Source organism: Rhodopseudomonas palustris, assembly GCF_013415845.1.
GTDB lineage: Bacteria > Pseudomonadota > Alphaproteobacteria > Rhizobiales > Xanthobacteraceae > Rhodopseudomonas > Rhodopseudomonas palustris_F.
Window position 1 is genome coordinate 4209696 of the sequence record NZ_CP058907.1, and the last position, 110690, is coordinate 4320385.

Annotated in this window: 108 protein-coding genes and 1 riboswitch (2 of these 109 cut by a window edge); of the genes, 46 read left to right on the forward strand and 62 right to left on the reverse strand. The window is 65.0% G+C overall.

Features of this window, described 5'->3' with window-relative positions:
- From HZF03_RS19205 to HZF03_RS19245, 9 genes are all read right to left on the reverse strand, one after another.
- A protein-coding gene (locus tag HZF03_RS19205) for an NTP transferase domain-containing protein (protein WP_119018053.1) crosses the window boundary here: on the reverse strand, positions 1 to 184 show its 5' end (the start). The gene continues 1418 nt to the left of window position 1, outside the view; only the first 184 of its 1602 coding nucleotides appear in the window; it begins with the start codon at positions 182 to 184; the stop codon falls past the left edge of the window.
- The gene (locus tag HZF03_RS19210; protein WP_119018054.1) at positions 181 to 882 is read right to left on the reverse strand and encodes an XdhC family protein; all 702 of its coding nucleotides are present in this window, start codon (positions 880 to 882) and stop codon (positions 181 to 183) included. The genes HZF03_RS19205 and HZF03_RS19210 overlap by 4 nt, the downstream gene beginning before the upstream one ends.
- Before the next feature lie 208 nt (positions 883 to 1090).
- Positions 1091 to 1417, reverse strand: coding sequence for an XdhC family protein (locus HZF03_RS19215; protein ID WP_011159337.1), 327 nt, complete (start codon positions 1415 to 1417; stop codon positions 1091 to 1093).
- 36 nt (positions 1418 to 1453) lie between these two features.
- Positions 1454 to 2671, reverse strand: coding sequence for a vWA domain-containing protein (locus HZF03_RS19220; protein WP_119018055.1), 1218 nt, complete (start codon positions 2669 to 2671; stop codon positions 1454 to 1456).
- Positions 2672 to 2990: 319 nt separating this feature from the next.
- Positions 2991 to 3899, reverse strand: coding sequence for an AAA family ATPase (locus HZF03_RS19225; RefSeq protein ID WP_119019816.1), 909 nt, complete (start codon positions 3897 to 3899; stop codon positions 2991 to 2993).
- 19 nt (positions 3900 to 3918) lie between these two features.
- Entirely contained in the window at positions 3919 to 4725 is an 807-nt protein-coding gene (locus HZF03_RS19230) for an FAD binding domain-containing protein (protein WP_119019817.1), read from the reverse strand.
- 75 nt (positions 4726 to 4800) lie between these two features.
- Positions 4801 to 5286: a (2Fe-2S)-binding protein gene (locus HZF03_RS19235; RefSeq protein ID WP_107345537.1), complete on the reverse strand. Its 486-nt coding sequence runs from the start codon at positions 5284 to 5286 to the stop codon at positions 4801 to 4803.
- A 174-nt stretch (positions 5287 to 5460) separates the two neighbouring features.
- Positions 5461 to 5925 carry an SRPBCC family protein gene (locus tag HZF03_RS19240; protein ID WP_011159342.1) on the reverse strand — a complete coding sequence of 155 codons (465 nt, stop codon included), beginning with the start codon at positions 5923 to 5925 and terminating at the stop codon, positions 5461 to 5463.
- Between the two features lie 194 nt (positions 5926 to 6119).
- The gene (locus HZF03_RS19245) at positions 6120 to 6647 is read right to left on the reverse strand and encodes a hypothetical protein (RefSeq protein ID WP_119019818.1); all 528 of its coding nucleotides are present in this window, start codon (positions 6645 to 6647) and stop codon (positions 6120 to 6122) included.
- 326 nt (positions 6648 to 6973) lie between these two features.
- On the opposite strand from HZF03_RS19245, the gene HZF03_RS19250 reads away from it, so the two are divergent.
- From HZF03_RS19250 to HZF03_RS19275, 6 genes are all read left to right on the forward strand, one after another.
- Positions 6974 to 7468, forward strand: coding sequence for a hypothetical protein (locus HZF03_RS19250; protein WP_179906192.1), 495 nt, complete (start codon positions 6974 to 6976; stop codon positions 7466 to 7468).
- Between the two features lie 12 nt (positions 7469 to 7480).
- The gene (locus tag HZF03_RS19255) at positions 7481 to 8398 is read left to right on the forward strand and encodes an ABC transporter permease subunit (protein ID WP_011159344.1); all 918 of its coding nucleotides are present in this window, start codon (positions 7481 to 7483) and stop codon (positions 8396 to 8398) included.
- Between the two features lie 12 nt (positions 8399 to 8410).
- Positions 8411 to 9742, forward strand: coding sequence for a high-affinity branched-chain amino acid ABC transporter permease LivM (gene livM / locus HZF03_RS19260; RefSeq protein WP_119019819.1), 1332 nt, complete (start codon positions 8411 to 8413; stop codon positions 9740 to 9742).
- On the forward strand, positions 9739 to 10575 hold the full coding sequence (locus HZF03_RS19265; RefSeq protein WP_011159346.1) for an ABC transporter ATP-binding protein: 837 nt from the start codon (positions 9739 to 9741) through the stop codon (positions 10573 to 10575). The genes livM and HZF03_RS19265 overlap by 4 nt, the downstream gene beginning before the upstream one ends.
- Before the next feature lie 130 nt (positions 10576 to 10705).
- Positions 10706 to 11446, forward strand: a complete 741-nt coding sequence (locus HZF03_RS19270; RefSeq protein ID WP_119019820.1) for an ABC transporter ATP-binding protein — start codon at positions 10706 to 10708, stop codon at positions 11444 to 11446.
- Positions 11447 to 11624: 178 nt separating this feature from the next.
- Positions 11625 to 12731, forward strand: a complete 1107-nt coding sequence (locus tag HZF03_RS19275) for a branched-chain amino acid ABC transporter substrate-binding protein (RefSeq protein WP_011159348.1) — start codon at positions 11625 to 11627, stop codon at positions 12729 to 12731.
- Positions 12732 to 12941: 210 nt separating this feature from the next.
- On the opposite strand, the gene HZF03_RS19280 is transcribed toward HZF03_RS19275, so the two are convergent.
- Both HZF03_RS19280 and HZF03_RS19285 read right to left on the reverse strand, forming a co-directional pair.
- Positions 12942 to 13229 carry a GIY-YIG nuclease family protein gene (locus tag HZF03_RS19280; RefSeq protein ID WP_119019821.1) on the reverse strand — a complete coding sequence of 96 codons (288 nt, stop codon included), beginning with the start codon at positions 13227 to 13229 and terminating at the stop codon, positions 12942 to 12944.
- A gap of 592 nt (positions 13230 to 13821) precedes the next feature.
- Positions 13822 to 14556: a cytochrome c biogenesis CcdA family protein gene (locus HZF03_RS19285; protein WP_011159350.1), complete on the reverse strand. Its 735-nt coding sequence runs from the start codon at positions 14554 to 14556 to the stop codon at positions 13822 to 13824.
- Positions 14557 to 14702: 146 nt separating this feature from the next.
- Between HZF03_RS19285 and HZF03_RS19290 the strand changes: the two genes are divergently transcribed.
- A complete protein-coding gene (locus tag HZF03_RS19290; RefSeq protein WP_119019824.1) occupies positions 14703 to 15707 on the forward strand; it encodes a P1 family peptidase in 1005 nt (334 codons plus the stop codon).
- 140 nt (positions 15708 to 15847) lie between these two features.
- Here the strand turns inward: HZF03_RS19290 and HZF03_RS19295 are convergent, their stop codons facing one another.
- The gene (locus HZF03_RS19295) at positions 15848 to 16615 is read right to left on the reverse strand and encodes an EF-hand domain-containing protein (RefSeq protein WP_119019822.1); all 768 of its coding nucleotides are present in this window, start codon (positions 16613 to 16615) and stop codon (positions 15848 to 15850) included.
- A gap of 269 nt (positions 16616 to 16884) precedes the next feature.
- Here HZF03_RS19295 and rpe point away from each other — a divergent pair, with 269 nt between their 5' ends.
- Positions 16885 to 17583, forward strand: a complete 699-nt coding sequence (rpe, locus tag HZF03_RS19300; protein WP_119019823.1) for a ribulose-phosphate 3-epimerase — start codon at positions 16885 to 16887, stop codon at positions 17581 to 17583.
- A 60-nt stretch (positions 17584 to 17643) separates the two neighbouring features.
- Here the strand turns inward: rpe and HZF03_RS19305 are convergent, their stop codons facing one another.
- Positions 17644 to 18711, reverse strand: a complete 1068-nt coding sequence (locus tag HZF03_RS19305) for an IS481 family transposase (RefSeq protein WP_179906168.1) — start codon at positions 18709 to 18711, stop codon at positions 17644 to 17646.
- A gap of 183 nt (positions 18712 to 18894) precedes the next feature.
- Here HZF03_RS19305 and HZF03_RS19310 point away from each other — a divergent pair, with 183 nt between their 5' ends.
- Both HZF03_RS19310 and purB read left to right on the forward strand, forming a co-directional pair.
- On the forward strand, positions 18895 to 20424 hold the full coding sequence (locus tag HZF03_RS19310) for an esterase/lipase family protein (RefSeq protein ID WP_119018991.1): 1530 nt from the start codon (positions 18895 to 18897) through the stop codon (positions 20422 to 20424).
- Positions 20425 to 20911: 487 nt separating this feature from the next.
- Positions 20912 to 22219: an adenylosuccinate lyase gene (gene purB, locus HZF03_RS19315; protein WP_011159355.1), complete on the forward strand. Its 1308-nt coding sequence runs from the start codon at positions 20912 to 20914 to the stop codon at positions 22217 to 22219.
- A 247-nt stretch (positions 22220 to 22466) separates the two neighbouring features.
- Here purB and purQ read toward each other — a convergent pair whose 3' ends face one another.
- The 4 genes from purQ to purC all read right to left on the reverse strand — a co-directional run bounded on the left by purQ (position 22467) and on the right by purC (position 24684).
- A complete protein-coding gene (purQ, locus tag HZF03_RS19320; RefSeq protein WP_011159356.1) occupies positions 22467 to 23168 on the reverse strand; it encodes a phosphoribosylformylglycinamidine synthase subunit PurQ in 702 nt (233 codons plus the stop codon).
- Between the two features lie 56 nt (positions 23169 to 23224).
- Complete coding sequence (locus HZF03_RS19325) at positions 23225 to 23464, reverse strand: hypothetical protein (protein WP_011159357.1); 240 nt, start codon at positions 23462 to 23464, stop codon at positions 23225 to 23227.
- A gap of 23 nt (positions 23465 to 23487) precedes the next feature.
- Positions 23488 to 23733: a phosphoribosylformylglycinamidine synthase subunit PurS gene (gene purS / locus HZF03_RS19330; RefSeq protein ID WP_011159358.1), complete on the reverse strand. Its 246-nt coding sequence runs from the start codon at positions 23731 to 23733 to the stop codon at positions 23488 to 23490.
- Between the two features lie 183 nt (positions 23734 to 23916).
- On the reverse strand, positions 23917 to 24684 hold the full coding sequence (gene purC / locus HZF03_RS19335) for a phosphoribosylaminoimidazolesuccinocarboxamide synthase (RefSeq protein ID WP_011159359.1): 768 nt from the start codon (positions 24682 to 24684) through the stop codon (positions 23917 to 23919).
- A 298-nt stretch (positions 24685 to 24982) separates the two neighbouring features.
- Here purC and HZF03_RS19340 point away from each other — a divergent pair, with 298 nt between their 5' ends.
- Entirely contained in the window at positions 24983 to 25306 is a 324-nt protein-coding gene (locus tag HZF03_RS19340) for a DUF1476 domain-containing protein (RefSeq protein ID WP_011159360.1), read from the forward strand.
- A gap of 570 nt (positions 25307 to 25876) precedes the next feature.
- Positions 25877 to 26551 carry a hypothetical protein gene (locus HZF03_RS19345; protein WP_119018992.1) on the forward strand — a complete coding sequence of 225 codons (675 nt, stop codon included), beginning with the start codon at positions 25877 to 25879 and terminating at the stop codon, positions 26549 to 26551.
- A 150-nt stretch (positions 26552 to 26701) separates the two neighbouring features.
- On the opposite strand, the gene HZF03_RS19350 is transcribed toward HZF03_RS19345, so the two are convergent.
- From HZF03_RS19350 to HZF03_RS19375, 6 genes are all read right to left on the reverse strand, one after another.
- Positions 26702 to 27679 (reverse strand): hypothetical protein, encoded by a 978-nt coding sequence (locus HZF03_RS19350; protein ID WP_119018993.1) that lies wholly within the window; start codon positions 27677 to 27679, stop codon positions 26702 to 26704.
- An 8-nt stretch (positions 27680 to 27687) separates the two neighbouring features.
- Positions 27688 to 28635 carry a DNA-methyltransferase gene (locus HZF03_RS19355; RefSeq protein WP_119018994.1) on the reverse strand — a complete coding sequence of 316 codons (948 nt, stop codon included), beginning with the start codon at positions 28633 to 28635 and terminating at the stop codon, positions 27688 to 27690.
- 172 nt (positions 28636 to 28807) lie between these two features.
- On the reverse strand, positions 28808 to 29158 hold the full coding sequence (locus HZF03_RS19360; protein WP_119018995.1) for a helix-turn-helix domain-containing protein: 351 nt from the start codon (positions 29156 to 29158) through the stop codon (positions 28808 to 28810).
- Positions 29139 to 29453 carry a type II toxin-antitoxin system RelE/ParE family toxin gene (locus HZF03_RS24595; protein ID WP_338111529.1) on the reverse strand — a complete coding sequence of 105 codons (315 nt, stop codon included), beginning with the start codon at positions 29451 to 29453 and terminating at the stop codon, positions 29139 to 29141. Before HZF03_RS24595 ends, HZF03_RS19360 begins: the two co-directional genes overlap by 20 nt.
- A gap of 174 nt (positions 29454 to 29627) precedes the next feature.
- The gene (locus HZF03_RS19370; RefSeq protein ID WP_119018996.1) at positions 29628 to 30446 is read right to left on the reverse strand and encodes an isocitrate lyase/PEP mutase family protein; all 819 of its coding nucleotides are present in this window, start codon (positions 30444 to 30446) and stop codon (positions 29628 to 29630) included.
- Between the two features lie 316 nt (positions 30447 to 30762).
- Positions 30763 to 31146, reverse strand: coding sequence for a hypothetical protein (locus tag HZF03_RS19375; RefSeq protein ID WP_119018997.1), 384 nt, complete (start codon positions 31144 to 31146; stop codon positions 30763 to 30765).
- A 754-nt stretch (positions 31147 to 31900) separates the two neighbouring features.
- On the opposite strand from HZF03_RS19375, the gene HZF03_RS19380 reads away from it, so the two are divergent.
- Positions 31901 to 32140 (forward strand): hypothetical protein, encoded by a 240-nt coding sequence (locus HZF03_RS19380; RefSeq protein ID WP_119018998.1) that lies wholly within the window; start codon positions 31901 to 31903, stop codon positions 32138 to 32140.
- A complete protein-coding gene (locus HZF03_RS19385) occupies positions 32137 to 32862 on the forward strand; it encodes a Fic/DOC family protein (protein WP_119018999.1) in 726 nt (241 codons plus the stop codon). The genes HZF03_RS19380 and HZF03_RS19385 overlap by 4 nt, the downstream gene beginning before the upstream one ends.
- 66 nt (positions 32863 to 32928) lie before the next feature.
- On the opposite strand, the gene greA is transcribed toward HZF03_RS19385, so the two are convergent.
- From greA to HZF03_RS19410, 5 genes are all read right to left on the reverse strand, one after another.
- The gene (gene greA / locus HZF03_RS19390; protein ID WP_119019031.1) at positions 32929 to 33414 is read right to left on the reverse strand and encodes a transcription elongation factor GreA; all 486 of its coding nucleotides are present in this window, start codon (positions 33412 to 33414) and stop codon (positions 32929 to 32931) included.
- Positions 33415 to 33474: 60 nt separating this feature from the next.
- Positions 33475 to 34008: a mismatch-specific DNA-glycosylase gene (locus tag HZF03_RS19395; protein ID WP_119019000.1), complete on the reverse strand. Its 534-nt coding sequence runs from the start codon at positions 34006 to 34008 to the stop codon at positions 33475 to 33477.
- Positions 34009 to 34410, reverse strand: a complete 402-nt coding sequence (locus HZF03_RS19400; RefSeq protein ID WP_119019001.1) for a DUF2147 domain-containing protein — start codon at positions 34408 to 34410, stop codon at positions 34009 to 34011. It abuts the gene before it with no gap.
- Between the two features lie 93 nt (positions 34411 to 34503).
- Positions 34504 to 35496: a GGDEF domain-containing protein gene (locus HZF03_RS19405; RefSeq protein WP_234832274.1), complete on the reverse strand. Its 993-nt coding sequence runs from the start codon at positions 35494 to 35496 to the stop codon at positions 34504 to 34506.
- A 180-nt stretch (positions 35497 to 35676) separates the two neighbouring features.
- The gene (locus HZF03_RS19410) at positions 35677 to 36876 is read right to left on the reverse strand and encodes a TrmJ/YjtD family RNA methyltransferase (RefSeq protein WP_119019003.1); all 1200 of its coding nucleotides are present in this window, start codon (positions 36874 to 36876) and stop codon (positions 35677 to 35679) included.
- 390 nt (positions 36877 to 37266) lie between these two features.
- Between HZF03_RS19410 and HZF03_RS19415 the strand changes: the two genes are divergently transcribed.
- From HZF03_RS19415 to HZF03_RS19440, 6 genes are all read left to right on the forward strand, one after another.
- Positions 37267 to 38490: an NADP-dependent isocitrate dehydrogenase gene (locus HZF03_RS19415; protein ID WP_012497211.1), complete on the forward strand. Its 1224-nt coding sequence runs from the start codon at positions 37267 to 37269 to the stop codon at positions 38488 to 38490.
- Between the two features lie 130 nt (positions 38491 to 38620).
- Positions 38621 to 38953, forward strand: coding sequence for a YnfA family protein (locus tag HZF03_RS19420; protein WP_119019004.1), 333 nt, complete (start codon positions 38621 to 38623; stop codon positions 38951 to 38953).
- Between the two features lie 170 nt (positions 38954 to 39123).
- On the forward strand, positions 39124 to 39963 hold the full coding sequence (locus HZF03_RS19425) for a helix-turn-helix transcriptional regulator (RefSeq protein WP_119019005.1): 840 nt from the start codon (positions 39124 to 39126) through the stop codon (positions 39961 to 39963).
- A 140-nt stretch (positions 39964 to 40103) separates the two neighbouring features.
- Positions 40104 to 42413, forward strand: coding sequence for a TonB-dependent siderophore receptor (locus HZF03_RS19430; RefSeq protein WP_119019006.1), 2310 nt, complete (start codon positions 40104 to 40106; stop codon positions 42411 to 42413).
- Positions 42414 to 42442: 29 nt separating this feature from the next.
- Positions 42443 to 42964 (forward strand): hypothetical protein, encoded by a 522-nt coding sequence (locus tag HZF03_RS19435; protein WP_234832275.1) that lies wholly within the window; start codon positions 42443 to 42445, stop codon positions 42962 to 42964.
- Positions 42961 to 44073 carry a PepSY-associated TM helix domain-containing protein gene (locus tag HZF03_RS19440; RefSeq protein WP_119019008.1) on the forward strand — a complete coding sequence of 371 codons (1113 nt, stop codon included), beginning with the start codon at positions 42961 to 42963 and terminating at the stop codon, positions 44071 to 44073. The genes HZF03_RS19435 and HZF03_RS19440 overlap by 4 nt, the downstream gene beginning before the upstream one ends.
- Before the next feature lie 29 nt (positions 44074 to 44102).
- Here the strand turns inward: HZF03_RS19440 and ybaL are convergent, their stop codons facing one another.
- Entirely contained in the window at positions 44103 to 45836 is a 1734-nt protein-coding gene (gene ybaL / locus HZF03_RS19445) for a YbaL family putative K(+) efflux transporter (RefSeq protein ID WP_119019032.1), read from the reverse strand.
- A 183-nt stretch (positions 45837 to 46019) separates the two neighbouring features.
- On the opposite strand from ybaL, the gene HZF03_RS19450 reads away from it, so the two are divergent.
- Both HZF03_RS19450 and HZF03_RS19455 read left to right on the forward strand, forming a co-directional pair.
- Entirely contained in the window at positions 46020 to 47798 is a 1779-nt protein-coding gene (locus HZF03_RS19450) for a cation:proton antiporter domain-containing protein (protein ID WP_011159380.1), read from the forward strand.
- 229 nt (positions 47799 to 48027) lie between these two features.
- On the forward strand, positions 48028 to 49986 hold the full coding sequence (locus tag HZF03_RS19455) for an AI-2E family transporter (RefSeq protein WP_119019009.1): 1959 nt from the start codon (positions 48028 to 48030) through the stop codon (positions 49984 to 49986).
- 94 nt (positions 49987 to 50080) lie between these two features.
- On the opposite strand, the gene HZF03_RS19460 is transcribed toward HZF03_RS19455, so the two are convergent.
- Both HZF03_RS19460 and alaS read right to left on the reverse strand, forming a co-directional pair.
- Entirely contained in the window at positions 50081 to 50842 is a 762-nt protein-coding gene (locus tag HZF03_RS19460) for a GNAT family N-acetyltransferase (RefSeq protein WP_119019010.1), read from the reverse strand.
- Between the two features lies 1 nt (position 50843).
- On the reverse strand, positions 50844 to 53513 hold the full coding sequence (gene alaS / locus HZF03_RS19465; protein ID WP_012497221.1) for an alanine--tRNA ligase: 2670 nt from the start codon (positions 53511 to 53513) through the stop codon (positions 50844 to 50846).
- A 228-nt stretch (positions 53514 to 53741) separates the two neighbouring features.
- Positions 53742 to 53832, forward strand: a riboswitch (glycine riboswitch).
- A gap of 133 nt (positions 53833 to 53965) precedes the next feature.
- Between alaS and gcvT the strand changes: the two genes are divergently transcribed.
- The 3 genes from gcvT (at position 53966) to gcvP (ending at position 58563) form a co-directional block, all read left to right on the forward strand.
- Positions 53966 to 55114 carry a glycine cleavage system aminomethyltransferase GcvT gene (gene gcvT, locus HZF03_RS19470; protein ID WP_119019011.1) on the forward strand — a complete coding sequence of 383 codons (1149 nt, stop codon included), beginning with the start codon at positions 53966 to 53968 and terminating at the stop codon, positions 55112 to 55114.
- 9 nt (positions 55115 to 55123) lie between these two features.
- Positions 55124 to 55489, forward strand: coding sequence for a glycine cleavage system protein GcvH (gene gcvH / locus HZF03_RS19475; RefSeq protein WP_011159385.1), 366 nt, complete (start codon positions 55124 to 55126; stop codon positions 55487 to 55489).
- A 167-nt stretch (positions 55490 to 55656) separates the two neighbouring features.
- Positions 55657 to 58563: an aminomethyl-transferring glycine dehydrogenase gene (gene gcvP, locus HZF03_RS19480; protein ID WP_119019033.1), complete on the forward strand. Its 2907-nt coding sequence runs from the start codon at positions 55657 to 55659 to the stop codon at positions 58561 to 58563.
- Between the two features lie 475 nt (positions 58564 to 59038).
- On the opposite strand, the gene recA is transcribed toward gcvP, so the two are convergent.
- Both recA and HZF03_RS19490 read right to left on the reverse strand, forming a co-directional pair.
- Positions 59039 to 60130: a recombinase RecA gene (gene recA / locus HZF03_RS19485; RefSeq protein ID WP_011159387.1), complete on the reverse strand. Its 1092-nt coding sequence runs from the start codon at positions 60128 to 60130 to the stop codon at positions 59039 to 59041.
- Positions 60131 to 60394: 264 nt separating this feature from the next.
- A complete protein-coding gene (locus HZF03_RS19490; RefSeq protein ID WP_234832276.1) occupies positions 60395 to 62320 on the reverse strand; it encodes an autotransporter domain-containing protein in 1926 nt (641 codons plus the stop codon).
- A gap of 490 nt (positions 62321 to 62810) precedes the next feature.
- On the opposite strand from HZF03_RS19490, the gene HZF03_RS19495 reads away from it, so the two are divergent.
- Positions 62811 to 63068 carry a hypothetical protein gene (locus HZF03_RS19495; protein WP_119019013.1) on the forward strand — a complete coding sequence of 86 codons (258 nt, stop codon included), beginning with the start codon at positions 62811 to 62813 and terminating at the stop codon, positions 63066 to 63068.
- A gap of 17 nt (positions 63069 to 63085) precedes the next feature.
- On the opposite strand, the gene HZF03_RS19500 is transcribed toward HZF03_RS19495, so the two are convergent.
- Positions 63086 to 63274 carry a hypothetical protein gene (locus tag HZF03_RS19500; RefSeq protein WP_012497226.1) on the reverse strand — a complete coding sequence of 63 codons (189 nt, stop codon included), beginning with the start codon at positions 63272 to 63274 and terminating at the stop codon, positions 63086 to 63088.
- A gap of 293 nt (positions 63275 to 63567) precedes the next feature.
- Here HZF03_RS19500 and HZF03_RS19505 point away from each other — a divergent pair, with 293 nt between their 5' ends.
- The 3 genes from HZF03_RS19505 to HZF03_RS19515 all read left to right on the forward strand — a co-directional run bounded on the left by HZF03_RS19505 (position 63568) and on the right by HZF03_RS19515 (position 64916).
- Entirely contained in the window at positions 63568 to 63714 is a 147-nt protein-coding gene (locus tag HZF03_RS19505; protein WP_012497227.1) for a ferritin family protein, read from the forward strand.
- A gap of 381 nt (positions 63715 to 64095) precedes the next feature.
- Positions 64096 to 64482, forward strand: coding sequence for a hypothetical protein (locus HZF03_RS19510; protein WP_011159397.1), 387 nt, complete (start codon positions 64096 to 64098; stop codon positions 64480 to 64482).
- 293 nt (positions 64483 to 64775) lie between these two features.
- Positions 64776 to 64916 (forward strand): hypothetical protein, encoded by a 141-nt coding sequence (locus HZF03_RS19515; protein ID WP_162301648.1) that lies wholly within the window; start codon positions 64776 to 64778, stop codon positions 64914 to 64916.
- Between the two features lie 75 nt (positions 64917 to 64991).
- Here HZF03_RS19515 and HZF03_RS19520 read toward each other — a convergent pair whose 3' ends face one another.
- The 3 genes from HZF03_RS19520 to HZF03_RS19530 all read right to left on the reverse strand — a co-directional run bounded on the left by HZF03_RS19520 (position 64992) and on the right by HZF03_RS19530 (position 66253).
- Positions 64992 to 65657 carry a Crp/Fnr family transcriptional regulator gene (locus HZF03_RS19520; protein ID WP_119019034.1) on the reverse strand — a complete coding sequence of 222 codons (666 nt, stop codon included), beginning with the start codon at positions 65655 to 65657 and terminating at the stop codon, positions 64992 to 64994.
- 160 nt (positions 65658 to 65817) lie between these two features.
- A complete protein-coding gene (locus HZF03_RS19525; protein ID WP_107345577.1) occupies positions 65818 to 66084 on the reverse strand; it encodes a hypothetical protein in 267 nt (88 codons plus the stop codon).
- 40 nt (positions 66085 to 66124) lie between these two features.
- Positions 66125 to 66253 carry a peptidylprolyl isomerase gene (locus HZF03_RS19530; RefSeq protein WP_107345578.1) on the reverse strand — a complete coding sequence of 43 codons (129 nt, stop codon included), beginning with the start codon at positions 66251 to 66253 and terminating at the stop codon, positions 66125 to 66127.
- Positions 66254 to 66381: 128 nt separating this feature from the next.
- Between HZF03_RS19530 and HZF03_RS19535 the strand changes: the two genes are divergently transcribed.
- On the forward strand, positions 66382 to 66843 hold the full coding sequence (locus HZF03_RS19535; RefSeq protein ID WP_119019014.1) for a PaaI family thioesterase: 462 nt from the start codon (positions 66382 to 66384) through the stop codon (positions 66841 to 66843).
- A gap of 56 nt (positions 66844 to 66899) precedes the next feature.
- On the opposite strand, the gene HZF03_RS19540 is transcribed toward HZF03_RS19535, so the two are convergent.
- Positions 66900 to 68354: a caspase family protein gene (locus tag HZF03_RS19540; protein ID WP_119019015.1), complete on the reverse strand. Its 1455-nt coding sequence runs from the start codon at positions 68352 to 68354 to the stop codon at positions 66900 to 66902.
- A gap of 229 nt (positions 68355 to 68583) precedes the next feature.
- Here HZF03_RS19540 and HZF03_RS19545 point away from each other — a divergent pair, with 229 nt between their 5' ends.
- The gene (locus HZF03_RS19545) at positions 68584 to 69744 is read left to right on the forward strand and encodes a GNAT family N-acetyltransferase (protein ID WP_119019016.1); all 1161 of its coding nucleotides are present in this window, start codon (positions 68584 to 68586) and stop codon (positions 69742 to 69744) included.
- Here the strand turns inward: HZF03_RS19545 and HZF03_RS19550 are convergent, their stop codons facing one another.
- Positions 69745 to 70410, reverse strand: coding sequence for a DsbA family oxidoreductase (locus HZF03_RS19550; protein WP_119019035.1), 666 nt, complete (start codon positions 70408 to 70410; stop codon positions 69745 to 69747).
- Between the two features lie 72 nt (positions 70411 to 70482).
- Positions 70483 to 71304 carry a helix-turn-helix domain-containing protein gene (locus HZF03_RS19555; protein WP_119019017.1) on the reverse strand — a complete coding sequence of 274 codons (822 nt, stop codon included), beginning with the start codon at positions 71302 to 71304 and terminating at the stop codon, positions 70483 to 70485.
- 150 nt (positions 71305 to 71454) lie between these two features.
- Between HZF03_RS19555 and HZF03_RS19560 the strand changes: the two genes are divergently transcribed.
- The gene (locus HZF03_RS19560; RefSeq protein ID WP_119019018.1) at positions 71455 to 71853 is read left to right on the forward strand and encodes a hypothetical protein; all 399 of its coding nucleotides are present in this window, start codon (positions 71455 to 71457) and stop codon (positions 71851 to 71853) included.
- 119 nt (positions 71854 to 71972) lie between these two features.
- On the opposite strand, the gene HZF03_RS19565 is transcribed toward HZF03_RS19560, so the two are convergent.
- A complete protein-coding gene (locus tag HZF03_RS19565; protein WP_119019019.1) occupies positions 71973 to 72713 on the reverse strand; it encodes an SET domain-containing protein in 741 nt (246 codons plus the stop codon).
- Positions 72714 to 72854: 141 nt separating this feature from the next.
- Between HZF03_RS19565 and HZF03_RS19570 the strand changes: the two genes are divergently transcribed.
- Together HZF03_RS19570 and HZF03_RS19575 are read left to right on the forward strand one after the other, a co-directional pair.
- The gene (locus tag HZF03_RS19570; RefSeq protein ID WP_119019020.1) at positions 72855 to 73484 is read left to right on the forward strand and encodes a hypothetical protein; all 630 of its coding nucleotides are present in this window, start codon (positions 72855 to 72857) and stop codon (positions 73482 to 73484) included.
- A gap of 153 nt (positions 73485 to 73637) precedes the next feature.
- Complete coding sequence (locus HZF03_RS19575) at positions 73638 to 74231, forward strand: inner membrane-spanning protein YciB (protein ID WP_119019021.1); 594 nt, start codon at positions 73638 to 73640, stop codon at positions 74229 to 74231.
- A 7-nt stretch (positions 74232 to 74238) separates the two neighbouring features.
- Here HZF03_RS19575 and HZF03_RS19580 read toward each other — a convergent pair whose 3' ends face one another.
- Positions 74239 to 74949, reverse strand: a complete 711-nt coding sequence (locus HZF03_RS19580) for an Ig-like domain-containing protein (protein WP_119019022.1) — start codon at positions 74947 to 74949, stop codon at positions 74239 to 74241.
- A 260-nt stretch (positions 74950 to 75209) separates the two neighbouring features.
- On the opposite strand from HZF03_RS19580, the gene HZF03_RS19585 reads away from it, so the two are divergent.
- The gene (locus HZF03_RS19585) at positions 75210 to 75506 is read left to right on the forward strand and encodes a hypothetical protein (protein ID WP_011159411.1); all 297 of its coding nucleotides are present in this window, start codon (positions 75210 to 75212) and stop codon (positions 75504 to 75506) included.
- Positions 75507 to 75847: 341 nt separating this feature from the next.
- Here the strand turns inward: HZF03_RS19585 and HZF03_RS19590 are convergent, their stop codons facing one another.
- Both HZF03_RS19590 and HZF03_RS19595 read right to left on the reverse strand, forming a co-directional pair.
- A complete protein-coding gene (locus HZF03_RS19590; protein WP_119019023.1) occupies positions 75848 to 77503 on the reverse strand; it encodes a fumarate hydratase in 1656 nt (551 codons plus the stop codon).
- Positions 77504 to 77592: 89 nt separating this feature from the next.
- Positions 77593 to 79089 carry a hypothetical protein gene (locus HZF03_RS19595; RefSeq protein WP_179906196.1) on the reverse strand — a complete coding sequence of 499 codons (1497 nt, stop codon included), beginning with the start codon at positions 79087 to 79089 and terminating at the stop codon, positions 77593 to 77595.
- 426 nt (positions 79090 to 79515) lie between these two features.
- Here HZF03_RS19595 and HZF03_RS19600 point away from each other — a divergent pair, with 426 nt between their 5' ends.
- From HZF03_RS19600 to HZF03_RS19610, 3 genes are all read left to right on the forward strand, one after another.
- Positions 79516 to 79980 (forward strand): hypothetical protein, encoded by a 465-nt coding sequence (locus HZF03_RS19600; RefSeq protein WP_119019024.1) that lies wholly within the window; start codon positions 79516 to 79518, stop codon positions 79978 to 79980.
- Between the two features lie 217 nt (positions 79981 to 80197).
- Complete coding sequence (locus HZF03_RS19605) at positions 80198 to 80368, forward strand: hypothetical protein (protein WP_012497246.1); 171 nt, start codon at positions 80198 to 80200, stop codon at positions 80366 to 80368.
- A gap of 143 nt (positions 80369 to 80511) precedes the next feature.
- A complete protein-coding gene (locus HZF03_RS19610) occupies positions 80512 to 80871 on the forward strand; it encodes a GFA family protein (protein WP_119019025.1) in 360 nt (119 codons plus the stop codon).
- A gap of 157 nt (positions 80872 to 81028) precedes the next feature.
- Here the strand turns inward: HZF03_RS19610 and HZF03_RS19615 are convergent, their stop codons facing one another.
- The 9 genes from HZF03_RS19615 to flgB form a co-directional block, all read right to left on the reverse strand.
- Positions 81029 to 81739, reverse strand: coding sequence for a glutathione S-transferase (locus tag HZF03_RS19615; RefSeq protein WP_119019026.1), 711 nt, complete (start codon positions 81737 to 81739; stop codon positions 81029 to 81031).
- A gap of 120 nt (positions 81740 to 81859) precedes the next feature.
- Positions 81860 to 82873 carry a Tim44 domain-containing protein gene (locus HZF03_RS19620; RefSeq protein WP_012497249.1) on the reverse strand — a complete coding sequence of 338 codons (1014 nt, stop codon included), beginning with the start codon at positions 82871 to 82873 and terminating at the stop codon, positions 81860 to 81862.
- 335 nt (positions 82874 to 83208) lie between these two features.
- The gene (gene cckA / locus HZF03_RS19625; RefSeq protein ID WP_420853861.1) at positions 83209 to 85773 is read right to left on the reverse strand and encodes a cell cycle histidine kinase CckA; all 2565 of its coding nucleotides are present in this window, start codon (positions 85771 to 85773) and stop codon (positions 83209 to 83211) included.
- A gap of 187 nt (positions 85774 to 85960) precedes the next feature.
- Positions 85961 to 87034 carry a flagellar biosynthesis protein FlhB gene (flhB, locus tag HZF03_RS19630; RefSeq protein WP_119019028.1) on the reverse strand — a complete coding sequence of 358 codons (1074 nt, stop codon included), beginning with the start codon at positions 87032 to 87034 and terminating at the stop codon, positions 85961 to 85963.
- A 26-nt stretch (positions 87035 to 87060) separates the two neighbouring features.
- Positions 87061 to 87828 carry a flagellar biosynthetic protein FliR gene (gene fliR / locus HZF03_RS19635; RefSeq protein ID WP_011159420.1) on the reverse strand — a complete coding sequence of 256 codons (768 nt, stop codon included), beginning with the start codon at positions 87826 to 87828 and terminating at the stop codon, positions 87061 to 87063.
- A gap of 106 nt (positions 87829 to 87934) precedes the next feature.
- On the reverse strand, positions 87935 to 88198 hold the full coding sequence (gene fliQ / locus HZF03_RS19640; RefSeq protein ID WP_011159421.1) for a flagellar biosynthesis protein FliQ: 264 nt from the start codon (positions 88196 to 88198) through the stop codon (positions 87935 to 87937).
- A gap of 157 nt (positions 88199 to 88355) precedes the next feature.
- On the reverse strand, positions 88356 to 88661 hold the full coding sequence (gene fliE / locus HZF03_RS19645; RefSeq protein ID WP_011159422.1) for a flagellar hook-basal body complex protein FliE: 306 nt from the start codon (positions 88659 to 88661) through the stop codon (positions 88356 to 88358).
- A gap of 35 nt (positions 88662 to 88696) precedes the next feature.
- Positions 88697 to 89122 carry a flagellar basal body rod protein FlgC gene (gene flgC, locus HZF03_RS19650; protein WP_011159423.1) on the reverse strand — a complete coding sequence of 142 codons (426 nt, stop codon included), beginning with the start codon at positions 89120 to 89122 and terminating at the stop codon, positions 88697 to 88699.
- A 21-nt stretch (positions 89123 to 89143) separates the two neighbouring features.
- Positions 89144 to 89551 (reverse strand): flagellar basal body rod protein FlgB, encoded by a 408-nt coding sequence (gene flgB / locus HZF03_RS19655; protein WP_012497251.1) that lies wholly within the window; start codon positions 89549 to 89551, stop codon positions 89144 to 89146.
- Positions 89552 to 89870: 319 nt separating this feature from the next.
- Here flgB and HZF03_RS19660 point away from each other — a divergent pair, with 319 nt between their 5' ends.
- Positions 89871 to 91025, forward strand: coding sequence for a flagellar biosynthetic protein FliO (locus HZF03_RS19660; protein WP_119019029.1), 1155 nt, complete (start codon positions 89871 to 89873; stop codon positions 91023 to 91025).
- Positions 91022 to 91786 (forward strand): flagellar type III secretion system pore protein FliP, encoded by a 765-nt coding sequence (gene fliP / locus HZF03_RS19665; RefSeq protein ID WP_011159426.1) that lies wholly within the window; start codon positions 91022 to 91024, stop codon positions 91784 to 91786. The genes HZF03_RS19660 and fliP overlap by 4 nt, the downstream gene beginning before the upstream one ends.
- A 169-nt stretch (positions 91787 to 91955) precedes the next feature.
- On the opposite strand, the gene HZF03_RS19670 is transcribed toward fliP, so the two are convergent.
- Complete coding sequence (locus HZF03_RS19670; RefSeq protein ID WP_119019030.1) at positions 91956 to 95684, reverse strand: tetratricopeptide repeat protein; 3729 nt, start codon at positions 95682 to 95684, stop codon at positions 91956 to 91958.
- A gap of 476 nt (positions 95685 to 96160) precedes the next feature.
- Here HZF03_RS19670 and HZF03_RS19675 point away from each other — a divergent pair, with 476 nt between their 5' ends.
- The gene (locus tag HZF03_RS19675) at positions 96161 to 96490 is read left to right on the forward strand and encodes a GrlR family regulatory protein (protein ID WP_011159428.1); all 330 of its coding nucleotides are present in this window, start codon (positions 96161 to 96163) and stop codon (positions 96488 to 96490) included.
- A gap of 29 nt (positions 96491 to 96519) precedes the next feature.
- On the opposite strand, the gene HZF03_RS19680 is transcribed toward HZF03_RS19675, so the two are convergent.
- From HZF03_RS19680 to fliL, 6 genes are all read right to left on the reverse strand, one after another.
- Positions 96520 to 98043, reverse strand: a complete 1524-nt coding sequence (locus HZF03_RS19680; protein ID WP_179906197.1) for a carboxylesterase/lipase family protein — start codon at positions 98041 to 98043, stop codon at positions 96520 to 96522.
- Between the two features lie 25 nt (positions 98044 to 98068).
- Complete coding sequence (locus tag HZF03_RS19685) at positions 98069 to 98692, reverse strand: TetR/AcrR family transcriptional regulator (RefSeq protein ID WP_119019672.1); 624 nt, start codon at positions 98690 to 98692, stop codon at positions 98069 to 98071.
- Positions 98693 to 98869: 177 nt separating this feature from the next.
- The gene (locus HZF03_RS19690; protein WP_119019671.1) at positions 98870 to 99634 is read right to left on the reverse strand and encodes a MotE family protein; all 765 of its coding nucleotides are present in this window, start codon (positions 99632 to 99634) and stop codon (positions 98870 to 98872) included.
- Positions 99631 to 100059, reverse strand: coding sequence for a DUF6468 domain-containing protein (locus HZF03_RS19695; protein ID WP_011159432.1), 429 nt, complete (start codon positions 100057 to 100059; stop codon positions 99631 to 99633). Before HZF03_RS19695 ends, HZF03_RS19690 begins: the two co-directional genes overlap by 4 nt.
- Positions 100056 to 101258, reverse strand: coding sequence for a flagellar motor switch protein FliM (fliM, locus tag HZF03_RS19700; protein ID WP_011159433.1), 1203 nt, complete (start codon positions 101256 to 101258; stop codon positions 100056 to 100058). Before fliM ends, HZF03_RS19695 begins: the two co-directional genes overlap by 4 nt.
- A gap of 6 nt (positions 101259 to 101264) precedes the next feature.
- Positions 101265 to 101765, reverse strand: coding sequence for a flagellar basal body-associated protein FliL (gene fliL, locus HZF03_RS19705; RefSeq protein ID WP_011159434.1), 501 nt, complete (start codon positions 101763 to 101765; stop codon positions 101265 to 101267).
- Between the two features lie 364 nt (positions 101766 to 102129).
- Between fliL and flgF the strand changes: the two genes are divergently transcribed.
- The 4 genes from flgF to flgH are packed head-to-tail and all read left to right on the forward strand — an operon-like array spanning position 102130 to position 105497.
- Positions 102130 to 102891 (forward strand): flagellar basal-body rod protein FlgF, encoded by a 762-nt coding sequence (gene flgF / locus HZF03_RS19710; RefSeq protein ID WP_011159435.1) that lies wholly within the window; start codon positions 102130 to 102132, stop codon positions 102889 to 102891.
- 12 nt (positions 102892 to 102903) lie between these two features.
- On the forward strand, positions 102904 to 103692 hold the full coding sequence (flgG, locus tag HZF03_RS19715; protein WP_011159436.1) for a flagellar basal-body rod protein FlgG: 789 nt from the start codon (positions 102904 to 102906) through the stop codon (positions 103690 to 103692).
- A 12-nt stretch (positions 103693 to 103704) separates the two neighbouring features.
- Positions 103705 to 104733: a flagellar basal body P-ring formation chaperone FlgA gene (gene flgA, locus HZF03_RS19720; RefSeq protein ID WP_119019670.1), complete on the forward strand. Its 1029-nt coding sequence runs from the start codon at positions 103705 to 103707 to the stop codon at positions 104731 to 104733.
- Between the two features lie 5 nt (positions 104734 to 104738).
- A complete protein-coding gene (gene flgH, locus HZF03_RS19725; protein WP_011159438.1) occupies positions 104739 to 105497 on the forward strand; it encodes a flagellar basal body L-ring protein FlgH in 759 nt (252 codons plus the stop codon).
- A 172-nt stretch (positions 105498 to 105669) separates the two neighbouring features.
- Here the strand turns inward: flgH and HZF03_RS19730 are convergent, their stop codons facing one another.
- Together HZF03_RS19730 and HZF03_RS19735 are read right to left on the reverse strand one after the other, a co-directional pair.
- Complete coding sequence (locus HZF03_RS19730) at positions 105670 to 108822, reverse strand: efflux RND transporter permease subunit (RefSeq protein WP_179906199.1); 3153 nt, start codon at positions 108820 to 108822, stop codon at positions 105670 to 105672.
- 12 nt (positions 108823 to 108834) lie between these two features.
- Complete coding sequence (locus HZF03_RS19735; RefSeq protein ID WP_234832325.1) at positions 108835 to 110019, reverse strand: efflux RND transporter periplasmic adaptor subunit; 1185 nt, start codon at positions 110017 to 110019, stop codon at positions 108835 to 108837.
- A gap of 155 nt (positions 110020 to 110174) precedes the next feature.
- Between HZF03_RS19735 and HZF03_RS19740 the strand changes: the two genes are divergently transcribed.
- Positions 110175 to 110690 carry the 5' portion of a TetR family transcriptional regulator gene (locus tag HZF03_RS19740; RefSeq protein ID WP_012497259.1) on the forward strand. Its footprint extends 48 nt past the window's final position, so only the first 516 of its 564 coding nucleotides appear in the window; its start codon is at positions 110175 to 110177; its stop codon lies beyond the right edge, outside the window.

Below are 110690 nucleotides of genomic sequence, written 5' to 3' on the forward strand. Positions count from 1 at the left end.
CCTCGGAGACGTCACCGGGCTCGAGCTGAACCACCACGATCTCGGCGATGCCGGCCTTCTCCAGCGCCGCGACTTCGGCCGGGCCGATCGTCGTGCCCTTCTTGAGCAGCAGACCGTTCTGCCGCAGCGAATGCACGGTGACGCCGCCGATCGCATCGGCCGGACGGCGCGGGCCAAACTTCATGCCGCGGCCGCCTTGGACGATGCCGGCAGCCGCAGCGCGGCAGTAATCTCCGCCATGATCGACACCGCGATCTCGGACGGCGACACTGCGCCGATGGCCAGCCCGATCGGGGCGTGAATGCGGCCGAGGTCAGCATCGGAAGCGCCCTGCCCCTTCAGCCGCTCCAGCCGCTTGGCGTGGGTCTTCTTCGAGCCGAGCGCGCCGATGTAGAAGCAGTCACGCGCGAAGGCATGCAGCAGCGCCGGATCGTCGATCTTGGGATCGTGCGTCAGCGCCACGAAGGCGGTGTAGTGATCGATGTTCAGCGGCGGCAGCGCGACGTCCGGCCACTCGGCGATCAGCGGTACGTCGGGAAACCGTTCCAGGCTGGCGAACGCGGTGCGCGGATCGACCACGGTGACGTCGTAACCAAGCGAGCGCGCCAGCGGCGCCAGCGCCTGGCTGATGTGCACGGCGCCGACGATCACCAGCTTGGCGGTCGGCGCGTAGACGTTGAGAAACAGCTTGTTGCCGTCGACCTCGATGCTCGCGCTCTTGCCCATGCGGAGCTGTTTGCCGAGTTCGGCGGCGAGCGGATCGGCGGCGATGTAAGCGGCTTTCACTAGCCGCTGCGCGCCGGTCGCCGTATCAGTCACCACGATAGCCGGGCGCCGCGCGGCGCGCTCGGCGTTGAGTTGCTGCAGGATCTCGAACTTCACAGGCTACGCCCCACTTGCCTAGATCGCACCTCAAAAACCGGCCAGGGGTTACACGCCCGTGGCCGCGACCCGTCATTGCGAGGAGCGAAGCGACGAAGCAATCCAGCTAGGTGCACTGAGCTCCTGGATTGCTTCGCTTCGCTCGCAATGACGGAGACCATGTTTCACTTCCTCGATCGCGTTCTCGGCCGCTCTCGCACGCTGCGAACTAATCGACCTTTTCGACGAACACCCGGATGGTGCCGCCACAACTCAGCCCGACCTTCCAGGCGGTCTCGTCGGCGACGCCGAATTCGAGCAGCTTCGGCGTACCACTGTCGATCACGTCGAGCGCTTCGGTGACCACCGCGCCTTCGACGCAGCCGCCCGACACTGAGCCGAGAAAGGTCCCCTCGTCATTGATCACCAGGCTGGAGCCGGCGGGACGCGGCGCCGATCCCCAGGTTTCCACCACGGTGGCGAGCGCCACGCCGCGGCCGGCTTTACGCCAGTCCTCGGCGGCCCGCAGGATGTCTTCGTCGCGATCGAGCTGCATGGAGGCGACTCCTCTTGCTTGGCTGCTGGGCGCCGGTCAGGCGACGGAGCGGATCGTGCTGAAATGGTGCGGCGGCGGTGCCGACGACAGCGCCGCGATCAGCGTGTGCATCGAGGTCAAATTATGCACCGGGCGGAATTCGTCAACGTGGGGTAGCATCATTTTGATGCCCTGGGCGCGCGGTTCGAAACCGTCGTAGCGCAGCAGCGGATTCAGCCAGATCAGCCGGCGGCAGGAGCGGTGCAGCCGGTCCATCTCGAACGCCAGCTTGGAGTCGCTCTCGCGCTCCAGCCCGTCGGAAATCAGCAGCACGATCGCGCCCTGGCCGAGCACCCGCCGCGCCCACAGCTTGTTGAAGCTGTGCAGCGACGTCGCGATCCGGGTGCCCCCGGCCCAGTCCTCGACCGAGGAGGTGCAGCTCGCCAGCGCCTCGTCCGGATCGCGCTGGCGCAGCGCGCGGGTGACGTTGGTCAGCCGCGTGCCGAACAAGAACGTCGACACCCGCTTGCGATCGTCGGTGATGGCATGGAGGAAGTGCAGGAACAGCCTTGTGTACTCACTCATCGAGCCGGAGATATCGAGCAGCGCCACGATCGGCGCCGGCTTGTCGATCAGGCCGAGCTTGCGAATGTCGACGACCTCGCCGCCGGTGCGCAACGAGGCCCGCAGCGTGCGGCGCAGATCGAGCTTGAGGCCGCGGCGCTCGGGCCGCACTCTCCGGGTGCGCAGCTCGGCCTGCGGCAGCCGCATCCGCTCGATCGCGCGGGTGACCTCGGCGATCTCCGCCGCGCTCATCTGCGCGAAGTCCTTCTTCTGCAGGATCTCTTTGTCGGAGACGGCAAGCCGCAGCTCCTGCTCCTCGGCCGACGGCATATCGCGCGTCGCCGCCGGCGACATCGCCTCCTGCACCCGGCGCGAGGCCGGCGGCGGTTTCTTTTTGGCAGCGTCCGGCAACGGGATCGAGTCCAGCATGTGCTGCCAGTCCTCGGCGGCGCGAAAGAACAGCGCAAACGCCTGATCGAAGATCAACAGATGCTCGCGGCGCTTGACGAAGATCGCTTCCAGCGTGGCGTAGAGATCGTCGCGATGGCCGATCTCGATCAGCTGCAGCGCATCCAGCGCATCGATCACCGCGCCGGGCCCGACCGGCAGCCCCGCCGCCCGCAGCGCCCGCGCAAAGCCGACCACATTGTCCGCCATCTTGCCGGTCGGCGGATTGAGATGGTCGATCATCGCGGTCGGATTACGCTGCATCGTTTGCCACGCTCTCTCAACTTATCATTCCGGGGCGCATCGAAGGCGCGAACCCGGAATCTCGACGTCAGTGCCGGCTTCAGATTCCGGGTTCGCGAGCCTTCGCTCGCACCCCGGAATGACGAACACCCAGTCAGTACACGCCTTCGCCGGCCGCACGGCCTGCTCCCTCTCCCGCTTGCGGGAGAGGGGTGGGGTGAGGGCGACGCGAGCACGGTGCCTGGGGCTCCCCCACCCCAGCCCTCCCCCGCAAGCGGGAGAGGGAGCGCGCTGCCGATGCGGCAAAGGCCGAGATTCACAACGAACGCAAAGTATCGGACTAGCGTTCGCTCGTCGCGTCCTTGACCAGTTTCTGCACGGTGTCGCCCTGCATCCGGGCGATGTCGTCCTGGTACTTGAGCAGCGCGCCGAGGGTGTCGCCGACGACTTCGGCGGTGAGCGCGCGGGCGTCGAGTTCGGTCAGCGCGGTCGCCCAGTCGAGGGTTTCGGCGACGCCGGGCGATTTGTAGAAGTCCTGCTCGCGCAGCGCCTGAACGAAGTCCACCACCTGCTGTGACAGCTTGGCCGAGATCCCCGGCACGCGCGACTTCACGATCGCCAGTTCGCGCTCGGCGTTCGGATAGTCGACCCAGTGATACAGGCAGCGCCGCTTCAGCGCGTCGTGGATCTCGCGGGTGCGGTTCGACGTCACGATCACGATCGGCGGCGCCGGCGCCTTGATGGTGCCGAACTCCGGGATCGTGACCTGGAAATCGCTCAGCACTTCGAGCAAATACGCCTCGAACGCTTCATCTGCGCGGTCGAGTTCGTCGATCAGCAGCACCGGCGCGCCCGCCGTGTCCGGCTCCAGCGCCTGCAGCAGCGGACGCTTGATCAGGAATCGCTCGGAGAAAATGTCGCTGGAGAGCTGATCGCGGTCGGTGTCGCCGGCGGCTTCGGCCAGCCGGATCGTGATCATCTGCGCCGACGAATTCCACTCATACACCGCGGAAGCGACGTCCAGCCCCTCGTAGCACTGCAGCCGGATCAGCCGACGGCCGAGCGCGGCCGACAGCACCTTGGCGATCTCGGTCTTGCCTACGCCGGCCTCGCCTTCGAGAAACAGCGGCCGGCCCATCCGCAACGCCAGAAACACCACCGTCGCCAACGACCGCTCGGCGAGATAGCCGCGGCTCGTCAGCAGTTCGAGCGTGGCGTCGACGGAGGCGGGAGGCGCGGCTGCGGTCATGGCCGATCCGTGTCCAGGCTCACGCCTTGCCGTTGGCGGCGTCGACCGCGCGCTTGGTCAGCACGCCGATCAGATGCGCCCGATATTCGGCGCTGCCGTGCAGATCGCTGTTCAACCCGTCGGCCGAGACGTGCAGGCCGTCGATCGCCTTGGAATTGAACCGCGCCTTCAGTGCCTCTTCGAACTGGGTGACGCGGAACACGCCATCCGCACCGGCACCCGTGACAGCAACGCGGACGTCCGACGGACGGCGGGCGACGAACACGCCGACCAGCGCGTAGCGCGACGCCTGATTGCGGAACTTGATGTAGGCGGCCTTCTTCGGCAGCGGAAACTGCACCTTGGTGATGATCTCGTCCGGCTCGAGCGCGGTCGAGTACATGCCCTGGAAGAACTCTTCGGCCTTCAGCTTGCGCTTGTTGGTGACCACGGTGGCGCCGAGCGCCAGCACGGCCGCCGGATAGTCCGCGGTCGGATCGTTATTGGCGAGCGAGCCGCCGATCGTGCCTTTGTGGCGCACCGCCGGATCGCCGATCAGCGACGCCAGCTCGGCGAGCGCCGGGATCGCCTCGCCGACGATCGCCGAGTTGGCGACTTCGGCGTGGGTCGCGGTGGCGCCGATCACCAGCGAACGGCCCTTCATCTCGATGCCGCTGAGGCCTTCGATATGCGACAGGTCGACCAGATGCGGCGGCGCCGCGAGGCGCTGCTTCATCACCGGCAGCAACGTGTGGCCGCCCGCGATCAGCTTGGCATCCTCGTTCTTCAGCAGCAGATTGGCGGCCTGGCGAACGGTCCCGGGGCGGTGATATTTGAATTCGTACATTGCGCTTCCCTGAGCTTCCTGCGTCTCGTTGGGCGTGCCGCGCGGCCTCGTTGAAGCGGGCCGGCGCAGTGCCGCTCAACTGCGGTCGGAGTTCGCCATCGCCTTGGCGCCGGCCGCGATCGACACCACGATGTTCTGATAGCCGGTGCAGCGGCAGAGATTGCCTTCGAGCTCTTCGCGAATCGTCTCGTCGGACAGGTCGTGGCCCTTGCGGTGCACCATATCGACGGCCGTCATGATCATGCCCGGGGTGCAGAAGCCGCATTGCAGGCCGTGGTTCTCGCGGAAGGCTTCCTGCATCGGATGCAGCGGCGCGCCGTCGGCGGCGAGCCCTTCGATCGTCGTCACTTCGTGGCCGTCGGCCATCACCGCCAGCGTGGTGCAGGACTTCACCGCCTTGCCGTCGAGATGCACGACGCAGGCGCCGCACTGCGAAGTATCGCAGCCGACATGCGTGCCGGTGAGCCGCAGGTTCTCGCGCAGAAACTGCACCAGCAGCGTGCGCGGATCGACGTTCGCGGTCACAGGGTTGCCATTGACGATCAGGGAAATCTTGGCCATCGGCCCTCTCTTCAATGCGCACCGCCGCGTTGCACGGCGATCATTCGTCTTTTAGTTGTGTTTCTTGAACCGATCTTACGGGGCAACCCCAGGATCGGCAACCGCGAACGGCTCGGGCCGCGCCGGAGCCGCGGCCGTGTAATGACATCCGCGTGATCGGGCGCCGCAGCGCCGTCAGGCCGCGCCGTTGCCGTTCTGCACGGCCTTGGAGAAGTTGGCGAAGAACTCGTCGGCGAGCTTCTTGGCCGAGCCGTTGATGAGTCGCTGGCCGAGCTGCGCCAGCTTGCCGCCGATATGCGCTTCGACATCGTAGGACAGCAGCGTGCCGCCGTCCTTGTCGGACAGACCGACCGTGGCACCGCCCTTGGCAAAGCCGGCAACGCCGCCCTCGCCTTCGCCGGTGATCTTGTAGCCGTTGGGGGGATCGAGATCGGACAGCGTGACCTTGCCCTTGAAGCGGGCCGATACCGGGCCGACTTTCAACTTCGCCACAGCGCGAAAACCGCTGTCGTCTTCGGTCTTTTCAAGCTCCTCGCACCCGGGAATGCAGACCTTCAGCACTTCCGGATCGTTGAGCTTGCTCCACACCAAATCTTTCGGCGCGTCCAACTGGACTTCGCCGTTCATCGTCATGGCCATGGATATTTCCTCCCGGATCGGCGGCCGCCTCGGACGGCGGCATTGCGACTACTTAAGCACGCCGGGCGGCAAAGAAAAAGTATCGCGACACCACCCCGAGCGATCGGCGGCGCTAGCAGTCGTGAGGCGGTGAGATAGGTAGCGCCCGGCCCTAGCGCCAGCGTCAAGCAAGCACGACAGCCGGACAAAAGCGATCAGGAGCGTTGCGCTGCAGCCGGATAGTTCGGTTCGAACGTCGCCGCGTCGGTGCATGGTACAGCCGCTGATTGCGTCGATGGCTCGACCAGCATCAGGATCGCGGTGCCGAGAAACAGCAGCAACTCGGTGGCATGCAGCCGCATCGCTTCGGGCTCGGCAACCTGCGAAGCCATCACCATGCTGGCGAACGAGATCACGCTGCCCAGCGTCAGCGCGAACGCCAGCGCCTCATTGCAGCCGCCGGAGAGACGGACCGAGCGCCGCGTCAGCAGCGCCGAGAACACCAGCAGAAAGCCGGCGACCGTCAGCTTGGCGAGCGCCAGCAGCCATGCCATCCGGATGGTCGCCGCCGCGCTGAGATGCAAATGATCGCTGATGAAGATCGCCACCGAGATATTGGGCCGGTCGTACAGCGCGTGGATCGGGGTGACGAACAGCCGATACGCCACGATCAGCCAGGTCGGCGTGATGTAGGCCGCCAGCAGAACTCCGTTCACCGAACTGATCCGCCAATCCGTCTTCATCGCCGTGCCCCACCAGCCAGCACGCCGAATCCGTTGGCGCGCTCCGAGAGCTAACTCCAGGTTAACGATAGGCGGCAATGGAAACGCTTCGTTAACCTTAACGGCGGTTAAGAGCTGTGGACGGCGGCCCGGACCACGACATCGCGGAATCTCGGCACGAAACTTGCGTTGTCGGAGGTGTGAATGTAATCGAAACGACACCATCGAAAACGCCGAAAGCCCCGCCGTGGGGCGGGGCTCCCTGCTGTCGCTTCGCGACGCAGCCGTCTGGAGAAAGCTGCGGCCGGGCGACCTTGCCGTTAGCGGCCCTGGCCGGACCCGCCGTGTTGGCCACCATGCTGTTGGCCACCCTGTTGCCGGTCCTGACCCTGACGGTTCGGATCCTGACGGTTCGGATCCTGCTGCTGCTGGCCCGGACGGGCACCGCCGCCCTGCTGTTGCTGGCCGGGGGACGTCTGGCTCGGAGTCGGCTTCTGCTGATTCTGATTCGACATCGGTGGTCTCCTTCGGAGTGTCGCGCCCACACCAACAACAATGAGCATGCGCCCGCGGTTGCGCGGATCGGCGTGATCTTTGCGCGGCTTTTGCGCGGCAACATCGCGTCCAGGGGAACCGCGCGCACCGTCCACAGGGAAGAAGGTTGTAATCAGTCGCTGTTGCCGCGATCGCGACCCACTGTTAGAAAATTACGAAGCGAAGCGACGTTCCGGCTGCCGGGGCCCTCGCCGCATCGTGTGTGCAATGCGAGCGCGATCTCCGCCGCGGGGCCGTTCGGATCGCAATCCACGACCCTTCGAGTCCCACTCTTTCGAGTCCTCTGACGACGGCAGCGCATGGACTATTTCGCCCAGCAGCTCATCAACGGTCTCGTGCTCGGCTCGATCTATGGCCTGATCGCGATCGGCTACACGATGGTGTACGGCATCGTCGGCATGATCAATTTCGCCCATGGCGACATCTTCATGATCGGCGGCTTCATCGCGCTGATCAGCTTCCTGATCCTGGTGTCGTTTGGCCTCACCTTCGTCCCGCTGATCCTCCTAGTGGTGCTGCTGGTGTCGATGGCGATCACCGCGCTGTACGGCTGGACGGTCGAGCGCATAGCGTACCGCCCGTTGCGGCATTCGTTCCGCCTCGCCCCGATGCTGTCGGCGATCGGCATGTCGTTCGTGCTGATGAACTACGCCCAGGTGTCGCAGGGCGCCCGCGTCAAGCCGGTGCCGCCGATCATCACCGGCGGCTATACGCTGCACGAGAGTGCCGACGGCTTCAACGTGCAGCTCTCCAACGTCCAGATCCTGGTGGTGGTCACCACCGTGGTGTTGCTCGGCATCTTCACCTGGCTGGTGGCCAAGACCCGGCTCGGCCGCGACATGCGCGCCTGCGAGCAGGATCAGACCATGGCGGCGCTGCTCGGCGTCGACGTCGACCGCACCATCTCGATGACCTTCGTGATCGGCGCCGCGCTCGCCTCGGTCGCGGGCATGATGTACCTGCTGTATTATGGGCTGATCGACTTCTTCATGGGCTTCATCGCCGGCATCAAGGCGTTCACCGCGGCCGTGCTCGGCGGCATCGGCTCGCTGCCCGGCGCGATGCTCGGCGGCTTGCTGATCGGCCTGATCGAGACCTTCTGGTCGGCCTATTTCTCGGTCGAATACAAGGACGTTGCGGCGTTCTCGATCCTGATCATCGTGCTGATTTTCATGCCGACCGGCCTGCTGGGCCGGCCGGAAGTCGAAAAAGTCTGAGCGGGCGCCGACGTGGCAAAACTCGCGCACGCCGCTGCTGCCCCTGCCGCCGCCGCCACGGTCGGCGTCGGTTTCATCTTCAAGAAAGCCCTGATCAGCGCCCTCGTGGCGCTGGTTTTATTTTCGCTGATGATCGGCGTCCGCACCGAGGCCGGCCCTGAAGGCGGCCTGATCTACTGGACACGGTTCGGCGATCTCGCCGGCATGGTCGGCGGCGTGTTCGTCGGCTCGATCGTGGTCGAACTGCTGCGGATGTGGTGGGGCCCGGTCGACACCTCGAAGATCATGCCGGCCGGCGCGCGCAAGACGCTCGGTCTCGCCGGCCGCGTCGTCGCTCCAGCGCTGCTGATCTTCACCTTTCTGGTGCCGGTGATTTTCTACAATCAGCGCTACATTCTCGATCTCGGCATCCTGGTGCTGACTTACGTGATGCTCGGCTGGGGGCTGAACATCGTGGTCGGCCTCGCCGGCCTGCTCGATCTCGGCTACGTGGCGTTCTACGCGGTCGGCGCCTATTCCTACGCGCTGCTCGCTACCAACTTCGGCCTGTCGTTCTGGATCTGCCTGCCGCTCGCCGGCATCCTCGCCGCATTCTGGGGCGTGATCCTCGGCTTCCCGGTGCTGAGGCTGCGCGGCGATTATCTCGCCATCGTCACCCTCGCGTTCGGTGAGATCATCCGGCTCGTCATCATCAACTGGCAGACGCTGACCGGCGGCCCGAACGGCATCAGCGGCATTCCGCGCCCCACGCTGTTCGGCATTCCGCTGGCACCAGGACCGAACGGGCTGGCCGCGCAGCTCGGCATTCCGTTCTCGCCGACCCACCGCCTCGTGTTCCTGTTCTATCTGATCCTGATCCTGGCGCTGATCACCAACTGGGCGACCATCCGGCTGCGCCGGCTGCCGATCGGCCGCGCCTGGGAAGCGCTGCGCGAAGACGAAGTCGCCTGCCGTGCGCTCGGCATCAACACCACCACCACCAAGCTCACCGCCTTCGCCACCGGCGCGATGTTCGGCGGATTCGCCGGCGCGTTCTTCGCCACAAGGCAGGGCTTCATCTCGCCGGAATCCTTCACCTTCCAAGAGTCAGCGCTGGTGCTGGCGATCGTCGTGCTCGGCGGCATGGGCTCGCAGCTCGGCGTCGCGCTCGCCGCGGTGACGCTGATCGGCGGCTTCGAATTGTTCCGCGGTCTCGATCAGTTCCGCATGCTGGTGTTCGGCATGGCGATGGTGCTGCTGATGATCTGGCGGCCGCGCGGCCTGATCGGCCATCGCGCCCCGACTGTGTATCTCGACCACAAGCAGGCGATCTCGTCCGACCTCGTCAAGGAGGGCCACGGATGATCGCGGACCGGGACATCCTCCGCGTCAGCGGCCTGACCATGCGGTTCGGCGGCATTCTCGCCGTCAACGACCTGTCGTTCACTGCGCGCCGCGGCAAGATCACCGCGCTGATCGGCCCGAACGGCGCCGGCAAGACCACCGTGTTCAACTGCATCACCGGCTTCTACAGACCGAGCGCCGGCGAGATCAGCCTGACGCATGACGGCGGCGAGACCCATCGGCTCGATAAGCTCAACGACTTCCGCATCACCAAGATCGCCAAGGTGGCGCGCACCTTCCAGAACATCCGGCTGTTCCCCGGCATGACCGCGCTGGAGAACCTGATGGTGGCGCAGCACAACGCGCTGATGCGGGCTTCCGGCCTCACTTTCCTCGGCCTGTTCGGCGCGCCGTCGTGGCGCGCGGCCGAGAAGCAGGCGATCGAGCGGGCGACGTTCTGGCTCGACCGGATCGGCCTGCGCGGCCGTGCCGACGATGCCGCCGGCAACCTGCCCTATGGCGACCAGCGCCGGCTGGAGATCGCACGCGCGATGTGCACCGAGCCGGTGCTGTTGTGCCTCGACGAGCCCGCCGCGGGCCTCAACGCGCGCGAAAGCGCCGAACTCAGCGAACTCTTGCGCAACATCCGCGCCGGCGGCACATCGATCCTGCTGATCGAACACGACATGAGCGTGGTGATGGAAATCTCCGACCACGTCGTCGTGCTCGACCACGGCGTCAAGATCTCCGACGGCACCCCGCGCGAGATCCGCGACGATCCCCGCGTCATCGCCGCCTATCTAGGCGTCGAGGACGAAGAAGTCGAAAAGGTCGAGCAGGAGCTCGGGCTGTGAGGTCGGCACTACACATTTCGTCATGGCCGGGCTTGACCCGGCCATCCACGACAGGCAGGGCGGTGCTCGTGTCCATGGATGCCCAGGTCAAGCCCGGGCATGACGGTGGTAAGCGTTGTGAGGGCGCGTCATGACCTCCACCGCTCCCCTGCTCAAAATCGAAAACCTCCGCGCCGCCTACGGCAAGATCGAGGCGCTGAAGGGCGTCGATCTCGAGATCGCGCCCGGCGAGATCGTGGCGCTGATCGGCGCCAACGGCGCCGGCAAGTCGACGTTGATGATGTCGATCTTCGGCAAGCCGCGCGCCAAGGCCGGCCGCATCGTGTTCGACGGCGTCGACATCACCGCGCTACCGACTCACCAGATTGCGCGGATGAGCATCGCGCAGTCGCCGGAGGGCCGCCGCATCTTCCCGCGGATGAGCGTCGCCGAAAATTTGCAGATGGGCGCCGACGCCGGAACCGGCAGCAACGAGGAACGCGCCGCGACGCTCGAACGCGTGCTGACGCTGTTTCCACGGCTGCGCGAACGGTTCGGCCAGCGCGGCGGCACGCTCTCGGGCGGCGAGCAGCAGATGCTGGCAATCGGCCGCGCGCTGATGAGCCGGCCGCGCCTACTCCTCCTCGACGAGCCGTCGCTCGGCCTCGCGCCGCTGATCACCCGGCAGATCTTCGACGCGATCCGCACCCTGAACAAGCAGGACCGTCTCACCGTGCTGATCGTCGAGCAGAACGCCAACCACGCGCTGAAGCTGGCGCATCGCGGCTACGTGCTGGTCAACGGCCTGATCACCATGAGCGGTACCGGCGCCGATCTGTTGGCGCGGCCGGAAGTGCGAGCCGCGTATCTCGAAGGCGGCCGCGGCACCTGAGGTAGTCCCTCGCCGCGTGCCCAGAGCCCTGCGGCACAATGCGGCAACCGGGTGCCGACGGCGCCGTATTTTGTCGATGACTTGTCGTGAAAATCAGCCAACAATGCCGGCCGGTTCGGCGCTTCGGGCCCGCCTGGGCGCAGCTTTTCGTTTGCAAATCCATCGCAAGGATTCATCGATGACACTCAAGCTTCTCGGTTTGGCATTCGGCGTCTCGCTGGCGCTCTCGACCACGGCGCTGGCGCAGGACATCAAGGTCTCGGTCGCCGGTCCGATGACCGGCGGCGAATCCGCGTTCGGCCGTCAGCTCAAGAACGGCGCCGAACAGGCGGTGGTCGACCTCAACGCCAAGGGCGGCCTGCTCGGCAAGAAGCTGGTGCTCGACGTCGAGGACGATGCCTGCGATCCGAAGCAGGCGCGCTCGGTCGCCGAGAAGATCGCAGGCGACGGCATCCCGTTCGTCGCCGGTCACTTCTGCTCGTCATCGTCGATCCCGGCGTCGGAAGCCTACGCCGACGGCAACGTGCTGCAGATCACCCCAGCCTCGACCAACCCGCTGTTCACCGAGCGCAAGCTGTGGAACGTGCTGCGCGTCTGCGGCCGCGACGATCAGCAGGGCCTGGTCGCCGCCGAGTACATCCTGAAGAACTACAAGGGCAAGAACGTCGCCATCCTCAACGACAAGACCACTTACGGCAAGGGTCTGGCGGACGAGACCAAGAAGGCGCTGAACAAGGCCGGCTTCCAGGAGAAGATGTTCGAGTCCTACAACAAGGGCGACAACGACTTTAACTCGATCGTGTCGCGGCTGAAGCGCGACGCCATCGATCTGGTCTACATCGGCGGTTATCACCGCGAGGCCGGCCTGATCCTGCGCCAGATGCGCGACCAGGGCCTCAGCACCGTGATGATGGCCGGCGACGCGATGAACGACAAGGAATTCGCCTCGATCACCGGTCCGCTCGCCGCAGGCACGCTGTTCACCTTCGGCCCCGACCCGCGCAACAAGCCGACCGCCAAGCAGATCGTCGAAACCTTCAAAGGCAAGGGCATCGATCCGGAAGGCTACACCCTCTACACCTACGCGGCGTTCCAAGTGTGGTCGCAGGCGGTCGAGAAGGCGAAGTCGACCGACCCGAAGAAGGTGATCGAGACCATCAAGGCCGGCGACTGGGACACCGTGCTCGGCAAGATGGCGTTCGACGCCAAGGGCGACATCAAGGCGATCGACTACGTCGTCTACAAATGGGACGCCAAGGGCGGCTACGCCGAGATCAATCCTTAAGGTGATCGAAGGGGTGTGAGGCCGAGCCTCACACCGACAACAACGGCATGCGCGGGCTCAACCCGCGCATCCGCTCTCGGACAAAGAAGCCTACGCCGTATCGGCTCTTAGGAAGATGATGGATTGCCGGGTCGAGCCGGCAATGACGCGGGTGAAAGCAGAATCGCCCCCCAGTACGGACGTCATGCGCGGGCTTGACCCACACATCCATCAACGAATGATTTCTTCGTAGAGATCGTCCCAGTCCGGATTGCCGCGGACGATCAGGTCGATCTTCCACTCGCGCGGCCAATGCTTGATGTTCTTCTCGCGCTGAATGGCGGCGATGATGCTATCGTGCGCTTCAAAGTAGACGAGACGTTTGACGTCGTATTTGCGGGTAAAACCCTCGACCAGTCCTTCACGATGCTCATAGGTGCGGCGGACGAGGTCGTTGGTCACGCCGACATACAGCGTGCCGCCCGGAGCACTGGCGAGGATGTAGACCCAATAGGCCATGCCGACTCTCCACCGAGAGCCTCGCTGAACCGCTTCATCATTCAAGAGGATGGATTGCCGGGTCAAGCCCGGCAATGACGCCGAGAATTGATTACCGCCACTATCCGCTCTTGGCCAAGACCCCGATCACTCACACAACGTCATGCGCGGGCTTGACCCGCGCATCCATCCAAGCGCGAACGCGCTTGCATCAAGGAATTACAAGGATGATGGGTCACCGGGTCAAGCCCGGCAATAACGCCAAGAATTAATTACCGCCACCATCCGCTCATGGCCAAGACCGCAATCACTCACACAGCGTCATGCGCCGGCTTGACCCGCGTATCCATCCGAGCGCGAACGCGCTTGCATCCAGGTTACAAGGATGATGGGTCGCCGGGTCAAGCCCGGCAATGACGCCGAGAATTGATTACCGCCACCATCCACTCTTGGCCAAGATCGCGACCACTCACACAGCGTCATGCGCCGGCTTGACCCGCGCATCCATCCGCGAGCGCGCTTGCATCATGGAATTGCAGGGATGATGGATCGCCGGGTCGAGCCCGGCGATGACGAGGGATTTCGGTTCGATGCCCGGCCGCGAGCAGGACGCCTACCCAATATTCCCCAGCGCCGGGAACGTATTCAGCAACCAGATCGAGACATCGCTGATGGCGCCGGTGAGGAAGCCGATGCCGGTGAGGACCATCAGCACGCCCATCGCCCGCTCGACCGTGGCGAGGTGTTTCTTCATGCGCGCGAACAGGCCGGAGAACTGTTCGATCATCAGCGCGGCGAGCAGGAACGGCACGCCGAGGCCGAGCGAATACACCGCCAGCAGGCCTGCGCCCTTGGCCACCGTCGCTTCGGCCGCGGCCACCGACAGGATCGCAGCGAGGATCGGACCGATGCACGGCGTCCAGCCGAACGCAAACGCTAGGCCCATCACGTAAGCGCCCCACAACCCGACCGGCTTCGGAATCGGCAGGCGGCCTTCGCGCATCAGGATGTTGATCCGCGTCAGCCCAAGGAAGTGCAGGCCCATCAGGATGATCACGACGCCGGCGACGATCGCGAGCTGCGCCGAATAGGCGCGGATCAAGGTGCCGACGAGGCTCGCGCTGGCGCCGAGCGCGACGAACACGGTGGAGAAGCCGAGCACGAACATCGCCGCAGAGATCATCACCGCACGCTTCGAGGTGCGCTCGGCTTCGTCGGCGGCGACGTGTTCGATGGTCGCACCGGTCAGATAGATCAGGTACGGCGGCACCAGCGGCAGCACACAGGGCGACAGGAAGCTGACCAGACCGGCGATCAGGGCGGCGGGGATCGAGACGTCGTGGATCATGGCCGGCTACATGCACCCGCGCGTAAAGCCCATGCAAGCCGCTGCGTCATCGTTCCGCGCCTTGTGATCGCACCGTGAGGGATTGCTTCGACCAATTGTTTATGCCGACAATGTCGGCCTTCGCTCAGCTCTCGGACGGATCCATCTTGCACAATCTCATCACCGATGTCGCCGGCGTCCGCGTCGGCCATGCGCACGACCACAAGCTCGCTTCCGGCGTTACCGCGATCCTGTTCGACAAGCCCGCGGTCGCTTCGATCGACGTGCGCGGCGGCGGTCCTGGGATTCGCGACGGCGCGCTGCTGGAACCGGTGAACACCGTCGAGCAGATCGACGGCTTCACGCTGTCGGGCGGCTCGGCATTCGGGCTCGATTCCGGCGGCGGCGTGCAGGCCTGGCTCGCAGAGCGCGGACGCGGCTTTGCGATCGGCAATGCGACGATTCCGATCGTGCCGGGCGCGGTGGTGTTCGACATGATCAACGGCGGCGACAAGGCCTGGGGCCGGTTCTCGCCGTATCGCGACCTCGGCTACGCGGCCGCGGACGCCGCCGGCGACAGCTTCGCGCTGGGCAGCGTCGGCGCCGGCCTCGGCGCCACCACGGCAACGCTGAAGGGCGGGCTGGGCTCGGCGTCAGCAACCACGCCCGGCGGCGTCACCGTCGGCGCTATCGCGGTGGTCAACGCGATCGGCAGCGCCACGATCGGCGACGGCCCGTGGTTCTGGTCGGCACCGTTTGAACAGGACGGCGAATTCGGCGGGCTCGGGATGCCGGACAGCTTCACGCCGGACATGCTGAAGGTGCGACTGAAGGGCGCGGCGGCAGCGAGCGCGATCGAGAACACCACGCTGGTCGCGGTGGTGACCGACGCGAACCTCACCAAGCCGCAGGTGAAGCGGCTGGCGATGCTGGCGCAGACCGGGTTCGCCCGCGCGATCTACCCGGTGCATGCGCCGCTCGATGGCGACGTGGTGTTCGCCGCGGCGACCGGCGTCAAACCGGTCGAGCCGCTCGCAGGTCTCACCGAGCTCGGCACCATCGCGGCCAACACGGTGGCGCGGGCAATCGCTCGCGGCGTCTATGAGGCCACCGCGCTGCCGTTCAAGGACGCGCAGCCGGCGTGGCGCGACCGGTTCGGCTCGAAGCGATAATCTGAGGCAACAGTGCTGCGCCGTTCGATGTCGTCATCCGCGGGTTCATCACGCGCACGTTGATCATCATTCGGCTTGTCGAGGGCGATGAATTGTCGGGCCGAGCCGGGCAATTCATCATCGGGACCAAGCGTCGGTGATCAGGCGCTGACCGACAGCGACTTGGCCGAGGCCGCCTGGATCTGCGACGCCTGGCGCTGGATCAGCTGCTCGACGAAATTGTACGACGAGGTGGCGCTGCTCGACGACGAGCCGGTCGCCGCCGAGGTCATCGTCACCTTGCTGCCGTCCGAGTAGGTGACGGAGGTGGTCACGCTGCCATCGGAATTGGTGACGCTGGTCGAGGACGAGCCGGACAGCGCCTGCAGTAGCGGATCGCTGCTGCCGCCACCGCCGTTGCCACCGTTCGCTCCACCACCGCCATGCGCATGATGCCGACGGCCGCTCTTCAGCGCCGAGGACATCTCGTCCATGCTGACCTTGCCGTCGTTGTTGGCGTCCATCTTGCCGAACACCTTGTCGGCATTGGCGACATTGGTGCCGCCGGCGCCGAGCGCGTTCTCGAATTCGCTCTTGGTGATCGAGCCGTCGCCGTCGGCGTCGATCTGCTTGAACAGATCCTTCAGCGCGGAGTCGCGCGTCTTTGAGGCGGTCGAGTTGGAGCTGGAGGTCGACTGCTGGCTTTGCGCATCGAGCAGCGCCTGCATGGTCTCCTGCGACAGCCCGCTCGACGGAAACGAGCCGGTGCCGCTGGTCGACAGGGTCGGGAACGACGACGTGCTCGTGCTGCTGCTCGAGCTGGCGAACGGGTTGGTGAAGCTGGTGGTCTGCGACGACGATTTCGACGTCGAGCTCAGCGTATTGAGCAGTCCGGACAGCGCGCCCAGCGCGCCAATGGCAGGCAGCATGATCGAAGCTCCGCATTACACCGCTGGCCGCGGCCGGCAACTACGCACGGATCATTCCACCCCTGCGATAAGCAATCGCCGTGCCAGCTGCGAAGCATCGGTAAATGCTGGTGTTTTTCGCGCGCCCCGCGCGGGCGGGACGGCAATTTCTGCCCCATCCGGCACAACCTGCCGAGCCTGCGCGGCCCGTGCTTGCGCCCTCGATTTGCGGGGAGACGGCGCGGCGTGGTAGCGAAGCTGATCCACCCCACACGCACCTGGAAGCCCTGATGTCCTCCTTCGCGCTCCGTCCGCTCGCCATTGCGCCCTCGATCCTCGCCTCGGATTTTTCCAAGCTCGGCGAAGAGGTCCGCGCGGTCGATACCGCCGGCTGCGATTGGATCCATCTCGACGTGATGGACGGCCATTTCGTGCCGAACATTTCCTACGGCCCGGACGTGATCAAGGCGATGCGGCCGCACACCAAGAAGGTGTTCGACGCCCATCTGATGATCGCGCCGTGCGATCCGTATCTGGAGGCCTTCGCCAAGGCCGGCTGCGACATCATCACCGTGCACGCCGAAGCCGGCCCGCATCTGCACCGCTCGCTGCAGGCAATCCGCGCGCTCGGCAAGAAGGCCGGCGTCTCGCTCAATCCCGGCACGCACCCGAGCGCGATCGAATACGTGCTCGACGACATCGACCTGGTGCTGGTGATGTCGGTGAACCCCGGCTTCGGCGGCCAGGCGTTCATCCCGAGCGCGGTTCAGAAGATCAAGCAGATCCGCGCCATGGTGGCCGGCCGCCCGATCGACATCGAAGTCGACGGCGGCGTCTCCGACAAGGTCGCCGGCGAACTCGCCGCAGCGGGTGCGAACGCATTCGTGGCCGGCAGCGCGGTGTTCAAGGGCGGCACGGTGGAGGCGTACAAGGCCAACATCGCCGGGATCAGGAACGCGGCGGCGGCGGCGAGAGGCGAAGTGGTTTAGGTTCACTCAAGGTGTACAGAGAGGGTAATCGGCTGACAGTGCCGCGGTGAGCGGGCGGCGTCAGGCGGCTACTTTGGTGGCTTGTTTTCCGGCTTTCTTTCCCTCCTTCCTTTGCTGTGACGTGGGCAGCCCTTCGACGAAGGCGGTGGCCGGTGTGCGGCCGTTCATGCCGCGGCCCTGGTGCGGCCGGCGCTGATTGTAGCCGACCAGGTAGTCGTCGAGAACGGTCTGCATCTCGTCGATGGTTTCGAACCAGGTGCGGCGACCCTCGACCCGGAAGTGCTCGTCGAGCAGGGTGCGGTGCAGCCGCTCGACGATGCCGTTGGACTGCGGCCGCTTCACCCGTGTGGTGCGGTGGTCGATGTCCTCGAGCTGCAGGAACAGCTCGTAGGGATGCTGGTCGGGCCGGCCGCAGAACTCCCGGCCGTTGTCGGACAGCACGGTCTCGATTTTGGCGTCGTGCGCCTCGAAGGTCGGCAGCACGTCGTTGTTCATCAAATGCACGGCGGTGACCGGCAGCTTGCTGGAGTAGAGCCGGGCGAAGGCGTAGCGGCTATGGCAGTCGATCGCGGTCTGCAGATAGACCTTGCCGACACCCTTGAGCGTGCCGACGAAGAAAGTGTCGACGGCGACGAGGCTGCCGGTGTGCGGGGCCTCGATGTGGCGCTCCCGGAACTCGGGCGAGAACCGTTCGAGCAGCCTTGTCTGTTCGTCCGAGAGCTCGATGGTGCGCTCGGCGGTGGTCTTCTCCAGCCGCAGCAGCCGCTCGTGCTTGGTCAGCAGGCCATGGCGCTGCCACACCCCGCGGATGCCGCCGGCGGAGACCTGCAGGCCTTTCAGCCGCAGCTCCTGCTCGACACGCACCGCGCCGTGGCACGGGTGCACCAGGGCGTGGTCGAGCACGGCTGCCTCGATCTCGGCCGAGACGCGGTTGGGATGCGGCCCCCTGGCGCCGGGCAGCCGGTCGATCAGGCCTTCGGCGCCGAAGGTCTGGAAGTTGCGGCGGATCTCGTAGAACTGCTGCCGGGAATAACCCATCACCTTGCAGGCGCGGCTGACGTTCTGAAGATCCGTGGCCAGCTCCAGCAACGAGAGCTTGCGCCGTGCTATCTTGTCCTTGGAGGTCATGATCGTTTGTCCTTGAGGTTCGATTGGTCGTTTGGCGACACCATCAAACCCGCTCGGACGCGGCGTGACCACCGGAACCGGGCGCTCGGACTCTTGCGGTCCGCGCCCGGTTCTTTCGGGGCCAAACTGTCAGGTGATTACGATCTCAGGACACTCAAGGCAATTGATGTATTAGTTATTAATATGGCCAACACGTTCACTCTTGCGAGAGTATCAGCCCGCACTGGAATCGCTGATGCCATCTACGTTCATGGACTCTGCGGGCACCTCGAAACCACTTGGACCTCCACACAATCAAGAGATCCCCTAGGAGGGTTCTGGCCGAAGTGGATTTGCGAAGATGTCCCCACGCTGAATGTCTACACTCTCGGATATCCGACTGACATTCTTGAAAGCTGGGCTAAAAAGGAAATGTCGTTGTATGAGCGCTCCAAGTCAATTCTCCACTACCTAGCCTCTTACAACTTTGGCGAGAGACAAATCGCATTCGTTACCCACAGCCTAGGGGGCCTTCTTATAAAACAAGTCATTAGAACTGGACTTGAGTCTTCCAATCCCGCCTGGAAAAAAATTGCGGAAAGCATCCGGCTAGTCATTTTCTTGGCAACGCCTCATTCCGGCTCCGGCACCGCTTCAGCGCTGAGCTATTTTCTGCCGCGACTCAGCTCCAAGTATATCAAACTACTCCGATCGGGCAGCGATGAACTAGACCAGCTTCGAACGAACTATCAGCGAACGGCCAATAGCCTTGGGATAGTAACCGCCTCTTATTATGAAACGCACAGAACGAAAAACTTTGGGATCATTGTCGACAGACTCTCTGCGGACCCCGGCACAGCAGACTCCGAAACCATTCCAGTGGATGCAGATCACATCGGCATCTGCAAGCCATTAGACCGCAATCAACCAGTTTACCTAGGAATCAGCAAACTACTAAGAGAGTTCACAATCGCGGAACACGCCTCCACGAATGAAATAGCCGCACCATCAAAAGTCAGAGCGGAACGGCTCTATTTCAGTATCTTTGATCAACCAACGACCAACGATTTCTATTTTGTTCTTCCATTTGATGGAGCAACAGCTTTTTCCATACCCTTAGTTTTCTGCATCCACAGCTCGTCACCAAAAAGCATTAAGAACGTCTTCATGACTCTTGAGATGCTGAATTTCTTCTACCAGGCTCAAGTGGGACGCACTTTCGACCGACTTGCCGAGGCGCGCGAGATTCGGATGGTAACGGACCGTGGGGACAAGGAAGGAATTGCAAGGGTCAGTTACAAGATACCCAGCCTTCCACCGCACACCCAATTCACGATTAGAGATTATATATTCGCAAAACGCTCGACAGTATATTCAGGAACACACCCTGTCACATTCAAGGACGGCGTCTCCGCGAGACTTGAGACCGCTATGACATTTTCGATACCTGTAACTATTACTCTTGATGGCGAGGACATCGTGCCTTTTTCCACAACTCTCAAGTTCCATTTTCGAGAAGGCGATATCACAGATTTTCGAAACGTTAAGCGACGCGAAAATGAACTGCTGGGGCAAACGAAAGAGAAGACTCCTAGAGTTGCTACATTTATCGGCTTCAATGATTTTATCGAACATACTGGCGAAGTCGGATCGAGAATTAGGGAGGCGGACATCGATTCGGTGGTGATGAAAATCGCGCGGATAACCCCAAGGGGCATCGAAGAGATAAATTGATCCTATCGGTTGCCGGACGGGTACCCGAAGGCTCCCGGACATGTGCTTGCGAGGCACAGCGGGCAGGACAACGCATCTTTCCGACTTCGCCGGCGCAGTGCCGGCTTCGTTGAACCATCGTTCCGAACCGGTTGCCCGGCCCGCCGATCTGTCCCGCTTGTACGACGCCTCGCGAAGCGCCCCTCACGAACAGGATGGTGCGGACTATAATCACAATAAGAATGTTGCCAAGACAATCGATTCCGTTCGTCATTCCGGGGCGCGCGGAGCGCGAGCCCGGAATCCATAACCACCGCACTCGGTGAGAGGCACGGCGGTTGCGGCGCTCTGCGTCACTGCGAGTCCAGGGACTATGGATTCCAGGTTCGCTCGCTGCGCGAGCGCCCCGGAATGACGAACGAAAAGTGGGAGGGCGCCCGTTCGACTCGCCTCCCCGCCCCGCGTCTGCTAAAGCGCGGCGTAATCCCCCAAAACCCACGAGTTTGCGATGATCCCGCGTTATACCCGTCCGGAAATGGCTGCCATTTGGGAGCCGCTGACCCGCTTCAAGATCTGGTTCGAGATCGAGGCCCACGCCTCCGACGCGCAGGCTGCGCTCGGGGTGATCCCGAAGGAGGCCGCCGAGGCGATCTGGAAGGGCGGCAAGGACGCCGCGTTCGACGTGGCGCGGATCGACGAGATCGAGCGCGAGGTCAAGCACGACGTCATCGCCTTCCTGACCCATCTGGCCGAGTTCGTCGGGCCGATGTCGCGGTTCGTGCACCAGGGCATGACCTCGTCGGACGTGCTCGACACCTGCTTCAACGTCCAGCTCACCCGCGCCGCCGACATCCTGCTGGCCGACCTCGACCGCGTGCTGGCGGCACTGAAGGCCCGCGCCTTCGAACACCGGATGACGCCGTCGATCGGCCGCTCACACGGCATCCACGCCGAGCCGGTGACGTTCGGCCTGAAGATGGCCTACGCCTATGCCGAATTCAGCCGCGCCCGCGACCGCCTGGTGGCGGCCCGTAAGGAAGTCGCGACCTGCGCGATCTCCGGCTCGGTCGGCACCTTCGCCCACATCGATCCGCGGGTCGAAGAGCACGTCGCCAAGGCGATGGGCCTCGCGGTCGAGCCGGTCTCGACGCAGGTCATCCCGCGCGACCGCCACGCGATGTTCTTCGCCGTGCTCGGCGTGATCGCCTCGTCGATGGAGCGGCTCGCCACCGAGATCCGCCATCTGCAGCGCACCGAAGTGCTCGAGGCCGAGGAGTATTTCTCCGAGGGCCAGAAGGGTTCCTCGTCGATGCCGCACAAGCGCAACCCGGTGCTGACCGAGAACCTCACCGGCCTCGCCCGCATGGTCCGCGCCTATGTGATGCCGGCGATGGAGAACGTGGTGCTGTGGCACGAGCGCGATATCTCGCACTCGTCGGCCGAGCGGATGCTGGCGCCCGACGCCACCGTGACGCTGGACTTCGCGCTCAACCGCCTCGCCGGCGTGATCGAGAAGCTGGTGGTGTATCCGGAGAACATGACCAAGAACCTCGACCGCCTCGGCGGCCTGGTGCATTCGCAGCGGCTGCTCACGGCACTGACCCAGAAGGGCTGCTCGCGCGAGGAGAGCTACAAGCTGGTCCAGCGCAACGCGATGCCGGTGTGGCGCGGCGAAGGCGACTTCCTGTCGCTGCTGAAGAAGGACCCGGACGTCAGGAAGTACATGACCGACGACGAGATCGAAGAGCAGTTCGACCTCGGCTATCACCACAAGCACGTCGACACCATCTTCAAGCGGGTGTTCGGCGAGAGCTGACAATCGCCACCGAAACGGCGTCGCTCAACAAAAAGCCCCCGGTTCGCGGGGGCTTTTTTCATGGCTGCGGCAAGCCTGATACGCACGAAACCGGCCACCCGCTCAAGCACGGAGCTTCGGTTCAGACTCACGACAGGTCATGCCCGGCCTTGTGCCGAGCATCAGCGTCTTCAGACCGATGCGCAAGCAAGACGTGAATGGCGGGGACAAAGCCCGACCATGACGAAGATCACCAAAGAGCTGCCGCTCAGGCCGCCTTGGCGAGGTGCTGGGCGAGGCCGGCGAACAGGCCGCGGCCGTCGGTGCAGCCCATGATGTCTTCGACGTGGTTTTCCGGGTGCGGCATCATGCCGAGCACGTTGCCGCGCTCGGAGACGATGCCGGCGATCGAGGCGGCGGCGCCGTTGATGTTGTGGCTCTCGCCGACTTCACCTTCCGGCGAGCAGTAGCGATACAGCACCCGCCCGTCGCCTTCGAGCCGCTTCACGGTGTCTTCGTCGGCTTCGTAGTTGCCTTCGCCGTGCGCCACCGGCACCTTGATCACCTGCCCGGCCTTGTAACCCTGGGTGAACGGAGTGTCGTTGCGCTCGACGCGCAGATGCACGTCGCGGCAGATGAATTTCAGCCGCGCGTTGCGCATCAGGACGCCCGGCAGCAGGCCGGACTCGCACAGGATCTGGAAACCGTTGCAGACGCCGAGCACCAGGCCGCCATCGGCGGCGAACTTGCGCACCGCGTCCATCACCGGCGCCCGCGCCGCGATCGCGCCGCAGCGCAAGTAATCGCCATAGGAGAAGCCGCCGGGAACGACGACGAGGTCGGTGCCCTTCGGCAGCTCGGTTTCGGCGTGCCACACCATGGCGGCATCGTTGCCGGAGACGAGTTTCAGCGCGCGCGCCATGTCGCGCTCGCGATTGATGCCGGGGAAGACGAGGACGGCGGATTTCATGCAATTTCCGATTTCGCGTAGAGCGGGCCTGGGACGATCTCGTCGACTGCTATTTGTCAGGTCGAGATTGCCGGTGCGTCATTCAGTTCGAGACGGCGCTCAATGTGCTCGAGCCGGCCGTCGTAGCGACCAAGGATTGCGTACACGTTCTGGACGTCCTGTTGCATGGAAATCAAATAGCCACGCATGGCGTTCATTTCGGACTTCAGTTCGTCCACCTTATGGTCGACCTTGTCCAATCGCTGCTGAACCTGCTTCAGCACCTCGAAAATCAACTCATTGCTCACTTCAGCCATGACCTGATCCTCTGAACGTCGGCTTAGCCCAGCACCTCGACGCGATAATTCTCGATCACGGTGTTGGCCAGCAGCTTGTCGGCGGCGTCCTTGAGGGCGGCTTCGGCCTTGGCCTTGTCGGCGGCGCCGTCGAGCTCGATGTCGAACACCTTGCCCTGGCGCACGCTGGCGATGCCGGCGACGCCGAGCGACTTCAGCGCGCCCTCGATCGCCTTGCCCTGCGGATCCAGGATCCCGTTCTTCAAGGTAACAGTTACCCGTGCCTTCATGGTCGCCTCGATGATCCCCTCGTCATGCCGGGCGCAAGCCTCGCCCCGCTGGTCATTCCGGGGCGCTCGCACAAGCGAGCGAACCCGGAATCTCGATCGTTCTATAACTTCTGGATTCCGGGTTCGCCGCTGCGCGGCGCCCCGGAACGACGTCGACGGGGCGCTCAGCGCGCCCGAGCGACGTCAGCCCTTCACCAGCACCGGGCCGGAGCCGATCGGACGCTCGTTTTCCATCAGGATGCCGAGGCGCTTGGCGACTTCGGTGTAGGCCTCCAGCAGGCCACCGAGATCGCGGCGGAAGCGGTCCTTGTCGAGCTTCTCGTTCGACTTGATGTCCCACAGCCGGCAGCTGTCCGGCGAGATTTCGTCGGCGACGATGATGCGCATCATCTCGCTTTCGAACAGCCGGCCGCACTCCATCTTGAAGTCGACCAGGCGGATGCCGATGCCGAGGAAGAGACCGGTGAGGAAATCATTGACGCGGATCGCCAGCGCCATGATGTCGTCGATCTCCTGCGGCGTCGCCCAGCCGAACGCGGTGATGTGCTCTTCCGAGACCATCGGGTCGTTGAGCTGGTCGTTCTTGTAGTAGAACTCGATGATCGAGCGCGGCAGTTGCGTGCCCTCCTCGATCCCGAGCCGCTGCGACAGCGAACCCGCGGCGACGTTGCGCACCACCACCTCGAGCGGCACGATCTCGACTTCGCGGATCAGCTGCTCGCGCATGTTGAGGCGGCGGATGAAATGGGTCGGCACCCCGATGTCGTTGAGGTGCTGAAACAGGTACTCGGAGATCCGGTTGTTGAGGACGCCCTTGCCCTCGATCACCTGGTGCTTCTTGGCATTGAACGCGGTGGCGTCGTCCTTGAAGTGCTGAATCAGCGTTCCGGGTTCCGGACCTTCATACAGCACCTTGGCCTTGCCTTCGTAAATGCGACGTCGCCGGCTCATGGGGATGTACCGTGTTTTGTTGAAATCCATCGGGTGGTGGGCTCCGTCTGACGAAAGCGGCCCACGGCGGAGCTGCCGAACAGGCCAGGAATAGGAAACAGAACGAGAACCCAGCCTCGCTGCAACCTAGCTGATTGGCCCCCTCGATACAATCGATCCGGCCGGGTGGCCCTGGAGTTTTACCCCTCGCTGTGCGCCATTGTGGCAGTTGTCTTAACGGGCGGCTCTGGATATCTAGGCATCGAACCCGCCCACCGCAAACCGGCCGTTCTGCCGGCTCAAGATCGGAACATCAGACATGACCACGTTCGACAAGCGCGAAGAAGGCTTCGAGAGGAAGTTCGCGCTCGACGAGGAGCAGAAGTTCAAGGCCGAGGCGCGCCGCGACAAGCTGCTGGGCCTCTGGATCGCCGAGAAGCTCGGCCTGTCCGGCGACGCTGCCGCCGCCTACGCCAAAGAGGTGGTGATCGCCGACCTCGAAGAGGCCGGCGACGACGACGTGGTGCGCAAGGTCACCAAGGACCTCACCGACAAGGGCATCACCCTGCCGGAGACCGAACTGCGCGCCAAGATGGCCGAGTTCTATGCCCAGGCCGTGCAAGAGGTGAAGGCCGGAACCTGACGGGTTCCCGCCGGCCGCCGCGGCGGCCAGCCTGATTGCTTGATCGAATTTTCAAATGCCCGGGCCTGTCCCGGGCATTTGTGTTTCCGCTGCAGGTTTTCGGGGGACCACCGTCGAGGGTGTCCCGCTCTGCAACAGTCCGCCATCCCCGCTTTAACACTCGGCACGCAGACGGAACAAAGCGGCGACGAATCGCTGCGAATCGGCCTTGCCGGCGCGGCGAGTGCTCCAGCTTGTGCGTCCGCATTCCCGCTGACACCAAGGGTGGAGGCCGCCCCCCTTGCCCAGGGTCGGTGAACGGCGCGGAAGAGTTAACATCCCGGATCGAAACGATCGGGACGCGGCAGCGCGGGGCCATCGGCGCGACGGTGCGGCGGCGGCCCCTGCCGTTGCCAGCGGGTAGCCCGCACAAGCGCAGCGAATGCAGGCCCAGGCACAAGAGGCAAAATCCGGATCTGACGCCGCTCATCCGGCTGCACCGGCCGCGATGTCCGGGACTTGCCGGCGGCACAATTCCTAGGTATATATTCTTATGATCGATTGATGCCCTGCTTTGACCGGAGCCCCAGCATGCCCTTCCCGGTTTTTCGCTCCCCCATTCGCGTGATCGACTCCCCCATCGATCGGCCGATCCTGGCGGCACTGGACGACGGACCGCCGCCGGTCCCGGGTGGCCGTCCGAAGGGCTGCAAGCGACTGCACACCAATGCCAAGGTCGCTCATGTGCGCCGGCTGATCGAGGAGACCTCGTTCACCTACAAGGAGATCGCGGCGAAGACCGGCGTCAGCGCCGGCACCGTCGGGCGCTGGAAGAGTGAGTTCAATTGGACGCGTCACCCACTGGCGCCGCGCGCCAGCGACACCGTGCCGACCGAGCGCGCCGGCCGCCGGCTGAAGCTGCGGATGCTCAGCAGCAAACTGCAGCAGCTCGCCGAACGCTACGCCGACGAGCTGTGGCGGGCGCCGTCGGTCGATCTCAACCGGCTGATCGAGGCCATGGAGGTCCTGAAAATGGCGCGGCTCACCCAGAAAGGGCGCGGCCGCCCTGGCAAACCTGGCCCGGCGCCCCGCACCGAAGAGGACTGGCTCGACCGCGAGCCCGCGATCCGCAAGGCCTTGACCGACATGCGTCACAACGGCGTCTTCACCACCTGCATCCCGGCCGAAGCCATGGCGCTGCTGGACGACGCCTACACTCCGCCGAAGCGAGAGGTGGTGCGGCGGGGACCGAGACGGAGGGAGTAGGCGGAGCAATCAGCGGCGGCTTCGCCGGTGAAAACCTGCAGTCGCCACAGCATCACCCTCCCCCTTGCGGGGAGGGTCGAGCGGCTAAAACGAGGAGTCGAGATGGAAATGAATTCCCGCGAGCCGCCGCTGCGGCTCCAGGTCAAAGGCCTAGATAGTGCCACGCTCTAGCATGGCAGTCACCATCGGAATGCCTTGATCTTTCAGCGCCTCAAAGAAACTCGCAAGAGGCATCATGTCGTTCTGAAGTGAGAAATGCATATCAACCTCCGCGTTTCTGAAAGCGCTGGTAAATGACTTAACTCTTACAGCATACACCCGCTCGAACAGCAGCTCTCGGAGCAGATTGTCGGCTCGACGGGCCGACAATACGTACCAGCTCGCCTGCTTGATGCGACTGTAAGCAAAGTTGAAGGCCGCGTGCTCCTCCGCACGAAGATTAGCCACTATAGCGTCCTCCACATCACGGATGTGGAGACCGTCCTTCGGCGAGCTTTTTAGCAGCGCCAAAAACTCCAAGGCTTCCATAGGGAGAAAATCCTTGAGAGAAGCAGCGTTCAAGTCTTGAACACCCACAATCAAGAAGATATATGGAAGATGCTGTTCTTCCTGCTTCTTTGTGGCAGCGAATATCTTATAAGTCGCTAGCGGGAAGCAATCGCCCGTCTCAAGTCCAACGAGATCGGTCGCTCGCCGGAAGTAAGACCCAAAAAACTTGATATTAAGACGGAACAATTTCCGCTGCTTACCATTGCGCAAAATGTAGTCAGTATCTGTTCTACCCTCTCGCTGATCGAGGAGTTCGACCTCATCCGTTTGCATCGCATCAGCATAAATATTCTCAAACGCAACTTCCGCGGCATGACCGAGGAGCATTGTTGAGAGGCTCATGAGAGCCGATGCTCTCGCCCTCTCACTCACCTCTGCCCCTGTTACACCGAGCACATGCTCGACTGGGTCCGAAGCGGCCAACACGGCATCAACGAAAATCTTTCTCGAGCGAACCTCTTTGACAGCGTCCTTGGGGTCGATTCCCTTCGCGACAAGGTGAGCAGCCTTCGCGACGCGGAGCCGGCCGGGCCAATCTCCGTCCGGGAAAAGCCGGTCGAGATAGTTGAGGTACGACATATCTGAACTTAGCTACCAAGCTCAGGGAAACGAATCTTAGAGGCATCCACGTAAGATGATTCGACTTCGGAGGAAATCCATTTACGCGACAAGTCCTGAGCGACCCGGCCTGTTGTATTGCTTCCTGCGAACGGGTCAATGACGACATCCCCCTCATTCGTCAGGAGCTTGATGAAGAAGTCAGGCAAGGCTGCGGGGAATCGAGCCGGATGAACCTTCAGACCGAGCCTTCGGCACTCCTTGAGGTAATCGGAGTTGCTCTCGTTGTTACCCCTAATGATCAAGTTGGAAGGAATCGACCCTCCTTGATCCTTCTGGAATTTACTGGTGATGTTGTGTCCGCTAGGACGTACTTTCGCCTTATAACCCTTCGCGATTAATCGCTTCATATCACCGCTGTATGGCACGAGGACCTGGCGATTATCTGCCTGGGGCCATTGTGACTTCGATAACCACCAGACGTATTCGACGCTATCCTTAACGCGACATCGACGAACGTTCACCCATTCCGCAGGCGCCGGAAGCTTCGCTGGATTGTACCAAAAACACTCTTGCGCCAGATGAAAACCTATCTGGTCACAAAGAGCGATTAGCAGCCGAAAATGATACAGCGACCGTGTCGGCTCGCCCTTATTATAACTACCGCCGATGTTGAGAACGAAGCTACCGTCATCCGACAGAACCCGATGGATTTGCTTCGCGAACGGAAGTAACCACTCGACATAGCGATCCTTCTCGACGTTTCCATATTCCTTTTTGAAGTGTAATCCGTAGGGCGGCGAGGTGACCACCAACTGCACGCTACGATCTGGAATTCGTTCAAGCAGCCCCAGGGAATCCATGCAATATGCCGCGCCAAAAGTCGTACGATAGGCAGGACTAACGCCCTTAACTAGCCCAGCGGGATGGACGCTTTGCCTGACTTCGACAGCTTCGATTTCACGACGCTTCAGCATGTGAACCGATTTCTTAGCAACCGCAGGCACTCCGCCTCGCATTTCGAGCTTCCATTCAGGTGTTGGGCGCCGTCCGAAAGACGAATCGCCACATTACAGCGACTGTCCTCGTCGGCGGCATGGACGGCAAGAGGCCTCACAAAATCTGTGTCCAGCACGACGTATTGCCCCGTCACGCCGCCACAACGCTGATCCGCGCCGTCGCGCGCGAGCGCGGCTTTTTGCGGATGACGATCTCGACATCCTGATCGAGCGTGGTCAGCAGCGTCATCAGCCGCTCGACCGAAAAGCCTTCCAGTTTGTAGTTGCGCAGGGCAGAGACCTTGGGCTGGTTGATCCCGAGCCTCCCGGCGGCAGCGGCTTGGCTCAGGCGAGCGCGGTCGATCACCGCGTTCAGAGCGTAGGCGAGCCTGAGCTTGGTCTGCCTCTCCTCCGCGTCGGCCATGCCCAGGTCAGCAAACACATTGCCGCTGCCGCGGGTGATCTCAGCTGCCATGCCTTTGCTAGCGGTCGTTCTCGCCATCACGGGCCTCGTCGTCCTGTCGGGCGAGCTTCAGCCGCCGCGCAATGAGTTCGATATCGCCGCGCGCGGTTCGGATCCCGCGCGGCGATATTTTCTGGAATGCGTGCAGCACGTGGACAGCGTGCCGGAAGCGCACCGTATAGACCGCCCGGTAGGTGTCGCAGTCGAATCGTCGACCATTTCGAACACGCCCGGCCCCTCGCCCTTCCAGGGCTTGGCGCGCGGATGCTCGCCGCGGAACTGCGCCAGCCCCAGCACATTGCCGATTTCGCGCTGCACCGGCAACGAAAGGCACACAGGCCCTCGTTCGATGAGCCCATCCAATGGAGCGGCTTTTCTCCGCTTACAAGTCGCGGCTGCATGACAATATCCCAATTTTGGGATGCGAACAACGGGAGTAAATGTTCTTTGTTTGTTCTTATCATGAAAAAGCCGAGGCCGGCAAGGGTTGAGACATCTGCTGGGGTTATTACTTCCCCCCAAACAGCCCGTTCAGCTCCGCGCCCTTGGTCGCCCCGCCGAATGCCGTGAACGTGCCCTGCTCGGCGATCTCGCGCGCGGCGCCGAGGAAGCCGGCCCAGGCGCAGCGCGCCAGCGAGCCGCCGACGCTGATGCGGCGGACGCCGAGGTCGGCGAGCAGCGGCACCGTCATGCTCGGCTGCGCGATCAACACGTTGAGCGGCTTCGGCGCCACCGCCTTCACCAGCGTGGTGATCTCGGCCTCGGTGGTGACGCCCGGCGCGTACAGGCAATCGGCGCCGGCCTCGGCGAACGCCACCAGCCGCGCGGCTGTCTTGGCGAGATCGCGCTCGCCCTTGAAGAAGCCTTCGCAGCGCGCCACCAGCACGACGTCCTCACCCGACGCGTCGATCGCCGCCCGCGCCGCCTTGATCCGCTCGGCGGCGAGCGCATCGTCGTAGAACGGCTGCGCCGGATCGGAGGTCGTATTCTCGATCGACAGCCCGGCGATGCCGGTGGCGATCGCGCGCGTCACATTGGCGGCGACGCCGTCGGGGCTGTCGGCAAAGCCGTTCTCGAAATCGGCATTGATCGGCAGATCCACCGCCGCGCACAGCGTCGTCAGATGCGCCAGCACGTCGTCGCAGCTCACCTGATTGTCCGCCCGCCCCGCCGACCACGCAAAGCCCGCACTGGTCGAGGCCAGCGCCTGAAACCCGAGCGACGCGAGCGCCCGCGCCGAGCCGACATCCCACGGATTCGGCAGCACGAAGCAGCCGGCCTCGTGCAGCTTGCGAAACGTGGCACGCTTGGCGGCGGTCGTGATCATTGGCGATCTCCCTGTGATGTTGGCTGTTGTTGGCGGGACGCTAGCACGGGGCCGACCGCGGCGTCGAAGCCGCCGACGACAGCCGAAGTGTCCCACCCTGCGACAGCCGCCACCACGCGCCTTAACGTTCCGAACGCAGCTGGAACAAAGCGGTGACGAATCACAGCGAATCGAGCTGGGCGGCAAGCAGCCGTCTGCATCTCGCCCCAGGTCGCCCATGCGAACACAAGCGCTGGGCGAGCCTGTTCACTCGCTCAGACGCGAAAGCGGGCCGAACGTTAACGGATCGCTCGCGGACGCCGGCCGTCTGGAGCGATCAAGGCTGCGCCTTCAAGCTGACCGTCGACTGAATTGTCCCGCTGACGTTGTAGCCGGTCGGCTGCTGGAGCTGCGGCGGTCGGCCCTCGATCTGCCGGACGTTGCTGTTGACGGAGTCCAGCTTGCAATCCTTGGCGATCGTACTGCGCAGCAGCTCGCATTCCCGCGCCGCCAGTTGAAATACGATCTTACGTGCCTGATCGAGCTTTTGCGGCAGCTCGTCCTCAGCACCGCTCCCGGACATGAAGAAGGAGAGCGTGGTCTGCACGCGAACCGGCGTGCCCTGCCCATCAGCGACAGCAGGCGCCGTCTGTGCGGCGACGGGACCGGCCAGCAACACAGAAGCGGCCGCGGCAAGATAGGAATACTTCAATGGTAACATTGACACATCCCCTGCGATCAGAAACGGCACGAACGTATCAGCGATGGATTGAGGCGGGATGAAGTACTCCGATGAATAACGCAAATGCCGAAGACGGATGGATTCATCGCACGTAAATTGGCCCTTGAGTTAGGACGCTAGCGCCTCGACGTTCGATCCTTTCGGAGATTTGACGAAAGCGACTTTCTGAAGTTCGTGTAAGGCGGATGATAGTAACGTCAGCCGCCATCGCTCAAACGGAGCGATGCGCTTCGCTACCGTGCACTATGGGCGTGGCGGCCGGAGTGATCATCGGCAGCCTCCCTGTCGTGTCGGCTGTTGTTTGACAGGACGCTAGCACGGCGCCCCTCGCAGCGTCGAAGCCACCGATGACAGCCGAGGTGTCCCACCCTGCGACAGCTGTCACCGCCCGCCTTAACGTTCCGAACGCAGCCGGAACAAAGCGGTGACGAATCACAGCGAATCGGGCCGCGCGGGAAGCCGCGAACTGCATGTCGCGAGGATGCGAGCGCCGACACACCAGGGATGGACCATGCGTAGACGCTGCACGATCATTCCGGGGTCAAGAACGTTAACGTGGGAGGGCCGGGACAGCGCGCCGGCGCTCAAGCGGAGTGAACGCACGGTGGACCAAACTGTCGATCATTCGCGAGCCGGTAGCCAAGCCTCTGCTCGATCCACCAGCCCCCTTTTCAACGGTTTTCTTTTGGATTTTCAGGACTTTAAATGCTATAAAGGGCAAGGAGAAAGTCCGATGTCCGGCCAACGAAATGCCACTGCAGACTTGATCGCCGACCTGGCTCGGCAGTACCGGGTTCAGCTCACCGCGACCGAATCCGATGTCCTCGCGCACCACATCAGCCGACTGGCGGGCGATGACGTTATCCTGGACGATATCGAGCAGACGTTGATGTCGCTGCAGCGCGCGGGACATTTGAGCCGGCGCGATCTGGTCCGCCTGCAGGCGCGCTACCTGCGCGAATCCAGGCCGTGACGTTCGATCCCTTCGGCGATTTTGACACGCAAGGCTATTTGCGCAATTTCGAGAAGGAGAAAGACCTCGGGATCGTGCGCCGGCTGGAGCATACGTCGTTCACAACTGGACTGCCCGAAGCGTTCGCGCACCTCGCTCAAGTTGATCTCATTCAATACGATCACGTTCTGGACACCCATCGCATTCTATTCGACGCGATCTATCCCTGGGCCGGAGAGGATCGCATGCAGACGGCTCCTTTGCTCGCCGTCAGCAAGGCTGGGGTCTTGTTTGCGCATCCTGCGGACATCCGCTCTGCGGTCGACTATGCGCTTGAGCATGGTCAGGACCGGGACTTCATGGCGGCCAGAGCGGGCGAGGTCATGGGCTATCTGGCCTACGGCCACCCGTTCCTCGACGGCAATGGTCGCACCATCATGGTCATTCACTCGGTGCTGTCGCAACGGGCCGGTTTCAGCATCAACTGGGCGAAAACCGACAAGACCGAGTATCTTCGTGCCTTGACCAAAGAACTCGAGACCCCAGGCAAGGGCATTCTCGACGGCTACCTGCAAGCGTTCATCGGAAAGCCGATCGCGTACGAACGCCTCGGAGATATCGTCCTCCAGACGCCGGGACTCGCCAGCAACGTGGAGGACACAAATGTCGTTGCGGGTAGTGCTTCCGAACCAGAGCTGCAGGCCCAGTACGAACAACAGAGAACGATGCGGACCAGCGGTTGAAACTCCGCTATGGCCGTAGAGGCGGTTATCAGTTTGAAGCTGGCGCCTATGCCACTCGCGCGCGGTTCATGAGGCGACGCTGAGGACCTCCAACTCCTGCGCCCCCTTCCCCACAACGTCGCCGACGCTCTTGCCCATCAGCAGCCGTGCTACCGGCGCAACGAACGAGATCGTGCCGGCGTTGGGGTCGGCTTCGTCTTCGCCGACGATGCGGTAGGTCTGGACGCGGCCGTCGGCGCGTCGGAAGGTGACGGTGGAGCCGAAGGCAATCTCATCGGTCGAGGACGGATCTGGCATCACTTGCGCGCTGCGCACACGTGCCGCGTAGTAGCGCGCGTCACGCAACGGGATCGCTTCGGCGCGGCGGCGTTCGTTGACGTCCTCGATCGCACCAGCGGCTTCGAGCGCGGCCTTCGCCTCCGCAAGCAGCCCCTCGAGCGCGGCCAGCCCGGCGGCGGTGACGAGGTTCGGATGCGGCGAGATCGGACGATCCGGCAGCACGGTCTCCGAGGCGGTCTCGGCACTGTCTTCCTTGGTGAAAGCGACGCTCAAGTTGGACTCCATTGACGGTCGCCGGACGGCGACCTGACGCAGTGACACAGCAGTCCTCGATCAAGAGGCGCGGACCAGTTCGGCAAACTCCCACCAGTGGATCTTGTTCGACATCCAATTCCAATCCGCCATCGGCGAGGTCGATGGCAGCACGTAGATCGACGTCGTTCCGATGCTCTCCTCATAACGCCCCAGGCCGACCCTGCGACCGACAAACCGCTTCGCAGCTTCCAGACTGGTGAAGGCGAGAAAGTCGGGGCGGTGCTCTTCGATCTTACGTCTGAGGACCACGCGATGTTCCGGCCGCGGCCGAACCTCATGATCGCTGCCGGCGACATCCTTGCACAGGTCCGTCAGGCCGATGCCAAATCTCGTCACCTCGCGAAACTCGTGGGGCGCCAGCTTTCGTGTCGTGAGGCCCGTTTCGCTGAGGACGCTCCAGAACTTGTTCCGGCCGTGCGCATAATAGCTTTGCGCCTTCTCCGACGCGCGGCCGGCGGCGGTGCCGCAGAACACAACTCTGAGGCCGCGCTGCAGAACATCAGGCAAGATCACTTTGGGCAGGCTCACCTGACCTTGCTGGCGCGCCTCCACTCAGTTCGCCCGCGTCCAGGTGGCGGACTTGCAGATCAGGCCGCCCATCGCGCAGCCCTGGGTGGTCAGCGTGCCGCCGGAGAGATTCATCTTGCCGATGTAGGTCTTGCCGTCCTCCGGATTGAAGGCACTGCCGGCCCAAGCGTCCGGGCCGGTCGGCTTCATGTCAAAGAAGATCTTCTGGCCGAGCTTGGCGGGCGTCTCGACGCCCGGCTTGAGCCACACCAGCGTGCCGCACACCGCGCCGCCGCAGGGCGCGAACTTGACCTTGGAGGCGCCGGTCTCGCGCAGCCAGGTGCCGGCGACGTCGTCGGCGCGAACGGCGGTGCCGCTCATGGCGGCGCCTAGCACGGCCAGCACCGCAGCGCCGAACGCGCGGCGACCGATCAAGAGCTGTCGCATTTTCCCTCCCCCCAACTTGAACGCGGCGCATCGCCGCCTGCAAGCCAGCCAATCGCGGGATGTGGCGCAAGTCAATCCGGGCGGATCGCCCCGCTAGCCGCGCGAGGGAGATCGGACGATGCGGTTTCGTCCCAGGTTCTTCGCCTCGTAAAGCAACGCATCCGCCGTCTCGAACAGACTGTGCGCCGTCTTGTCGGGCACGCACGTCGCGGTAACGACGCCGAGGCTCGCGGTGACGACTCGCGCGATCGGCGACGCTTCGTGCGGGATTGCCAGGTCGAGGATCGCCTCGCGAAGGGCCGTCGCGACCGCCAGCGCGCCGGCCTCATCGGTGTCCGGCAGGATGCAGACGAACTCCTCGCCGCCCCAGCGCGCCGCCAGATCGGCGGCCCTGAACATCCGCCTGTCGATCACTTCCGCGATGCGCTGCAGGCATCGATCGCCCTCCAGATGCCCGTAGCGGTCGTTGAAGGCCTTGAAGTGGTCGATGTCGAGCAGGATCAGCGACAGGGGGGCGCCGGAACGCATGTGCGTGGCGTAGCTGGTCGAGAGCACACCGTCGAAACGCCGGCGGTTTGCGATCGCCGTCAACTCGTCGGTGAGATTGGCCTGCACCAGTTTGCGGTGCATCTCCGCAAGCTGTTCGGCGGCTCGCTTGCGTTCGGTGATGTCGCGAACGATCGAGCAGTTCATCTTGCGGCCCAGACACTCGACGAAATTGACCGTCACCTCGACCGCAACGTCGACGCCGTCCTTGGTGCGGTTGACGGTTTCGAGCGTGAACGAGCCGCGGGACTCGACCTCGCGCCAATGGTCGCGCCAGATGTCGGCGTCGAACAGCGGATCGAGATCCAGCACCGTCATCGACAGGAACTCGGCCTGCGAGTAGCCGAGCAGCTTGGTCGCGGCCGCATTGACGAACATCACCCGCCCATGCTCGTCGAGCCAGATGATCATGTCGGCGATCCGGTCGATCGCATATTTGGCGAGCAGCGCGTTTTCGTTGAGGCACTCGCACAAGGTCACCTGGCACAGCGGCTCGGACGGGTGCGGCTGCCCGGGTCCGTCGTGTCCACGATCTGGCATATCTCGTATCAAGGTCGGAGCCCTTGTCGCAGTTGCGCGGGCGCCCCTCGCAGGGGCTCTCCATCGCGGCAAACGCATTGCTCGGACAAATACGTTACCAATGCGTCGCCGGTTCGGAGACCGGGCGCATCGTCCGCGGCATACTTAACCCGAGGTAAGCCCTTTAACCCGAGGTGAGCCCTACGCCGCCAGCACCGCTTCCAGCCGCGCCAGCACGGCGGCGATGTCGCTGGTGACGTCGGTCGCCGCGACCAGCGCGACGCGATAGTCGCGCGCTTCCAGCCACGCCTTGCGCATCGCCCGGTCGCGGACGATCGCGTCGCTCTCATCCGGATTGACCAGCTCGATCGCGACGCGGCGGGTGAAGGAGACGAAATCCGGGATGTGGCGGCCGACCGGGGTCTGGCGCTTGAAGTTGCCGGCGAAGCGGCGGTCCTTGCGCAGATGTTCCCACAGCAGCCGCTCGGCGTCGGTCGGGTTGCGGCGGAGCATGCGGGCGAGCCCGCGCAGCGAGCCGCCTTCGGCGTCGGGGCCGCCGGCGGCTGCGCGCTCCGCCAGCAGCGCGCGCAGGCGCGTGGCCTGATCGCCGTCGAGTACACCGCCCTTGGCCGGGCCCTTGCGGCCGTCGGCGATCGCCATCACCACGCCGTGCAGCGTGTGCATGTCCTGCTTGCTCGGCTCCATCCGGGTGAAGATGTTGCGCAGGTTCACCAGCATGGTGTCGCGCTTTTCCGGCGGGCGGAGGAATTCGACGCGGTCGAGCTCGGTCACCAGATTGGAGAAGAACGCGTCGATCTGATGCTGCGAGGCGCGCGGGCTGCGCTCCGGCATCTCGTAAGGCAGCGCGTTCTGGGTGGCGTGCTTGAACCATTCGTAGCCCATCAGCAGCACCGCCTGTGCCAGGTTCAGCGAGGCGAACGCCGGATTGACCGGGAAGGTGACGATGCGGTTGGCGAGCGCGACCTCGTCGTTCTCCAGCCCATGGCGCTCGCGGCCGAACATGATGCCGGTGGTCCCGCCGGAGGCGGTCTCGGCGACGATCTCCTGCGCGGCAGCTTCCGGCCCGCGCACCGGCTTGGCCTGGTCGTGGGCGCGCGCGGTGGTGGCGAACAGCAGCGTACAGTCCTTCACCGCCTCGGCGACGCTATCGAACAGTTCGACCGCATTCAGGATGTGGTCGGCGCCGGCGGCCGAGCGCTGGGCGGCGATGTTCGGCCAGCCGTCGCGCGGCTTCACCAGCCGCAGCCGGGTCAGCCCGAAATTGCCCATCGCGCGGGCGCACATCCCGATGTTCTCGCCCAGTTGGGGCTCGACCAGAATCACCACCGGGCCATCGAGCGCGGCCGGGGGCTTGGATCGGTCGGTGCCGGAGCCGGACATGGGCATCGTCTTTCAAAAACGGGCGCCCTCGGAGTGATCCGAGGCGGCGCGGGAGGATCGGGGGAAGCCGCGGCACGCGGGCCGGACAGCGGCGGCCGCCGCGCCTTTCCGTTGCCAAGGCGGCAGGAATTTCTCAAGCAAATAGTGGTTTTGCCGGCGCGTTTTAGGCGGTGTGAAGTGCGCTTGACACAGCGCGCCCCCACCGCGCTTCCGGCCGCGGCGGTGCGCGCGGCCGCGCGCTTGCCGAGCCATGCGCGAGCGCGCTGCGAATCCGTCCAAATTGCTTCCGCAATCGCCTTTCGGCCCGTCCGGCGCGGTGCTATAGCGAGCGCGGCTTTAGTCCAATTCCCGCCCCTTTAAGCGCAGAATCACAAGAAGGCCCGATCCCGCATGGCGAAAATCAAGGTGAAGAACCCCGTCGTGGAACTCGACGGTGACGAGATGACCCGTATCATCTGGCAGATGATCAAGGACAAGCTCATCACCCCGTTCCTTGATGTCGAGTTGATGTATTTCGACCTGGGGATGGAGCACCGCGACGCGACCGACGACCAGGTCACCATCGATGCGGCGAACGCGATCAAGCAGGTCGGCGTCGGCGTGAAGTGCGCCACCATCACCCCGGACGAAGCGCGGGTGAAGGAGTTCGGCCTCAAGAGCATGTGGAAGTCGCCGAACGGCACCATCCGCAACATCCTCGGCGGCGTAATCTTCCGCGAACCGATTATCTGCAACAACGTCCCGCGACTGGTGCCGGGCTGGACCAAGCCGATCGTGATCGGCCGTCACGCCTACGGCGATCAGTATCGCGCGACCGATATCAAGTTCCCCGGCCCGGGCACGCTGACGATGAAGTTCGTCGGCGAAGACGGCTCGGTGATCGAACGTGAAGTCTTCAAGGCGCCCGGCGCCGGCGTGGCGATGTCGATGTACAACCTCGACGAGTCGATCAAGGACTTCGCCCGCGCGTCGCTGAACTACGGCCTGATCCGCAACTATCCGGTCTATCTGTCGACCAAGAACACCATCATGAAGGTGTACGACGGTCGCTTCAAAGACATCTTCCAGGAGATCTTCGAGAACGAGTTCAAGGCCGAGTACGACGCCAAGGGCCTGACCTACGAGCACCGCCTGATCGACGACATGGTCGCATCGGCGCTGAAGTGGTCGGGTGGCTACGTCTGGGCCTGTAAGAACTACGACGGCGACGTGCAGTCCGACACCGTGGCGCAGGGCTACGGCTCGCTCGGCCTGATGACCTCGGTGCTGATGACGCCGGACGGCAAGACGGTGGAAGCCGAAGCCGCGCACGGCACCGTCACCCGCCACTATCGCGAACACCAGAAGGGCAAGGCGACCTCGACCAACTCGATCGCCTCGATCTTCGCCTGGACCCGCGGCCTGGCGCATCGCGCCAAGCTCGACAGCAACGAAGAGCTGGCCCGCTTCGCCGACACGCTGGAGAAGGTCTGCGTCGAAACCGTCGAAGCCGGCGCGATGACCAAGGACCTCGCACTCCTGGTCGGCGCCGATCAGCGCTGGCTGTCGACCGAGGGCTTCCTCGACAAGGTCGCACAGAACCTGCACAAGGCGATGGACACCAAGGCCGCCTGATCAGCGCGCCGCGACTGAACGAACGAAAGGCGCGGGATCGCTTCCCGCGCCTTTTTCTTTGCTGCCACGACCGGTCTATGGTTCGGCGCAACGATCCTCCGCAAACTCACCGAAAGCCACGGCAACGCTCATGACCTCACTGCTGACCTTCTGCGCCGCTGCGCTGATGGAGATCACCGGGTGCTTCGCGTTCTGGGCGTGGCTGCGGCTCGACAAGTCGCCGCTGTGGCTGATCCCCGGCATGCTCGCGCTGGCGCTGTTCGCTTACCTGCTGACGCTGGCCGACAGCCCGCTCGCCGGTCGCGCCTATGCGGCCTATGGCGGCATCTACATCGCCAGCGCGCTGCTGTGGGGTTGGGCGATCGAAGGCAACCGCCCCGACCAGTGGGACGTCATCGGCGCCGCGATCTGCCTGGTCGGCATGAGCGTGATCCTGTTCGGACCGCGCACACTGCCGGCGTGAGCGGATCGGGCTGCTGAACCAGAACGGGCGGACGGCAGACCATTTGTGCTGAATCGTCTCGGTCACTTTTGAGATGTTCTCGACTCGCCCCCGTGGCGTCCCGGTGCCGTCGCCGGGCTTCGGTGTCATAGTGTTGCACATTGTCACCAGCGGCGTTCAACGGCGGAAGCATGACTTTGGAGCACAGGTGGACGGGCGCGATCTCGCGGCTCGATCTGGCCGGCGGCGTTCTGCAACAGCCGGATGGCGATTGGGTCGACGAGCAGCTGCATCACGGCACCAAGGTGGTCGTTATCCTGCGCGGCGCGATGCGGGCGCAGATCGACGGCTGCGGCAGCGAGTTCAGCATTGCCGGCCCCACGGTGTGCGTGATCCGCGCGCCGGCCGACGCCTCCGGTCGCCAGATGATAACGGCCGACGAGCCGTTGCATTACGTGATGGTCAAGGCTGCCTTTGAGCCGGGCAGCGAGGCCGACCGCGAACGCGATCCGTTGGCGCCGCTGTTCTGCACCGATCGGCCGAGCCTGCAACACATCGAGGCGCCGCGCGCGCTGCAAGCGCTGTGCACGCAGCTCGAGGTGTGCCCGTTTGTCGGCGCGGCGCGGGATCTGTTCCTGTCCGCCAAGGCGATCGAGATCCTCGCTTTGGCATGCGACGCGGTCGAGACCAACATCGCGACCGAGACGCTGCGGCCCTCGCTCGGCGATGTCGAGCGCTTGAAGAAAGCCCGCGCGATCCTTCTGGAGCGGCTCGGAGCTCCGCCGAATTTGCCGGCCCTGGCGGCAGCGGTGGGAATGAACACCCGCAAGCTGACGGACGGTTTCCAAGCGGCGTTCGGAACCACCGTGAACGACTTCCTGCAGGACGCACGTTTGAATGAAGCGTATCGGCTGCTGTCGAGCGGCGCCACCAACGTCTCGGAGGCCGCACATCGCGTCGGCTACACGCCCGCTTACTTCTCGGCGGTGTTCCGAAAGCGCTTCGGGATTTCTCCGCGCGATCTGCTGTAATTCCACTCTGCGGCCGCCTCACCCCGCCGCCGACGTAGAACGTTTGTAATCGTAAGAATTCGTCCGGAAATCAAAAGTCCGACGGCTTGTCGCATTCCTCGCAGTCACGCTTCTGTGCCGCGTCCTGGAGGAATATCACGATGACGACACAGCCGCGTTCTGCTGAACTAACTGCTTCACGACAGCAAGCGCTGCGGCGCAGCCGCAAATACGCCGCGTCGCTGCCGATGAGTGCATTGCTGCTGATCGGTGCGGTGGCTGACGATGCGCGGGCTCAGGCTGCGGGAACTGCGCCCACCTCACCGGCCGTGAGCGCGCTGCCTGCCGTGGTCGTCAGTGCCCCGAAGCAGAGCAAGCCGAAACGGAGGGCTACACCGCCGACCGTAACCGCCGCCCCCGCAGCGCTCCCGCGCCCGACCTCGCGGACGACAACCGCACGCGACGCCGACGGGCCGGGTTTCGTCGCCCGGACCAGCACGACAGGAACCAAGACCAATACGCCGCTGATCGAAACGCCGCAGTCGATCTCGGTGATCAACCGCCAGCAGATGGACGCGCAGAACGTTCAGTCGGTGACCGACGCCTTGCGCTACTCGGCCGGCGTTGTGGCGACGACACCGGCGATCTCGCAGCGTTTCGACACGTTCAGCATTCGCGGCTTCGATGCCAGCAGCAGCGGAATCCTGCGCGACGGCCTGCGCGGCACCACCGCCCAAGCCTGGCCCAAGACCGAGCCTTACGGTCTCGAACGCGTCGAGGTGCTGCGCGGGCCGAGCTCGGTGCTGTACGGCCAGAACGCACCGGGCGGCCTGGTCAACCTCATCACCAAGCGACCGCTCGACAAGCCTTTCCACGAAGTGATGCTGCAGGGCGGCAGCTTCGACCGGTTGCAGGGGCAGTTCGATCTCAGCGGTCCGATCGACAAGGACGGCCAGTTTCTTTACCGGCTGACCGGACTGGCGCGCGACAGCAATACGCAATTCAAGGCGATCCCCGACGACAAGGTGTTCATCGCGCCGGCGTTCACCTGGCGGCCGGATATCGACACCACGCTGACCATCCTGACCGACTACAGCCACGAGAAGTTCGGGCCGCCGCGCCCGTACATTCCGATCCAGGGCACGCTGCTTCCGAACAAGAACGGGCAATTGCCGCGCAACCAGTTCCTTGACCAGCCCGGTCTCGACAACGATCGCACGCAATATTCGGCCGGCTATCTGTTCGAGCGTCATCTCGACGACACCTTCACGATGCGGTCGAATTTCCGCTACGGCCACGTCGACCTTTTGACCAACACCGCGTCGGGCATGAGTCTTGCGGCCAACCAGCGGACACTCAATCGCGCGCTGTATCAATTCCGCATCGTCGGCGACACCTACGCGTCCGACAATCAGATCCAGGCCGACTGGTGGATGGGCTCGACGCAGTTCGTGTCGCTGGCCGGCGTCGACTATCGCCGTTCGACCGAGGATTACTACCTCAACAGCGGCCGCGCTCCATCGATCGACATCTTCAATCCAGTCTACAACCAGCCGATCGGTGCGGCGACCACGGCGAGCGCCTCGACCTGGCAGACCTCCGACCAGATCGGCATCTATGGCCAGCAGCAGATCAAGTTCGACGGACGTTGGGTACTGAGCCTCGGCGGCCGCCAGGACTGGTCGAACACCGCCACGGATAACCGCCTGAAACGCTCGACCGCGACACAGGACGATAAGGCGTTCACCTACCGGGCTGGGCTCGTCTATCTCAGCGACGTCGGCCTCGCGCCCTATATCGGCTACTCGACCTCGTTCAGCCCGGTGCTCGGGACCGACTTCTACGGCCAGCCCTACAAGCCGACCACCGGACGGCAAGCGGAGATCGGCATCAAGTACCAGCCGGCCGGGGCGACCAGCTTCGTCACCATGTCGGTGTTCGATCTCTATCAGGAGAACGTGCAGACCACCGATCCGAACAATTCGCTCAATCGTCTTCAAGTCGGCGAGGTGCGTTCCCGCGGGTTTGAGCTTCAGGGCGTCGCCAATCCGATCGCAGGCCTGAATCTCGTGGCCTCTTACACCCACGCCGAACTGACCGTGACCAAGAGCAACACCGCCGCTGAGCTCGGCAACCGTCCGACCGGGCTGCCTGCGGACACCGCGTCGCTGTGGGGCGACTACACGTTCCAGAGCGGCCTGCTGGCCGGCTTCGGCGCTGGCCTCGGCGCGCGCTATGTGGGCGAGAGCTTCGCGGATTCCGCCAACACCATCGGCGTGCCGTCCTATGTGCTGTTCGACGCCGCGCTGCACTACGATCTCGGCCAGCTTCATCGCGATCTCAAGGGGATGCGGCTCGCCATCAACGCCACCAACCTCACCAACAAGCAGTACTACGTGAGCTGCTCGGCCACGAGTTGCAACGCCGGCTTCGACCGCTCGGTCATCGCCAGCCTTCGCTACCGGTGGTGAGCCATTCAGGAGACCAAACGATGCGCTTCATGACTCACCTGACCCGGGCCGCGATCGTCGCGGTGTGGGCGTCGACGATGCCCTGCCCCGCTTCGGCGCACGAACTGCGGCCCGGCCTGACGCAAACCGCCGTCACCTATCGCGGCGAACATCGTTGGGCGTGGCGTTCGGAGGACGGCGAGACCGGCACTTTGCGCCTCGGCTTCACCGCGCTGCCGAGCGGCGACTATCTGGTCGCCGGATCGCTGGTGCTCGACGACGCCGAACTGGGAGCCAGCGGCTCCGCCCGGTGGCGGGGTGACCGCCTGATCGTCGACCTGATGGTGAGCGGCGGGGTGCGCGCGCAGGCGCCCGACGAAGCCAAGCAGCGGCTGTTCGCGAAAGGTGAAGTGCCGAAGCAGATCGACTCGGCCGGCTTCGCCAGCTTCCGTGCCGAACTGTCGGCGGCACTCGACGGCGTCACCCAGCAATATCAGACCAACGTGCTTACCGGCGGCAAGGTGCAGGGGCCGATCTATCGTAACGGCACGTTGAAGCTGCTGTCGCAGTGACGCAGCGCCCCGATCACACCGTGCGGCGGCTGTCGGCTCGCCGCATCTGGCGTGCGCTGCATCTTTCGCTTGCGCTCACCGTCGGTGCCGGCCTCGCGTTGATCGGCGCGAGCGGCGCGCTGCTGGTGCTGAAAGAGCCGCTGGTCGCCCTCGAAGTCGGACGCGAGATCGTCAAGCCGCCGCGCATTGCGGGGCTGCCGGACGCCACTGCGGACCGGTGGATCGAGCGAACGAGCCAGCGCTACCCCGAGCTGAAGGTGATCGGAGCCAACGCGCCGGGTGCGGGATTCCTGCCCGGCGACGCGGCGATCGTATTCGGTCGCCTGCCGCCGGGCGATCTTGGCGTGGTGTTCGTACATCCCCAGAGCGGCGAGCCGCTCGGACAGTTCGCGTTCGATCGATCGTGGTTCGCAGCGGTGGTGAATCTGCATCGCCGATTGCTGCTGCCAAGTTCGCTGGGCGCCGACGTGGTCAGTTGGTGCGGCATCGGCCTCGCGGCATCGCTGCTGTCGGGCGCGTATCTGTGGTGGCCGCGGCAGCGAAAATGGTGGCGATCATTCTGGATTAACGCATCCGCCTCGGGACGGCGAAGCCTGATCGAATGGCATGGCGTGTCGGCCGCCTATCTGCTGGCGCCCATGCTCGTGCTGGCGGCAACCGGAGTGGCGCTTACCAAACCGCAGTGGCTGGGACTGCGCGGGCCGGCACCGGCCAAGCCCATGGCCCAGGCAATCGCTCCGGCCTGTACTGCCGGCACCGACATTCCCGCCGCATTGGCGGCCACCGCGCAGGCGCACCCCAGCGCCCACATCGTCGGTATCATCCTGCCGCGAGGACCGGCCGGCGCGTATCAGATCAGGTTGCGTTCACCGATATCGAGCCGCAACGACCTGACTGTGGAGGTCAGAACGGGATGTACCACGCCTGTGGTGGAGACTGTTGAGGCCGACTCCGCACTCCGGCGCGACTGGCTGAACCCGCTGCACGCAGATATGCGGCTCGGCATCTCCGGACAGGCGGTCGTGTTCCTGTGCGGCATCGCGCTTCCGGTTCTGTATGCGACCGGGCTTTGGTTGTGGATAGGACGGCGGCGCAAGCGCGCCGGCTGAGGCGCCTTGCGGATGCACGGCCGTCTGGATCAGGCGGCCGCACCGGCCGAAGCCGGGGCCGTGGCGCTAGTGATCGGGCTGGCGGCAGCATCCCCGCTCACGGCATCGACGCCGAGGCGCGCGATCATGGCGCGGGCGATTTCGTCTTCGCCCATGATCACCAGATTGGCGCCGTTGCTGCGCAGATGCGTCACTTCTTCGGCCGAATGCGCACGGGCGATAATCAGAAGTCCGGGATTGACCGCACGCGCCTTGGCGACGATCTGGCCGCCTTCGAACGCGTTGGGGATCGCCACCAGCAGGCCGTGCGCCTGCGCGACCTCGGCCTCGTCGAGGATCTCCTGGGCGGCAGCGTTGCCGTTGATCGCGGTGAAGCCTTCACGCTGCAACCGTGCCACCCGTTCGTCGTCGTTCTCGATCACCACCATGTCGGCGCCGGCGCGGCGGAGCGCGGTGCTGACATTGGAGCCGACGCGGCCGTGGCCGACCAGGACGATATGGCCGCGCAGCTGCGCCGGCATTGCAGCGGCCGCAGCCTCCTTCGCCGCCTGCTTGGCGACTTCGGCTGCCGCCGCGATCTTGGCGCTGACCCGATCGAGGAGCACGAACATCATCGGATTGAGCATGATCGAGATGATCGCACCGGCCAGCACCAGATCGCGGCCGCGCTCCGGCATCAGCCCGAGGCTGACGCCGAGCCCGGCGAGGATGAAAGAGAACTCGCCGATCTGCGCCAGCGAAGCGGAGATCGTCAGCGCCGTCATGTTGGGATGGCCGAACAGCCGCACGATGAAGAAAGCGGCGATCGACTTGCCGAATACGATGATCAGCACGGTGACGAGCAGCGGCAACGGCTCACGCACCACGATGCCGGGATCGACCAGCATGCCGACCGAGACGAAGAACAGCACCGCGAACGCATCCCGCAGCGGCAGCGTCTCGTTGGCAGCGCGATGGCTGAGCTCGGACTCCGACAGGATCATGCCGGCGAAGAACGCGCCGAGCGCGAGCGATACGTCGAACAGCACCGCCGCGCCGAATGCGACGCCGAGCGAGATCGCCAGCACCGCGAGACGAAACAGCTCGCGCGAGCCGGTGTGCGCGACGTAGTGCAGCATCCACGGAATGATGCGGCGGCCGACCACCAGCATGAACACCATGAAGGCGAACACCTTGCCGAGCGTCATCGCCACCGGCCACAGCACCGTCTCCCAGTTGGCGGTGGTAGCCTCGCCCTTGAGCAGCCCCGCGACCGCCGGCAGCAGCACCAACGTCAGCACCATCGCGATGTCTTCGACGATCAGCCAGCCGACCGCGATCCGGCCGCGCTCGCTGTCGACCAGCCGGCGCTCCTGCAGCGCGCGAAGCAGCACCACGGTACTCGCCACCGACAGCGCCAGACCGAACACCAGGCCGGCGCCGAACGGCCAGCCCAGCGCATGGCCAAGCCCGGCGCCGAGCACGGTTGCAGCACCGATCTGCACCACCGCACCGGGAATCGCGATCGCCCGGACTTCGAGCAAATCCTTCAATGAAAAATGCAGGCCGACGCCGAACATCAGCAGGATGACGCCAATTTCGGCGAGCTCGTTGGCGAGGCTCTGATCGGCCACATAGCCGGGGGTGAATGGGCCGATCACAACGCCGGCGAGCAGATAACCGACCAGCGGCGAGATTTTCAGCCGCTGGGCCGCGACACCGAAGGCAAAAGCCAGCACCAAGCCGGCCACGATGGTGGAAATCAGTGGGGTGTTGTGCTCCATCGTTCCGTTGTGCGGCATGACGCCGCGACCGTCCACCCGAACGAGGGCTACCGATCGCCGCAGTGCACGCGGACGAGACGGAACCGACTTTGGCAGAGCTGAGAATCGCGATCTATTGCCGCAGCCCTGCGACGATTTGATCGATGTCGTCGCCCTCCGCTACCTCACGTGATTGAAAGAACGATGTCAGTCGAAAACGATGTGGGAGTTTACCGGGAAGCCTTGGTGTTTCTCGGGACTGCAGGCGTACTGATCCCGGTGATGACGCGGTTTCGCGTCAGCCCGGTGCTCGGCTTTCTGGTCGCGGGGCTGGTGCTCGGTCCGCACAGCCTCGGCCGGATCGGCGCCGACCTGCCCTGGCTGAGTTACGTCACCATTACCTCTCAGGATGCGGTCGATCGGCTGGCCGAACTCGGCGTCGCCTTCCTGCTGTTCACCATCGGCCTCGAACTGTCGTTCGACCGTCTCTGGACGATGCGGCGGCTGGTGTTCGGCCTCGGCATGTCGCAGGTGGTGCTGACGACCGCGGCGATCAGCGGCATCGCGCTCATCTTCGGCAACACCGTGGAATCGAGCCTAGTGATCGGCGCCTGTCTGGCGCTGTCGTCGACCGCGATCGTGCTGCAGCTCTTGGCCGAGCAGAAGCGGCTCGCGACCGTGGCCGGGCGCAGCATCTTCGCGGTGCTGCTGGCGCAGGATCTCGCGGTGGTACCGATCCTGTTTCTGATCGTGGTGTTCGGCAAGGCGGCCGGCGATGCGGCGGGCGGCGGCGCGGCCAGCACCGGCGCCGTTTGGCTTGGGCTCGCAATGGCCTTGGTGCAGGCCGCCGCCGCCATCCTGCTGATCATCGGCTTCGGCCGGCTGGTGCTGCGCCGGCTGTTCCGCCTGGTCGCCTCGACCCACAACCGTGAACTGTTCATGGCGACGATCCTGTTCGTGGTGGTCGGCACCTCGCTGGTCACGCACGTCGCCGGATTGTCGATGGCGCTCGGCGCCTTCCTGGCCGGCCTGGTGCTGGCCGAGACCGAATTCCGCCGCCAGGTCGAAGTCGATATCGAGCCGTTCAAGGGCATGCTGCTCGGGCTGTTCTTCATCTCGGTCGGAATGCGGATCGATCTTGCCGAAGTTGCGCGCTATCCGGCGATGGTGGCGACCTCTGTGATCGGCATGACGGCGCTGAAGGCGCTGGTGATCGCCGGCCTCACCTGGCTGTTCCGGCTGTCGCGGCCGGTGATCGCCGAGGCCAGCCTGCTGCTCGCCGGCGGCGGCGAATTCGCCTTCCTGGTGCTCGGGCTTGCCAGCTCCAGCGGCCTCGTCACGCGCGAGGTCGAGCAGTTCATGCTGCTGGTGTCGTCGGGCACCATGATGCTGACGCCCTATCTGGCGCGGCTGAGCCGCAAGGCCAGCGCACGCGCCCGCAAGGCGGTGGCGGTGGCGGCCGGTCACACCGATCCGACGCCCAGCGACTCGCCGCGTATCATTTTGGTCGGCTATGGCCGCGTCGGCCGCATCGTCGGCGACATCCTGAACAAGCAGGGCAAGCCGTTCATCGGCATCGACGTCGATCCGGAAGCGGTGGCGCGCGCCCGCAAGGCCGGCGTCAACGTCGTGTATGGCGACGCCACCCAGCGCGCGTTCCTGCGCAAATGCGGGCTCGGCGATGCGCCCGCCGTGGTGGTGACGATGCACGACGCCGCAGCCGCCGAACACGTCGTCGCCGCGGCCCGTGCCGAGCGCGCCGACCTGCCGGTGATCGTCCGCGCCCGCGACGCCGACCACGCCGCGCGGCTGTTTACCCTCGGCGCCACCGAAGTGATCCGCGAAGTGCTGGAAGCCAGCTTCGAGATCGCCTCCACCGTGCTGCAGGCGCTCGGCATGCCGGTCGGCAAAGTCATCGCCGTGATCCACGACGAACGCGACACCCGCAAGAAGCGCGTCCGCGCCGGCGTACCGGCCGATTGAGGGCGCGGCTCCGCAAAAAGCCTACATCTCCCGCGTCATGTCGGTATCTCTCCTCTCCCCTGCCATTCAGACCATCGCCCTGCACGACGGCACGGAACAGACCACCTCGACCGAACTTATCGGTTGATGCGGTCAGTCTGCCTCGTGTCTCGAGCAGCGTTCGCAGCTTCGAAGTCGGCTGATCGGCGTCCCCCGTCCGGTCTCCATTGCTATCGAAAGCGTCGATCTGATGAAGCTGGGCAAAGCCCAATCCCTGGAAGACGTCGCCGGTCTGGTCGGCGCCTGCGCGGTCACGATCCTGGCCGTCATCATCATCTCGGCGCTGTATGTCGGCCGAGAGGTGTTCGTCCCGGTCGCCCTGGCGATCCTGCTGAGCTTCGTGCTGGCTCGCCCGGTCAACTTCCTGCAGTCCCTGCGGGTGCCGCGGGCAATCGCGGCGATCACCACCGTTCTTTTCGCCTTCGCGGTGATCTTCGCGCTCGGCAGCCTGATCGCGACGCAGCTGTCGCGGCTGGCCGACGACCTGCCGCAGTACCAATCGACGATCCAATCCAAGATCACCTCGCTGCGCGGCGTGACCGGCGGCTCCACGACGCTCGAACGCGCCGAGGGGATGCTGCAGAATCTCAGCAAGGAACTGAACAAACCGAAGAACGCGCCCGCGCCGTCGCTGAGCAATCCACCGACGTCGTCGTCGAGACCGGTCACCCCCGTTCCGGTCGAAGTCCTGCAGCCCGATCCGGGGACCTTGGCGAACCTGCGATCTCTGATCGCGCCGCTGATCTCGCCGCTGGCGACGACCGGCATCATCGTGATCTTCGTTATCTTCATCCTGTTGCAGCGGGAGGACCTGCGCAATCGGCTGATCCGGCTCGCCGGCACGCGCGATCTGCAGCGCACGACCGCGGCGCTGGATGATGCCGCCAGCCGGCTGAGCCGCTTGTTCCTCAATCAGCTGCTGATCAACTCCGGCTTCGGCGTGCTGATCGGCACCGGGTTGTGGATCATCGGCGTGCCGAGCCCGGCGCTGTGGGGCATTCTCGCCGCGGTGCTGCGCTTCGTGCCGTATATCGGATCGATCATCTCAGCGGCCTTCCCACTGACCCTGGCGGTCGCGGTCGATCCCGGCTGGTCGATGCTGGTGTGGACTGCGATCCTGTTCTTCGTGATCGAACCGGCGATCGCCCATGTCGTCGAGCCGATGGTGTACGGCCGTAGTACCGGGCTGTCGCCGGTCGCCGTGGTGATCTCGGCGACGTTCTGGACGGCGCTGTGGGGCCCGATCGGCCTCGTTCTCGCCACGCCGCTGACGGTGTGTCTTGTCGTGCTGGGACGGCACGTCGAGCGGTTGGCGTTTCTCGACGTAATGTTCGGTGATCGGCCGGCGCTATCGCCGCCGGAGATCTTCTATCAGCGCATGCTGGCCGGCGACCCGGCCGAAGCCGCCGAGAAGGCCGAGCAGTTTCTCAAGGAACGCTCACTGTCATCGTATTACGACGATGTCGCCCTGAAAGGCCTGCAACTCGCTCAGGCCGACCTCGATCGCGACGCACTCGACGCCGTGCGCCTGACGCGGATCAAGGAGACGGTGCAGGAGTTCACCGAGGACCTCACGGACGAAATCGATCAGGCGCCGGACGGCGACGAAGCCACCACCGACGCCGAGGCGGCTGCCGCCGTCGAAGTGACGCCGGTCGATCACGCCGACGACGACATCGCAGTGCTGAAGCCCGCCGACCTCAAGCCTGGATGGCAAGGCGATGCGCCGGTGATGTGCATCGGCGGACGGTTACAACTCGACGAGGCCGCGGCGCTGATGCTGGCGCATTTGTGCCGCGTGCACGGCATCGGCGCCCGTGTCGAGCCATCGAGCGCGCTGTCCACCAAGAACATCTTTGGCCTCGACGTCTCGAACGTCGCGCTGATCTGCCTGTCGTATCTCGAGGCGTCGAACACGACCCATATCCGCTACGCCGTCCGCCGCCTGCGTCGCAAGGCTCCGCACGCCAAGATCATCGTCGCTTTGTGGTCGGCGGAGACTCCGCAACTGGCAGACACCAACGAATCCGCGCAGGCCGACGCAACGGTGCTGACGCTGCGCGACGCCGTGAAATACTGCGTCGAAGAGGCGATCATTGAGCCGCCGCCGCAGACGATCGAAATGCCGGTGATCAGCGAGGCTGTGTAGGAGCGGAGCGGGCAAACTTCGTACCGCGAATCTCCGCGCCTCTCGTCATTCCGGGGCACGCGTAGCGCGAACCCGGAACGACGGGGTGAGGCTGTTAGTTCTGCGCCGACCGTCGATAGTTATAGCGGTACAGCTCGTGGTCGAAGCCCAGGCTCGCATACAGCGCGCGGCCCGCTTTGTTGTCGGCGACGACTTGCAGGCACACGTCCTTGGCGCCGTTGCTGATGCCCCAGGCGAACAGCGCCTGCATCAGGCGGCGGCCGAGGCCCTGGCCGCGGAGCGCTGCATCGACCACGACGGACTCCACCACCAGCAGATCGCCAGACACCACGCCGTAGGCGGTGGCGACGATCACACCGTCGCGGTGGAGTGCGAGGAAGCCCGCCGGCAGTGCGATCGCATCGACGACGCGGGCATAGACGGACGCGTGTGATGGTGATTGCGCCTGCAGCCGTGCAATCGCGGCCAGCCATTCGGCATCGGCACGCGAGGTGATGGTAACCTCCGGCGCCGTTGCGGCGAAGCTCTCAGGCACGAGGTCGCGATACAGCGTGCAGGCCTCGCCCTCGCAGCCGAAGCCGCGCTGATCGAGCTCGCGATGGATCTGCGTAGCGCCCGCGAGCAGCGACGGCACGCGGACGATCAGCGGCAGCCGATGCGCGCGATAGAGCCGATCGAAAACATCGAGCTGCGGCGCGATGGTGGTGATGCCCGAATGCAGCGGATTGGCCGAATTGATCCGGCGCGATACGCCGTCGCCGAACCGCAGCAGCCAGTCGCCGATCAGCGCGCTCCGCAGCGACGGCCAGGCGTTGAGGCAGGCCTGTTCGACCTGCCACGCCAGTGCCGGATCCACGTCAGCCGCCGATGGCTGCCGCGATCGCTTCCAGCGCGGCGCCGGCCTTGGAGCCGTCGGGACCGCCGGCCTGCGCCATGTCGGGCTTGCCGCCGCCGCCCTTGCCGCCGAGCACTTCGGACGCCTTGCGGACCAGATCGACGGCGGAGAACCGCGACACCAGGTCGGGCGTGACGCCGACCACGATCGAGCCCTTGCCGTCTTCGCTGGTCGCCACCAGCGCGATCACGCCGGAGCCGAGCTGCTTCTTGCCCTGGTCGACCAGGCCCTTGAGATCCTTGATCTCAATGCCTTCGACCGCACGCGCCATCAGCTTGATGCCACCGATGTCGCGGACGTCGGATGCGGCGCCGTCACCGGACGCACTGCCGCCCATCGCCAGCTTCTTGCGCGCCTCGGACAGTTCACGCTCGAGCTTCTTGCGCTCGTCCATCAGCGCGGTGATCCGCGCCGGCATATCGTCCAGCGTAGTCCGCAGTTCGGAGGCAGCGAGCTTCGCGGTGCTGATCGCCGCATTGGCGTTGTGCCGCGCCGCGCGCCCGGTCAGCGCCTCGATGCGGCGCACGCCGGCCGCGACCGCGCTTTCACCCGTGATCGATACCAAGCCGATATCGCCGGTGCGCTTGACGTGGGTGCCGCCGCACAGTTCGACCGACCAGCCGAACACGTTGGAGCCGTGATCGCGCGCCGCCTTGCCCATCGAGACGACACGGACTTCGTCGCCGTACTTCTCGCCGAACAGCGCGCGGGCGCCGGCTTCGCGCGCATCGTCGACCGCCATCAGCCGGGTCACGACCTCGTCGTTTTCCAGCACGATGTCGTTGGCGATGTCCTCGACCTTGCGCAGTTCGTCCTGAGTGATCGGCTTCTGATGCACGAAGTCGAAGCGCAGGCGGTCGGGCGCGACCAGCGAGCCCTTCTGCGCAATGTGATCGCCGAGCACCTGGCGCAGCGCCTCGTGCAGCAGATGCGTCGCCGAGTGATTGGCACGGATCGCCGAACGCCGGGCGTGATCGACGTCGAGCGCCAGCGCGTCGCCGAGCTTGATGCTGCCCTGCTCGACCGTGCCGAAATGCACGAACAGATCACCGGCCTTCTTCATCGTGTCGGTGACGACGAAGCGCACGCCATCTGCAGTGAGCACGCCGGTGTCACCGACCTGACCGCCGGACTCGGCGTAGAACGGCGTCTGGTTGACGATGATCGCACCGCTCTCGCCGGCCTTCAGCGCGTCGACCTCTGCGCCATCCTTGACCAGCGCGGTGACGACGCCTTCGGCGGTCTCGGTGTCGTAGCCGAGGAACTCCGTGGCGCCGAGCTTCTCACGCAGCGAGAACCACACCGCCTCGGTCGCGGCTTCGCCCGAGCCCGCCCACGAGGCGCGGGCCTTGGCGCGCTGCCGATCCATCGCGTCGGTGAACGAGGCGATATCGACATTGATGCCGCGGTTGCGCAGCGCGTCCTGGGTCAGATCGAGCGGGAAGCCATAGGTGTCGTACAGCGTGAACGCGGTCTCGCCGTCGAACATGTCGCCCTTCTTCAGGCCGGCGCTCTTCTCGTCGAGGATCGCAAGGCCGCGATCGAGCGTCTTGCGGAAGCGGGTCTCTTCGAGCCGCATCGTCTCTTCGATCATCGCCTCGGCGCGCACCAGCTCCGGATAGGCCTGACCCATCTCGCGCACCAGCGCCCACACCAGGCGCCACATCAGCGGCTCGCTGGCGCCGAGCAACTGCGCGTGGCGCATCGCCCGGCGCATGATCCGGCGCAGCACATAGCCGCGGCCTTCATTCGACGGCAGCACGCCGTCGGCGATCAGGAACGACGACGAGCGCAGATGATCGGCGATGACGCGGAACGAGGCGGCGTCCTGTTCGGTCGGGCCGCGGCCGAGCGCCGACGAGGTCGCGTCGATCAGGCTGCGGAACAGGTCGGTGTCAAACACGCTGTCGACGCCCTGGAGGATGGAGGCCATCCGCTCTAGGCCCATGCCGGTGTCGATCGACGGACGCGGCAGCGGCACGCGCTCGTCCTTCGTCACCTGGTCGTACTGCATGAACACCAGATTCCAGAACTCCAGGAAGCGGTCGCCGTCCTCGTCCGGCGAGCCGGGCGGGCCACCGAAAATGTGCTCGCCGCGATCGATGAAGATCTCGGAGCATGGACCGCACGGGCCGGTGTCGCCCATCGCCCAGAAGTTGTCGGACGTCGGAATGCGGATGATGCGGTCGTCGGAGAAGCCCGCGATCTTCTTCCAGTAGCCGGCCGCCTCGTCGTCGGTGTGATAGACGGTGACCAGCAGCTTGTCCTTCTTCAGGCCGAAGTCGCGGGTGATCAGATTCCAGGCGAGCTCGATCGCGCGTTCCTTGAAGTAATCGCCGAACGAGAAGTTGCCGAGCATTTCGAAGAAGGTGAGATGCCGTGCGGTGTAGCCGACGTTGTCGAGGTCGTTGTGCTTGCCGCCGGCGCGCACGCATTTCTGCGAGGTGGTGGCGCGCTGATAGGAGCGCTTCTCCAGCCCGGTGAACACGTTCTTGAACTGCACCATGCCGGCATTGGTGAACATCAAGGTCGGGTCGTTGCGCGGCACCAGCGGCGACGACGACACGATCTCGTGGCCGTTCTTGGCGAAGTAGTTCAGAAACGTAGACCGAATTTCGTTAACGCCGCTCATGTTCGTCCAATCACCCGGAATGCCCGCGAAACGCCCGCCGAACCCACCTCTTCCGGTGTCATGCCTTTTAGACGCGGGGACGCGCGCTGTCTAGAAAGTGGGCATGGATTCAGTTGTTTGCCAGCAGGGAGGCCCACTTCCACGGGCGTTTACGAAGACCCGTTGATAGCTCGCCGAGCCGCGTTGACAGCCTTGTTGAAGCCGTGTTTGTGTCCTACCTACCTAAGACTAAGTCGCGTCGGGAGAGATCGGCCGCAAGGCCGGCGCCGAAGGAGCAACCGCCCCGGAAACTCTCAGGCAAACGGACCGCGCGGCCGACTGACATCTGGAAAGAGACCCTGCCGGGCGATCCCGGGACGGGTCCGCCGACGGGATAATGCTCTCAGGCACAGCGACAGATGGGGCTCGAATGGTGACGAGAAATCGGTCTCGGGAACCTTGGGAGCCTGGATATGCTGGCGGGTGACGACACCCAATCCTTGAAACGCACACCGCTCTACGCGCTGCACCTGGCACGCGGCGGCAAGATGGTGCCCTTCGCCGGCTACGACATGCCGGTGCAATACGCGCCTGGCGTGTTGAAAGAACATCTGCACACGCGCAATGCCGCAGGGCTTTTCGACGTCTCGCATATGGGCCAGATCGAACTGCGGGCGAAGTCCGGCAAGCTCGAAGACGCCGCCCGCGCGCTCGAAGCGTTGATCCCGCAGGACATCGTGGCGCTGCCGCCCGGCCGCCAGCGCTATGCGCAGTTCACCAACGAATCCGGCGGAATTCTCGACGACCTGATGGTCACCAATCTCGGCGACCGGCTGTTCCTGGTGGTCAACGCCGCCTGCAAGGACGCCGACGAAGCGCATTTGCGGGCGCATCTGGCAGACGCCTGCGACATCACCGCGCTGACCGATCGCGCGCTGATCGCGCTGCAGGGCCCGAAGGCCGAAGCCGCGCTGGCGAAATTCTGTGCAGACGTCGCAAAGATGAAGTTCATGGATGTCGCCGAGCTCAGCCTCGACGGCCTTGCCTGCATCGTCTCGCGCTCCGGCTACACCGGCGAGGACGGCTTCGAGATCTCGGTGCCGGCGGACGGCGCCGAACGGCTTGCGACCGCGCTGCTCGACAACCCGGACGTGCTGCCGATCGGGCTTGGGGCCCGCGACAGCCTGCGGCTGGAAGCCGGGCTGTGCCTGTACGGCCACGATATCGACACCGCCACCACGCCGGTCGAAGCCGCACTGAACTGGTCGATCCAGAAGAGCCGCCGCAATGGCGGCGCTCGTCCGGGCGGCTTCCTCGGCGCCTCGGCGATTCTCAGCCAGCTTGATGGCGGCACCGCTCGGCTGCGCGTTGGCCTGCGGCCTGAAGGCCGCGCCCCGGTGCGCGAAAATGCGCCGCTGTTCGCCAGCGCCGATTCGGCCGAGCCGGTCGGCACCGTCACCTCCGGCGGCTTCGGGCCGAGCCTGAACGCACCGGTGGCGATGGGCTATCTGCCGGCCGCGCTGGCTGCGCGCGACGCCGTCGTTTTTGCCGAAGTACGCGGCCAGCGTCTGCCGCTGCGCGTCGCGGCGATGCCGTTCGTTCCGAACACCTACAAGCGCTGAGGACTCCTCATGACCACGCTCTACACCCCCGATCATGAATGGCTGAAGATCGAGGGCGACGTCGCCACGATCGGCATCACCGACTACGCCCAGGAACAGCTTGGCGACGTGGTGTTTGTCGAGCTGCCGAAGGTCGGCCGCGCCGTGAAGAAGGCCGAAGCCGCCGCGGTGGTGGAATCGGTGAAGGCCGCCTCCGACGTTTACGCGCCGATCTCCGGCGAAGTGCTGGAAGTCAACGAGACGCTCGGCACCGAGCCCGGCCTGGTAAACTCTGACGCCGGCGGCGCCGCATGGTTCTTCAAACTCAGAATCGCCGACAAGAGCGAACTCGACGGCCTGATGGACGAGGCCGCCTACAAGACCCACACGGCCTGACGGGCCGACCGTTCGCGTGAATTCGTCATTGCGAGCGAAGCGAAGCAATCCAATTGCAGCGTGCCGAGGCTCTGGATTGCTTCGTCGCTTCGCTCCTCGCAATGACGCCGCTGAGATTTCCGAGCAACCTGCCTTTGCGGGCCGTTGCATTTGACGAGGACCAGAGCATGCCGCATCGCCGACCGATCGACGCCGCTAACGACTTCGTGCGTCGGCATATCGGGCCCTCGCCGCAGGATATCGCGGCGATGCTGGCGACAGCAGGCGCCGGCAGTCTAGAGCAGCTCGTCGCCGAGACGCTGCCTTATGCGATCCGGCATCGCGAACCGCTGAAGCTCGACGCGCCGCTGACCGAAAGCGAAGCGCTGGCGCATATGAGCGAGCTTGGCGCCCAGAACCAAGTGTTCACCTCGCTGATTGGACAAGGCTATTACGGCACGATCCTGCCGACCGTGATCCAGCGCAATATTCTGGAAAATCCCGCTTGGTACACGGCCTATACGCCGTATCAGCCCGAGATCAGCCAGGGCCGTCTGGAAGCGCTGTTCAACTTCCAGACCATGATCTGCGACCTCACCGGGCTCGACGTCGCCAACGCCTCGCTGCTCGACGAAGGCACTGCGGCGGCGGAAGCGATGGCGCTCGCCGAGCGCGCGGCCGCCAAGAACGCCAAGGCGTTCTTCGTCGACGCCGACACCCATCCGCAGACCATCGCTGTGCTGCGCACCCGCGCCGAGCCGCTCGGTTGGCGGATCATCGTCGGCAATCCCGAGACCGAACTGGAAGGCGCCGACGTGTTCGGCGCGCTGCTGCAATATCCCGGCTCGTCGGGCGCCTTGCGCGATCCGCGCGCGGTGATCGCGGCGCTGCGCAAGAAGGGCGCGTTGGCGGTGGTCGCGGCCGATCTCTTGGCGCTGACGCTGATCACCCCGCCGGGCGAACTTGGCGCCGACATTGCGATCGGCTCGGCGCAGCGCTTCGGCGTGCCGATGGGTTATGGCGGCCCGCATGCCGCCTATATGGCGGTGCGCGACAGCCTCAAGCGCAGCCTGCCCGGCCGCATCGTCGGGCTGTCGATCGACAGCCACGGCCAGCCGGCCTACCGGCTGGCGTTGCAGACCCGCGAACAGCACATCCGCCGCGAAAAGGCGACCTCGAATATCTGCACCGCGCAGGTGCTGCTGGCGGTGATCAATGCGATGTACGCGGTCTATCACGGTCCCGATGGCCTCGCCGCGATCGCGCGCCGCGTCCACCGGCGCACTGCCGTTCTGGCGGCCGGCCTGCAGCAGCTCGGCTTCGCCCCGACCCACGGTACGTACTTCGACACGCTGACGATCGAGGTCGGCGATCGCCGCGACGCCATCGTGGCGCGCGCCGAGGCCGAGAAGATCAACCTGCGGATCAACGCCTCCTCGCTCGGCATCTCGCTCGACGAGACCTCCACGCCGGCCACCGTCGAAGCGCTGTGGCGATCGTTCGGCGGATCGCTCGACTACGCCGCGGTGGAACGAGACGCAGGCGACGCGCTCGGCACCGCGCTGCCGGTGGCGCTGAAACGGACCAGCGATTACCTGACCCAGCCGGCGTTCCAGGACTATCGCTCGGAAACCGAGCTGCTGCGCTACATGCGCAAGCTGTCGGACCGCGATCTCGCGCTCGACCGCGCGATGATCCCGCTCGGCTCCTGCACCATGAAGCTGAACGCCACCACCGAAATGATGCCGCTGACCTGGCCCGAGTTCGGCAGTCTGCATCCGTTCGTGCCGAAGGCGCAGGCAGCCGGCTATCACGCGCTGTTTGAGCGGCTGGAGACCTGGCTCGCCGAGATCACCGGCTATGACGCGGTGTCGCTGCAGCCGAACTCCGGCGCGCAGGGCGAATATGCCGGCCTGCTCACGATCCGCGGCTATCACCTGGCGCGCGGCGAGCCGCACCGCAAGGTGTGCCTGATCCCGTCGTCGGCGCACGGCACCAATCCGGCATCGGCCGCGATGGCCGGCATGGACGTCGTGGTGGTCGCCTGCGACGCGCATGGCGACGTCGACGTCGACGATCTGCGCGCCAAGGCGGAAGCGCATTCGGCCAATCTGGCCGCGGTGATGATCACCTATCCGTCGACTCATGGCGTGTTCGAGGAGCACATCCGCGAGATCTGCGACATCGTCCATGCCCACGGCGGTCAGGTCTATCTCGACGGCGCCAATCTCAATGCCCAGGTCGGCCTCGCCCGGCCCGGCAGCTACGGCGCCGACGTCAGCCACCTCAATCTGCACAAGACGTTCTGCATTCCGCACGGCGGCGGCGGCCCGGGAATGGGCCCGATCGGCGTCAAGGCGCATCTGGCGCCCTTCCTGCCCGGCCATCCTGCCGAGGGCGAGCCGTTGAACGGCGGCCTGCACGGCGGCGGCACGGTATCGGCGGCGCCGTGGGGCTCCGCGTCGATCCTGACGATTTCCTACATCTACATCCTGATGATGGGAGCGGCGGGCCTGAAGCGCGCCACCGAGATCGCGATCCTCAACGCCAACTACATCGCGGCGAAACTGCACCCGCACTTTCCGGTGCTGTACCGCAACCCGCGCGGGCGGGTCGCGCACGAATGCATCATCGATCCGCGGGCGCTGAAGACTTCCACCGGCGTCACCGTCGACGACATCGCGAAGAGACTGATCGACTACGGCTTCCACGCGCCGACCATGAGCTTCCCGGTGCCCGGCACGCTGATGATCGAGCCGACCGAATCGGAATCCAAGGCCGAGATCGACCGGTTCTGCGACGCGATGATCGCGATCCGCCGCGAGATCGCGCAAGTCGAAGCCGGCCGCTATCCGATCGAGCAGTCGCCGCTGCGCCACGCGCCGCACACCGCGCATGACGTCACGAGTGCGGAGTGGACCCGGCCCTATCCGCGCACCGAAGGCTGCTTCCCGGCGCCGAACTCGCGCACCGACAAATATTGGAGCCCGGTCGGCCGCGTCGACAACGTCTATGGCGACCGCAACCTGATCTGCTCGTGCCCGCCGGTCGAAGACTACGCACTCGCTGCCGACTACGCACGGGCGGCGGAATAAGAGGGCGTCGAAGCGACGTCGACGCTTAGAAACTGCGGCAGCCTACGCGGCGGACTGCCGCCGGCAGTGCCTCTGTAACGAGCGCCGCCCTTTACGGAGCGTCATCGCCGGGCTCGACCCGGCGGCGATCCATCCTCCTCACAGGAACCGTCGTGCGGGGCCCCGACTCCCGTGATGGACACGCGGGACTTACGCGCGCCGAAGGGCTCCGACCTCGCAGTCAGGTCACCCCCGCGCACAACGCTGTGCGCGTTTGATGTTCAGCGCCAATGCAACGGCATCAGTCCGCTTCGCCTGAATGCTCTATCAGTCCGCTTCGCCTGATGCTCCCGACCTTCCAAACGAATGCGGCGAGCGCCGCGGGGTCCCGGCAACAGGGGTCGCAGCACTCGCCGTCTTGAAACACGTCATTCCGAAACGGCGCGGTGCACCGGTCGGGAGGGATGCGGCCGGTACGAGCCAGCCGCGACCGATCTTACTCTTCCATCGGCTCCTCGCCGTCGGCATCGCTCTCGGGCGAGCCGGCGAGAATCTGTTCGGCAATCAGTCCGGAGTTCTGGCGGATCGCCGCCTCGATCTTGGCGGTCATGTCGGGGTTGGCCTTGAGGAACGCCTTGGCGTTCTCGCGTCCCTGGCCGAGCCGCTGGCTGTCATGCGAGAACCAGGCGCCCGACTTCTCGACGATGCCGGCCTTGACGCCGAGATCGAGGATCTCGCCCATCTTGGAGACGCCTTCGCCGTACATGATGTCGAATTCGACCTGCTTGAACGGCGGCGCCAGCTTGTTCTTCACCACCTTGACGCGGGTCTGGTTGCCGACCACCTCGTCGCGTTCCTTGATCTGGCCGATGCGGCGGATGTCGAGCCGGACCGAGGCGTAGAATTTCAGCGCGTTGCCGCCGGTGGTGGTTTCCGGCGAGCCGTACATCACGCCGATCTTCATCCGGATCTGGTTGATGAAGATCACCATGGTGTTGGACTTGTTGATCGAGGCGGTGAGCTTGCGCAGCGCCTGGCTCATCAACCGCGCCTGCAGGCCGGGCAGCGCGTCACCCATCTCGCCTTCGAGTTCGGCGCGCGGCACCAGCGCCGCCACCGAGTCGACGATCAGCACGTCGATCGCGCCGGAGCGCACCAGCGTGTCGGCGATCTCAAGCGCCTGCTCGCCGTGGTCGGGCTGCGAGATCAGCAGGTCGTCGACATTGACGCCGAGCTTGCGGGCATAGACCGGATCGAGCGCGTGTTCGGCGTCGACGAAGGCACAGATGCCGCCCTTCTTCTGGGCTTCTGCGACGCAGTGCAGCGCCAGCGTGGTCTTGCCGGAAGATTCCGGTCCGTAGATCTCGACGATCCGCCCCTTCGGCAGACCGCCGACGCCGAGCGCGATGTCGAGCCCGAGCGAGCCGGAGGAGATCGTCTCGATGTCCATCGAGCGGTCGTTCTTGCCGAGCCTCATCACCGAGCCCTTGCCGAACTGACGCTCGATCTGAGACAGCGCGGCGGAGAGCGCCTTGGATTTGTCCATTGAGGAACCTTCGACGATACGCAATGCGGTGGGGGCAGCCATCAACGTGCTCCTTATGAACGGGATTCGGCAACTGGACAAACGGCGCCGGCCTCAGCCAACAGAAACAACGTACCCTATTTGTTCTCTGTTCGCAATATGTTCTTTTGAGGCTGTGTGAATGCCTTCGCACCCGGCGAATTCATGAGATAGCGTTTTCAAGCCCGCACGCCGTCGCCGCGCGGCAGCAACCGCCACCTCCGCCGCGCGACAAGCCGCCCGAGCTTCCCGCAGCCGCGGCGACAACGCCGCGGATCCGTCCCCCTGTCAGAACGCGACCTTGAGGCCGCCGCTGACGCCGGCGTCGTTGCCACTGCGGCGGGCGAAGCTGGTGGTCCCGGTCACGGTGGCGGAGACCTTGTCGGTCACCAGCGCCGAGACGCCGGCGGCGACGCGGCCGTAAGTGCCGCCGTCGGCCGACACCGGGGTCAGGATCGGCAGCAACGGGGCCGTGACCAGCGTGGTGGTGACGCTGTGGCCGCCGAGGAAATCATGCGCGGCGGTGAGGTTGACGAACGGGGTGTAGATGCCGCTGCCGAGCTGCAGCGGATATCGGAACTGCACGCCGGCATCGCCGGTGAGGCTGTCGAGCGTCTGCCGGTCCACCATCATGGTCAGCAGCACATCGCCGGTCTCGGTGTAGCCCTGGATGGTGGCGTAGCTGTATTGCAGGCTCGCGATCGGCCCGACGCGCAGCTTGCCGGCGTCGAACAGATAGCCGGTCTTGGCGGCGGCGGTGAACACGTCGGCATGGGTGCTGCCGCGGATCATGTCGATGATGCCGCGACGCTCGAGCGACAATTCGTGCCGGCCATAGGCCACGATGGCGTCGGCGAACCAGTGCGCATCGGCGTAGGAGCCGTACCCCGCGAACTGAAACGCGTCGATCCGATTGCGGGTGTCCTGGACGCCGAGTTTGACCTCGGGCTGCGCATAGCCGAACACGCCGCCGACGCGCCAGTTCGGATCGAGCCGATACTCGACGCCGAGATAGCCGCCGGTCGAGGTGTAGTCGTAGCCCGACGCATAGAACTGCCGATCGCGATTGCCGCCGGCATAGCTGACGTCGCCGTACACCGACCAGCGATCCTCCGGGGCCGCCGGCATCGCCGCCTTGGTCGGCATCGCCGCCATCGCGGCGCCGAGACCGAACGGCTGGAAGCGACGGCTGGCGTCGAGGCGGTCGAGCGCAGAGGCCGTGAAGCCGGTGATCACGGCGTTAGCGATCCCCGCCTGCGGCGCCACGGTCGAGGGCGCATCGATCTGATTGGCCATGTAGTTGCCGATCAGTGTCATCGCGGCGGCGGTCGGATGCACCGCGTTCTGATAGAAGCAGGTGGGACTGTGCGGCGCCGAACTCTGCTGGCATAGCGGGTCGGCAGCAAAGCCGTATTGGGCGGGATTGGCGTAGATCCGCGCCTGCAGGATTTCGAAGTCGAACAGGAAAATGCGCACTCCGGCCTGGGCCATCGGCCGGAGCAGGAGCTGGATCTGCTGATAATAGGTGTGGGCAAAGGCGTCGCGGGCAGCGTCGCCGATGGCCCCGCCGCCCTCCGGCACCGGGAAGTACTTGGAATTTCCGGCGCTGAGCCAGGCGATGTTACGGGCGCCGGCATCGACCAGCTGATGCACCCCGGAGGTGACGACGTTGTTGTAGGTGACGCCGTCGTAGGTACCGGACAGCGGAGCCACCCCGGTGCCGTTGACGGCACGTCCCGCGGCCGCGATGCCGAGCGCGGTGGCGCTGGAGACGCTGCTGGTCAGCAGCGACGAATCGTTACCACCGATCGACACCGTGACCAGGTCGGTGCTGCTGAACCTGACCCCGTCATGAGCGAGCCGGGCAAGCTCATAGACGAAGCCGGGCAACGGCGGCACCAGACCTGGGATCTCACTGTTGAGCGTATTGGTGTTGTCGGTGAGCGCGCCGCCGATCGCATAGTTGGTCAGGCCGCGCAGACCGTAGATCGATTGCAGCGTCTCGACGAAATTGGTCCCGCCGGTGAACCGGCAATTGTCGGGCAGCGGCAGTGACTGGCAGCCTGCAGGCGCGCCGGCGAGACGAAACGCACCGCCGGGTGCCGCGCCGGTGTCGGCATAGCTGTCGCCAAAGCCGTAGATGCCGGTGAATTGCGCTTGCGCCGATACCGACGTGGCACCGACGAGACCGATCGCCACGACACCCGCCACCATCGCGCTGCGGACCCTTGGGGCAATAACAGCGAATAAGCGAAAGCCAGCCGAAAGAAGCCACGCGCGCGGTCGCGCGCCCCTGATTGAACCATCGGACATCGCGAATCACCCGCCCCCGTTGCAAAGCCCAGCAGTGTGGCCTGTCACGAGAGCCGGCAACTGAGAGAAACACGGGAGACGTGCTAGTAAATAGTCTCGCTCCACAGCAATCACGAAACACGCGGCCTGCGCCTGGTAATCGCTTGCCGGCCGCGTTGCACCGGGCGCTGCTATCAGCCTGCTCCGCAGGCCTTGACCGCGTCGGTCCGACGTAGCTGCGGATGATCCGCGCGCACTACGCTCGGCTTCGGCGGAGGATGTGTCTGGTTCTTAACCGCAACTCATAGTCATCGGCGCCGATCGTCCAACATGCGGACGTGCTGCACAATTGGACCGATCAGCAAGCCTCCCCTTCACCCTTTCTCAACCCGGCTTCGCCACAACTGAAAGGATGGACAGCCTTCTTGCCACTCCAAAGATGCCGGACAAGGTGCGGGTGCTGTGCAGCCGCTGCCGGGTGCCGTTCCGGGAGAAGATCAAGAACATGCGGGAGGGGTTTCAGACCCAGTGCCCGAATTGCAACCAGCTGATCACCTTTTCCTGCGACTCCGGAGATCTCGGGGTGCAGCGGGCGATGACCGAGGCGCGCCGCATCCGCAACGGCAGCGCCGCGGCGGCCGTCTACGGTGGCGGCACTGAGCGGCTGTGAAGACCGCGCCGGCCGCCTCAGCGCAGGTTCTGGATGCCCCACATCACCAACAGCATCGCCGGCACGCAGACCGCCGCATAGATCGCCCATTTGGTCAGGCCCGCGCCGGTGCCGCGCTTGAAGGCTTCGAGCAGCCGATAGGTCGCGATGATCCAGGGCAGGATGATTCCGACCGCGACGGCGTCGACCACGTACCAAAAACTCATCTTCCATCGTCCCGTGCAATGACCGCTCGCCAGCTTTACCGCAGCCGCCCCGCTCCACCATCCATTCCTTCGGCTGAGGGCAATCGGCCGCAGCGGCGGTATCGAGAGATCAGGGTTTTCCTGACACGCCCAACCGATTCCCCTGGAACTGGCGGACAGCATTTCGGATCGACAGGCATTTTCGCGCGTACTAGCCTGGGGTGCCATCCGCTTCGACAGGAGACCGTGACCGACGGGCGTGCGCGCTGCGATGGCCGCCGCGTCCCATGGGAGCAAACGAACAGGAGAGCGTCTTGGACAAATTTCTCCGCGACGAAAACCTGAAGCTGTATCGCCGACTGCTGTCGGAGACGACCGACGAAGACCGCCGCCGGGTGCTGAAGCAATTGATCGCGCAGCTCACCCAGCACCATTCCCACCAGGGGCACGGCGGTTCGTAACGCCAACGGTATTTGATTTTACGCATAGGCAATGCCGAGCAGCCGCCGCTAGCCTGCCGCCGTCATTGCCGAGCTTTCTAGAGGTGGGGAGTTTCGACCGTGACCGGAGCCCCGAACACGGCCTCGTTCGGGGCTCCTTGTTTTTTGTGGGTGGAATGACCGCGCTCGTCATGTCGCAGCGTCAGACAGGTCGCAGTCCCCGTCGTCAGTCCCCCTCTCTTCTCTGATGATCGCCATCGCCGCGCAGGTTCCGTTTCATTCGGAACCCGACATGCTCTAGGCTTCGCGCGCGGGCGCGCAGGACAGCACCCGCCTTGCATCGATCAGGCTCGTCATCGCCGCGTGCTGTTTCGGCACCGGCTCTGGGACAGGGAGACAGGAATGCGCCGGCAGGCCATGGACAGATTTCGGATCGGCACGCTGATCGCGCTGACGGGCGCGGCGATCGCCCTGGCGGGCTGCGGCGAAGGCTCGCGCGGACAGCAAGGCGAACCCGGTCCGCAAGGCCCTGCCGGACCAGCGGGGCCCGCCGGCCCGGCCGGTAAGGACGGTGCCTCAATCTCCAGCATCCGTACCCTGACCTCGACCAGTTGCTCCGCAAACGGTTGCCCGACCGCCTGCGATGCCGGCGAGGCGCTGGTCTCGGCGCTGTGTGTCGGCAACGGCTCGGCGCGGTTCAGCGACAATATCACGGTCGAGAACGGCATCATGACCGCACGCTGCGGCGCCAGCTCGGTGCGCATCGAAGTGAGCTGCGCCCGCAAGTAATCCCGCAAGGATTGAGCAAACCAGCACAGGCCGCCGGCGTCTGACGTCGGCGGCTTTTGCCGTTCAGGATCAGCGGCTTGACGATTCGGTTGTGAACGTCCGCATCCGTTACCGGTGGTATGAACCGGATTAAGCTTGCATGCGATTCAGACGCATTTTAATGGTAAAATGGTACGCTAATTGATCTAGATCAAGCGCATGGACGGCCGCACCCGGCAAGTCGTTTTTCTAGAACTAAAGGCGGACCCGGCCTTCCAATGTCGCATGTGCTTTATCAGTGTCCCCGGACCGGGATGAAGGTCCAGGCTTGGCTGCAGGAAGACCCCGGAAGCTCGGCACAGACTACGTTCGAGCTGCTGCATTGCCCGGCGTGTTCGCAGATGCACTTCGTCGACCGCCGCACCGGCAGCCTGCTCGGCGACAAAAAGAAATAGCCGGCGCGCAAGCTCGCGCCGCCCTGTTAGGCGTCGCGCAGGTCCCATCCACTTGTAGGATCGATAAGTGACGGATCACTCGGGCTCGAGGGCGCGGGGCCGATCCGGCAGCACCGCGTTACGCAAGGTGGGGTGCACCTCGATCCGGCCGTTGTAGTCGATGAAGCCGGCTTTGCGGAACTTGTTCATAAAGTAGCTCACGCGCGACCGGGTCGTCCCGATCATCTCCGCCAGCGTCTCCTGGCTGATCTCGATCGGCACCGGCCGCGACGCCTCGGCCGGGTCCGCAAGCAGCAGCAGCAGCCGCGCCAGGCGCTTCTCGCTGTTGTTGAACAGCTGATCGATCAGGTCGTCTTCGACCCGTGAATTGCGCGCCACCAGGTGCCGGGTGAACAGCTCGCACATCGCCGGCTCACGCTGCAGCGTCGCCATCATCGACGCGTTGGTGATGCTGGTGAGGGTACAGTCTTCCAGCGCAATCGCGGTCGCGCGGCGGCGATGATCGAGCAGACCGCTTTCGCCGAAGAATTGTCCGGGCTGCAGGATGGCGACCACCGCGCCCTTGCCCTGCTCCGACATCACCGACAGCTTGATGCGGCCTTGCTGGATGTACATCACGCAATCGGCGGCTTCGTCTTGCGTGAAAATGGTCTGGCCGGCGCGAAATTGCAGAACGGCGCGTCCCGTACCTGCACTGCGAAGAAAGACCTTTGGATCGAACGGCACCTCGCGCGACGTCACGTGATATCCTGCGAACGAAAACGAATGATTCAGTCGGATCCGGCCGCGCAACGAGTTGCGTACGCCGGGGTTCCGTCCGCGCATCATCCTCAAATCGCAGAAAAAATCTGTGCCGTTTTGACCACCTGCCTATCGCCGCAGCAGTGGCCGTTAGACGAGCTTAATTGCTCTGGTGGGTCTTGCGCTTGGCCTTGGGCTGGGTCGCCTCGGCGCCGCGGACGCCGCCCCACGGATCGTTCGGCGCCTGCGCATCCGGAATCTTACGCAGCGATTCCTGGTAGGCCTTCTGCCGGACCGCGTCCTGGGCCTTCTCTTCCGGGGACTTGTGCTCGATCTCCGGCACCAGATTGACGTGCGGGCCCTCGCCCTGGGCCAAAGCCGGCCCCGTCAGCAGGGCCAGGACGGCAACGCCGTGCAGAATCTTCATCGCAAACTCCCTTTCGCGCGAGCCGTGCCCGGCCGCAGCGCTACAGATGATCCGACCGGCAGGATTTCGGCGATTGCCAATCTTCCCAGATCGGACCGCATTTGGTGCAACCGTTCAGCACGATCGCCGTCACCACCAGGCCGACCACCAACGCAACTCGTCTGACCATCGTGTCCCCTTTCGGATGCCGCCGAACTTAAGGGATCGACCGTGTCGTTTTCAAGCCGTCCCGAATCGGATGGGATGCTGCGAAACGCCGCGAAACATGCGGATAATCAACGAGTCAGGGAGAGACGCATGGCAGAGCAGCAGGTGGCGGAGTTCGGCCTTCAGGAGGCGCGGCAGATGCTGCAGCAGGCGTTCGCGCCCTGGGTGCTGGACCTCGGCCTGTCGATCGAAGCCCTCGAGCTCGATCCGCCTTCCGGCAGCCCGGCCGACTGGCAGCCCGGCGCAACACTGCGGATGGCATTCTCCGAGCGGCTGTGCCGCAGCGGCGGCGTGGTCTGCGGCCAGGCCCTGATGGCGCTGGCCGACACCGCGATGGTGTTCGCCGTCTGCGCCGGCAACCGCGGCTTCCGGCCGATGACCACGGTCGATCAGACCACCCATTTCCTTAAAGCCGTCGCCTCGACCGACGTCATCGCCGACGCCCGCTTGGTCCGGCTCGGCCGCACCATGAGCTTTGGACGGGTCACGCTGCTCGGCGCCTCCGACGGCAAGCCGGTGGCGATGGTGTCGAGCGCGTTTGCGATGCTGTAAGCGGGCCGGGCGGCGGCTTCACAGGCGCCGCGCCGACAGCCGTCCAGATGCAGCGTTCAATAGCGGCCGCGGCTCGGTCCGGTCTGGCCGCCGCCGCGATACGGACCGCCGTAGCCGCCGCGGAAACCGCCGCCGAATTGAATCACCGGCCCGGGCGGCGGATCGTAGATCGGCGGCCGCCGCACCACGACGGCGTCTTCGTCCTCAACATAGACCCGGGTCCGCGAGGCCTTGCCGCTGCGTTTGGGCGGATCGTCGCGCTCGGCCCGGCTCTTGGTCTTCTTCACGTCGGTCTTCTTGGGCTCAGCCTTCTGCTGCAGCGCCGGCGCGCTCGGCCCGCACGGACAGGTCGGCGCCGCGGCGGCAACGACCGGCGTCGCGAGCGCGGCCGGCACCACCACCGCGTTGTCGGGGCGATTGCGCAGCCGCTCGGCGAGCTTGCGCGCGGTCGCGGTAAGGTCGCTGTCCGGATATTCGGTCAGGAATGCCGCATAGGCCGATCCGGTGTTGACGAGCACCGCCCGGCTCCACGCCTTCATCCGGCGATGGCGGTCGAGCCAGCGCTTGGCCTCCGGCGCAAACGGCGGCTCGGCGTAGAGCCCGACAAACGCTTCATAGGCGTCGGCCGAACCGTCGGACACGATCAACGTATTGGCCTGATCCACCGGCTTGCCCTTTAGGAAGGCGCGCCATTCTTCGACCGTGCGCGGCTTCGGCGCCGCGGCGTCGGTTGTCGCGGCGGCGGATGCGGCGAAGAACTGGAAGTCGTCGACCAGCGACGAGCTCTCCCACGGCGTCTGGCGGCCTTCGGTGGCCTGATGCACCGCGAGCCGCACCCGCTTGAGGGTGTCTTCGATTTTCAGTCCATTCTCGCGCCCCGCTTTGAGCAGCGCGGTGGTGTAAGGGCTGTTGGCACCGCCCCCGTCCTCGGCTTCAGCGCCCGGCGAGGTCGAGTACGACAATAACGTGCCGGGCGCGCCGGACTTGGTATCGACCAGCGCCAGCCCCTGCCCCGTGGTCTTGTTGATATTCGGAAACGGATTGTTGCGGCAGGCATCGAGCATGATGATCCGGCTCTTGCTCGGCACCGAGCCCAGCGTGTTGAGCACGTCGTCGAGCCGCACCGCCTGCAGCGGAATGTCGGCCTCGCGCTTCGGATCGACGTCGACCGGGATCAGATAGTTCTCGCCGTCCACCTGGATGCCGTGACCGGCATAGAACACCAGCGCAACGGTCTCCGGCCCTTTCGCCGCGACCGCGGCGGCGAAGTCGCCGACCTTGGCGCGAAGCTCGATCTGGCCGAGATCGGACGCCTCGGTGACCTCGAAGCCGGCCTCGCCGAGCAGCGCGGCGATCGCCTTGGCGTCGTTCACTGGATTGGGCAGCGCCGGCACGGCCCGATAAGCCGATTGCCCGATCACCAGCGCGACCCGGCTTTCCGCGGCCGCAGCGGCCACTCCGCACAGCAGGCTGGCGGCGGTCGCCGCAGCCCTCAGCATCGCGCGTCGCATGGCGTCTCCTTGCCGACCAATGACCGCTCTTGGTCGCAGCCTGGCAACAGCGGGTTCAGGCGACGTGGCAAATCGACGCCGAAAGGCGGCGTGCGAGGAAAGCTGCGGTTAACATTGTCGGCAAATTGCCTCGTGGAACCAAGGTGATGTTGGGAGTCGGCGGTTAGTCTCCTGGCCGTCGCGCCGGGGCTTGCTTCGGGCGCGCTTCGACAATGCAGGACCGAGAGCTTTGGCCGAGACGTTCCCCACCACGCCATTCGTACATCGCCGCGCCGGTGCCCTCGCCACGACGACCGCCGACCCCGGCGTGCTGCCCGGCGTCGCTGCGATCGACAAGGCAGCTTGGTGCGATCTGGCGACCCGGGTGATCGAGCCGAACGGTTACTACCTGCCGGAATGGGTGATGGCGGCGAACGGCGACGACGCGTCGCTGCGCGCTCTGACCGCGCACGATTCCGCCGGCCGTCTGATCGGACTCCTGCCGGTGATCTCGTGCTGGCGCGCGTTCCGCCTGCCGCTGCCGGCACTGGTATCGGCCGATCCGTTCCGCTCGCTGGATACGCCGCTGCTTGACCGCGATGCAGCCAATGACGCCGCCGCCAAGATCATCGCGCAGGCGCGCGCCGCAGGCGCCCGCGCCTTGGTACTGCGCGACGTCGCCCGCGAGGGCGAAGCCGTGGCTGCGTTCACACGCGTGCTCGCCGCCGAAGGCCTCAACCCGCGCCTGATCAACGGCTGGACCCGCGCCGGCCTCGACGCCACCCGCGACGGCGAAGCCCTGCTGCGCCAGGATCTCGATACGAAGAAGCTGAAGAACCTGCGCCGTCTCGAGCGCCGTCTCGGTGAGCACGGCGAGGTGCGCTTCACCGTCGCTCGTACCGCGGATGAGGCAGCGCGCGCGTTCGACGTGTTTCTGGCGCTGGAAGACAGCGGCTGGAAGGGCCGCCGCGGCAGCTCACTGAAGCGGCAGCCGGAGCTTGCCGCGCGGCTGCGCAGCGCCGCGGTCGCGCTCGCCTCGCGCGGCCAATGCGAGGTGATCACCCTGTCTGCCGGTGTGACGCCGGTCGCAGCCGGAATCGTGCTGCGCCACGCCGACCGCGCTTACTTCTTCAAGCTCGGCATCGACGAGAGCTTTGCGCGCTGCTCGCCCGGCGTGTTGCTGACAATGGCGCTGACCCGGCATCTGTGCGCCGACCCGGAGATCCGCTTCGCCGACTCCACCGCGAGCGCCCAACATCCAATGATCGACCCGCTGTGGCGCGGACGGTTCGCGGTCGGCGACCTGGTGCTGCCGCTGCGCAAGCGCGATCCGCTGTTCGCACCGATCGTCGCGGCACTGTCGGCGCGCGACCGGCTGCGGCACCTCGCCAAGCGGCTGTTGAAGCGCTGATTATTCCGCGGCTTCCGCGTTCAGTTCCGCCGAAAGCTTGCGGATCGCGCGGGCGATCAGGGTCGGATCCTGTGCGCCGGACACCGCGTATTGGTGCATGAACACATAGGTCGGTACGCCGGAGATTCCCTTGTCGGCCGCCTCCTGCGCCTGCGCCGAAACTTCCTCGACGTCCTGATCGGTGGCGAGCCTGGCGCGGATATCGGCGGCGTCGAGCCCGCATTCCACCGCGGCCTGTACCAGCACCTCAGGATCGGTGAGATCACCGCCGTCCCGGAAATACAATTCCATCAGCCGCTGCTTCATCGCCGGGCCCCGCCCGATCGCACTCGCCCAATGGATCAGGCGATGGCAATCGATCGTGTTCGGCTGCCGCTGCACGCGCTCGGGATGATACTCCAGTCCCTCTTGCGCAGCAGTCTCGGCGATGCGGCCGGCGATTTCCTTGTAGCGCTCCGGCGATCCGAACTTCTTGGTCAGATACTCGTCGCGGCTGATGCCCTCGCGCGGCACCCAGGGATTGAGGAAGAACGGCCGGTAGATCAGCTCGACCGGCACCTCCGGCGCCAGCGCGATGGCCTGCTCGATGCGCTTCTTGCCGATGTAGCACCAGGGACAGACCACGTCGGATACCACGTCGATCGTTAGCGGCTTCAGCGTGCTCATCGGCGCCTCCTCGTTGTCGTTGCCGGCACAGTCCCACACAGATGGGGCGCAGGCAACGCCGGACAAGGCGGATCAGAGCCGCGCGGCCAGTTCGCGCAATCGCGTCCCCGTGATCGCATCGGCCGGAAAGAACGTCTCGATCGCGATTTCCGACAGGGTGACGTCGATCGGCGTGCCGAACACCATGGTGGTGGAGATGAAGCTCAGCACCTCGTCGCCGAGCTGCAGGCGAAACGGCACCGCGACCGCATCCGCTGCAATCGGCGCGGCGCGCGCCGGCACCGGATAGGTCTTCAGTTCTTCGTACAGCGCGATCAGCTTCGGATCGGCGCTGGTCTCGCACTGCCGGTGTAGTCGCTCCAGCAGATGCGCGCACCACTCGCCCAGATTGGCGGTGCGTGCCGCCAAACCTTCGGGATGAAACGACAGCCGCAGCACGTTGAGCGGCGGCGCAAGCAGATGCGGCGCGACGCCGTCGAGCATCGGCGGCACCATGCGGTTGGCCGACACCAGGTTCCAGTGCCGATCGACCGCCAGCGCCGGGTTCGGCTCGTGCGCGGCAAGCACCTGATCGACCGCAGCCCGCACCGAGGCGAGCGCCGGGTCATCCAGCGAGCGCTGCGGGAATGCCGGCGCGAAGCCGGCCGCGACCAGCAGCACGTTGCGCTCACGGAGCGGAACGTCGAGCCGCTCGGCGAGCCGCAGCACCATCTCGCGCGACGGCGAGGCGCGTCCCGTCTCGACGAACGATAGATGCCGCGCCGAGATTTCCGCGTCGAGCGCGAGATCAAGCTGACTGAGCCGGCGGCGCTGCCGCCACTGCCGCAAGTAATCACCGATCCGGACCGGCTGCGCGCCGGCGGCGGCATTGATCGAAGACACGTTGGTGTTCATGCGCGAAAGCTAGCACGCACACCGCACAGCATCCATGACCTCCGAGGTAAAGCGTTTCTGACCTGCCAGGTAATCGAATTGCGTCGCGCATCCCGGCATCCTTCGGGGCATCACTGCAACCGAAGGAGATGTTCCATGATCCAATCATCCATGACCACCCCCTCGACGCTGCTCCGCCGCGCCCTGCAGGCCGACGCTGTCGTCAGCGGCGCGATGGCGTTGCTGCTGAGCTTGGCGGCCGGCACGCTCTCGCGCCTGCTCGCCCTGCCGCAGCCGCTGCTGCTGGAGACCGGACTGTTCCTGATCGGTTACGCCGCCCTGGTCGGCTGGCTCGGTACCCGCAGCCTGCTGCCGCGGGCGCTGGTGCTGATCGTGATCGGCGGGAATGCACTATGGACGCTCGCGAGCGTCGCACTGCTGCTCAGCGGCGCAGTGACGCCAAACGCGCTCGGCATTGCTTTCGTGCTGATGCAGGCGACGGCGGTCGGGATCTTCGCCGAGCTGCAGTTCATCGGGTTGAAGCGGAGTGATGCGGCCTTGGCCAGTTAGCACCAAAGCTTCCGCCGTCATTGCGAGCGAAGCGAAGCAATCCAGCTTCTTGCACGGATCTGGATTGCTTCGTCGGCTTCGCCTCCTCGCAATGACGCGACGAGAGGCTGCGACTACAATCAGGCTACCTTGGATTTGCTCGCAGCAGCCGTCTTACGCGACGACGTGGTCTTCGCCGGCTTCGCCGCTTTGGTCTTGCCGGCCTTTGCCGTCACGACCTTCGTTTTCGCTGCCTTGCCGGCGCCCTTCGTCGTCGCCGCCGCTTTTGCCTTCACCGCTTTCGGCGCCTTCGACTTGGCGACCCTCTCGGGCTTCGAGGGCTTTTCCGGCTTGGCCTTACCGGCCGCCTTCGCGGCCTTGCGGGCGGCCTTCTCGGCTTCGGCTTGCGCCTTGCGCTCGGCCTTCAGCTTCAGCTTGGCTTTCTCAACCCGGGCTTCAGCGGCCTTCTTCTTGCGCTTCTTCTCGCAGGAGACGCACTTGCAGCCGATCGGCTTCAGATAGGCTTTGAAGTAATCGGTGCCGTAATCGTAGTTGATCTCTTCGCCCGGCTCGATGTTCTTGATGGCGCGGATGATCACGCGCTTCTTGCGCGGATTGACGTCGGACTCAGCGTTCGGCTTGCAGGCGTGGTTGATGTAGCGCGCGACGTTCTTGCGCACCGAGCCGTCGATGGTCCAGCGCTTGTTCAGCTCGAACAGGTATTTGTTTTCGATGCCGTCGTGCTTCTTGTTGTGCGCGTCGAGCAGCGGCCCGAAATACCGGATGATCTTGGCGCCCTTCTTGATGGGCTTGACGGCAAACAGGCCGAGCCCGGTTTTGGAGCGGCCAACACGGTAATGGTCATTCGACAACAGCGGCATGGTTCTTCGATTCGAACGCGGCTAAAGGACGGACACACGAAGGCGCCGTTCTAGAGCGATTCCGCCGCAAAGGGCAGTACCTGAGCGGAAATTGCTCGAACCTTCCCCAGCCGGACGCCGACCGACAAAGGTTCCGCTGCGATGCAAAGCCTGCCAATGCGACTGCTCCCTGCCCTCGCCGTGCTGCTCCCGCTCACTATTTCGGCCGCGTCCGTGGCGCCGGCCCGGGCTGACGGCGCCAGCAGCGTCTATAGTTCGACCGCTCCCCAGGCGTGCCGGGTCGCGCGGCCGGGCGGCGCGCCGGAAGACAGCGGCGAGTGGCTGTGCCCCGGCCAGGACGGGCTGGTGGTGGTCGTATCGGAGATGGACCTGCGCCAGAGCGTCAGCGTCGGCCGCAATTACAAGGATGCCAGCGCCCAGCCGGCGGCCAAAACCTCGTTCGGCCCGTTCAACTCCACCACCGATACGGTCGAATGGCGGCTCGACGGCGCCGGCAAGCCGTTCGCCATCATCCAGCGCTGGCACCTCGCCGACAACGACGATCTCGGCAAAGGCGGCCGGCCCAACACCAAGCAGATGCTGGTGGTGACGCGGCTGCCGCCCGGCGCGGTGTGCCATGTCGCCTATGTGGACGTCGCCGCCAACCGCAACGCCAACGAGGTGGCACGGCAGGCGGCCGACGAGCTGGCGCGCGGCTTCGCCTGCGGCAAGGACAAGCCCAAGCCATTCGGCAGCCCGGGGCGCGCCACCGCCCTGGCTGCGCCGAATTGAAGTGGTCTAAACTGATGCCTGCCTAAATTAGGTGCCCGGCCCTTGCCGCCGGGCTGCCGCGGTTTACTTCCCTCGAGGGGGCACGCACAATCGGGCGGGGCGACGGCGCTCCGCCGCGGTCCTCCGCAGGCGGCGACAGCGGAGAAACGTGCAATGAAGGCGGTGTTCGCCAAGCTCGGCAGCGACTTCTTCTCCACCATCGTCTTCGTGGTGCTGTATTTCTCGACCGGCAACGTCGCGCTGGCGACGATCGTCGCCGTGCTCGGCGCGGTCGGGCAGTTCATCTACGCCAAAGTGAAGGGCCAACGGCTCGACGTGATGGCCTATGCCAGCGTCGCGCTGGTGGTGGTGCTCGGCGGCGCCACGCTGCTGACCAACGATCCGCGCTTCGTGCTGATCAAGCCCAGCGTCGGCCACATCGCCGTCGGGCTCCTGATGCTGCGCCGGGACTGGATGCTGCGCTACGTGCCGCCGATCGTCGGCGACACCATCCCGGACTATGTGCGGATCGCCGGCTACGCCTGGGCAGCGCTGATGCTGCTGCTCGGCGCCGGGGTGATCGCCGCGGCGCTGACCGGCGATATCAAGCTGTGGACGTTCTACGTGATGGTGATCGCGCCGGCGTTCAAAGTCGCAGCGTTCGCCGCGCAGTATCTGGTGTTTCGCTTCGCGATCCGAAGCCGGCGGCGGGCCGCAGCCGCGACAGCAGCGACGACCGCAGCGACGCCGATCACGGCCGAGCCTTAGCGGCGACTTACATCCGCGGCGCGGCGGCGAGCGCCAGCGCGCGATCTTCGTTCGGTGCAAGCTGCGCAGTCGCCCGCGCGTAGTGCTGATCACCTTCGTACACCACCACGATGCCGCCGACGCCATTGTCGAGCGCCGAGGTGGTGAATGCCGCCAGTCCGGTGCGATCGAGCGGCACGTGCGCAGCGATCACCCGGTCGCCGTCGCGGAAGCTCACCGTGCCGGTCGGCAGGCCGTGCGGGCCGGTGACGGCGGCGGTCAGCGTCACCACCGCGCCGGGTGCCGGAGCAGCATCGGACGACGACAACGTCAGGCGCGGCTGAGCCAGGACATCGAGCGCGACCTCGGCCGACTGGCTCGGCAGCACGATCAGCGGCAGCCGGCTGGCGCTGCCGGCGTAATCGGCGCGCAGCAGATGCCGCCCCGGCTTGAGGCCGTCGACCGTGAGGCTCGGTTTGCCGGCATCGATCCAGCCCAGCACGGTGCTGGTCGACAGATCGTAGAACACCACCCGGCCGTCAGGGACGCCGGCGCCGTAACCGGTGCGGACGGTCGCGTTCAGTACGAATCTTCCGGGAACACTGGGCTCGGCGATGATATCCAGGCGGGTGACGGTCGTCTCGGACACCACCTCGACCTGCGCGGCGGCAGGGAGGCTGGTCAGTCCGGGCAGCAGCGCCGTAACGGCAAGCACGGCACTCACGTATGACAAACGCATGTCGGGTCTCCACCTTGAAGGCGTTGGAAACCTCGAGACGTCCTCCTAAGTTAACATAGGATAGCACGACGCGTGCACTGCACCACAGGTATCTGCATGCGCGGCCGGCAGAGCAGGACACCGCCCGATTCACGATGACGGATTATCGCGGCCCCTGGCCGCAGCGGGGTGGCACGTTCGGGCTTGTTTGTCGCTCCCGCACCATACTAAGAGGGGCGGCCCGGTGAACTCACGAGGACCGGGACCAAGGGGAGAAACACATGGCAGTCGACGGAAACTGGAAACTCACCATGAGCACGCCGATGGGCGAGCGGCAGGCCGACCTGACGCTGAAGGCCGACGGCTCGACGCTCACCGGCTCGCAATCCGCCGACGGCGATGCCGGCGAGATCTTCGACGGCACCGTGAACGGCGACGACGTCGCCTGGAAGCTGTCTATCACCAACCCGATGCCGCTGACGCTGAGCTACACCGGCAAAGTGAGCGGCGACAGCATCTCCGGCGAAATGGGCATCGGCCCGATGGGCTCGTTCCCGTTCACCGGCACCCGGGCGTAAGGCTTCGACGTCGCGGCCGTTCCGCGGCAGCCGCAGTTACCAATGTCATCACCGGGCCGGCGCGCAGCGCCGAGACCCGGTGATCCATCACTTGAAGAAGATGGATGGCCGGGCCTTCGCCGCGCCGAAGGGGCTTCGGCCCCGCAGGCGGGTCGCAGCCCGGCCATGATTGTTTTGAGGACCTAGGCGGTCATTCCGGGGCGCGCGTGAAACGCGCGAACCCGGAATCTCGAGATGTTCTGCGTCAAGCCGTTCGGGCCCTGAACCTCGGGATTCCGGGTTCGCTCACTGCGTGAGCGCCCCGGAATGACGGTGAGGTCTTTCGCGACTGAAGCTTCGCTTCAGCCCAGGTTCAGTTCCTTGAAGAAGTCGTTGCCCTTGTCATCGACGATGATGAAGGCCGGGAAGTCGACGACGTCGATCTTCCAGATCGCTTCCATACCGAGCTCGGGATATTCCAGCACCTCGACCTTCTTGATGCAGTGCTCGGCGAGGTTCGCCGCGGCGCCGCCGATCGAGCCGAGATAGAAGCCGCCATACTTCTTGCACGCCTCGCGCACCGCCGGCGCGCGGTTGCCCTTGGCGACCATCACCATCGAGCCGCCGGCCGCCTGGAACTGATCGACGAACGAGTCCATCCGGCCTGCGGTGGTCGGGCCGAACGCGCCGGAGGCGTAGCCGTCCGGGGTCTTGGCCGGGCCGGCGTAGTACACCGGATGGTTCTTGAAGTAATCCGGCAGCGGCTCGCCCTTCTCCAGCCGGTCGCGCAGCTTGGCATGCGCGGCGTCGCGCGCCACGATCATGGTGCCGGTCAGCGACAGCCGGGTCTTGATCGGATGCTTGCTCAGCGTCGCGAGGATGTCCTTCATCGGCTGGTTGAGGTCGATCTTCACCACCTCGCCGCCGAGCGCCTGCTCGACTTCCGGCAAATACTGCGCCGGGTTGTGCTCGAGCTCCTCGAGATACACGCCGTCCTTGGTAATCTTGCCGAGCATCTGCCGGTCGGCCGAGCACGATACCCCGAGCCCGATCGGCAGGGAGGCGCCGTGGCGCGGCAGCCGGATGACGCGGACATCGTGGCAGAAATACTTGCCGCCGAACTGCGCACCGACGCCGAGGCTCTGCGTCATCTTGTGGATTTCCTGCTCCATCTCGACGTCGCGGAACGCGTTGCCGAGTTCGGAGCCGTGCGTCGGCAGCGCATCGAGATAGCGCGCGGAGGCGAGCTTCACCGTCTTCATCGTGGTCTCGACCGAGGTGCCGCCGATCACGATCGCCAGGTGATAGGGCGGGCACGCCGCGGTGCCGAGCGTCATGATCTTCTCTTTCAGGAACGCCAGCAGCCGGTCGCGCGTCAGCAGCGACGGCGTCGCCTGGAACAGGAAGCTCTTGTTGGCCGAGCCGCCGCCCTTGGCCATGAACATGAACTTATAGGCATCATCGCCCTCGGCGTAGATCTCGCACTGCGCCGGCATGTTGTTGGCGGTGTTCTTCTCTTCGAACATCGACAGCGGCGCGACCTGCGAGTAGCGCAGGTTGCGGCGCAAGTAAGCGTCGCGCGCGCCTTCCGACAGCGCCGCTTCATCATCGCCGTCGGTGATGACGTTCGCCCCCTTCTTGCCCATGATGATCGCGGTGCCGGTGTCCTGGCACATCGGCAGCACGCCGCCGGCGGCGATATTGGCGTTCTTCAGGAAGTCGAGCGCGACGAACTTGTCGTTCGGGCTCGCCTCCGGATCGTCCAGGATCTTGCGGAGCTGCTTGAGGTGGCCGGGCCGCAGATAATGGTTGATCTCGCCGAACGCCGCCTCCGACAGCGCCCGCAGCGCCTCGCGCTCCACCACCAGCATGTCGCGCCCGAGCACCTTCTCCACCCGAACACCGTCCGACGTGATCTTGCGATAGACGGTGTCGTCCTTGCCCAGCGGAAACAGCGGGGTGTGCTTATAGGGCGGAACCGGGGTGGCAGCAGACGGAATTGGGGTGGGAGCGTTCATGGACAGGGCCTCGAATGGGGAAATTCGCGGCCCTGTCTAGGCGGTTTCGGCGGAGTTTTGAAGGGTTCAAAACGGGAGGGAGGGGAGCGTCATGGGACCTGCCGGGCCACGTGGTCGGCAACCGGAACAGGAGTATCTTCCAGCGGCGGCTCAACCGGAAGGCCACTTTCCGCGACTTCCACATCCGGCTCCGATTTCAGCACGATGGGCTGGGCTACCAACGGCCGCTCTTGTGGTCCGGTCAGCTCCTGCTCTGCCGCATCGCGCATCGCTTCCGTATTCACGCTCGCAGGCTCAGCCTTGGCCTCCGGAAGACGCGGCGCAGTCCGCTGCCAGGCCCGTAGATGCTGCCCGGCTTGATCGTAAGCGAGCGGAACGATCGCCTCCAGTTCGGCAATGAAATTCTTGCGCTGTGCGAACCGGGCGCCGATATCACGTACCATGATCACGTCGAACGAGGTCACCACCTGCCCCGCCCTCTCATCGACCGCTTGATCTATATTTTCTCGCAGCGATGCAAGCGGTCGCTGAGTGCTGCTGGTTCGTCCCGGCCAATATAGGCGGATATGCCAATTCTCGTTCGTCGTGAGCGGAAACTGGCGCAGCAGCCAGTTCAGCCTCGCCTTTGTCCCCTTCTTGTCGTCGGGCGCCCTCAGATGCATCGAGACCGCGAGCGATCTGGTCTTGATATCCGCCGTCACCTCCAAAGGAGATGCTGCGTCCGGCACGATCAACGTGGCGGACAGCGCATGCTGCTCGCATAGGTAACAGCTGTCAGCCTTAGCCCGCGCATCGAGATCGCGAAGATGTTCCCTCGGGATTCGCGGCGACACTTCTACGCCGAGTTGCCGGCTCATCGTCAGCGATAGGTCGCGCACGACTTGGTGCCATGCCCCGACGATCTCGCGCGTCGCAGCAGAGTTCGAGGACGGCATTGCCCCGGCTTGGACAGAAGCCACTAAATCGGTCCAGCACGCGGGCATCTGATCGAAGCCCTTCACACCCGCGCTCGTGTGGGTCAGAAAACGAACCATTTCGTTGAGGACGAATCTCTGATCCCGATCCAGGATTTCATCGTTGGCGAGGAGAAGGCTTGCCTCGGTAAGCACGTGCATCCACGACCAGTGAAACAGCTCGATTTTGCGCCGCGCTGAGGGTGAAACCTGCAGGGGGTGAACCGCCGGAACAGCAGCGAACTGGTTGGAGATCGTAATCAGCGCGTCGATGTCGTTCTCGCGTGCAAGCGCCAAGTAACTCTCGACCTGCCCGACTTCCAGTTCGGAATTCCCGACCTTGGCCTCCACCAGCGCGCGCCACTGGCGATTGCCCGTGGTGAGCACGATCAGGCCGTCCGGCCTCATTCTGTCGGTCTGAGACGAGAAGCAGACTTCGGTGAACGTCTCGATCTTGGTTCGGGGGCCAGCTCGTTGGCCCACCGTATTCATCATCGAGCGACCGAACTCGTCCACGTTGGCGAGACACGCCAACAGGATCGAGGCCGTCCGACCTTCCTTTGAAGTATCGGCTAGAACCGGAAAAAGCCGAGCGCGCTCACCGCGACTTAAATAACTTGGAATATCCAACATCGGGCCCCCTAAAATACAACCCAGAGTCGCAATACTGCAGCAGATTCCCTCCGACCGGAAGCTGGGAAATTCGCGTCGAGTCCGTATGGAAAACGCAAAGATAAGCTCCATGCGGAGGCCTTGTGCGTCACCACCCTAGTCAGGATACCGCCTGTTCTTCCGCCTCCCGCACAGGGGTGACCAGTGCGCGCGCGGCTAGCGACGAGTTCTGGTTGGGAGCGGCGCGCTCGAAGAAATCTGCCGAACCTTGCAGCGGACTGAGCATCCCGCGGGCTGATCTCCAGACAAGTACGCGATCCAGGGAGACTCTGGATCTCCTGATTGTCCCTCGGCAATATCCACGCTGATGAGTGACCGCGAACCTGGTCCTCTTGCATCTGGCTTCGGCGCAAGCTTCAGTACGATCGGGGACTGAGGAGAAGACTGATGCTGAGCCGCCTGCCCTATCTCATTGCCACCGCTGCTATCGCCGTCACGTTCGCCGCCTCCCCCGCCCGTGCGGATCGCTGCGATGATCTTGCCAAGCAGCTCAAGGCGCAGATCGATGGGATCGGCATCGGTAAGACCGCGGCTAATATGATCTACCTGTCGCATCCGGCCGCGAAGGCGCTGCGGCTGGGGTGTCCGAGCCGCACGGTGAAGAACGAGATCTACGGCCAGGCGTCGGCGCGAAAACCGTCGCCGGAATTTCAGGACCTGATCGCCAGCGCCGCGGCGATCGTGTTCACGATCCCGAAGCCGGACACGCTGCGCGGCGTCAAGCGCTGCTTCGGCCGGGTCGGTATCCTGCGCGGCAACGACATCAAGACCCGCTTCCGTCGGCTCGACATGCGCTGCACCCGGACCAAGACCGACGCGTCGATCTCGATCACCCGCGACAGCAGCGAGTAGCTGCGCGGCCGCCGCTGGCGGCGCGCCTTCCCCTCGTCCCATCCCCCAGTCCAAAGCCCGGCATTTGAAGCAAATGCCGGCGCAGGGGTGCGCGCAAAGTTCACCGGACGGCGCGATCATCGCCCGTGATCCGATGCCTACCCGGGCGCGACCGATGGCAAGCCGCCACCACCGCACCATCTGATCGGGGGACGTTGGCCAACACGAGGAAAGACTGATGAGCAGCATTTCGAACGTGTCGTCGACACCGGCGGCCAAACCGACGACGCAGGCGAGCCCGCCGCCACCACCTCCGCCGCCGAAAGACGACAAGGACACCACCAGCATCCAGCCGCCGAAAGCGGCGCTGCCGCCCGGACAGGGCGCTCGCGTCGACCAGATCGCGTAAGCGCGACGGCATAGCACCTTCCGAACGACGACTGGCCCCGCCTTGCGCGGGGCTTTGGCGTTTGTGCTGCGCAACGTGCGCCGCTATCGCGCGCAAGGCGCGGTCTGCTAGACTCCGCCGGCACGACCAGCGGAGTGCCCCTGATGAGCGACGTCAAAGTCCTGACCGGCGGCTGCCATTGCGGCCTGGTGCGGTTCGAATGCACCACCGACCTGACGATGGTGACGGCGTGTAACTGCTCGATCTGCACCAAGAAGGGGCTGCACTTCACCTTCCTGCCGCCGAAGAGCTTTCAGCTCCGCGCCGGGCAGGAGAGCCTGAAGGAATATTTGTTCAACAAGCGCGCCATCAGCCACCAGCTCTGCGGCGAATGCGGCGTCGAGGTGTTCGCCCGTGGCGCCAAGCCCGACGGCACCGAAGTGGTGGCGCTGAACGTGGCCTGCATCGACGGCATCGAGCTGTCGCAGCTTAAAATGACGCCGATCGACGGGCGGCATCGGTAGGCTACGCGCAAGTCCACCAGCGTCATTCCGGGGAGCGCGTGAAACCCGCGAACCGGAATCTCGAAGTGGTATGCTCGGATCAGATTCCGGGTTCGCGAGCTTTCGCTCGCGCCCAGGAATGACCCCGGAGAGAGGTCGAGCGCCACCGGACAAGCTGTTACTTATCCAGCTCCTTGTAGTGCCGGAAGATGCCTTCTTGGTTGAGCGGGATGCGGCGGTCGCTGGCCAGATAGGCGGCGATGTTCGGGCGTTCGGCGACGCGGTCGTGCAGCGCGACCAGCTTGGGAATGTCGCGCTCGAATTTTTTCATGTGCTTCGGAAACGCGTAGCGCAGGCCCTCGACGATCTGAAACAGCGACAGGTCCGCATAGGTCGGCTTGCGCCCGGTCAGATAAGCGCCGCCACCGCCGGCGATCAGCCGTTCGAAATAGCCGAGGAATTTCGGCGCACGATTGTCCCAGAACTCGTCGGTGCGCTTTTTCGCCGGCTTCCGCTGGTCTTCGTAGTACAGCATGGTGCCGATCGGATGGTGAGTGTCGTGCACCTCCTGCACCAGGTCCGCGATCGTGAGCTGCAGCTGATGCACCCACAGCCGGCCGGCTTCGCTGGCGGGCGCAAGGCGATGGCGACTGCCGACATACAGCAGGATGTTGGCGGTCTGGCCGATGATCAGCTTGCCGGATTTGAGAAACGGCGGCGCGAACGGCGGCGTGCCTTGTTCCGCCTGCATCAGCTTCATCATCGTCGACATGCCGGCCTTGTTGCGGCGCGCGGCATCGACATAGTCGGCGCCGGCCTCTTCCAGCGCCAGCCGCACGAATTCGCCGCGGCCCTGAATGGTCGGCCAGTAGTACAGTTCGTAGGACATCGGTTCGGCCCCTGTGCTGATCGCCGCGGCTCTGCCCACGCGCCGTCAACGCAGAGCCTAACAAAAAAGCGCCGCGGAAGGTCCGCGGCGCTTCGATGCTGGATCGCTCGGGAAAGAGCGTCAGTTGGTCTGCTGGATCGCGGCCAGTTCCCAGCTCGCGCCGGGGCGCCGGGTGAAGGTCCAGATCTCCGTGACCTCGATCGGCGTTTCGCTGCCGGCGACCAGACGATTGGTGCCGCGCTCCAGGGTCTTGTCGACCAGCGAGAACCGCATCGCCACGGTGGCGTAGTCGCTTTCGCCCTCACGCCAGGCTTCGGCGAGATCGCCCTGCAGCAGCTTCACGTCCGACACCTTGTTGATGTCGTTGGCGGCCTTGTTCTCCTCGAGATCCTTGGCGAAATACGATGCCATCTCCGGAGTGGCGAGCTGGCGCAGGCGATCGATGTCTTCGTTCGACCAGGCAGCCTGGATGTCACCCAGCAGCCGCTCGAACGCTTCATAGTCCTCCGGCTTGATCTCCAGCGGCCGGTCGTTGCTGGCACCGCCACCGAAACCGAAGCCGGTGCGATAGGCCGCCTGCGGACCCGGGCTCTGGGGGCCCTGGTTCATCGGCTGCGGACCCTGACCGGGCGCCTGCCCCGCCGCATAAGCCGGCTGCGGGTTATTGCGACGCTGCCACCAGCCCCAGGCCAGACGCGCCAGGATCACGACCAGCGCGACCTGCAGCACCAAGCCGATGATCGAGGCGAAGCTGCCGAGACCCGACAGGAAGCCGCCGCCGAACAGCATGCCGAGCAGGCCGGCGCCGAGGAAGCCGGCTGCAAGACCACCGAGCATGCCCATGCCCGGGCGGTTGAAGAAGCCGCCCTTGTTGGCTGCGGCGCCAGCGGCCGGACCGCTCATGCCGGGGCTGCCCGGCTGGCTATAGGTGCGGTTGAACGGCTGAGCGGCACCCGGAGCGGTGCTGGTGCTCGGCGGCGCCGAGAAGGTGCGCGAGCCGCGCGAACCGGAGCTCGAGCCGCCGCCGATGCGCGCGTCGGCCGCCGACGTCAGCGCCAACGACAGCGGCATCGCGAGCGACATCGCCACAGCAAGAGCGGTCACAAAGCCGCGGGTGCGGTGAAAGAAATTCATCTGACTCCCTCAATCCCCGGCAGGGGGAAGCTCCGTAGAAATGGGCACCGGCCTCCAAAAAGGAAGCGGGCGCGTCGTCGCACACCTGCGGCCCTCGGTCGCGGGGAGTACAGTGAACCTGACGAAGCGTTAAGGAACCGCCGCAGCGCTGCAACTGATCCGCAGCTGCGATCTGGCATCGCCGTAAGCCCTCGTCCTGCGCGGCCTTACGCCGGGCACCGCGTGTTGCGGTCGATCAGCGAGAAAGACGTCACGGGCAAGACGAAATCCGGCCATGACATCGTTGAGAAGAACGAAAGAAGCGAGCTGGCAGTGGCTCGCGTCCTGCCGCCCCCTCAACTTGCGCCCATCGTCTCCTTCACCTTCGCGACCAGCGCGCTGAGCGCGAACGGTTTGGCCAGGAAGGCGAACTGTTCGTTTTCCGGCAGGCTCTTTTCGAAGGCGTCCTCGGCATAGCCGGAGACGAAGATGATCTTCAGGTCCGGATTACGGCCGCGCATCGCTTTCAGCAGCGACGGGCCGTCCATCTCCGGCATCACCACGTCCGACACCACAAGATCGACCTCGCCGCTCACGGCGTCGAACTCCTCCAGCGCCTCAACGCCGTTGGAGGCTTCGATCACCTGATAGCCGCGCGAGCGCAGGCCGCGGGCGTTGAGCGACCGCAGGCCTTCTTCGTCTTCGACCAGCAGGATGGTGCCCTGCCCGGTCATGTCGGCGCGCGGCTTGGGAGCCGTCGGCGCCGGCTCGGGCGCGGCGGCGCTGACTGCAGGCGCTTCGGGCTGTGGTTCGGTCGCCGCGTCGTGGCGCGGCAGGTAGATGCGGAAAGTCGTGCCCTTGCCGATTTCGGAATCGACGTACACGAAGCCGCCGGTCTGCTTGATGATGCCGTACACTGTCGACAGCCCAAGCCCGGTGCCCTTGCCGACTTCCTTGGTCGAGAAGAACGGCTCGAAGATCTTGTCGACGATCTCCGGCGGGATACCGGTGCCGGTGTCCGAAACTTCGACGCAGACATAGTCCGCCGCCGGCATGCCGTTGTGGCCGAGCTGCGCGGCCTCGGAGGCGGTGACGTTGGCGGTGCGGATCGTCAGCTTGCCGCCGTCAGGCATCGCATCGCGAGCATTGACGGCGAGATTGACGATCACCTGCTCGAATTGCGAGACGTCGGCCTTGGTCCGCCACAGATCGCGGCCGTGCTGCATCTCCAGCGAGATCTTCTCGCCGATCAGCCGCTTCAAGAGGCGATCGATATCGGTCAGCGCCTCGCCGAGATCGAGCACCTGCGGGCGCAGTGTTTGTTTGCGCGAGAACGCCAGCAGCTGCCGCACCAGCGTCGCGGCGCGGGTGGCGTTCTGCTTGATCTGCATGATGTCCTGGAACGACGGATCGGTCGGCTTGTGCGCGTTCAGCAGGAAATCGTTGGCCATCATGATGGCCGACAGCACGTTGTTGAAGTCGTGCGCGATGCCACCGGCGAGCTGGCCGATGGTGTCCATTTTCTGCGCCTGGTTGACCTGGTTCTCCAACGCGCGGCGCTCGGTCGTTTCGAGCATGTGAACGATCGCCGCTTCGTTGTCGGTCTCGTCGCTGACAGCGGTCACGAAGAACTGGCCCCAGCGCTCCTTGGCGCTGGCGAGCATCACCTCGACCGGGGCGATGTCGGCCTGCCCCTTGGCGGCCTGCTCGATCGCACCCGCCAGCACCGCGCGATCGCGCGCCGAAGCCGCGGCGAGGATCGACTTCGACGCCACCGCGCCGGCCGGATCGAGGCTCTGCGCCAGCTTGGCAAGCCGCGCATTGGCCCGCACCACCGCCCCCGTTTTGTCGACGGTGGCGATCGCCATCGGGGTCTGGTCGAAGAACCGCATGAAGCGGATTTCGGCGGCGCGCTGCGGATCGAGCCGGTCGTCGCGGGCGCGGCTGATCACCAGCGTGCGCGACGGGCCGGGGGTGCCGTCGACGCCGAAGGCGAGCTTGTGATACAGCCGCACCGGCACGGTCTGGCCGCCGCGCTTTTTCAGGTCGATGTCGAAGACTTCGGTCTTTACCTCGCCCGGCTCGGGCACGATCGAGGTCAGCAGCGCGGCGCCGTCGCCGGACACGACGTCAGACAGCTTCAGGCCGCCGGAGCCGATCTCGGCGAGGTCGTGGTCGAGCCAGTTGGCCAGCGTGGCGTTGACGTAGACGAGGTTGCCGGCCGGATTGACCGAGAAGAACCCGCAAGGTGCATGATCGAGATATTCGATCGCATGCTGCAGGGTCTGGAACACGTCCTCCTGGCGCTCACGGTCGCGGGTGATGTCGGCGATCGACCACACCGTCTGCCGCGCCTCGCGCTTGCTGGTGCCCAGCGGGCGAACCCGCAGCCGCATCCAGCGGCCCTGGGTGCCGTCGGCGCCGGCGACCCGCACTTCCTCCTGCAACCGCCGTCCCTCGCGCGCCGCCTTGAGCAGCCGGAACACCGCCTCGGAGACGTCGGGATTGCCGATGAACACCCGCTCGACCGGCCGGACATCCTGCATTGTCGCGGCGCCGGTCAGCGCCAGATAGGTCGAGTTGGCATAGACGACGTGGCCGCCGGCGTCGGTCACCGCGATGCCGTCGAAAGCGTTTTCGGGAATCGCCCGCAGGATCGGATCTTCGGCGGCACGGTCGGCGAAGCCGATGATACCGGCCGCGAACGCGAACAGCATGAACAGACCGACCATCGCCAGCAGCGCCAGCAAGCCGAGAATGTAAGGCTGGGCGCCGGCTCGGCCGAGCGTCATGAATGCGACGGCCGCCGCCACGATGGCGCCGGCCAGCAGCAGCACCAGCGCAATACTGCCGCCGCGGCGGGCCGGCTCCGGCGACGCCGGACGCGGCTCGGGCGAAGCTTGTTGATCGTTGATGGTCATGGTCACCGAACCGGTCCCTTGCCCGCCGGGCACGCGGCGGCGCGGCTCCAACTGCCTGAATCGCGGCCGGAAACGCAAGACCATCCTCCGGCCCTTTCGCAGGCCTTCAAGGACAATCCGCTTCGGCCTTCCGCGCTAGGGCGGCGCGCCGCCCGCCCCGCTCCTCGCTGCGGATGCATCGCCCCGCTCAATTACTGCGGCCGGACCACGCCCGCTTCAGGTTCATGACGTAACCGATCACCTCGGCGACCGCCTGGTAGTGTTCGACCGGGATCTCATCGTCGATCTCCACCGTGGCGTACAACGCGCGCGCCAGCGGCACGTTCTCGACGATCGGCACGTCGTGTTCCTTGGCGACTTCGCGGATCTTGAACGCCACCGCGTCGACGCCCTTGGCGACGCAGATCGGCGCCGACATGCCGCGCTCGTATTTCAGCGCCACCGAGAAGTGGGTCGGGTTGGTGATAACCACCGACGCGTTCGGCACTTCGGCCATCATCCGCTTCTTCATCCGCTGGTAGCGGAGCTGCCGCAACCGGCCCTTGATGTGCGGATCACCTTCCGACTGCTTGAACTCTTCCTTGATCTCCTGCAGCGACATCTTCTGCTTCTCGTGCCACTGCCGATACTGGAAGAAGTAATCGCCGACCGCCACGAAGGCGAGCATCGCCACCACCGCGCCGAGCAGCTTCAGCGTCAACGCCACGGTGACGCCGAGCAGCGCGGAGACGTCCATCTTCAGCAGCGCGTCGAGCCGGTCGTGCTCGGGATACAGCACCGCCACCATCACGATGCCGAGCGCCACAATCTTGAACAGGCCCTTGAGGAAGTTGGCCATCGCCTGCTTGCCGAACAGCCGCTTGGCGCCTTCGAGCGGCGACAGCTTGCTGAATTTAGGCGTCAAAGCCTCGGCGGAAAACACCAGCCGGTGCTGGATCATATTGCTGGCGATCGCCACGATCACCAGCATCAACAGCGGAATGCCGATCGCCGCCAGCGTCGCGTAGGACAGGCTCTTGGCGAGCGCGATCAGCCCGTCGCCATCGACGCGCAGCATCCAGGACTTTTCGATCAGATTGCGCATCGGTGCGAGAATGCCGGTGCCGATCGACTCGTGAAACGAGGACAGCACCAGCGTCGCGCCAGCGATCAGGAACCAGGTATTGACCTCCTGGCTCTTGACGACGTCGCCGCGCTTCAATGCATCGTCGAGACGTTTTTGTGTCGGCTCTTCTGTTTTCTCGTCACTGTCCTCGGACATCGTTCAGCTCCGAACGACGCCGGGCGTCAGCGTGGCATCAGATCGTGCATCACGCCGCCGAAATAGCCGAGGAAGGCGCCCATCATCGTGGTCAGCACCACCGCAAGCACGATGAAGCCGATCACGATCGAAAGCGGCACGCCGACGAAATACACCTGCATCTGCGGCATCAGCCGCGCCAGCACGCCGAGCCCAATGTTGAACACCAGGCCGAACACCAGGAACGGTGCCGATAATTGCAGGCCGAGCTTGAACGCAGCCGCAAACGCCTTGGTGGCCAGCGCCGCAACGTCGCCGGTGTGCAGCAGTTCGCCCGGCGCGAACACCTTGTAGCTGTCGCTCAGCGCCTGGATCACCAGATAGTGCATGTCGGTGGCGAACAGCAGCGTGACGCCGAGCATCGTCAGAAAGTTGCCGACCACCACGCCCTGCTGGCCCTGCGTCGGATCGACCGCCGAGACGAAGCCGAGCCCGAGCTGCTGGGCGATCACCGCGCCCGCGACCTGCAGCGCCGACAGCGTCACCCTTGCGGTGGCGCCGAGCACGATGCCAACCGCAATCTCCTGCAGCATCAGCACCAATAGCGGCGTCAGCGACGACATATCGATCTGATAGGCCGAGCGATGCAGCGGCAGCATGATCAGCGTCAGCAATAGCGCGATCGACAGCTTCACCCGCGTCGGGATGTTGCTCTCGCCGAACGTCGGCATCAGCATCACCATCGCGCCGATGCGTGCGAACACCAGCATGAAGGTGGCGGCGAGCGCCGGCAGGAAGGTCAGGTCGATGCGCATCGCAGCCGTCTGATTCGGAGCGCGCGTCAGCCGGTCGTGCGCCCCGGCCGCGCGATGCGGCTACGGCGGATGCGACCAGCGAAGCGGCGCGGGCTCCGATCATGCGTCAACCGCCGATGATTCGCGATGAGATCCGCATCATCTGCGAGTGCAGCGCGTCGGCCATGAAGGGCAGCGCCAGCACCAGCGTGACGAACATCGCCAGGATTTTCGGCACGAACACCAGCGTCTGTTCCTGGATCTGGGTCAGCGCCTGGACCAGCGACACCGCGACGCCGACCACCAGGCCAACCACCATCAGCGGCGCCGATACCACGACGATGGTCCAGATCGCGTCACGGGCGACGTCGAGAGTTTCGGGGCCGGTCATGAGAAAATCCTTGTATCGAGCATTTGCTGCAGTGGTCCGGAGTACCGTCCGTCATTGCGAGCGAAGCGACGAAGCAATCCAGGATCTCTATGCAGAGGGCGCTGGGGTGCTTCGCTTCGCTCGCAATGAAGATGCGCTTTCAATCGGCAAGCCGCCGTCAGATCGGCATCCGCATGATTTCTTCGTAGGACTGGATCACCCGGTCGCGCACCGACACCAGCGTCGACACCGCGACGTCGGTTTCGGCGACCGCGGTCACCACATCCATCACGTTGGATTTGCCCGAGGCCATCGCCATCGACTGCGCGTCGGACTTGCGACCGGCGTCGAGCACGCTGCCCATCGCCTGCTTGACTAGATTGCCGAATGACGGAGCGTCTTCGCCCCCCTTGTCGGCGCCGGCCGGCTTGGCCAGACGGGCAAGGCTCGCATAGGCATTCGCTGCTGAAATCGGGGAGGCCATGGGTCAGTGTCCTGGTGCGATGCTGATGAAGCGGATCAGGCTTTGAGAATGTCGAGCGTGCGCTGGATCATCCGGCGGGTGGCGCTGATGACGTTGAGGTTGGCCTCGTAGGACCGCTGCGCGTCGCGCATGTCGGTCATTTCGATCACCGGATTGACGTTGGGGTACTTGACGTTGCCGTTGGCGTCGGCAGCCGGATTGGTCGGCTCATATTTGACGCGGAACGCCGAGGTGTCCGGCTTGACCCGGCCGAGCGCCACGACGCGGGCATCGAGCGTGCGGTCCAGCGCCGACGTGAAGGTCGGCACTTTGCGGCGATACGGATCGCCGCCGGGGTTCTGCGCCGTGGAGTCGGCGTTGGCGACGTTTTCCGAAATCACCCGCATCCGGCCCGCCTGCGCGCGCAGGCCGGAAGTGGCGATGCCCATCGAGCGGGCGAAGTCGTTGCCGTCGTCTGCCATGGTCTAGCCTCCCGGCGCTTCTCAGCGCTTGCCGATTGCGGTCTTGAGCAGGCCGAGACTGCGGCTGTAGAGCGAGGTCACGGCGGCGTAGTCCATCTGGTTGGACGAGACCTTCAGCATCTCGTCCTCGAGGTTCACGGCGTTGCCGGCCGGACGGGTCTGGAAGCCGCCGTTGTTGTTGGTGGAGAAGCTCGGCGAACCGCCCGGCGGGGTTAGATGCGACGCGCTGGTGCGCATCAGCGGCAGCGATCCGCCCGGACCGCCGGCGGCCTGGCCTTCCGGGGTGAATTTCGGCTCCACCAGATCCCGCGGCCGGAAGTTCGGCGTGTCGGAATTGGAGATATTTTCGGCAAGCACCTTCTGGCGCTCCTGATGCCACTGCATCTTGGTGCGCAACGCGTTCAGCTCGGGGAGATCGTTGATCGGCATAGCCGCCTCCGCCCCGGTCTTGCCGCCACGCGATTCCGCCGGGTAGGCAGAATTTGCCGCCCCTATGGTTAACGACTGGTTAAGAGGTTCGAGCTGCATGCCGGACGCAGTGGTAACTGCGGCGAAAACGGCACCAAACGCGGCCTGCCCGGCATGATTGGTGGATTATGAGAAGAAACGGATGGCAGTTCTTGCCGGGGATTATTAAGAAGGGAAGAGGCGGGCCGCCGCGCGTCACCGGAACTGGTCGCGTTCGCAATCCGGAATGGGCGCTTCCGGAAAGCGCCAGGGCGCCAGCGTTGTTTGCCGGGGATACAGCATGTCATCGCAGCCATTGATGTTTTTTCTCGCATTTCTGGCCGTTCTGGCGCTGATCGGCGCCGCCGCCTGGCTGGTACGCCGCTTCGCCGGCAATCGGCTCGGCACCAATGCCAGCCGCGGCCGGATGCCGAGGCTCGCCGTGATCGACGCCGCCGCCGTCGATGGCCGCCGCCGTCTGGTTCTGGTCCGGCGCGACAATGTCGAGCATCTGCTGATGATCGGCGGGCCGAGCGACATCGTGATCGAGCCCAACATCGTCCGCGCCACCCCGGCGCGCGATCCGCTGCCGACCCGCGCGGGCGTCGAGCCGCGCCTGACTGCGCCGGAGCCCGGCCAGTGGGAGGCCGATACCGCCGCCGAACTGCCGGAGCCGGAACTGCCGCCGCTGCCGACGCGACCGTTGCGCCCGGCGTTGGCAGAGGAGCCGCGTCGCGCGCCGCCCCCAATGCCGGAGCGCCGTCCGGCCGATCCGTTCGCCAGCCTGGTGCCTGAACCAATCGCCCGCCCCGAACCGCCGCTGCAGCCCCTGCCGCGTACCGAGCCGCCGATGCCGCGCGTCGAAGCACCAATCATGCGGGCTGAACCTCCGATCATGCGGGCGGACCCGCCGATCCTGCGGCCCGAGCCGCCGATCACGCGCCCTGAGCCCCCGGTATTGCGCCCCGAACCTCCCGTTCTGCGCCCGGAACCGCCGGTGCTGCGTCCAGAGCCGCCGCGCCCCGAGCCTCGAATGGAGCCGGCACCCCGTCCGCGCGCCGAGCCAGCAATGCCGCGCCCGCCGCGTCCCGAACCGAAGCCCGCCCCCGGCCCACTACGCACAGAGCGCCCGGCGCCGCCGCCCGCCCCCCCAGCCCCGCCGCCCACTCCCGCTGCGCCCGTCGCCGCAGCGCTTGCCACCGCGGACCAAAATCTCGCCGAGATGGCCAACCGCCTGGAAGCCGCGCTGCGCCGGCCGCCCAATGCGCCCGCAGAGCCCGCTCCGCCGGTCGCGCCGGAACCGCCAGCACGTCCCAATCCGCCGGCACCGCGCGCCGCCGAGCCTGCCACGGAAGAGCCGACCGCGGACACGTCTCCGGCCGCCGGCAAGACCGGGTTCGAGAGCCTCGAAGACGAAATGGCCGCGCTGCTCGGCCGCCCGAAGTCGCCTACGTGAGCGCCTCGACCGGCCCGCGTAGAGTTTTCATCAGTTCATCGGTTCTGATCATCGCGGTTCTCGCGATGATCGCGCCTGCGCAGGCCCAAGACATCAGCATCAATCTCGGCGGCAATAGCCCCGGCGTCACCGAGCGCGCGATCCAGCTGATCGCGCTGCTGACGGTGCTGTCGATCGCGCCGTCGATCCTGGTGATGATGACATCGTTCACCCGCATCGTCGTGGTGCTGTCGCTGCTGCGCACCGCGCTCGGCACCGCGACCGCACCGCCGAATGCGGTGATCATTGCGCTGGCGCTGTTCCTCACCGCGTTCGTGATGGGACCGACGCTGCAAAAATCTTATGACGAGGGCATCAAGCCGCTGATCGCCAACGAGATCGGCGTCGACGACGCGATGGTGCGGGCGTCCGGACCGCTGCGGATCTTCATGCAGAAGAACGTCCGCGAGAAGGATCTCAAGCTGTTCCTCGATCTGTCGGGCGAACCGCCGCCGGCGACGCCCGAAGATCTCTCGCTGCGCATCTTGATGCCGGCGTTCCTGATCTCGGAGCTGAAGCGCGCCTTCGAGATCGGCTTCCTGCTGTTCCTGCCCTTCCTGATCATCGACCTGGTCGTCGCATCGATCCTGATGTCGATGGGCATGATGATGTTGCCGCCCGTCGTGGTGTCGCTGCCGTTCAAGCTGATCTTCTTCGTCCTTGTCGACGGCTGGTCTCTGGTCGCCGGCAGCTTGGTGCAAAGCTACACCGGCGGCGGATAGTCTCGCCGAGATCGCCGCTGCTGATATCGCCTGCTCTCCCGGGTCATTCCGGCGCACGCGCAAAAGCGTGTGAACCCGAGCGCTCAGCTGCGCACAACAACCTCCAGATTCCGGGTTCGCTCGCTTGCGCGAGCGCCCCGGAATGACAGTGGGGACGGCGAAGGAAGCGCTACCGCGTCGCCTGAATGGCGCGGATCTTTGGCGGCACCTGGGGCAGCGTGCCGGTGGCGGTGAGATCGGCGCCCGGCGGCGGGTTGGCGCGGGCGCTGGCGTCGGGGAAGCGCTGCTTCATCTCGCGCAGGAAGCCTTCGAGCGTATCGACGCCGGCGGCCATCTTGGCGATCGCGGCAAACGCAGCGCTGTTGCCGGCGCTCGGCTGGCTCGCAATGTCGAAGGCCGCGCGATCGGCCGGATCGGTCATCAGCGGCGCAAATTTCTCGCGGAAGCGATCGAGGCCGAGTGCGTCTTCGGCCAGCGCATAGCCGACTACGGCGCGGATCACGTCGCTCTTCTCGGCGGCCGACAGCGGCGTGAAGTCCTTCCAGCGGTCACCGAGATACAGTTCAATCTGCTCGGAGGATTCGCGCCAGCGCCGCGCCGCCCAGTAGATGTCGGAGCGCAGCCGGATCGCTTCGCGCCCACTGATGTTGCTGATAATGTCGAGCGCCAGATCGTGGCGGCCGATGTCGCTCTGCGCACGCGCCTCGAGTAACAGCCGCTGCTGACGCAATTCACCGGCGAGATCGGCGATGCGCGAGGAATGCAGCGCACCGATGGCGCGATCCGGTTTGCGGTTCATCAGGTAGATCATCGCCAGCTTGGCGGCGACCTGCGCGCGCGCCGCGCCTTCGAGACGCTTGTCAACCTGGTACTGCAACAGCTCACTGGCCTGATCGAGCAGATCGACGGCAACCAAACGGTCGGCAAGCCGGCGGATCATCTCGTCGCCGCGCCGGCCGATCGGCGTCAGCTCGCGATACTCGTAGAACATCGCCAGCGCTTCGATCGGCGGCAAGTCGTCGCCCTTGCTTCCAAGGAAGATCTGCGCGAACAGCGCGCGGGCATCGTCCTGCGCCTTGCGGGCAGCTTCCGAATTCGGCGCAAGCTGGGTCGCAACCCGGGCCGCCTGCAGCGAATCCTGATAGCGGCCAGCGTCGGCGTACATCTTGGTCAGCAGTTGCTGAGTGTTCACTTCGAGCTGGTCGCCGCGCCAGTTCACCGACAGTCGCTCCAGATCTGGCAGAGCTTCCGCAGGCGTCAATTCTTCGCGCTTCAGCCGCAGCACGATCTCGCGAAACCGCGCTTCGGCGGCGGCCTGACGGTCGGGCGAAGCCATCGCGTCCTTGTACTTCTTCAGCGCTTCCGGCTCGCGGCCCAGCGCTTCGTCGAGCCAGCCGCGCATCACTGCGACCTGCGGCTTGATCTCCGGCGGGATGCCGACCAGATCAAAATCGGTGCTGAGCTTGGCGGCGCCCGAATAGTCACGCACTTCGAGCGAGGCACGCATCGCCGCGGCGAGCACTGCACGCTGGATATCGAGCGGCAGCGCCGTGATGGCGAACTGCACGCTCTTCAGCTTCTCGCGCGCCTCGGCCCATTTGCCTTGCCGCGCCAGCGCCACGCCCTTCCACATCTGCGCGTCGTAGGTCGAAGCGATCGCCGGGTTAGCGACGTCCTTCAACGTCTGCTCCGGCCGCTGCATCAGCGCGCTCGCGGCCGCATGGCCGAGCATCGTGGCGGCATCTTCCTGGCCGGGCTTGATGGCGGACAGCGCGAGATCGAGCACGCCCTTGGCTTCGGGGTAGAGGCCGCGCGCCATGTAGAACCGCGCAAGATCGAGCCGCGCCGGCAGCTTGTCGTCGCCGCCGGCAACCGACGCGGCATTGAGACGCTCGTCGAGCATGTCCTTGAAGCTGCCAGTCTGATCCTTGGCCCACTGCCGGACATCGAAGAACGGCTTCTCGGACGCAGCATCACCGCCGGTCTCTGCGGCGGAGGACAGCGTCAGGCCACCAGGCCGCGTCAGCAGAACGGCGTCGGGGGTGGTCTCGACGGTGACGTCATCGGACTTCAGCTCGACAACAACGCCGTGGATCGATTCCAGCAGATTGAACTCGACGAAGTTCTGCCGCTTGATGAAGCCGCGCGGCGGCGGCAGCGCGGTAACCACCGTCAGCGTATCGCCGGCGTCGGGATCGGCCAGCTTCTGCACTTGGCCTAGCGCAGGCAACGACACCGAAACGCTGGCGCGTGTCGGATCGGCAATGTTGCGCACCGCGGACAGCGGCTGCGAAGCCGCGCGGCCGGCATCGGCAAGCGTCACAGTCCAACCTTTGCCCGCACCGTCGTCTTCAGTGAGCGTCGCGATCTGCGGGCGGCTGAGCCGGATGCGAATTGCTTGTCCGTTGGCGAGCGGGACGCGGCTGGCGTCGCTGACCACCGCACTGCCCTCACGGCGGATGGCCGACAGATCAAACGCCGCGGTGTTGTCGAGGACCAGCCACAACACGTCGCCGCGCCGGAACAGCGCCGCCGGCGTTGGAGCCGAAAATGCAAAGCTGAGGCGCAGCCCATCGGTGTTCATTCGCACTTCGACCGGCCGTCCCTCGTTCGAGACTGGCTTCGCGGCTGCTGCGGGCGGAGGCGTGGGAGCCTGAGGCACAGCCGGAGCGGTCTGCGGCGGTGCGATGGTGGGCGCAGCAGGCCCTGCTGGCGCGGCAGCGACTTCGCCACCTTTGGCAGGCGGACCGGCCGGCGACGGCGTCGCCGAGGGGCCCGCCACAGACGGAGACGGCGCAGCAGCAGGTGCAGGCTGCGGGCCGGCCGGCGTCGCCGGCTTCATGGCCTTGGCTTCCGACGGAGCCGGCGCGGGCTTGGCTTCCGGCTTGTGATCGGCCTCCTTGGCGTCTGCCTTGTGGCCTGAATCCTTGGCGTCGGGCTTGTGGCCGTTCTCAGCCTTGGGCTCCTGCTTCTGGATCTCCGCCTGCAGCGCCTTCGGATCGAGCTTGCCGATCTCAGGCAGCTTCAGCGCCTGCGGCCCCATGGTCTGGCCCGACTCGGCGCCGCCCGGCTGGAAGCCGACATCGATGATGAAGTTCTTCTCTTCGCGGAACGAATGCACATCAGCGCCGCCGATCAGCGTGAAGTCGACGGTGGAATTGCCGCCGTCCATGTTCTGCGCGATCGAAGCGACACTCGGCGGCGAGGCGAGCTGCGCGTCGGCGAGGTCGAAGGTCAGCGGAGTGTTGAATTGCACCGACAGCTTGCGGTCGGTCAGCGTCGACGCCACCCGCACGTCGGACGGCACTTCGAAGACGTAGCGCACGAAGGTCGGCTGCACCGAGGTCCGCACCCGGATCGGTGGTCGCTTCTTCACTTCGGCGGTAGCACGCTGGGCCTTCAGCGCGCGCTCGGCGGCGCGGGCACGTTCGGCCAGTTCCTTGACGACGTCTTGCGGCAGTCCGGGCGGCGCGCCCGTCCAGTTCTCCGGCAACAGGTCGACGAACAGCCGTTCTCCGGCTGCCATCGCATTGACAGTGAGCTTGCGCGTCAGTGCCAAGCGGAGCGCATAACCGTCCGGATCGAGGCGCGCCGAACCGATATAGCCGGGCGCGGAATCGGCGAGCTTGTCGACCGGAATGTCGATCGGTCGCTTGAAGCGGATCACCACGATCAGGCCTGCTGTGGCGACGTCGGACTCGACGTCCTCGGCCATCTTGAGCAGCAGCCGCCCGTATCCGCCTTTCGCTTCGAAGCTGGCTTCGCCGCGGACCTGCGCGGCCGCGGGCGCAACGGTCAGCGCGGCCGCGATCAGCAACAATAGGCCGGCAAGGCAGAGTCGTACGACGCGCCTGACCAGCGCCTGTGACCAAACTCCAGCGGCAGCCATCCGCGCCATCCGTCGTGTCTTTCAGTCAACGACTCTGTCGTCTGCCGGTCCTAGGCGGCTTCGCCGCCAACAATGATACTGCGCTTCACGCATGCGCGTCGGCGCGGCGGAAGCGCGCAGAACCGCAGCCTGCCCCACTAGGGCACAAAAGCCGTTAACGGTGGTTTAACCATCGTCGACTGCGGCAGGCTTGCCTGCCTCGGCTCGGCATCGCGCGTTCACAATCAGAGATTTAGATTGTCGAGGTAAACACGTTTTTGATAGTGATGCAGAAGGCGGGGAGCGCAACCGCCTGAACCATCCTTTCGTGTGACCGCGATCGCCGTGCCCTGCCCGCCACGCCGTTGTCGGCCGTCCTAACGGACGCCAACGACGCGTCGACGCTCCGGACCGGCTCCCGCCAACAACGGAACGTGAACGATCGAAGCTGCGCGCGCCGCCGATCTGGCGCTCACACGTCACTGGGAATTGGACTGACGACCGCCATGCTGCTGAAGGGTCTCTACAAGGTCGAATTCGAAACACCGCGGCGCAAAGCCGTCGGCGTGATTTTCGCATCCGATGGCCGTCTGCACGGCGGCAGTTCGGCATTCGCCTATATCGGCGCATACGAGCAGCAAGGCCAAACCATCCAAGGCACCATCACGGCGCGCCGGCACACCAGCGATCCGGCGATCCAGTCGGTGTTCGGCGTCGACGAGGTGCGGGTCGACTTCCACGGCTCAACGATCGGCGACTACGCGCAGGTCGAAGGCATGGCGGCAGAAGCCCCGTCGCTCGGCTTCAAGGCGTTGCTGACAAGGATCAGCCAATAGCTCGAGAACGCATGATCGTGCCCTGCACGTCAGGTCACGACGAACTCGCCCCACGCCAACCGGCGATCGCGTCGGGGGTCAGCCTGCTCGCGGTCGGCATGATCGAAGATCCGCGTCATGCGCCGGTCGAGATCGTAGGTTGACCAGCTCGGCCGGGCACCGCGGACGAAACCGAGAAGGTCGCTCTGAAAGCGGCCGCTCATCTCTCGCGAGGCCCTTTTCCTGAACAGGTCCAGCTTTCCCAAATCGCCCTCACCGGTTGTTCCGAACAACATCGGTAAATCGAGGCCGTGGGTGGCAGCGCCGAAGATCAACCGCGTCAACGGCGTCGCATAGTCGAACCGATAGGCCCAGCAGGGTGCTACCCGAGCGTGGCCCTCCGCAATCAGCACAGATGGATGCCAGAAGGTGAAGTCGCCTCCGACATCGATCGCCGCGCGCTTGGACGGATAGCCACGATAGACCGACGCGATCCGTTCGCGGACGGCCCAATCGGCTCGCTTGAACATGTCCTCCAGCCGATTTGGTCGGGTGGCGATCACCGTAAGCACCTTGTCCAGAATAGCTCCCTCGCGCGACATCGTGCCGATCACGAGCGGTACTGGATGCGCCTTCCCCAGACGAATCGCATCAATCGGGGAGAAAGGTAGGAAGTCGCCGTCCACCACCGGCGAAGTGGGCAGCATTCCGGCAATGGCATCCGGCGCCACGTCGTAGAAGAAGCGGCTGGACGCCTCGCAAAGCGTCTCGGCCGAAAGCTGCTTCAATGCATGGGAGACTGCGGCCTTGTCGTCCGGATCGAGCCCCAGCAGTTTAACAATCTCTGCGGCCCAGGCTCGATGCCTCTCTGGCCCAAAAGCCGACCCCGCGTTCGGACTCATCGCAATGGCCCGGTGGAAGAGCCCAGCGGCGGATGGAATACACATCAAGGTGACGACGGACATCGCTCCCGCCGACTGTCCGACGATCGTCACGCGATCCGGGTCGCCGCCGAAGGCTGATATGTTGCGCTTGATCCATCCGAGCGCTGTGACCTGATCACGCAAGCCCGGATTGCTCTGGATCGGGCTTTCCGGCGTCGACCACGCGGAGAAATCGGAGAAGCCGAAGACGCCGACGCGATAATTGAAACTCACGTAGATCACGTCGCCGGATTTCACCAGCCCATCGCCGCGGTACAGCGGAGCTCGGGTGCCACCGACCGAAAAGCCGCCGCCGTAGATCCAGACGACAACGGGGCGAAGGTTGCCGCTCGGTTGGAGCGGCGCCGAAACATTGACGGTCAGACAGTCCTCTGAGATCGGCGTCGTCTTTCCGGCTCCGCCGATCGCCTCGTATCCCCTTTTCTGCATCGGGATCGGACCGAACTTGGAAGCGTCGCGCACGCCTTGCCAAGCATTGGGAGGCTGCGCCGCGTTGAAGCGCAGTGCACCAGCAGGCGCGGCAGCGAACGGAATACCGCGCCACGTCCTCACGCCATCGGCGACGATCCCACGAATGGAGCCGCATTCAGTCTCAACGAGTAGGTCACTGTCTTGATGATGATCGGACATTCGAGACCTCGTGTGATCAGCAACGTCATCGTGAGTTGGAGCAGCTTGATGGTTCGCGGCGCGCCGCTAAGAACAGCGCGATCCGCTGACGAGCGAGCGCCAAGGCCTCATCCGTAACGGCGCACGGACAGAGCCCCAGGGCCGCCGCCCGCATGCGGGGGCCGACCACCAGATCCCAGAGGATCTGTGCATCAACCTCCGGGTCAGCACCGATCGAGCTCAGCACGGCATCAAGCCGGCTCATCGCGCGAAGCCGCACATCCTCCAGCACCGGGACGATTTGCGGAAACCGCACCGCCTCCGCGAGGAACCTGCGTTCCATGGCGATGATATCGGGGTGCAGGAAGTAGTTGAGAAGAACGACACAGATATCGAACAACTGCTCCGCGGGCGGACGATCGTCCGGCTCCACCGGTGGAAGCGCGTCGATCCTGGATGCCGCGTAGTTGTTCGCAGCCGCTCGGAACAACTCCGCCTTGGATGGAAAGCGGCTGTAGAGACTGCGCTTGGCAACGCCCAGCCGCACGGCCAATTCGTCAATCGTCGTTTCGGCAAAGCCCTTTTCGAGAAACATCTCGATCGCCACCGCGATAATGCGCTCCGTCAGTTCTTCCGACTGCTCGAGCGTTGGACGTCCACGCCGGCTCATTCCACCTCACGACCATTGCCCGAACGATCCTATGGAGCAGATCAGCCATTAATGCAACGATACCGTTGCATTAAATTTCGACAAACCAAATCGGCTGGTGGCTGGCGCAGCATCCAGCGGTCCAGGCAAATTTTGCGAATGATCCAAGCGGCTTAGGTGCGGTTCGAAACAGATAGCCTACTGCCGGGGCGTTGGGCGGCCTTCGATCTTCGGCAGCACCGCAACCGATGCCGACACCGACGCCTTCCCGGTGGCGCGCCGCGCCATTTCAACGGTGAGCTTCTCGGCGGCTTCGGCCGACATCAGGCCGAGGATGTCGGACATCTTCCGCGGCGCGATCTGGGTGGCGATCTCGATCAGCACCGGCATTTCCAGACGATCGAAGATTTTCGCCGCATCCTTCGGCTTCATCGACTCGTACATCGTGACGATGCCCTTGAAACGCGCAGCTTCGGCTTCCGATTTCTCCTCGGTCGCCTTGCCGATCTGGCCCTCGGTCTCCTTCATCTCCTGGACCTTGGACTCGATCCGCTTTTCCGCGGCCTTGAGCAGGCTCTCGCGGATCTCGACTTCGCGGGCACGCGCTTCCAGCTCCTGGCGGCGCGCCTGCAGCCGCTCGAGGATCGCACGTTCGGACGCGGAGATCGCCGGTGTCTCGGGCTCGGTCTCGGCTGGCTTGGTCTGTTCCGGCGGCGCGACCGCGGGCTTCTCTTCTTCCTTCTTCTTCGGCTCGCCATGCACCGAGCCGGTGATGTCGGGATCGATCGGCTTCCGTCCGGGGAAGTTCAGGTTCTCCTGGGCCCATGACGGCTTGGTCGCGTTCGGATCGTAATCGAACACGTAGCCGCCATCGAGCACCAGTCCGGCGATCTTCAGCACAGCAAGGCCGAAGACCGCGACCAGAACCACCGGAAGGATGCGGATATCCCGAAGTGCGTTCATGCAGCCAAGCCGTTATGTCGCCTGCGTTCCGCAAAAGCCTGCGCCGCCGCCGCATTGGCCTGCGCCGCCGACACCGCCGCCGGCTGCTCGCCCCCGGGGCGCGCCGCCGCGACGATTTTTGACAAGCGCCGCAGCACATTGTCGCCTTCACCGAGCTGCTTCTTGAGCTGGTCGGACAGCGCGGACGCGGCGGCGATGTCGCGGCCGAGGTTTTCGTTGACCTCGCGCACCGTGAGCTTGAGGCCGCCGATCGCACGCTCGGCGATTTCGGTGACGGTGATCAGCTCGCCGATCGTCGCCTTCAACGATTGCTCGTCGGCCTTCAGCCGCAGCAGCCGCTTGTTGAGCAGCCAGCAATAACCGACGGTGACAAGGAGCAGAACGGCGACCAGGCTTTCGATCACGATTGCGAAAATGTGGCTCATTGTGCCTCCATCATTTTGCTCTGCTCGTCGGTGCGTTCGAACATGGCGTAGGTGGTGAGCGGCTTGCGCAGCGGTTTGGTGACGCGAATGGCGACGCGGTCGCCGACCCGGCCCATCCGGCCTTCGGTGAGCACGACGCTGCCGCACCGCACCGCCACCGTGGCGTCGGCGCGCAGCTCCAGCGGCAGGGTGTCGCCGACCTGCAGCGCCATTAATTGCCGCAGCGGCAATTCGGCTTCGTACAGCACGGCGTCGACCGAAATATCGGCCTGCACGATCTCGGTGGCGAGGTGGCCTTCCCAGACCTGATCACGGCCGAACTTTTCGCCCATGAACATCTGCATCAGCACGCCGCGGATCGGTTCGATCGTGGCGTAGGGCAGCAGCAACTCGATGTTGCCGCCGCGGTCTTCCATGTCGATGTGCAGGCGGACCAGGATCGCGGCGTTGGCAGGCCGGCTGATCGCGGCGAAGCGCGGATTGGTCTCGAGCCGGTCGATGCTGAACGACACCGGCGACAGCGGCCGGAAAGCCTGTTCGGCGTCGGCGAGCACCACTTCGAGCAGCCGCTTCACCAGATTGGTCTCGATCGTGGTGTAGGGCCGACCTTCGATGCGCAGCGCGGCCTGACCGCGGCGGCCGCCGAGCAGCACGTCGATCATCGAATAGATCAGGCTGGAGTCGACGGTGGCGAGCCCGAAGTTCTGCCACTCCTCGGCCTTGAACACGCACAGCACCGCGGGCAGCGGGATCGAGTTCATGTAGTCGCCGAACCGGACCGAAGTGATGCGGTCGAGCGAGACTTCGACGTTGTCCGAGGTGAAGTTGCGCAAGCTGGTCGTCATCAACCGCACCAGGCGGTCGAAGACGATTTCGAGCATCGGCAGACGCTCGTAGGAGACCATCGCGGAATCGATGATCGCGCGGATGCCGGAGTTCTCGTCGAGGTGCACCTCGCCGACGCTGAAGCCGAGGAGATTGTCGATCTCCTCCTGCGACAGCACCCGCTCGCCGCCGTTCTTGCCGCCGCCGAGATCGCGGCCGCCATCCTCGACCATGGCGGCCCATTGCTCCGCCATCGTCCCGGTAAGTTCGTTCTCCGCTGCCGCCTTTGCCGCGGCCTCGGGATCCTCCGACGCCATGGAGGCTTCCCATTGGGCGGCAATTGCGTCCTGGTCGAGTTGGTCCTGGCCGGCCATGTCAGCTCACTGCACCAGTACTTCCTTGAACAACACGGCCGACACCTGCGCGGGCGCGATCGCCATATTGACGCGCCGGGTCAGCTCTTCCTTCATCCGAAACATCCCGACCGAACCGTTGAGGTCGCCCGAGCGCAGCTCACGCAAGTAGGTCTGAAACAGGTCAGTGATCCGCGGCATGTTCGGCTTGATCTGCTCGGCAAGCTTCTCGTCCTTCACCTCGAGCACGACCTTGGCCTTGAGATATTGTACCCGCTCGCCCGGCGTGCCGGCGAGGTTGACCATGATCTCCGGCACTTCGACGAAGTTCGGCGGCTTCACTTCCTTGGCGGCTTCGGCCTGATGCGCGTCTTCGCCGTGGCCGGCGAACAGGAAGAAATAAGCGCCACCGCCGCCCAGCAGCAGCACGGCCGCCGCGGCGATGATGATGATCAGCTTCTTCTTGCTCTTTGGCGCCCCGCCTTCGGCGGCCTCGGCGCCTTCTTCCGGTTTCTCTGCGTCCGCCATCGGCCGAATCGCCCATATCCCAAAAAGCGAGCCGCAGCCGAGGCGAACCGTAAACGCGAGACTAACGCCGCCAGCGCCCAAGGCTCTGATGACACGACGCTATGGGGCAATGGTTAACGGAACCTTTCTACGGCGGTGGCGGGTAGGAAGATTTTGCCGGCCGGTATGGTCAACAAGTCCTTTATTGCCGGCCCCGCCGCTCCTCGAAAATTAGCAAGATACTGATTTGAATGATTTTTTTGAGTTGGCACGAGCTTCGCTAGGTGTCTGGTGAGCCGCGCGCTTGGGAGAGCGCCTGCGGTTCGCACGATCCGCCACCGGTCTGGGAGGGCTTGGCGGCGGGTCATTCAAGGGAGAACCACCGATGGAGAATGCTCTTCTCGTCGGACTGTCACGGCAGGTCGTGCTCGAACGGCAGATGGATGTCGTCGCGAACAACCTCGCCAATCTCAACACCAACGGCTTCAAGGCGGAGCGGTCGGTGTTCCAGGAATTTCTGAATACCGGCGCGCACGAGGACAATTTTGCGCGGCCGGACCGGCGCGTCAGCTTCGTGCAGGACCGCGCCACCTACCACGACCTGTCGACCGGCGCCCTGCAAGAGACCAAGAACCCGCTCGACGTCGCGATCGACGGCAAGGGCTTTCTGGTGGTGCAGACCCCGCAGGGCGAGCGCTTCACCCGCGACGGATCGCTGACGATCAATGCCCAGGGCCAGCTCGTGAACGGCTCCGGCTTCCCGGTGCTCGGCACCGGCGGCCCGATCGTGATCCAGCCGACCGACAAGGAACTGTCGATCTCGCCCGACGGCCGCGTCAGCGTGGTGGAAGGCACATCGATCATCGACTCGCTGCGCGGCAAGCTGCGCGTGGTGACGTTCGACCGGCCGCAGAGCCTGATCAAGCAGGGCGGCAATCTGTTCGCAGCCACGTCCGACCAGGGCACGCCCGACACCAAGTCGATGGTGCGCCAGGGCTATGTCGAGAAGTCGAACGTCAACTCGGTCCTCGAAATGACCAGGATGATCGACGTCACCCGAACCTACACCCAGATCTCGGCGATGCTGCAGCAGGAAAGCGAGCTGCGCAAAACCGCGATCGAGAAACTCGCCGAAGTTCCGGCCTAACGGAGACTGACCATGCGCGCACTCTACACTGCGGCGACCGGGATGGCGGCCCAGGAGCTCAACGTTCAGGTGATCTCCAACAACATCGCCAACATGCGCACCACCGGCTTCAAGAAGCAGACGGCGCAGTTTCAGGACCTGATCTACGACCACGTCCGCCGCGTCGGCGCGCAGGCGTCGGACCAGGGCACGATCCTGCCGGTCGGTGTCGACATCGGCGGCGGCGTCAAGACCGTCGGCACCCCGCGGCTGATGACCCAGGGCACGTTGTCGCCCACCGGCAACGATCTCGACCTCGCGGTTCGCGGCGAAGGCTTCTTCAAGATCCAGATGCCGGACGGCACCTTCGCCTACACCCGCGACGGTTCGTTCACCAAGGACAACACCGGCCGCATGGTCACCGCCAACGGCAACCCGGTGCAGCCGACCATCACCGTTCCGAACGGCGCCACCAGCATCACCGTCGCCGCCAACGGCCAGGTGTCGGTGACGATCTCCGGCTCGACCACGCCCACCGTGATCGGCCAGATCGGCCTCACCCGTTTCATCAACAAGGCCGGCCTGCAGCCGCAGGGCGACAACCTGTTCATCGAAACGCCCGCGTCCGGCACACCGCAGGACGGCATCGCCTCGGCCGACGGTCTCGGTGACATCATGCAGAAGACGCTGGAGATGGCGAACGTCGAAGTGGTGACGGAAATCTCCGATCTGATCTCGGCGCAGCGCGCCTACGAAATGAACGCCAAGGTCGTCAGCTCCGCCGACCAGATGCTGCAATCCACCTCCAACATGTTCCGCTGAGGGAGACGGCTGATGATCCGCGCTCTCCTCCTCGCATCCACCCTGATCGCCGCCGCCGGCAGCGGCGCGATCGGACAGACCGCAGCGCCTACCGCCCAGTCCCAGGGCGAACTGCGCCCGAGCGACGTGCTGAAGTCGCCAGTGCTGCGCCCGCATGTCGAAGTCACCGGCGAGCTGGTCCGGATCGGCGACGTGATCGAGAACGCCGGCGCCGCAGCCGGCATCGCGATCTATCGCTCGCCCGACCTCGGCACCACCGGCGCGTTGCCGACCGCCACCGTGCTCGCAGCGTTGCGCGCCCATCAGGTGATCGGCGTCGACACCCGCGACATCACCGAAGTTACGGTGACCCGGCTCGCGCGCACCCTGGCCGCGAAGGAAATCGAGCAGCAGGTGGTTCAGACCCTGCAGCAGCGCCACGGCCTCGGTGAGCCCGAAGACCTGACGGTGAATTTCGACCGCGACGTCGAGGCGAAGACGCTGCCGGCGAACTACGCCGGCAAACTGCAGGTCGTCAGCGAGAAATTCGACGTGCGCAGCGGCCGGTTCGACATCAGCTACGAGATCAGCGGTGGCGAAGGCACGGCGCCAGCCCGGCTGCGGGTCACCGGCACCGCGATCGAGACCGTTGTGGCCACCGTGCTGACCCGGCCGGTGCAGCGTAACGAAGTCATCAAGGTGTCCGACATCGTCATCGAGCGCCGTCCAAAGAGCGAAGTCGCGTCCGACGCGGCGAGCCGGGACGCCGCTATCGGCATGCAGGCGCGCCAGACGCTGCGCAGCGGCCAGGTGCTGCGCAGCGCCGACCTCGCCAAGCCGGACCTCGTGACCCGCGACCAGGGCGTCACGCTGATCTATCGCGCCGCCGGCATCTATCTCACCGCGCGCGGCAAGGCCCTCGACACTGGCGCCGAGGGCGACGTCGTCAACGTGCTCAACCTGCAGTCCAAGCGCACCATTACCGGCACGGTGATCGGCCGCGGCCAGGTCGCGATCACCGTCATCTCTCCGCGCGTCGTGGCCGACGCGAAAACCGAGTAACGTTCATGTCGAAGTCAGTGCCGTTGCAACGCATCGTTCTGGTCGCCGCCCTGATGGCGACGGGCGGACTCGCCGGGGGCTGCTCCTCGATCGATCGTCTCGCCGCGATCGGCGAACGGCCGGCGCTCACCCCGATCGAAAACCCGACCACGCAGCCCGGCTACAAGCCGGTGCAGATGCCGATGCCGAAGCCGGAAGTGGCCTCCTATAACGCCAACTCGCTGTGGCGGAACGGCAGCCGCGCGTTCTTCAAGGATCAGCGCGCCGCCAAGGTCGGCGACATTCTCACCGTGACGGTGAACTTCACCGACAAGGCCAACATCGCCAACGAGACCCAGCGCAGCCGCACCAGCAAGGAAGACTCCGGCATCACCGACTTCATCGGCAGCAAGACGATCACGACGCCCGCGACCGCGGTGCTGCCGGGCCGGATCCTGACCACCGATTCCACCTCGTCATCCGACGGCAAGGGCTCGGTGCAGCGGCAGGAAGCGTTGCAAACCAACGTCGCCGCGGTGGTGACCCAGGTGCTGCCGAACGGCAATCTGGTGGTCGAAGGCAAGCAGGAGATCCGGGTCAACTTCGAGATCCGCGAACTGATCGTCGCCGGCATCGTGCGGCCCGAGGACATCCAGAGCGACAACACCATCGACTCGAGCAAGATCGCGCAGGCCCGCATCGCCTATGGCGGCCGCGGCCAGATCACCGACGTGCAGCAGCCGCGCTACGGCCAGCAGGTGATGGACGTGCTGCTCCCGTTCTGATCGTCATGTGACAAAGAGCTCCCACACCCGGCCGCGAACCTAGGCGCGGTCAGGTGTTCCAACGCGGCCTCCTCCGGCTCTCCCTCCGGACGGAGGCCGCGGCCTTCTTAAAAGCGACTTACCAAAACGTGGATGCCCGGGACGAGCCCGAGCATCCAGGAGCTCACAGCACCTACGATCGCGCAACCGGTTTCGCTTGCGGCTCGCCCTTGCCTGTCGCGCTCTTGCTGCCTGCCGCCTTCCGCTGCTCCACTTTCTGCAGCACGAAGACGTAGAACACCGGCACGAACAACACTGCCAGCACGGTGGCGGACAGCATGCCGCCGAACACGCCGGTGCCGATCGCGTTCTGGCTGCCGGCGCTGACGCCGCTCGCAAACGCCAGCGGCGTGACGCCGAGGATGAAGGCGAGCGAGGTCATGATGATCGGGCGGAAGCGGACCGCAGCCGCCTCGATCGCTGCCTCGCGCAGCGACTTTCCTTCGACATGCAGGTCCTTGGCGAACTCGACGATCAGGATCGCATTCTTGGCGGACAGGCCGATGATCGCGATCAGGCCAACCTTGAAGTAGATGTCGTTCGGCATGTCGCGGAGCATCACCGCCAACAGCGCGCCGATCACGCCGAGGGGCACGACCAACATCACCGACAGCGGGATCGACCAGCTTTCGTACAGCGCCGCGAGCAGCAGGAACACGAACAGCACGCTCAGTCCGAGCAGGAACGGCGCCTGATTGCCGGACTTGATTTCCTGCAACGACTGCCCAGCCCATTCGAAGCCGAAACCGCTCGGCAACTGCTTGGCCAGCCGTTCCATCTCGGCGATGGCTTCACCCGAGGAATGCCCAGGTGCGGCGTCACCGGCAAAACGCACCGAAGGATAGCCGTTGAAGCCGATCACCTGGATCAGCCCCTTCGACCATTCGGTCCGCGCGAATGCCGACAGCGGCACCATCCGTCCACTGGCGTTGCGGACGTTGAGCTTGAGCAGATCGTCCGTCTGCATGCGGCGATCGTCCTGCGCCTGGATAGTGACGCGCTGCATCCGGCCGGCGTTGGGGAAGTCGTTGACATAGGCAGAGCCGAGGCTGCCAGTGATGGTGGCGTTGATGTCGGCAAAGGACACGCCGAGCGCGTTCGCCTTCTCACGGTCGATCACCAGATGCAGCTGCACCGAATTCGCCAGCCCCTCGACCCGCACGCCGGTCAGCACCGGACTGGCGCCGCCGGCCGCAGTCAGGCGCGTCGCGGCATCGTCGAGTGCAGCGGTGCCACGGCTGCCACGATCCTGCAGGCGGAAGGTGAAGCCGGTGAAATTGCCGAGTCCGTCGATCGGCGGCGGCTCGAACGCCATCACCGCAGCGTCGCCGATCTTCGCCAGTTCGACATTGGCGCGCCGGGCGATCGCACCTGCGCTGTCGTGGCCGCGCTCGCTCCAATCCTTCAACGTCACAAACGCCACCGCTGCGCTCTGCGAGTTACCGGAGAAGCTGAAACCCGAGACGGTGAACACCTGCGAAACGCTGGGATCGGCGAGGAACACCTTCTCGGCCTGCTCGATCGACGTCATCGCGCGGGTCTGCGTCGCTTCGGTCGGCGCCTGCATGTCGACAATCAGATATCCCTGATCCTCGGTCGGCAGGAATGACGCGGGCAGCCGCAAGTAAGCCCAGCCGAGCCCCGCCAGCAGCGCCAGGTATACCACCATCAGCCGCCCGGTCCGTCCGGTCGCCCAGCCGACGCCATTGCGATAGCGGCCCGCGATGCGTGCGAAAGTCCGGTTGAACCAGCCGAAGAAGCCGCCCTTCTCGTGGTGATCGTCGGGTACCGGCTTCAAGAACGTCGCACACAGCGCCGGCGTCAGGGTCAGCGCCAGGAAGCTCGAGAACAGGATCGACACCACCATCGTCAGACTGAACTGCCGATAGATGATACCGACCGCGCCGGGGAAGAACGCCATCGGCAGGAACACCGCCGTCAGCACCAGCGTGATGCCGACGATCGCGCCCTTGATCTGCTTCATCGCCTTGATGGTCGCCTCGCGCGGCGACAGGCCCTCGGTCGCCATCAGGCGCTCGACGTTTTCGACCACCACGATGGCGTCGTCGACCAGGATGCCAATCGCCAGCACCATCGCGAACATCGTCAGCACGTTGATCGAGAAGCCGGTGGCGAACATCACCGCACAGGTGCCGAGCAGCGCGATCGGCACCACCAGGGTCGGGATCAGGGTGTAGCGGATGTTCTGCAGGAACAGGAACATCACCACGAACACCAGCGCGATCGCTTCGGCGAGCGTGTACAGTACCTTCTCGATCGACGCCTTGATGAACGGGGTGGTGTCGTAAGGAATCTCGTAGGTCATCCCTTTCGGGAAATACTGCGAGAGCTCCTTCATCTTTGCAGTGACGGCCCTGGAGGTAGCGCGCGCATTGGCAGTCGCCGACAACTGAACGCCGATCGAGGCGGCGGGCTGGCCGTTCAGCCGACTCTCCGAATTGTAATCCTCGCCGCCGACCTCGACCCGAGCGACGTCGCGCAGCCGCACCGACGAGCCATCGCGATTGGCGCGCAGCACGATGGCGCCGAATTCCTCAGGCGTGCCCAGCTGGCCCTTGACCAGGACCGGCGCGGTGACTTCCTGCGACACCGGATTGGGCGTCGCGCCGATTCGACCGGCTGCGACCTGCGCGTTCTGCGCGGCGATCGCCGCAGAGACGTCGCTGACGGTCAGGCCGACGCCGAACAGCTTGTCCGGATCGATCCACACCCGCATCGACCGCTGGGTTCCGAACAACTGCGCCTTGCCAACGCCCTCGACCCGCCGGATCTCGCTGATGATATTACGGGTGATGTAGTCGCCGACCGCGATGCTATCGAGCGAGCCGTCGGTGGTCTGCACCGAGATGAACATCAGGAAGGTGCTGGAGGCTTCGTCGACCAGAATGCCGCGCTGTGTCACGGCGCTGGGCAGCCGCGACTCCACCCGGCGGATGCGGTTCTGCACATCCACCGTCGCCTGCGCCAGCGACGTCCCCGGCTGGAACGACACCTCGATCGAGATCTGGCCGGTCGCGTCCGTGGTCGACTCGAAGTACATCAAGCCGGGAATGCCGGCGAGCTGATCTTCGATCAGCCGGACGACGCCCTGGTAGATTTCTTCGGATGACGCACCCGGATAGTTCGCAGTGACCGAGATCTTGGCCGGCGCGATGTTGGGATATTGCGCCACCGGCAGAAACGGAATCGCCAACGCGCCGGCGATCATAATGAAGATGGCAACGACCCATGCGAACACGGGCCGCGCGATAAAGAAATCGGGCATGACCGCCGAGCCTCACTTCGCCTGCGAGGTGGCGCTGGTCGCGCCAGCCGCCGCGTTCGGCCATGGCTTCGGATCGACCGTCGCCCCCGGCGACAGCGCCTGGAAGCCTTGAACGACCACGGCGTCGCCGGGATGAAGACCGCTGGCGATAATCCAGCGACCGTCGACCAGCCGCGACGGCGTCACCGGCCGCAATTCGGCTTTGCGATCGGCCGAGACGACGTAGAGCTGTGCCTGCCCACCCGGGTCGCGGCGTAGCGCGCGCTCCGGCACGGCCAGCGCGTTGACCTGCTCGCCCTGTACCAGCTGCACGCGGACATACATGCCGGGCAGCAGATCGCCGTCCGGATTGGGAAACTCGCCGCGCAGTGTGACCTGCCCGGTGGTGGCATCGACTGAAGCTTCAGAGAACAGCAGCCGCCCGCGATGCGCGTAGCTCGCGCCATCATCGAAACGCAAGCGGACTTCGGCTTCGATCGCATCTCCAGCTTTGGCCGACTGTTGCGCGGCCCGCTTCAACGCCAATAGCTCGTTGGCGGATTGCGTGAAGTCGGCATAAACCGGGTCGAGCTGCTGGATGGTCGCCAGGCTTTCACTGCCACCGACGGTGAACAGCGCGCCTTCGGTGATCAGCGCCCGCCCGATGCGGCCGGTGATCGGCGCGCGGACTTCGGTGTATTGCAGATCGAGCTCTGCGGCCTGCAGGCCGGCGCGTGCGGAGGCCTCATCCGCCTCGGCCTGCGCCAATTCGGCAACCGCCTTGTCGTAGAGTTGAACGGTGGTGACGTCGCGATCCTTCAGCCGGGTCTGGCGCTCAGCCTGCTGCGCCGCCAGCGTGCGCGTCGCCTCGGCACGCTGCAGCGTCGCCTTGGCGCTGGCGACGCGAACCTGGAACGGCGCCGGATCGAGCCGGTACAACACGTCGCCTTGCTTGACGATGGTACCTTGTTGGAACACCCGCTCGATGATGATGCCGGAGACCCGCGGCCGCACTTCCGCGATCCGCGTCGGCGCGATGCGGCCGGGCAGGTCGCTGACGATGCGCAGCGTTTCAGGCACGACAGTAACCACGCTCACCACGACCGGCGGCGCCTGCTTGTCGGCTCCCGCTTGTTTACCGTCACCGCAGCCGGCCAGACTTACCACCACGCCAAACGCGCAAGCGGCCCGGAGGGCGGCCTTCGTCTTCGTTGTCACGCAACTCACCTTTGCTTGTCGCGGACGCGGGGCCCCCCAGCCACACCGCAGCCGCGTAAAGATACCATCTGGTTGGTATATTACATTCTTGACAATGACAACGGGGCGACGCCAGGATTCACCCAAAACCCTCTACAGAGAGTTGTCTCGCCGCGATGAGCAGCGCCCATGAGCGAAAGAAACAACCGGAAGTCGTCCGTCGCGCCCTGATTGATTGTGCCGCCGCCCTGGCGATGGAGCGCGGTCTGCAAGCGGTAACGGTGCAGGCCGTTGCCGCGGCCGCCGGCGTTACCAAAGGTGGCCTGTTTCATCATTTTGCGACCAAAGAGAAGCTGATCGAGGCGGTATTCGACGCCCAGCTCGACATATTCGGCGCCGCTGTCGACGAGGCGCTGCGGGACGATCATTCAAGTTACGGCTGCTTCACCCGCGCCTATGTCCGGGCGACCTTCAATCTCAGCGACCAGGACGACAGCCAATGCGGCGGCGCTTTGGCGGTGTCGATGATGACCGACCCGCTACTACGGCCGCGCTGGTCGGCCAGGATGCGGGCATGGCTGACGAAGTATAAAAAGACCGACTCGGCGCCGGCATTGGAAATCGTGCGACTCGCCGCCGACGGTGCTTGGCTCGCCGACCTCGCTCACCTCGCCCCGGATCTCCGGATGGAT

What these genes read in the sequence shown, in the direction of transcription:
- HZF03_RS19215 (WP_011159337.1), bottom strand. Translation starts at nt 1,417, where the DNA reads ATGCAGCTCGATCGCGACGAAGACATCCTGCGGGCCGCCGAGGACTGG.
- HZF03_RS19220 (WP_119018055.1), bottom strand. Translation starts at nt 2,671, where the DNA reads ATGCAGCGTAATCCGACCGCGATGATCGACCATCTCAATCCGCCGACC.
- HZF03_RS19225 (WP_119019816.1), bottom strand. Translation starts at nt 3,899, where the DNA reads ATGACCGCAGCCGCGCCTCCCGCCTCCGTCGACGCCACGCTCGAACTG.
- HZF03_RS19230 (WP_119019817.1), bottom strand. Translation starts at nt 4,725, where the DNA reads ATGTACGAATTCAAATATCACCGCCCCGGGACCGTTCGCCAGGCCGCC.
- HZF03_RS19235 (WP_107345537.1), bottom strand. Translation starts at nt 5,286, where the DNA reads ATGGCCAAGATTTCCCTGATCGTCAATGGCAACCCTGTGACCGCGAAC.
- HZF03_RS19240 (WP_011159342.1), bottom strand. Translation starts at nt 5,925, where the DNA reads ATGGCCATGACGATGAACGGCGAAGTCCAGTTGGACGCGCCGAAAGAT.
- HZF03_RS19245 (WP_119019818.1), bottom strand. Translation starts at nt 6,647, where the DNA reads ATGAAGACGGATTGGCGGATCAGTTCGGTGAACGGAGTTCTGCTGGCG.
- HZF03_RS19255 (WP_011159344.1), top strand. Translation starts at nt 7,481, where the DNA reads ATGGACTATTTCGCCCAGCAGCTCATCAACGGTCTCGTGCTCGGCTCG.
- HZF03_RS19265 (WP_011159346.1), top strand. Translation starts at nt 9,739, where the DNA reads ATGATCGCGGACCGGGACATCCTCCGCGTCAGCGGCCTGACCATGCGG.
- HZF03_RS19270 (WP_119019820.1), top strand. Translation starts at nt 10,706, where the DNA reads ATGACCTCCACCGCTCCCCTGCTCAAAATCGAAAACCTCCGCGCCGCC.
- HZF03_RS19275 (WP_011159348.1), top strand. Translation starts at nt 11,625, where the DNA reads ATGACACTCAAGCTTCTCGGTTTGGCATTCGGCGTCTCGCTGGCGCTC.
- HZF03_RS19280 (WP_119019821.1), bottom strand. Translation starts at nt 13,229, where the DNA reads ATGGCCTATTGGGTCTACATCCTCGCCAGTGCTCCGGGCGGCACGCTG.
- HZF03_RS19285 (WP_011159350.1), bottom strand. Translation starts at nt 14,556, where the DNA reads ATGATCCACGACGTCTCGATCCCCGCCGCCCTGATCGCCGGTCTGGTC.
- HZF03_RS19295 (WP_119019822.1), bottom strand. Translation starts at nt 16,615, where the DNA reads ATGCTGCCTGCCATTGGCGCGCTGGGCGCGCTGTCCGGACTGCTCAAT.
- rpe (WP_119019823.1), top strand. Translation starts at nt 16,885, where the DNA reads ATGTCCTCCTTCGCGCTCCGTCCGCTCGCCATTGCGCCCTCGATCCTC.
- HZF03_RS19305 (WP_179906168.1), bottom strand. Translation starts at nt 18,711, where the DNA reads ATGACCTCCAAGGACAAGATAGCACGGCGCAAGCTCTCGTTGCTGGAG.
- HZF03_RS19310 (WP_119018991.1), top strand. Translation starts at nt 18,895, where the DNA reads ATGGCCAACACGTTCACTCTTGCGAGAGTATCAGCCCGCACTGGAATC.
- purB (WP_011159355.1), top strand. Translation starts at nt 20,912, where the DNA reads ATGATCCCGCGTTATACCCGTCCGGAAATGGCTGCCATTTGGGAGCCG.
- purQ (WP_011159356.1), bottom strand. Translation starts at nt 23,168, where the DNA reads ATGAAATCCGCCGTCCTCGTCTTCCCCGGCATCAATCGCGAGCGCGAC.
- HZF03_RS19325 (WP_011159357.1), bottom strand. Translation starts at nt 23,464, where the DNA reads ATGGCTGAAGTGAGCAATGAGTTGATTTTCGAGGTGCTGAAGCAGGTT.
- purS (WP_011159358.1), bottom strand. Translation starts at nt 23,733, where the DNA reads ATGAAGGCACGGGTAACTGTTACCTTGAAGAACGGGATCCTGGATCCG.
- purC (WP_011159359.1), bottom strand. Translation starts at nt 24,684, where the DNA reads ATGAGCCGGCGACGTCGCATTTACGAAGGCAAGGCCAAGGTGCTGTAT.
- HZF03_RS19340 (WP_011159360.1), top strand. Translation starts at nt 24,983, where the DNA reads ATGACCACGTTCGACAAGCGCGAAGAAGGCTTCGAGAGGAAGTTCGCG.
- HZF03_RS19345 (WP_119018992.1), top strand. Translation starts at nt 25,877, where the DNA reads ATGCCCTTCCCGGTTTTTCGCTCCCCCATTCGCGTGATCGACTCCCCC.
- HZF03_RS19350 (WP_119018993.1), bottom strand. Translation starts at nt 27,679, where the DNA reads ATGTCGTACCTCAACTATCTCGACCGGCTTTTCCCGGACGGAGATTGG.
- HZF03_RS19355 (WP_119018994.1), bottom strand. Translation starts at nt 28,635, where the DNA reads ATGCTGAAGCGTCGTGAAATCGAAGCTGTCGAAGTCAGGCAAAGCGTC.
- HZF03_RS19360 (WP_119018995.1), bottom strand. Translation starts at nt 29,158, where the DNA reads ATGGCGAGAACGACCGCTAGCAAAGGCATGGCAGCTGAGATCACCCGC.
- HZF03_RS19370 (WP_119018996.1), bottom strand. Translation starts at nt 30,446, where the DNA reads ATGATCACGACCGCCGCCAAGCGTGCCACGTTTCGCAAGCTGCACGAG.
- HZF03_RS19375 (WP_119018997.1), bottom strand. Translation starts at nt 31,146, where the DNA reads ATGTTACCATTGAAGTATTCCTATCTTGCCGCGGCCGCTTCTGTGTTG.
- HZF03_RS19380 (WP_119018998.1), top strand. Translation starts at nt 31,901, where the DNA reads ATGTCCGGCCAACGAAATGCCACTGCAGACTTGATCGCCGACCTGGCT.
- HZF03_RS19400 (WP_119019001.1), bottom strand. Translation starts at nt 34,410, where the DNA reads ATGCGACAGCTCTTGATCGGTCGCCGCGCGTTCGGCGCTGCGGTGCTG.
- HZF03_RS19405 (WP_234832274.1), bottom strand. Translation starts at nt 35,496, where the DNA reads ATGCCAGATCGTGGACACGACGGACCCGGGCAGCCGCACCCGTCCGAG.
- HZF03_RS19410 (WP_119019003.1), bottom strand. Translation starts at nt 36,876, where the DNA reads ATGTCCGGCTCCGGCACCGACCGATCCAAGCCCCCGGCCGCGCTCGAT.
- HZF03_RS19415 (WP_012497211.1), top strand. Translation starts at nt 37,267, where the DNA reads ATGGCGAAAATCAAGGTGAAGAACCCCGTCGTGGAACTCGACGGTGAC.
- HZF03_RS19420 (WP_119019004.1), top strand. Translation starts at nt 38,621, where the DNA reads ATGACCTCACTGCTGACCTTCTGCGCCGCTGCGCTGATGGAGATCACC.
- HZF03_RS19425 (WP_119019005.1), top strand. Translation starts at nt 39,124, where the DNA reads ATGACTTTGGAGCACAGGTGGACGGGCGCGATCTCGCGGCTCGATCTG.
- HZF03_RS19430 (WP_119019006.1), top strand. Translation starts at nt 40,104, where the DNA reads ATGACGACACAGCCGCGTTCTGCTGAACTAACTGCTTCACGACAGCAA.
- HZF03_RS19435 (WP_234832275.1), top strand. Translation starts at nt 42,443, where the DNA reads ATGACTCACCTGACCCGGGCCGCGATCGTCGCGGTGTGGGCGTCGACG.
- ybaL (WP_119019032.1), bottom strand. Translation starts at nt 45,836, where the DNA reads ATGGAGCACAACACCCCACTGATTTCCACCATCGTGGCCGGCTTGGTG.
- HZF03_RS19450 (WP_011159380.1), top strand. Translation starts at nt 46,020, where the DNA reads ATGTCAGTCGAAAACGATGTGGGAGTTTACCGGGAAGCCTTGGTGTTT.
- HZF03_RS19455 (WP_119019009.1), top strand. Translation starts at nt 48,028, where the DNA reads ATGAAGCTGGGCAAAGCCCAATCCCTGGAAGACGTCGCCGGTCTGGTC.
- alaS (WP_012497221.1), bottom strand. Translation starts at nt 53,513, where the DNA reads ATGAGCGGCGTTAACGAAATTCGGTCTACGTTTCTGAACTACTTCGCC.
- gcvT (WP_119019011.1), top strand. Translation starts at nt 53,966, where the DNA reads ATGCTGGCGGGTGACGACACCCAATCCTTGAAACGCACACCGCTCTAC.
- gcvH (WP_011159385.1), top strand. Translation starts at nt 55,124, where the DNA reads ATGACCACGCTCTACACCCCCGATCATGAATGGCTGAAGATCGAGGGC.
- gcvP (WP_119019033.1), top strand. Translation starts at nt 55,657, where the DNA reads ATGCCGCATCGCCGACCGATCGACGCCGCTAACGACTTCGTGCGTCGG.
- recA (WP_011159387.1), bottom strand. Translation starts at nt 60,130, where the DNA reads ATGGCTGCCCCCACCGCATTGCGTATCGTCGAAGGTTCCTCAATGGAC.
- HZF03_RS19490 (WP_234832276.1), bottom strand. Translation starts at nt 62,320, where the DNA reads ATGGTGGCGGGTGTCGTGGCGATCGGTCTCGTCGGTGCCACGTCGGTA.
- HZF03_RS19495 (WP_119019013.1), top strand. Translation starts at nt 62,811, where the DNA reads ATGGACAGCCTTCTTGCCACTCCAAAGATGCCGGACAAGGTGCGGGTG.
- HZF03_RS19500 (WP_012497226.1), bottom strand. Translation starts at nt 63,274, where the DNA reads ATGAGTTTTTGGTACGTGGTCGACGCCGTCGCGGTCGGAATCATCCTG.
- HZF03_RS19510 (WP_011159397.1), top strand. Translation starts at nt 64,096, where the DNA reads ATGCGCCGGCAGGCCATGGACAGATTTCGGATCGGCACGCTGATCGCG.
- HZF03_RS19515 (WP_162301648.1), top strand. Translation starts at nt 64,776, where the DNA reads ATGAAGGTCCAGGCTTGGCTGCAGGAAGACCCCGGAAGCTCGGCACAG.
- HZF03_RS19525 (WP_107345577.1), bottom strand. Translation starts at nt 66,084, where the DNA reads ATGAAGATTCTGCACGGCGTTGCCGTCCTGGCCCTGCTGACGGGGCCG.
- HZF03_RS19530 (WP_107345578.1), bottom strand. Translation starts at nt 66,253, where the DNA reads ATGGTCAGACGAGTTGCGTTGGTGGTCGGCCTGGTGGTGACGGCGATC.
- HZF03_RS19535 (WP_119019014.1), top strand. Translation starts at nt 66,382, where the DNA reads ATGGCAGAGCAGCAGGTGGCGGAGTTCGGCCTTCAGGAGGCGCGGCAG.
- HZF03_RS19540 (WP_119019015.1), bottom strand. Translation starts at nt 68,354, where the DNA reads ATGCGACGCGCGATGCTGAGGGCTGCGGCGACCGCCGCCAGCCTGCTG.
- HZF03_RS19550 (WP_119019035.1), bottom strand. Translation starts at nt 70,410, where the DNA reads ATGAGCACGCTGAAGCCGCTAACGATCGACGTGGTATCCGACGTGGTC.
- HZF03_RS19555 (WP_119019017.1), bottom strand. Translation starts at nt 71,304, where the DNA reads ATGAACACCAACGTGTCTTCGATCAATGCCGCCGCCGGCGCGCAGCCG.
- HZF03_RS19560 (WP_119019018.1), top strand. Translation starts at nt 71,455, where the DNA reads ATGACCACCCCCTCGACGCTGCTCCGCCGCGCCCTGCAGGCCGACGCT.
- HZF03_RS19565 (WP_119019019.1), bottom strand. Translation starts at nt 72,713, where the DNA reads ATGCCGCTGTTGTCGAATGACCATTACCGTGTTGGCCGCTCCAAAACC.
- HZF03_RS19570 (WP_119019020.1), top strand. Translation starts at nt 72,855, where the DNA reads ATGCAAAGCCTGCCAATGCGACTGCTCCCTGCCCTCGCCGTGCTGCTC.
- HZF03_RS19575 (WP_119019021.1), top strand. Translation starts at nt 73,638, where the DNA reads ATGAAGGCGGTGTTCGCCAAGCTCGGCAGCGACTTCTTCTCCACCATC.
- HZF03_RS19580 (WP_119019022.1), bottom strand. Translation starts at nt 74,949, where the DNA reads ATGCGTTTGTCATACGTGAGTGCCGTGCTTGCCGTTACGGCGCTGCTG.
- HZF03_RS19585 (WP_011159411.1), top strand. Translation starts at nt 75,210, where the DNA reads ATGGCAGTCGACGGAAACTGGAAACTCACCATGAGCACGCCGATGGGC.
- HZF03_RS19590 (WP_119019023.1), bottom strand. Translation starts at nt 77,503, where the DNA reads ATGAACGCTCCCACCCCAATTCCGTCTGCTGCCACCCCGGTTCCGCCC.
- HZF03_RS19595 (WP_179906196.1), bottom strand. Translation starts at nt 79,089, where the DNA reads ATGTTGGATATTCCAAGTTATTTAAGTCGCGGTGAGCGCGCTCGGCTT.
- HZF03_RS19600 (WP_119019024.1), top strand. Translation starts at nt 79,516, where the DNA reads ATGCTGAGCCGCCTGCCCTATCTCATTGCCACCGCTGCTATCGCCGTC.
- HZF03_RS19605 (WP_012497246.1), top strand. Translation starts at nt 80,198, where the DNA reads ATGAGCAGCATTTCGAACGTGTCGTCGACACCGGCGGCCAAACCGACG.
- HZF03_RS19610 (WP_119019025.1), top strand. Translation starts at nt 80,512, where the DNA reads ATGAGCGACGTCAAAGTCCTGACCGGCGGCTGCCATTGCGGCCTGGTG.
- HZF03_RS19615 (WP_119019026.1), bottom strand. Translation starts at nt 81,739, where the DNA reads ATGTCCTACGAACTGTACTACTGGCCGACCATTCAGGGCCGCGGCGAA.
- HZF03_RS19620 (WP_012497249.1), bottom strand. Translation starts at nt 82,873, where the DNA reads ATGAATTTCTTTCACCGCACCCGCGGCTTTGTGACCGCTCTTGCTGTG.
- cckA (WP_420853861.1), bottom strand. Translation starts at nt 85,773, where the DNA reads ATGACCATCAACGATCAACAAGCTTCGCCCGAGCCGCGTCCGGCGTCG.
- flhB (WP_119019028.1), bottom strand. Translation starts at nt 87,034, where the DNA reads ATGTCCGAGGACAGTGACGAGAAAACAGAAGAGCCGACACAAAAACGT.
- fliR (WP_011159420.1), bottom strand. Translation starts at nt 87,828, where the DNA reads ATGCGCATCGACCTGACCTTCCTGCCGGCGCTCGCCGCCACCTTCATG.
- fliQ (WP_011159421.1), bottom strand. Translation starts at nt 88,198, where the DNA reads ATGACCGGCCCCGAAACTCTCGACGTCGCCCGTGACGCGATCTGGACC.
- fliE (WP_011159422.1), bottom strand. Translation starts at nt 88,661, where the DNA reads ATGGCCTCCCCGATTTCAGCAGCGAATGCCTATGCGAGCCTTGCCCGT.
- flgC (WP_011159423.1), bottom strand. Translation starts at nt 89,122, where the DNA reads ATGGCAGACGACGGCAACGACTTCGCCCGCTCGATGGGCATCGCCACT.
- flgB (WP_012497251.1), bottom strand. Translation starts at nt 89,551, where the DNA reads ATGCCGATCAACGATCTCCCCGAGCTGAACGCGTTGCGCACCAAGATG.
- HZF03_RS19660 (WP_119019029.1), top strand. Translation starts at nt 89,871, where the DNA reads ATGTCATCGCAGCCATTGATGTTTTTTCTCGCATTTCTGGCCGTTCTG.
- HZF03_RS19670 (WP_119019030.1), bottom strand. Translation starts at nt 95,684, where the DNA reads ATGGCGCGGATGGCTGCCGCTGGAGTTTGGTCACAGGCGCTGGTCAGG.
- HZF03_RS19675 (WP_011159428.1), top strand. Translation starts at nt 96,161, where the DNA reads ATGCTGCTGAAGGGTCTCTACAAGGTCGAATTCGAAACACCGCGGCGC.
- HZF03_RS19680 (WP_179906197.1), bottom strand. Translation starts at nt 98,043, where the DNA reads ATGTCCGATCATCATCAAGACAGTGACCTACTCGTTGAGACTGAATGC.
- HZF03_RS19685 (WP_119019672.1), bottom strand. Translation starts at nt 98,692, where the DNA reads ATGAGCCGGCGTGGACGTCCAACGCTCGAGCAGTCGGAAGAACTGACG.
- HZF03_RS19690 (WP_119019671.1), bottom strand. Translation starts at nt 99,634, where the DNA reads ATGAACGCACTTCGGGATATCCGCATCCTTCCGGTGGTTCTGGTCGCG.
- HZF03_RS19695 (WP_011159432.1), bottom strand. Translation starts at nt 100,059, where the DNA reads ATGAGCCACATTTTCGCAATCGTGATCGAAAGCCTGGTCGCCGTTCTG.
- fliM (WP_011159433.1), bottom strand. Translation starts at nt 101,258, where the DNA reads ATGGCCGGCCAGGACCAACTCGACCAGGACGCAATTGCCGCCCAATGG.
- fliL (WP_011159434.1), bottom strand. Translation starts at nt 101,765, where the DNA reads ATGGCGGACGCAGAGAAACCGGAAGAAGGCGCCGAGGCCGCCGAAGGC.
- flgF (WP_011159435.1), top strand. Translation starts at nt 102,130, where the DNA reads ATGGAGAATGCTCTTCTCGTCGGACTGTCACGGCAGGTCGTGCTCGAA.
- flgG (WP_011159436.1), top strand. Translation starts at nt 102,904, where the DNA reads ATGCGCGCACTCTACACTGCGGCGACCGGGATGGCGGCCCAGGAGCTC.
- flgA (WP_119019670.1), top strand. Translation starts at nt 103,705, where the DNA reads ATGATCCGCGCTCTCCTCCTCGCATCCACCCTGATCGCCGCCGCCGGC.
- flgH (WP_011159438.1), top strand. Translation starts at nt 104,739, where the DNA reads ATGTCGAAGTCAGTGCCGTTGCAACGCATCGTTCTGGTCGCCGCCCTG.
- HZF03_RS19730 (WP_179906199.1), bottom strand. Translation starts at nt 108,822, where the DNA reads ATGCCCGATTTCTTTATCGCGCGGCCCGTGTTCGCATGGGTCGTTGCC.